Genomic DNA, 111,216 nt, shown 5'->3' with positions numbered 1-111,216 from the left:
TCAAACTCCGACGCCGCAAGGCCGCCGAGCACCGCGAATTGCGGCTCGGGCGGGAGGGCCAACGGCGGTACCCGGTTGGGATCGGTGGCGATCAGGTCACCCTCGCGCTTGTTCCACTTGGCAAGGAGCTCGGCGGATGGAGCGGTTCCCATCAGGCCCGGGTGGATCAGCCCCACATAGGAGACCTCGGGTACGTGCCGTGAGGTGGCCACCTGGCCGGAGAAGTCCCAGATCGCCTTATAGGCGTCGGGAAACTGCTCGGTGAGAAAGCCGCCGCCGTTGTTCCGCGAGAAGATGCCGGTGTACCCCCAGCCTTGCCCGGCCAGCGGACCGGAGTCTTCCTGCGGGATCGGTCCGACGTCGAGAATGTCGACGACCAGGAGGTCGCCGGGCTTTACGCCTTCGACGGCGAAGGGGCCGCTGAGCTTGTGGACAGTCATCAGGGGTGCGTTGAGGATGTCGTCGGCGGAGTCATCGTTGACGATCGCGCCGTCGAACCACTCTCGGCAGTGGACCCTGAAGGAGTCGCCCGGTTTGACGGTCGCCACCGGGGGGATCTCCGGGTGCCACCGGTTGTGGCCAATCTTTTCCTGATCCTCGAACTTCTTGGCGGAGTCGAGTGGAAATATGACGTCGGGCATTTCATCTCCTCTGGGTTGGCCGCACACCGTGGGTCAGGGACGCGGCAGCTTACTGTGAAGTGGATTGGTCGTGTAGGGCTGGCTCTTGCGTTTGGATCTGGACGGCAACGCCCCGCTGACCACCGCCGGTTCTGAGGCGCTACGTTCCGATGAATCAATGAGCTGGAAGGCCGACGAGCCGGCCTTGGACAGGTTGGGCGCGCTCATCTTCCGTCGGGACGCGCCCCCACAGGTAGGACAGGATTGCTGATCGGAGGCCGCGCTCATCGGGCTGATGACCTCGAAGATGCTGCATTCGGGGCACCGGTATTCGTAGATCGGCATCGGTCAGGCTGTCCTTTCTGTGGGTTGTTTCCTACGCAGGCGCCACGGCTTGGTTTTCCTGCGACGCTTTGCCCCGCGGGATGCCTCGGCGCCCCAGGAAGAAGGCTGCGCCCAGAGCGGCTGCGGCAGCAATTGCTACCAGGACGGCGTACCCGTCATTTGTTTCGTACCTGCCGGTCAGGAGAAAGAACGCGGGAATGGTCCCGGTGATGTGCGCGACGAAGATGGTGAACCAGCCCGTGGTGAAGGTCAGTGAATCCCGCCCCAAGCCAAGCAGGAGGAAGAAGAGGAACCAGAGGACGGCCCACGTCAACCAGATCACCCCGAACACGGGGTCGCCCACCAAGGTGAACTGGAGGATGCCGATCACCACGGCGCAGGCTGCAACGAAGACGGAGAACCACCCTAGGCCTTCGCCGCTGATCCCGGTCATCTGGATTATCCCGACATAGAGATAAGTGAACCCGAACAGGTACAACCCTGCCGCACCGAAGATGATCGCCAGATCGTTGTTGGACTGAATGAGGATGATGGTCGGGAAGACTACCTGCATGACCCCGACGAAGAAGTTGAGGATGGCCGCGGACTTGCCCGGGACCAGCCCAATCAACATCAGGCCATTCATGAAGAGAACCGCGCCGACGTACAACAAACCAACACTGCTCATGGCACTCCTCGCACAACGAAGAGGGAAACTTTGAAATAGGGAAGCCACTTCGAGTCAGCCGCTGGGCTGGCACAAAGTGGCGAGAGCGATCAGAGGTATGGACTTGTGATGGAGACGTTAGTAGGGCGGAAATCTGCTGTCAATGGCTTGCTGCTTCTAGCCTCCGGCACTCTCGCCGGGGTGGGGTGCCGGGCTGGAGCTGGACTCCTGGTTGGGTGCCCGGCCCGGAACAAGTGCCCACAGCGACGGCAGCAGGATGCAAGCTCCGACGGTGTAAGCGAAGTCCTCGATGGGGGCCAGCGCCAGCCGGATGCCGAGAATGAGGTCAGGGTTGTAATCCACAATGCCAGCGGCGATCAACACGTTGTCGAACACCGCAGTTGCCAGCAGCAGCACGATCAGAGTGATTCCGATTGCCCGCCGGCTGGGAAGCAGCTGGCGTCGCGTCCGATAGGCCCAGGCTGCAATCGCCAGAATTGGAATGAAGAAGATGATGTTGAGGATTAGATATGTCACGCCGCCGCCTTTCGCTCCCGGACGGCGACCGCGCCCAGCACATTGAGGGTGGTGTAGCACAGCAGCGCGAGGAAGAACGGTTCCTCAAGGGGCAGCTCGGGGGCGAGAAGAATTCCCGTCATGAGGTCGGTAACGCCGCGAAAGAAGATCCCGAGCGCGATGCCGAAGAGGTCCCAGATGATGAAAAAGACAATCCCGAGGGTCATGGTCCAGAAGGCTTTGCGGGCGTCCCGCCAGAACGTGAGGCGAAATCTCCAATCCAGGAGCACCGAACCACCGAGCGAGAAGAGAAGCGCGCCAAGATAGACCAGACTCATGTTCCCCCGCCAGCCGTCCGCTGGTTACTGCCGGCAACCCCTAATCGTGTGCACATGTACCTTATTCTTCCCCACCGTCTAAGCGCTGACGCGCACCACCAATTCCGGAGACAGACGCAGACTCTCCGGGGCGCCCGGCGGGATCATTCAGTACCCGCAGTTAACTGCAGCGACCCTGGTGCGGGCAGCGAACGCACTCAGCTGAACCGTCGTCGTCGTCAGGTGCCCGGTTGGCGCCGCAGCCCCCAAACGCTTGACAGATTTTGCCCCTCGTCTCATATTCAAAGGGCATCAGTAACCAAAGGGGCGACCGTGACCACCAGGGCTTCAGCTCGCGAGTACCTTTCCGGGCGCCTCCGGGACATCCTCGCCTCCTATCCGAATGTGCGGGAAATACGGATGTTCGGCGGCGTCTCGTTCATGGTGAATGACCGCATGGCTGTTGCCTCCGATCGCTCCGGCGACCTACTGGTACGCGCAAACCCAGCGGAGTACGACGCCCTGCTTCGCCGCGGCGCAGTGCCGGCGCTCATGGGCAAAGAAAAACCCATGGGGCGCGGATGGCTGACAGTGTCACGCGACCAGCTCGACGACGAAGCGGAACTGGCCTACTGGGTCACCATCGGCGTCGAATCGGGAAAGATCGGCTCGGCAAACGCGTCAGGGTGACAACAGCCCTTGATCGATGCAGCAGGCAATCTTGACCATGCGGGTCGGATCACCGGCGTTCACCGCTCGCGGTCAACGATCTGACCGCCGTTGCCAGATTGCACTTATTTCAGATATGTCAGATAATAAGTGCAAGTAAAAAGAGGAGATGTTGTCATGGCGGCTCTAACAGCCATCCAAAATGTTCGAACTATCGATGTGACCACCTCGCAGAGCGAGGAAGCAAAAGAGGTATCGCGCCGCTTTGACGAAGTGGATCCTGGCGACCTTCAGATTAAGATCGAATCTTCTTCCGGGGAGGCAATTGTCGTGCCCGATGGACTCAGTGACCTGCTTCAGACTGTGGTGCGTTTGGCCGCTGCTGGCCAGCCCTTCGGTATTACCCAATTCCCAAAGGCCCTCACCAGTGTGGAAGCAGCGAAGATGCTGGGCATCTCGCGCCCTACCCTGTTGAAACTCGCTGCCTCTGGGCAGATCGCTTCTCATAAGGTGGGGTCACATACCCGTTTTAACCGGTCCGATCTTCGTTCACTGGCCGAGTCGCGCCTTGCTGATCAGAGAAAGTCCTTCGGAGATCTACTGGAATTCGAAGATTCGTTGGGATTCGACAAAGATTAGTTCTGACCATAGCCACGGCCCCCGGAACTGCATAGGCTAGCCCTTATGCAGCCGGGGGCCACGCTTATCTTCCTTGACGCGAACATCCTCTATTCGCGAACTCTTAGAGACTGGTTCGCTCTGATTGCTCTAAATTCCGGCCCCGAAGGCATCGGGTTGCGATGGAGCGAGGACGTATTAGCTGAGTGGCTCTACAATCGCCGACGTAGAAACCCCGCCGCCTCCGATCAGGACATCGGACTTTGGCGCAAGAAGTTGACCGACGCGTTTCCCGAAGCAGTGATCCGAGGCTACGATATCGACCCGACTCTCGTCGAGGGCAAAGATAAGTTTGATGCGCATGTGTTAGCTGCTGCAGATCATGGGTGCGTCGATTACCTGGTCACCAACAACTATGAAGATTTCTTTCCTTACGCGGATCTATTTGAATTCGAAACCTATGTGGCCGATGACATGCTCTGTCTCATTATGGAGCGTCGGTCAGACGCCGTGCTAGCCGCCCTAAGGATGCAGTCCCAATATTGGGGTTGTCGTGATGGCTCGAAAACACTTGTCGCTGCGTTAGTCGATGCTGGGGCACCAAACTTCGGCACACACATTCAATCGGTGCTAACCAGAATGGCAATATCGGGCGAATATTAGATCCAGGTTTCCTGGACGAGGGCGCCAGCACCGGTTTGATTGACACGCTCGCGCTCACCGTGACCTCGTCCTCCAATAGCCTTTCAGACTGTTGCAGGGTCCTTTTCTTCGTTTCGCTCCGTGGGATTGCTCCGGGGGCGAATTGTCGCCGTGGTGTTGCCGCTGGCGCTGCCCGCGCCGGGGATCACCACGTTCGATACCCGCCGCCGGCCTGAAAGCTACCGTCTGAGCGCCTTCCGGGCGAGTACGTTGCCGAGCAGCTGCACCGCCTGCACCAACAGGATGATCACGATCACCGCTGCCCAGGTGACCCAGGGGTTGAACTGCCGGTAACCGTATTGGATGGCGAAGTTGCCCAACCCGCCGCCGCCCACGTACCCGGCAACCGCTGACATGTCGACCAGCGCCACGAAGATGAACGTGTACCCGAGGATCAGCGGGCCGAGGGCTTCGGGGATAAGGATGGTCAGGATGATGCGGAGGCGCCCGGCCCCGACGGATCGCGCCGCCTCGATCACGCCGGGTTGGACAGTCAGGAGGTTCTGTTCAACAATGCGGCTGATCCCGAATGCGGCGGCCAGCGACAGGGTGAAGATGATGGCGCTGTTGCCAATTCCGGTTCCGGTGACCGCCCTGGCCAGTGGTTGTGCCGCGGCGAGGAAGATGATGAACGGGATGGGCCTGAAGATGTTCACGATGATATTCAGGGTGCTGAACACGGCGCTGTTGCCGAGGATACTGCCGGCTCGGGTGGTGTAAAGCCCGATGCCGAGCAGCAGTCCGCCGAGGCCGCCAAAGAACAGGCTGAACCCGACAATGTAGAGGGTCTCGTAAGTGGCGACCCACAGCTCCGGGGTGAGGTCAATGAGGGAATCCATCAGCTGAGCTCCTTCACAGTGATGCGACCGGACAGCCCGGTCAGCGCAGCGTCGACCGCGCCGTCGGGCCCGGTGAGTGCGAGGGTGAGATGGCCGAATGCGCGGCCCCGAATGTCGTTGATGCCGCCGTAGATCAGTTCGAACTCGACGCCGGCGGCCGCCAACTCGAGGAACACCGAGGCTTGCGAGGAGTCGCCGTCCCGGAAGGAGAAGGTGACGATCCGGCCGGTGTGCCGCTCCTGGAGAACCGCGAGTTCGTCGGGTGAGGGGATCCCCCGGACCACGGTGGAAACGAACCGTTGGGATGAGGCCTCGCGCGGATTGGAGAAGACGTCGAACACATCACCCTGCTCCACGATCCGGCCGCTGTCCATCACCGCCACCTTCGTGGCGAGGGTCTGGATGACGTCCATTTCGTGGGTGATCACCACTATGGTGATGCCCAACTCCTCATTGACCCGCCGTAGCAGGCGCAGCACCTCATGGGTGGTCTCGGGGTCCAACGCAGACGTCGCCTCATCGGCGAGCAGGATTTTTGGCGAGGTGGCGAGTGCCCTGGCGATGCCGACGCGCTGTTTCTGGCCGCCGGACAGCTGTTCGGGGTAGTTGGAGGCCTTATCGGCCAGTCCCACAAAGTCGAGGAGTTCGGTGACGCGCGCCTGGATTTCGTCGCGGCTTTTCCCAGCGACGCGCAGGGGGTAGGCGACGTTGTTCCAGACTGTTTTGGCGTTGAACAGGTTGAACTGCTGGAAGATCATCCCGATGTCGAGACGTAGTTTGCGCAGTTGCCGGTCCGGGACGTTGGTGACCTGCTGGCCGTCGACAATGATGGTGCCGCTGCTGGCCTTTTCGAGAGCGTTGATCAGGCGGACCAGGGTGCTTTTCCCGGCCCCCGAGTAGCCGATGATCCCGTAGATCTCTCCAGCCTCGATGTCGAGGCTGACGTTGTCAATCGCGTGCACGGGAGCGTCGCCGCGGCGGCCCGGAGGGAAGCTTTTGGTAACTCCCTGCAGGGAAATGAGTGGCATGGTTTTCCTTGATAAACGGCCCTGCGGCCAGCCGGGACCGCCAGCTGGCCGCAGGGCAGGGAGGGCTGGTTAGCCTTGGGCGCGGGTGTCTTCCTCGACGGTGTCGAGGGTGGTCTGCAGCTCATCGGGGGTGACCTGAAGGAACTCGGCGGTCCCGCCGGAGGTCTCCTGGACGGCGTCCTGCACCTCCTGGTTTTCCTGGTAGATGCTGATCAGCTTCTGGTACGTCTCGTTGCCCTCTTCGCCGGCGCGGGCGGCGAACACGTTCACGTACGCGACGGCGGCAGGATCGGTCGGATCGTCCTGGGCAATGGCGTCCTCGAAGTTCAGGCCAGCGTCCTGGACAAAGTCGTTATTGATGATGGCGGCGGCGACGTCGGGCAGCGAGGTGGGGGTCAGCGACGCTTCGAGCGTGGTGACGGTGACCTTGGACGCGTCCTCATCAATGTCGTCGATCGTCGAGAAGGCGCTGCCGCCGTCGTCGAGCACCACCAGACCGGCGGACTGAAGGACCAGCAGCCCGCGGGCGAGGTTGCTCTCGTCGTTGGGGACAGCAACCGTCGATCCTTCGGGGATCTCCTCCACCGACCCGTACTGGGTTGAGTACAGGCCCAGCGGGTAGATGGCCGTGGAGCCGATCGGGGCCAGCTCCTCTCCGCTGGATACGTTGTAGCGGGCCAGGTACACCAGGTGCTGGAACTGGTTGAGGTCCAGTTCACTTTCGCTTAGCGCGGGGTTGGGCTGGGTGTATTCGGCGAAGTCGATGACCTCCAGCTCGATGCCTTCCTCGGCAGCGGCCTCGGTGAGCAGGCCCCATTCCGGGTCGCTGGCGCCGACGACGCCGAGCTTGATGCTTTCATTTCCGGAACCGGACTCGCCCGAACCACCACATGCCACAGTGAGGGCGAGGAATGGGGCAACGGCGATAGTGAGAAGGGTGCGGGATTTCATGGGGGTTTTTCCTTTGAACGGGGTACGTCAGTGGGGTCCGGTCGGCCGATAACACGGGCCAGGCGTTACCACTGGACAGGCAGATAGGCAGGAGTGAAGTGCTGCGATAACTGCAGCGACATTCGGGGAGTTTCCTCGGGGTTACATGCTGGCTCGCTTCAAGATGGCGGGCGGTATCCACGACGACCCCTCGGCGGGGTCAATTCTGGATACGCCGTACTTGCCGTCCGGGGACTTGTTCCGGCGGCCGAATCTTCACCTGGAGCACCCCGCTACGGGAGAGGGTTGCTGGTCAACCGGCCAGGGCCGTTGGTTGACACTCTTGATTCTGGAGATCACGCTAAGGCAGAAAATTTGTTGGGTCAAAACCTGGCCGTTACCGGTCGTCATAAATGACTTGCGCGTACCCGTTCCGTTCATCGGTCGGGCATGCGAGGATCGCCTTCATGGATGAAGAGTCGATCACTCAGGTTCTCGAACAGTATGCTGCAGCCGTATTCGGGAAGGATGTTGATGCCCTGCTGGCCCTGTACGACGACGACGTCCGGGTTTTCGACTTATGGGACGTGTGGAGCCACCAGGGTGCAGACCCGTGGCGGGAATCAGTGGCCGGGTGGTTCGCTTCGGTGGGGGATGAGCGCGTCAGGGTGGACTTCGATGACGTTCAGACTCTGGTTACCGAGGACCTGGCAACCGTGCACGCCATCATCACCTACCGCGACATTGGGCCCGACGACGTCGAACAGGACTCCATGCAGAACCGCCTGACCTGGGTTCTGGGGCGCCGCGATGGTGACTGGAAAATTGTGCACGAGCACACGTCAGCTCCGGTCAACGGCGAGACTTTCAAGGTCAACCTGCAACGCTACTGACCAACCAGTTGGGGTTCTCCCAGGCGCATATTATCGGGCCGCGGAATGAACCACGGTTCGAGGTCCTCCGCCGACATGGGGCGGGTGTAGAAGTAGCCCTGCGCGAGGTCGCAGTCCAGCTCGGTCAGCGCGTGTAGCTGGGCTGGCATTTCAACGCCTTCGGCGACGGCGATCAGGTTCGTGGCGTGGGCGAGCTGGATGCAGGACGCAACAATCGCGTGGTCCTTGCTGTCGGTAGTGAGCCCGGCAATGAAGGAGCGGTCGATTTTCAGTTCGTCGATCGGAAAGCGCTTGAGATAGGTGAGGCTGGAATGGCCAGTACCAAAATCGTCGATTGCCAACCTGACGCCCAGGGCCTTGAGAATTTCGAGGGTCCGCAGCGCGGCAACTGGATCCGCGGTGAGCGCCGTTTCGGTGATTTCCAGGGTCAGGAGCCCCGGAGCAACACCATGGCGTTCAAGCGCTTCAGTGACCATTTCTTCGAGGCGGGGATCGCTGAGCTGGATGGCTGAGATATTGACTGACATTCGTACTGGGGGCCGTCCCGCCGCAGAGCGGTGCCATGTGGCCTGTTGCGCGACGGCAGCGTTGATCACCCAGGCTCCGAGCGGCAGGATAAGCCCGGATTCTTCGGCGAAGTCGATGAAAGCTGAAGGTGCCAGCAGGCCCTTATCGGGGTGATCCCAGCGCACCAGTGCCTCGAATCCGTTCATCTGGCCGCTGACGAGGTCAATCTGGGGCTGGAAGAAGAGGCATAACTCTCCGTCCTCGATGGCACGGCGCAGTTCACCGCGGCGATTCAGCTGGCCGTCGTCGGGATCGCTGTGCATGCTGCACTCCACCTCGCAGCGGTTACGGCCCCGCTTCTTGGCCTGGTGCAGTGCCGCGGCAGCCCGACCCACCAGCCGGTCAGGGTTGTCAGTTTCGCTGGCCATCGAAACGCCAATACTGACCGTGATTTCAATGCTGGTCCCGCCAACCGCCATCGGCGCGCTCAGGGCCTCCAATAGCTCGGCGGCCACCGACTGCGCCTCCCCGGCGTCGGCGAAGTCAGCCAGTACCGCAAATTCGACACCCGACAACCGAGCGACGACTGCAGATGGATGCACCGCGGCACGGATCCGCTGCGCGACGATACTCAGAGTCTCATCCCCAGCAGCGATCCCCAGACCGACATTGACCGTCCGGAAGAAATCCAGGTCCACGATCAATAGTCCTCGGCGCTGTTTCCTGCCGGCCCGCTTTGCAAGGCAGAGCTGAAGCTCCGCCAGAAATCCACCCCGATTGAGCAATCCGGTGAGCGAATCATGGGTCATCAAATAATCGAAGCTAACCTTTGCCTGTGCAGGATTTCTGGCCTGTTCAAGGACACAGCTTCGCACTTCGGCGAGCGCCCGTGTGTAAGAACTGCTGTGATCAGACGCCAACTCTTCATCGGTCAGGCCGGTGGGGGTTTCGTCGATTGATGAATGGCTATTGGTGCTTGGTACTGGATCGAGCATGGGGGCGATTCGCTTTCCTGGTCATTCGACCGGAGTCTAAGGTTCAGCGACCGGGATATCTCAGGCCACAGAGTATTGCCTAGAAGGGCTTCGCTATCTACCAAGCCGCGTTGCGGATACAGGGTAGTCGCTTGTGAGCCTGCAGGACGGAAGTGGTCAACGGGAATGGCTGAATCCCATGAGAGCCTTCTTTCGTTCGAAACGGATGGAAGAGATCACGGCGTGCGCCAAAGCGTCCGATTTGCCAAATAATCGTTATTCTTCACAATTCCGATTCCTATTTCAGTGTAACCGCGACTTGAAACAAAGTCGGCTTATTTCGTTGATCCTGTGGCAATCCTGCGCGGCTCCTCGCTTCGGTCCCCTCCCAAAAGGAATACCCGGTTTCAGGACTCCTACAATCGCCCGTTCGGGAACACGGCTTTGCCTAACGAGTTCCGCACGGCTTGCCCGGTCCGGTGGGCAATTCAGGCAGCGGTGGGCAACTTTTCCCTCACCGATCTCCGGGTAGACCCCCTTTGTCTGGATTGCTCACCGCGACGAGACTCTTGACGCCGCCACTCGCGCGGCGGAAGAGGAGGGAGGCTACTTTGCACCGGAAACCACGGCTAGGCCTTCGCCTCCTTCGCCGCTGCCTTCGCCGCACGCTTGGTTTCACGCACCTTCGTGAGGGATTCGGGGTCCACGATGTCGGCGACTGAGCGGTAACTGCCCTCCTCGCCGTACGCGCCCGCGCTCTCACGCCAGCCGTCGCCGTCGTACCCGTATTGCTTGCCCAACAGTGCAAGGAAGATTCGGGCCTTCTGTTCCCCAAAACCGGGCAGTGCCTTGAGCCGCTTATAGACCTCGGCACCGTCGGGGTTGTCCCTCCTCCAGATTTGGGACGCGTCGCCATCCCAGTCGTCGAGCAAAGTGGCGCACAGCGTCTGGATTCGCGCGGCCATGTTCCCCGGGTAGCGGTGCACGGCGGGCGGCGTGCGGCAGAGTTCAACGAATTCGTCGGGATCCTTGTGGGCGATCGTCTCCGCGTTGAACGCGCCCAGCCGGTCCTTGATCTTGGCCGGGCCAGCGAAAGCCGTTTCCATCGCCACCTGCTGGTCCAGCAGCATCCCGATCAGCAGGGCTAGAGGCTCCTCGGAGAGCAACCTGTCGGCGGCGGGATCGTCGGTGATGTTCAGGTGCGCAGTCATAGCCCCGAGTTTAACGCGAGAACCCCCGGCAGGAGTAGCTCCTGCCGGGGGTTCACTAACGCGAAACGCTAGTTCAGCGTTGAGGTGTCGATGACGAAGCGGTAGCGGACGTCCGAGGCGAGGACGCGCTCGTAGGCTTCGTTGATCTTGTCTGCGGAGATGACCTCCACCTCGGCGCCCAGGTGGTGCTCGGCGCAGAAGTCCAGCATTTCCTGGGTTTCCCGGATGCCACCGATCAGGGAGCCGGCGAACGAACGGCGGCCACCGATCAGGGCGAATGCGTTGACGGGCAGCGGCTCGGCCGGCGCTCCAACGTTGACGAGCGCGCCGTCGAGAGCCAGCAGACCCAGGTAGTCACTGATGGGGAGGGTGGCACTCACCGTGTTGATGATCAGGTCGAAGGAGCCGGCGAGGTCGGAGAAGGTGTTCTCGTCACTGGTGGCGTAGTAGTGCTTGGCCCCCAGACGCAGCCCGTCTTCCTGCTTCTTCAGTGACTGCGAAAGCACCGTTACCTCGGCGCCCATCGCTGCGGCCAGCTTCACGGCCATGTGGCCGAGTCCGCCCAGGCCTACGATTGCAACCTTCTTGCCTGGTCCGGCGCCCCAGCGTTTCAGAGGCGAGAACGTGGTGATGCCAGCGCACAGGAGCGGTGCGGCGACGTCGAGGTCGATACCTTCGGGAATCCGGATAACGAAGTCCTCGGTGACGACAATGTGGGTGGAGTAGCCACCCTGGGTGATGGAGCCGTCGCGGTCCTTGGCGCCGTAGGTGCCGGTGTTGCCCTTGAGGCAGTACTGCTCCTCGCCGGCTTCACAGTTCTTGCACTCGCCGCAGGAGTTGACCATGCAGCCGACGCCCACGCGGTCGCCGACGGAGTGCTTGGTGACGTTGGAGCCGACCTCGGTGACGATCCCGGCGATCTCGTGTCCTGGCGCCAACGGGTAGGTCTGGGGTCCCCAGTCACCGCGGACGGTGTGGATGTCGGAGTGGCAGATTCCTGCGAACTTGATGTCGATCAGCACATCGTCGGGGCCGACGTCGCGGCGCTCGATGGTGGTGGCGATGAGGTCCTCGGACTCGGATGGCGCGGCGTAAGCGTTGACGGTCGTAGGCATAGATAAGCTCCTGCAGAATTGGTTGCGGAAAAATTTGGTCCCCCTCACCCAACGCCAGTGGACGGCGACGTATTCCTCAGCGGTGGCGTGAAACGATCAGGGCAACCGTGAAGGACGCCGGATCGTGGCCTCCCCAGCGCGGTCCGGTTCCAGTAAAACCGGGCTCACCAGTACCGCCGGACCGCGGTGCAGCGCCCCGTCCGCCAGCACCTGACAGCGCACTCCGCCTCGGCCGCGCATCGCCGCGTGGGCTCCCGGCGCCAGCATACGATCCATCCACACGCATGGATGCGCGGGCCGTCCGGCTTTCAACCGCACGACGTCGCCGGCGGACTCCAGCTCAAACTCCAGACCCAGCAGCGGATGCAGTTGGGCACCCCGCAGAATCACGTTCCGCCGGGCCAGCAACGGATCAAAAGGTTCAGCGGCCAGGCCACTGGCAATATCCTCGAGCGCTTCCACCGCCATCACCGTCACCGCGGCGTCCATGTGTGCGGCCTTGCCGAAGAACCGGTCCCCGACGATTCCCTTCCCGGCTACCAGGGCTACCCGGTCGGCGTCGGTCGTGGGCACGTCGGCGGCACCGTCGCGGGCGCGGCCAAAGTAGGCGTGGGCCGGTGAGACGAGCAGGTGCAGCACCTCGACGTCGTACCGGTAACGTTCAGTCATTGTCCAAGGCTACCGCGGAGTTGTTTTGACCTAATCAAAACAACTCCGTACAGTAGAGGTATGCCACAAGGTACCGCCTCGCAGACCCAACCCGATGCTCTTCGGGCCATTATCAGCGAGTCGGGACTGAAGGTGACTGCGCCTCGAGTGGCGGTGTTGGAGATTCTCCAGAGCGCACCCCATTCAAGTGCTGATCAGGTTTTTAATGAAGCACGAAAGAGCCTGAGCAAAATATCGGCCCAAACTATCTACGGGATTCTGGCGTCGTTCACCGGTGCCGGATTGGTCAGACGATTCGACCCGCCCAATTCTCCCGCCCTGTTCGAGTGCAGGGTGGGCGACAACCATCACCATCTGTCATGCGTTGGCTGCGGGTTGGTGCAGGATGTTGACTGCGTGATCGGCGAGGCACCATGCCTCACCCCCTCCGATGATTCAGGTTTCACCATTTACTCGGCCGAGGTCACTTTCAACGGCCTGTGTCGCACTTGCCAGACCAACGGCTCACCCGAAACCGGCTAAGCCACTTCTCATTCTCACGGCCCGCTGACGCGGCATTCCGTGATCAGTTCTGCCCAAAATCACCACTTCAACGCTGAACCGTTCGGCAATTTCGCCGCGCCCAAAAATAGGAGCTTCACCATGTCATTGATGAACCGCACCACCACCACACGCCCGGCCGCCGCCCATCGGGCAGCAGTCACCCCCGCCCGCCCGATGCCCCTGCTCGGTGGGCGCTACGTGACGACGCCGACCTCCGGCACCCCAGCCGAGGGAACCTACGTCACTACCCGTAGCGGCGGGACGGTCCAGGTCCGCGGCACCTACGTAACCTCATCAAACCGGTCCATTCAGGAACATTCAGAGGGCCGCTACACCGACCGCGGCTAAGAGCCAGGCTCGGGAGGCTCACCCCCTACCACCTAACCCTTCAACAATCCTCGGATGATACTGCTCTATCAGGCATCATCCGAGGATTACTGGTTTCAGCGGACCCCCGAGTGGCCGTCGTCCGCGCCGTCGACGACGGCCACCTCGCCATCGTCACTGCCCGGCGCCACTACTTGCCCAAAGGTCCCCTCCGCCGGAAGCATGCTAGCCTGACTGCGTTGCAGGACGCCTGCCCGCGAGTAACCGTTCCCCCATTATTGGGATTGATCAGCGGCGAAGATTGCAGAGCACCTGCCCCCGTATGGGTACAAAACACCCACGAATCGGTTGGCCGCGCGCCGCCGAAAGACATAGCTATGCGCTCTGTTTGATTGCCTCAGGTAATTTTCTACGGGATTGACGCGCTTGCGCCCTCATTCGGGGCTCGGTCTCCGCGCCTGGAACGCTTGCGGAGGGGACGGCCCACAGGAGGCCAGCGTGATGACGATGTCGAGTTGCAAGCGTTGCTCGTCGTGACGAAGGGATCACAGTGCCTAACGATGCTGAGTTGTATCAACTAAGTGGATGGATGGTGATTCTGCTTCTTGTACTCCTCTACGGTGGCACCCTGCTGGTGTCCGCCTACATTGGTAAAAAGAAGGAGAACGCCGACGGCTACATGACCGCCGGCAACAAGGTGGGTTTCGGTATCTCCGCTGCGAGCATGACTGCCACCTGGATCTGGGCGGCTTCAATGTACGCATCCGCCACCTCGGGCTACACCTACGGCATCTCCGGGCCAATCCACTACGGGCTGTGGGGTGCCCTGATGATCCTGTTCATCTACCCTTTCGGGAAACGCATCCGCGCAGTAGCGCCGAAAGCCCACACTCTGGCCGAGGTGATGCACGCCCGCCACGGCCGGTCCAGCCAGTTGATGCTCGCCGGCTCCAACATCGTTGGCAGCGTGATCAGCCTGACCTCCAACTTTATTGCCGGAGGCGCCCTCGTAGCATTGCTCTCCCCCTTCAGCTTCGGGCAGGGTGTACTCGCCGTCGCCGTCGGCGTCCTCATGTACACGCTGTGGTCCGGCTTCCGCGCCTCGGTACTGACCGACTTTGCGCAGGTGGTCGCCATGCTGGGCGCCGTCGCGATCATCATCCCGGTGGTGTTCTTCGCTGCCGGAGGTCCCGGCATGTTCACCCAGGGGGCCGGTAACCTGACCCCCGAGCAGTCCAACTTCTTCTCGAGTGACGCGTTCCTGAACCAGGGTGCTCCCTATATCGCTGCTGTGCTGGCCTACGCCATCGGCAACCAGACCATCGCGCAGCGGCTGTTCGCTGTCCGCGAGGACCTGATCAAGAAGACCTTCGTCACCGCGACAGTTGGTTACGGTGCCACCGTGATCGGCATCGGCATGATCGGGGTGATGGCCCTGTACCTGGGTATCAGCCCCACCGGCGGCGACGTCAACAACCTGATCCCGCAGATGGCAGCCACCTACCTGGGCCCCGTACTGCTGAGCCTGTTCTTTGTGATGATCCTCGGCGCGCTGTCCTCCACCGCCGATTCGGACTTGTCCGCACTGTCCTCGATCATGATGGCCGACGTTTACGGCAAGAACATTGCGACGAAACCCAACCCCAAAACCATGCTGCTGGTCGGCCGGATCACCATGATCGTGGCGACTGCCGCGGCCTTGATCTTCGCCAGTCAACAAATGGACATCCTCGACCTGCTGGTCTTCGTGGGAGCCCTGTGGGGGGCCCTCGTGTTCCCGGTCATCGCCAGCTTCTACTGGAACAAGGTGACCAACAGGGCGTTTACGACGTCGGTGGTCGTGGCCTTGGCCGTCTTCATCCCCGTCAGGTTCTCCTGGTTCTCGATGGACGGCGTCACCGGGATCCTGTTCGACATCCTGTCGGCTGCCGGAATTGGCATTGTCCTGGGCCTGATGGTGTTTGGCTTCTTCGGCCTGAAACCAGCAAAAATCGCTGGCGCCGTCGCCGCGCTTGCCTCGGCCCCCTTCGTCATCGGGTTCCTGCACGATTACACGGTCCTCACCGGTTCGCTGGTGGCCTACGCCGTGAGCACCATCGTCTGCTATCTGATGTCCGTCAGGAGCAAACAGGACTTCGACTTCGCCCTGATCAAACAGCGCATCGGCGACTATGACCCCGTGGCCGACGACGCCAGCAACACCCCTGACGACGACCTGGACGGCGCCACGCTGTCCGCCCGAAAGTAGGAGATCACCATGGAAACAATCCTTCTCACCGTGTATGTGCTGATCTGGCCGGTCATCGTTGCAGGGGTCCTCTGGACCGTCTGCCGTGGCTTCTTCAAGGACTGGTCTGAATCCCGGAAGGCCGGTCGAAACATCATCTAGTCGCTCGGTCGGGGCGATCCCTCTGGACGAGCAGCGGGAATGCGTCGGGACCGCAACGGGTTGATCCGGGTATGAAGCGAATAGGTTTTCTATCCTTTGGTAACTGGTCCTCCGCGCAGGGATCGCGAACCCGCACCGGAGGTGAGGCGCTGCTGCAGGCCATCGACCTGGCGGTGGCCGCGGAGGAGATCGGCATTGATGGGGCATCGTTCAGGGTGCACCATTTTGCCCGGCAGCACGCTTCGCCGTTTCCGCTGCTCGCCGCCGTCGCCGCCCGCACCAGCCGTATCGAGATCGGCACCGGCGTCATTGACATGCGGTACGAGAACCCGCTCTACATGGCGGAGGAAGCGGCCGCGGCGGACCTGATCAGCCGCGGCCGGCTGCAGTTGGGCATCAGCCGGGGATCGCCCGAGCCAGCTGTTAATGGCGCCGCGACCTTCGGCTACGTTCCGGTCGACGGCGAGGAGTACGCCGACCTGGCACGCCGCCATACCGAGGTGTTCCGCTACGGAATCAGCGGTGCCGGCATTGCCGAGGCCGATCCTCGGATGGGCAGCGGTCTGCTGCCCATCCAGCCGCAGTCTCCTGGTCTGAGTCAACGGATCTGGTGGGGCGCCGGCACCCGGAAGACCGCTGTCTGGGCGGCCGAACAGGGCATGAACCTGATGAGCTCCACCCTGTTGACCGAGGACACTGGCGTGCCGTTCGACGAACTGCAGGCCGAGCAGATCCAGATGTTCCGTGACACCTGGGCCGAACAGGGCCACACCTTTGAGCCCAGGGTGTCGGTCAGCCGCAGCGTCATTCCGCTGGTCAGCGACGAGGATCGCCAATACTTTGCGCTGAGCGCCCTGCGGGAAACCCGCGATCAGGTCGGAGTGCTCGACGGCGCCCTGTCCCGGTTCGGGAAGAGTTACATCGGGGAGCCGGACGTCATCGCTGAACAGCTCGCCAACGACGCCGCCGTCCAGTCGGCAGACACGCTGATGCTCACCGTCCCCAACCAGTTGGGCGTGGACTACAACGCGAAGCTGTTGGAGAACGTTGCAGCGCATGTGGCCCCAGCTATCGGGTGGCGGCGCTCCTCACCTCTTGAAGCTGCCGCCCGCCGCTAGCTCAGGGGATGAGCTTGTCCGCACGGTAGCGCTCGAAGAGGTCGGTGAACGCGTCGAGCGTGCGGCGGTAGCCGGTAAAACCGGCGATGCGGCTCTTGCTCATATCGGCGACTACCTCAAGGTTCCTGCCGAGGTCGCCGTCGGTGTGCCACCAGGAGGCCACCCGGTCCAGGCGCGGTTCCGCCAGCCCGTGAGCCGTGACGAGTTCCTGCCACTGCGCGTCGGCTCCGGCCATCTGGACCTCGAGTGGCCGTGGCTGGTCTCGGAACCCTTCGGCTTCGACCCCAAAGTGTGCAGCGAGTTGCTGCCACATCCAACGCCACCTGAACACGTCGCCGTTGACCACGTTGAAGGCTTCGTTGGCCCCGTTAGGCGACGTGGCTGCCCAGACCATGTGGTCGGCGAGGAGTCCGGCGTCGGTCATGTCAGTCAGGGAATTCCACTGGGTTTCAGAGCCCGGGAAAATGAAGGGGCGGCCGGACTCCTTACACAGCGCCGCATAGGCTGCGAGGGTCAATCCCATGTTCATCGCGTTGCCAACAGCGTGCCCGATAACCGTGTGCGCGCGGTGCACCGACCAGGTGAAGCCCTGCGCCGCAGCGGCGGCCCACAGCTCGTCCTCCTGCGCGTAGTAGAAGTTGTTGACCGGCAACCGTGGCTCTTCTTCGTGGAACGGCGTGTCCGGCATCTCGCCCTCGCCGTAGGCTTCGAACGGCCCGAGATAGTGCTTCAGCCCGGTCATCAACGCCACGTGCGCCACCGGCTTTCCGGCCAGAGCCTCCAGGAGGTTGCGCAGCATCGCGGCGTTCACCCGGATGTTCGCTTCCTCGGTGTCCTGGCGGGCCCAGGCGGTAAAGAACACCTGGGTGGGTGCAACATCAGCGAGCGCGTCCTTCAGCGACTGGGGCGAGGATAGGTCGGCCGGAACGTACCGCACGTTGGCTTTCGGGGTTCCTTCGCTCCGAGACATGGCGAGCACCTGCCATCCCTCGCCAGCGAGTTTCTCTACCAGGGCTGACCCAGCAATGCCGGAGGCGCCGACCACCAATGCGATACCGCCTGTTTGCGTGTCGGACAGGGGTGCCTGTTCGTTGTGACTCATCGGGTCTCCTTGTGGTGCAATTTGTGTGACAGCACCCGCTCGAGTGAACTGTCCTATCTACGGCAAGCCAGTGGTCCACCGAATAATTCCGCACCCATTCCCGGTGGTCGGGTCTTATGGCACTGCTGTTCGAGAGTGTCGCCACCGATGATTGAACAACTGACCGATGATGAAAGACGATGATGACGCTAGAAACGCCCGAGCCAACCCGACCGGTCACGGTCTTCCTTCTGGATGACCATGAACTGGTCCGACGTGGGCTTCGGGATCTCCTGGAGGGCGAAGGGTTTGCTGTCATAGGCGAAACCGGGTCTGCTGCTGAGGCAGTTCGCCACATTCCAGCCCTGGCACCCGATGTGACCATTCTGGATGCCCGCCTCGCCGACGGAAACGGGATCGAGGTGTGCCGTGATGTCCGGTCAGTGGACCCGTCGCTGCAGTGCGTGATCCTCACCAGTTACGACGACGACGACGCCGTACGGGGCGCCATCCTGGCTGGCGCTGCCGGCTACATTCTCAAGGAAATTGTCGGATCGGACCTTCTGGAGAAGGTGCGTCGTGCAGCCAACGGGGAGTCGCTGTTCGATGAGGACGTCAAGGCACGGGTTATTGCCGGTTTCACCGCCGTGCAGCCCGAGGACCCGCGCCTCGCGGGCCTGACCGTCCAGGAGAAGAAGGTGCTGGCGCTGATCGGGGCCGGGATGACCAACCGGGAAATTGGCGCCGAACTGTTCCTGGCCGAGAAGACCATCAAGAACTACGTGTCCTCCGTGCTGGCAAAACTCGGGTTCCAGCGCCGGACACAGGCGGCCGTCTACATTTCGCGCCCGCGCACCTAGCCCGCCCGGTCCTCCAGTCCCGGTCAGCCCGACTGTTCCGCGCGCCGCGGTCCTCTAACCCGTTCCGGTGGGCAACCTGGACATCGGTGCCCACAATCTCCACCCAAAATGCCCAGGTTGACGCGGTCTGTCCAGGTTGCTCACCGGATCGTCAGCTCAGGGGCAGTATCACGTCGATGGTGGTGCCGTGGCCCAGGGAGGATTCGATCCTGACCTCTCCGCCGAGTTCCTCAGCCCGCTGCTGCATGTTCCGCAGCCCACTGCGACGCCCGGTCTGCTCGAATCCCTGGCCGTTGTCAGCGATCCGCAGGTTGACTGAATCCGTGCTCGCAGACAGCGTCACCATGATGGTGGTGGCCTGAGAATGTTGCAGCGCGTTGGAGAGTGCTTCCCGAAGGATTGCTTCCACATGGGCCGCCGTCGCCACCCGGACCACGGTGTCGAGTGGTCCGGAGAAGTGGATGACCGGTTCGACGTCGGAACCGTCGAGGGACCGGCGGACAAGCGCGAGGATCCGTGAGCTCAGACTGTCCTCGCTGTTCGTCACCGATTGCAGCGAGTAGATCGTGGCCCTCAGTTCACCGATGGTCGCGTCGAGCTCAGTAGTGACGGAAGCGATCCGGGCGAGGGGCTCATCCCCGACCACATGCTTTCGAAGACTCTGGATACTGAGTCCGGCGGCGAACATCCGCTGAATGACCAGGTCGTGGAGGTCCCGGGCAATCCGGTCCCGGTCTCCGAAGACGGCGTCCTGTTCGCGCTGGATCTGCATCTGGGTCAGTTCCAGGGCCGTGGAAATCTGGGAGGCGAACGCGGCAACCATTCGCTGATCCACGGGCGAAAACGGCGGATCATCCTTGGTGCGGGCAATGACCAGGAACCGGGCGTGGCTGCCCCGGTCGGTGATCCGGGTGTACATGGCGGCGTCGAACACATCGGGCTCTGAGTTGGGCAGCACGTCCTGGAGGTCGCGCCCGTTGAGAACTGCTGTATCCCTGAACGGAAGCGTTACCTTGCGGAGGGCCGTCCCGTCACCCACAAGCCGCCCGCGAAAACTGTCGCCGTGCAGGCCGAGAGCCACCTCGCAATACAAGGCCTCGTCGGGCGCCATCCGGGTAAGGATGAGGATTAGGGATGCGCCGGAGGCAGCCTTCGCGTGTTCGGCAACGATCTCCACATCGCTGAGGTTCAGCTCCGAGGAGGAGTTCAGGAGCGCCTGAACCGCATCCTGTCCGCATTCCAACCATCGGGAACGTCTCGTCTCAGCTTCGAAGAGGCGCATGTTTTCGATGGCCACCCCGGCCGCCGCCGCGAGGGCAACCGTCAGATCCTCATCGGACTGGGAGAAGTCCCCACCGCCGTTCTTTTCGGTCAGATACAGGTTGCCGAAGACCGTGTCGCGCACCCTGATCGGCACACCGAGGAAGGACGTCATCTGGGGATGACCCGCTGGGAACCCGAAGGATGCGGGGTGTTGGCGGAGGTCTTCGAGGCGAAGTGGTTTCGGCTCGCTGATAAGCAGCCCGAGCACCCCGTGTCCTACGGGCAGTGCACCGATCTGGCTGATCTGGTCCCCGTCGAGGCCCACGGTGATGAAATGACTCAGTACTCCGTCCGGACCGATAACACCAAGGGCCGCGTACTTCGCGTCCACCAGCCGGCAGGCCGCCTCCACCACCCGTTCCAGCACGGTCTGCAGACCCTGGTTTTCCGCGATGGCAGCGAATCCTGCCAGCAGATGGTCAATTTCCCCCGCGGACTTCAGCGGAGGGGGCACGTCATCGGGATCTGTGACTGGGGTGGTTCGGATGGGACTCATTGTGCGACTCCAGTGAGTTGAACCCTGGCCTTCGATTCGTTGTCGTGGTGAAAATGAAGGAGCATACGGAGGCTGACCCGGCGGATTAGGTCTTCCGGCCCTAGTGGTGCGGGGCGTCCGACCTTACTGTCGGGCTATGGACTCCGAGAATACACCCACATCCGTTTTACCGGCCCACACCTGTTGGGAGCTATTGCGCGGCACCGCCTACGGTCGGATGGCCCTGTGCGTCGACGGACAGCCCGAAATTTTCCCCATCAATGCGCAGGTAGACCACGGAACGCTGGTGTTCCGTACCTCTGAGGGATCAAAACAGCGGGCAGCCGAAGGCGCTCCGGTGGCGTTCGAGGCCGATGGTGTCCTGCAGGACGGGTCACGAGCCTGGAGCGTGGTCATCAAAGGGAATGCATCAACCATTCAACGCACCGCCGAACTGATGTCCACGATCCACCTTCCTCTACACCCGTGGGAGCCCGGGCGGAAGGACCGCTTTATGCGGATAGTGCCCACGAGTGTCACCGGTCGGAGCTTCGACGTTACGCCTGCCCCCCAGCTGCAGGAGATGCCGGTAGCGAGCGAAGAGTAACTACCAGGGTGGGGCACGGTGGAGCTAGCAGCAGCGTGTGAGTCACTGAGCCCAGCATAATTCCCGGTCGGGCACCCCGACCGTGCCGCCCAATCACCAGCAGGAACGCGTCAGCGGCGTGGAACAGGAGGGACTCCACGGGTGGCCGCTCGTCATCGAGAACCCTTGTTACGGTGAGCGACGGATAGGTTACCTTCAGTTGCGCGAGCACCGAAGCGGTTCCGCTGACCTCCGGAGCTGTGGTATCTGTCGCTGAGGTGACGACTTTGAGCCCGTGACCCGACCGGCTGGCTTCGGCCGCTGCCACGCGCAACGCGTCGTGCGATTCCGCCGAGCCATCGACACCCACCACCACGTCGCCGTCGTTGTCGGAGCCGGCGCTGGGGTCACGCGGGATCACTGCTACCGGAGAGGTGCTGCCGAGGGCTACCTGCTGCCCGACGGATCCGAGGTATTCGCCCGTCTTTCCGTCCAGCCGGTCAGCACCAACAACGAGGAGCGATGCATCCTCGGAGAGGCTGACCAGGGCGTCCACGATGTCGCCGCAATGCACGTTGGCGGTGACGTGTGCGTCGGGATAGTCGGCGCACACCTTCCGGGACTCCTCATCGAGCGCCTGGCGAGCCGCAGCGATCAGGCTGCCGTACGGTGTCCCACCCGCTGCCACGGGGAGCATGAGTGACGGGTCGGGAAGGGCATGCAGCATCGTAATGTGCTGCCCGGTTTGGTGGCCGCGCCGCACGGCCCAGCGCAGAAGCGCCGGGCCGGTCAGCCCGTCCCGGAAGGCGACGACGATGGGCCGGTCCTCGGCGAAGTCAGCGCCTGCTGTGTCGCTCACGAGGTGGTGCTTTCGGGGACGATGACCGCGCGGCCGCGAAGCGTTCCGGCCCGGAGCCGCTCATAGGCCGTAGGTCCATCGGACAAAGAAAACTGCTCGTACTCGACGTGGATTTTCCCCACTCGAGCCAGTTCCACCACTTCCATCAGCTCTGCTCTGGATCCCCAGTAGGGGGCACGTGCCTGGGCGTCCCACGGCGTGGAGAAGAAACCGACGTCGACGGTGCCCACTCCAACCCCCACAACGGCAATGTCCCCACCGATTCCGACCACCCGGGACGCGAACCCCGTGGTGACGGGAGCACCCACAAAGTCGAAGACCGCGGTGGCACCCTTGCCGCCGGTAAGAGTCCGGATCTGCGCCTCGGCCTCCTCCCCGGGGGCCAGCACATGGTCGGCGCCGACGTCGAGCGCGAGAGCACGTTTCTGCTCTGAGGTGTCAATGGCGATGATGGTCGCCGCGCTCAGCGCCTGAAGGATCTGGACACCGACGTGGCCGAGCCCGCCTACGCCGATGACCACCGCCGTCGAGCCTGGGACCAGTTTCGGCAGGCTCTGCTTGATGGCGTGGTACGGGGTCAACCCGGCATCGGTGAGTGACACGCTGGCCACCGGGTCGAGGTCGCCGAGGGGCACCAGATGCCGGGGGTCGTCGACCAGGATGAACTCGGCCATGGCGCCCGGCGCGCCGAGGCCCGGGGGTGCGATCCCCTGCTCTGCCGCTACCTCGCAGTAGTTCTCGTTGCCTTGGGCGCAGGTATAGCAGCGCCCGCAACCCCACGGACCGTAGACGAGCATGGAGTCACCCACCTGGAGCCCGGTTACCCCGGCACCCCAGGATTCGACGGTGCCTGCGCCCTCGTGGCCAAGCGTGAGCGGCAGACCATAGATGTACTGGTCCGCGGGAAGATCCATGATGAATTGGTCGGAATGGCAGACACCGGCCGCGGTTACGCGCAGCAGGACTTGTCCGGGTCCGGGGACTGGGGTGGGAATGTCAACGAGTTCAGGGGCCGATCCGACTGTGCGATAATGCAGCGCCCTCACGCGTGATCCTCGGGCATTTCCCCTGTTGAACCCTCGACCACGAGGACAGGGCATTTTGCGTGGGCCACGCAGGCGCCACTGACCGATCCCATGAGCAGGCCTCTGAAAGTACCGTGCCCACGGCGTCCCAGGACGAGCATCACCGCTCCCTCAGCCGCCTTGACCAGCCCTTTGGACGGGTGGGAAAAGAGTACGACCTTCTCCAACCCCTCAGGCGGGTCATCCCCGAACGCTGATTGCACAGCAGTATCGAGGTGTTTGTGGGTGATTTCCTCGAAGTTGTCGCTACCGATCGGCACATAGCCTGCGTACTCTGGCGGGTAATCCCAGGTGCTGACCGCCTGGATCACCGCGTTGAATGGTGGTGCAAGTTTCCGGGCGAAACGCAGTGCGGCAATCGATTGCTCGGAGCCGTCAACTCCGACGACGATGCGGGGTGAGGTAGATGCTTCCATGATGTGCCTCCCGTGTCAGCGCGGCAAGGTTGCAGCTGCTTCCTTCAGTCTCACCCGCACTTGCTCGTGAGCGTTAGGGTCTTAGGGCCCGTTCTGGGGTGTCATCGGGCGCGGCGAGGAGCCGCCGGTGGTGCCGGAACAGGATTTCAATAGCTATTCCACCCAGCAGTGCGACGACGCCCGACGCCACGAGATGGTTCCACCCCGGCACGGTGAAGTCGAAGAAGTCGCTGAGCAGGGGCACCGTCAGCACCAGCCCCAGCCCCACGAACATCGCCCCGATGATCAGCACCCGCCAGCGGTTCAGCGGACGTGACAGGACAACCAACACCCATAGTGCGATCAACGCCAAAACCAGAGCGGCGGCGGTCCGCACCTCAGCGGTGGTGCCGGTGTCTGTCCACCGCGAATAAGTGTTGATGGCGACGACGGCGAGCGCAATGATGAGCCCCGCCGGTATGGCAAAGGACAGGGAACGCTTCAAGAATCCGCTGCGGTAGCGGCGGGTGTTGGGCATCAACGCCAGGAAGAACGCAGGAATACCAATGGTGATTCCATCAGTGGCCGACAGCTGCCGGGGCAGGAAGGGGAAGTCCCAGAGCAGCGCTCCGAAGGTTATCGAGAGAATGACCGCGTAGGCCGTTTTGGCCAAAAACAGCATCGATACGCGTTCAATGTTGGCGATCACCCGGCGCCCCTCGGCGACGACGCCCGGGAGCCGGTCGAACCGACCATCCAGCAGCACCAGCCGTGAGACGGCCTTTGTGGCGGCGGCGGCCGAGTCCATGGCAATACCAATGTCGGCTTCCTTCAGGGCGAGCGCGTCGTTGACGCCGTCGCCGGTCATCGCCACAACGTGCCCGCGACGTTGCAGGGCAATGACCATGCCCTTCTTCTGGGCCGGCGTCACCCGGCCAAAGACCGTGTGGTGCTGCATCACTTCGGCCAACTCTTCGGGATCTTCGGGAAGCTCCCGGGCGTCGAAGCCTGCGTCCGTGGCCACGCCCACCTCCCGTGCGACCGCTGCGACGGTTCGGGGGTCGTCACCGGAGATGATCCTCAGCGAGACGCCCTGCTCCGTGAAGTAGGCGAGCGTCTGGGCGGCGTCTGACCGGACCTGCTCACGAAAGGTCAACAGGGCCACCGGGGCGGGGTCGGCTGGAAGCACCGCTTCATCATCATTCTGGACCGCTGGTGGAGTGGGTGCATAAGCCAGAACGAGGGTGCGCAGACCGGAACCAGCAAGACGCGAGGCGGCGTCCAGCGCTTCCCGTGCCGCCGGGGTGCTCGACGTGCTCGACTCCAGCACGATCTCCGGGGCGCCCAGGAGCCACGTTCCGGCTGCTGGTGTGCCGTCGGGAAAACTGACCGCACTCCATTTCCGTGCAGAGGAGAACGGCACCGATGCGACCGGGCTGAGCGAACCGTCGTCGTCGAAGGCGTCGGCCAGACACCGGGCGGTGGCGTTGGCGTTCGGGTCTGCCCCGAACCAGCCAAGAGCCTGTTTCCATCCCTCTTGGGGGGCGGTCCCAATTTTGTGAACCTCGTCGAAGACGATCTTCCCCGCGGTCAACGTTCCTGTCTTGTCGAGGCATAGGACGTCCACCCGGGCCAGTCCCTCGACAGCCGCCAGTTCCTGAATGAGCACGTTCTGCTGGGCCAGGCGCACGGCTCCCACGGCAAAGGCGACGCTTGTCATGAGCACCAGCCCCAAGGGGATCATGGCGATGACGCTGGCGACGGCACCCACCGCGCCTGTTCTCCAGGCGCCGGTGGTGATCGCCTGTTCCCATCCGCCCTGGCTTTGCATCTGACCGTTGACCACAATGGCCATCACGGGCAGCAGCGCGAAGGTGATCCAACGCAGGACCTGGTTCAGGCCCTGCCTGATTTCTGAGTGAACCAGGGAGAAGCGTTTGGCTTCGGCGGTCAGACGGCTGGAGAAGGAGTCAGCGCCGACTCGGTTGACTATCGCCCAAGCCTGCCCGCTCACAACGCTGGAGCCCGACAACACCTCATCATCGATCACCTTGTCGACAGGTTCTGATTCTCCGGTCAGCAAAGATTCGTCGATCTCAAGACCCTCGGCCTCCAGGATCACCGCATCGGCGGGGACCTGATCCCCGGCGCGGAGTACCAGAATGTCGTCCTTGACGACGTCTTTGACGTCGACGTCCTGGACCGTGCTGTCCCTGAGGACCCTTGCCCGTGGGGCGTTCAGAACCGCGAGACGGTCAAGGGATTTCTTGGCTTTGAACTCCTGCACGACGCCGATCAGCGCGTTGCCGACTGCAGCGAACCCGAACAGCGCATCCCGCCACTGTCCGAGGAAGAGGAGCAGTAAAAAGCTGCCCGCAACAATGGCGTTGAAGAGCGTCAGGACGTTGGCCCTGAAGATGTCCCAAAGGCTACGGCTCGATTGGTCCGGGACGTTGTTGGTCTGACCGGATTCGACACGGACAGCGACGTCGGCGGCGGAGAGCCCTGTTCGTTCGGCGACCTGCGCCAAGTGTTTGGGGCCCGATTGGCCCTTGTGGCGTTGATCCACTGCTTCAGCTGCTTCCATGGGGTACCTCTCTCGTCAGCACGGCAGGATTGCAGCAGCTTTCTCCAGTGTGCACTCTGACTGCCTCGCTGAGTAAGGGTCTTTGTACCCCTCTTGAATGATAGAATCATCAAATAGTCAATTAGTTGGAGTGAAGGTCAATGAAGGATTCACCACCGGAGTACGCCGACTTCCGCGCACCCCTCTACGAAGTAAAGGCGAACCTCTTCAAGGGACTCGCCCATCCCGTCCGGATCCGCGTCCTGGAACTTCTCTCAGCCGCACCCGAGGTCTCGGTCTCGGATCTGTTGACGGCGACAGGCTTGGAGGCCTCTCATCTCTCCCAGCACCTATCGGTGCTGCGACGCTACCGACTGGTGAAGTCGGAGCGGCGCGGACTCCAGCAGTTCTACACCCTTGCCGATCCGCTGGCGGCGGAACTGCTCGCGGTAGCCCGGGGACTCCTCCAGAACGTGCTCAACGCCACGAAGGAAGACCTTGAGTACTCGACGGCCACCGGATCCACCACTGTCGACGGAGACAACAGATGAGGATCCTCCCGACAGTCCGGGCACTGCTCCCTTCGGTCCGGGACTACGCCCAGCTGCCCCGGACCTGGCGGGGTGACCTCATCGCTGGCCTGACGGTCGGAATTGTGGCACTGCCGTTGGCGCTCGCGTTCGGGGTCAGCTCCGGCGCGGGCGCCGCCAGTGGCCTCATCACCGCAGTGGTAGCGGGTCTGGTGGCGGCAATCTTCGGAGGCTCCCACGTTCAGGTGTCCGGTCCTACCGGTGCGATGGTCGTGGTGTTGGGTCCAGTCATCGCCTCGCATGGGATCGAGGCGCTGGCCTTGGTGAGCGTCCTCGCCGGCGTGATGGTGGTCGCGGCGGGTGTGTTGAAGCTGGGACGGGTGGTCTCGTTCTTGCCGTGGCCCGTCATTGAGGGCTTCACCCTCGGCATCGCCATCATTATCTTCCTGCAGCAGGTGCCAGCCGCCATCGGTGAGGATGCGGGGCCAAGCAGCAATGCGGCCGTTTCTGCACTTCAGGCCGCAGGGACCGCCTCAACGGCCGAGTTTCTGGCAGCCGGGGCGCTCGTTGCGGTGGTGGCTCTCATCATGATCGGCGCACCGCGGCTCCACCATCGCCTTCCGGGCTCCCTTATCGCCATCATCGCAGCGAGTGTGATGGCTGAACTGCTGGCGATGCCGGTCGCGCGGATCGGGGCCCTCCCCGATTCCCTGCCGGCACCCACGGTGCCGGGCTGGGACTGGGAATTGGTGATTGTACTGACCGGACCGGCAGCAACCATCGCCATTCTCGCGGCGATCGAGTCCTTGCTTTCCGCCCGGGTTGCCACCTCGATCTCCGACACCGGCTCCTATGACGCGGACCGGGAGCTTTTCGGCCAGGGCCTGGCATCGGTGGCGTCCGGGTTTTTCGGCGGCATGCCCGCCACCGGTGCGATTGCCCGCACAGCCGTGAATATCCGCTCGGGAGGGCGCACCCGGTTTGCGGCAATCACGCACGCCTTCGTTTTGCTCTTTGTGGTCTATCTGGCGACCGGCCCCGTGGCGCGCATCCCCCTGGCTGCCCTGGCTGGAGTGCTGATGGTGACGGCCGTCCGGATGGTCTCACTTTCCACCCTGCGCAGCGTGGTGGGCTCAACCCGCGGAGACACTGTGGTCCTGATCGTGACAGCAGTCGTCACGGTTTCCTTCGATCTGATCCAGGCGGTGGGAATCGGCGTGCTGGTGGCCGCGTTCTTCGCCCTACGTGCCCTGGTCAAGTCCGGCGGGGTGCACCGGGAGGAAATCTCCGGTCCAGTCCAGGACGGCGACTCAAGGATCGCCGTCTACCGGATCGAGGGAGCTCTTTTCTTTGCTGCCGCCGAGCGGGTCCTGGAACGGGTCAGCGACATCGAAAATGTTGAGGTGGTGATCATTCGAATGTCTCAGCTGCAGTCGCTGGATGCGACCGGCGCAAGGGTGATCGCGGATCTCGTCAATACCCTGGAGCGCCGCGGCATTACAGTTCTGGTCAAGGGAGTCCAGGATCGTCATCTGCGACTCATTACCCGGGTTGGCGTCCTTGAATCTCTTCGTCACCACAACCACCTCTTTACCGCCCTGGAACCCGCCGTGGAACATGCCCGCAGCCACGTCGCCCGAAACCGGGAGGCGCCGGACACCACCCCCTGAGGCAGCGTCCCTCTGAGGCAGCGTCCCGCAGTATTGAAGGCCGGGACCAAAGCCTCTGGCCCCGGCCGGCTTCCTGATGCATGGTGGGAGGACAACAAGAGGGGGCAACCATGGAAGACAAGTACATCGTCGTCGGGGTCGACGGCTCACCATCGTCAGTTCTCGCACTGCAGTGGGCGGAGCGGCTTGTACCAACCGTCGCCACCTCGATCCGGGCTATTGCCGCCTGGCAGGTCCCCTTCACCTACTACGAATTCCCGGTCTCCGGGTGGGATCCAAAGAGCGTTGCCAAAACCATCCTGTCCAATGCGTTGGAGAAAGCGTTCGACGGCGAACCGCCCGCCCATGTCACGGCACTGACCCGGCAGGGCCCACCAGCCGGAGTGCTGATTGACGAGAGTCGTGCCGCGCAGATGCTGATCGTCGGGAGTCGGGGACACGGCGGTTTCGTCGGACTGCTTCTGGGATCCGTGAGTTCGGCCGTTGCCGAGCATGCATCCTGTCCGGTACTGATCGCCCATGGCCCGGAAACATCACCCCCTAATGAAAGTAGTAATGAATGAAGAACAGCATCGTTGTTGGCTACGACGGTTCAGCTCAGTCCCGCACAGCACTCGAGTGGGCGGTGGCGCAGGCGATGCTGGAACACCGCACCCTCCATCTGGTGCACTGCTGGATCTGGCCCCTGTTCACTGACGATCTGGGGCCGGTCGAGGGCGTCGCCGACAGCGGATTGCGGCATGCGGCGGAGGCGATCGTCGCAGAGGGGGAAGCCGAAGCGCGACGGCTCGCTCCCGAGCTGGACCTGAAGGCGAGCCTCATCTCGGGGGTTTCATCGGCAATCCTGGACCGGATGTCACGCAACGCCCACCTGGTGGTGGTCGGAAGCCGCGGACTGGGTGGGTTCATGGGCCTGCTGGTCGGTTCGGTCAGCCTCAAACTCGCTAATACGGCGTCCTGTCCTGTGGTGGTGGTGCGTCAGCAAACCGATGCAACCGGATCAGTGCTGATCGGCCTTGATGGCTCCCCGAAAAGCGATACTGCACTGGACGACGCCATCGCCCTCGCCGCCCTATGGAAAGCTCCGCTCAAGCTCATACACGTGCGCGACGACATCCGCCTGTTCGGACGGAATCACTCCTACCCCGGCTCGGATGTGAGAGCTATGCAGATCCTCGCCGCCGCCGCGCTTCGAGCCCGCGCCGCCGCCCCGGGCGTGGAGATCGAATCCGTGCTGGTGACTGGCCATTCGGTGGCCGGCACAATCCTGGAAGCCGCCGAGTCCGCGCGCATTGTGGTGGTAGGCGAGACGGGGCAGGGCAATTTTATGGGTGCTGTCGGTTCGACGGCCCAAGCCATTCTTCATCATGCCAAGGGGAACATTCTGATCTCCCGGCGCCCCCGGACCTAGGGCGACGGGAGATGGCCCACCCTAGCCAGGGTGGGCATGGTCCACCCTGACTAGGAACCAGCCGTCCACTGCCAGTTCCTGACCTCCGGCAGATCCTCACCAGCCGTCCTGATGTACTGATGGTGCTGGATCAATTTGTCCTTCAGCTCTTCCCTGACATGGGAGGAAACGTCCCGGAGCCGGGGCACCCGGTCGATGACGTCGATGGCCAGATTGAACCGGTCAATCTGGTTCATCACGCACATATCGAATGGCGTGGTCGTGGTGCCCTCTTCTTTGTAGCCGCGCACGTGGAAGTTGTTGTGGTTCGTGTGGCGGTAGGTCAGTCGATGGATCAGCCAGGGGTAGCCGTGGTAGGCGAAGATGACAGGTTTATCCTGGGTGAATACGGCATCGAACTCCACGCTGGAGAGCCCATGCGGATGGCTGCTCTGGTCCTGGAGCCGCATCAGGTCCACCACATTGACCACCCTGATCCGCAGGTCAGGGAAGTGGTGTTGCAGGATCTCGACGGCGGCAAGGGTCTCCATCGTCGGCACATCCCCGGCGCAACCCATGACGACGTCGGGTTCCTGCCCTGCGTCGGAGCTCGCCCACTCCCAGATACCGACGCCCTTGATGCAGTGCTGGATTGCTGACTCCATGTCCAGATACTGCAGTTGAGGCTGCTTGCCTGCCACGATGATGTTCACGTACTGGCGGCTGCGCAGGCAGTGGTCGGCGACGGACAGCAGGGTGTTGGCGTCCGGTGGAAGGTACACGCGGATCACGTCGGCTTTCTTGTTGACCGCATGGTCAATGAAGCCGGGGTCCTGGTGCGAGAAACCGTTGTGGTCCTGACGCCAGACGTGGGACGTCAGCAGGTAATTCAACGAGGCGACGGGCCGGCGCCACGGGATGTCGTTGGTGGTGCTCAGCCATTTGGCGTGCTGGTTGAACATCGAATCGACCACGTGGATGAATGCTTCATAGCAGGAGAAGAAGCCGTGCCTGCCGGAGAGGAGATACCCTTCCAGCCAGCCCTGGCACGTGTGTTCGGACAGGATTTCCATCACCCTGCCGTCCGGCGCGAGATGGTCATCCCCGGGGACGACGTCGGCGTTCCAGGTCCTGTCCGTGGCTTCGAGCACGTTGTCCAACCGGTTGGAGTTGTTTTCGTCCGGGGCGAAGACCCTGAAGGACTCCATGTTGCCGGTCATGACGTCCCGGAGGAAAGTTCCGAGCACCCTCGTCGATTCGACGGCCCCGGTTCCCGGCGATCCGATGGAAACCGCGTAATCACGGAAGTCTGGCATCTGCAGGTCCCGGAGCAGAATCCCCCCGTTGGCGTGGGGATTGGCGCTCATCCGTCGCGCGCCTTCTGGGTGAAGGCCGCGGATGGCGGGAACCGGCACGCCGTCGTCGTCGAACAGTTCCTCCGGCCGGTAGCTGCGCAGCCACTTCTCCAGGATCTCGCGGTGCGCCGGGTTTTCGCGGGCGCCGCTGAAGGGCACCTGGTGTGCACGCCAGGTGCCTTCCACCTTGACGCCGTCGACGTCGGCGGGTCCGGTCCAGCCCTTCGGCGAGCGCAGCACGATCATGGGCCACAGCGGGCGCTCGGTTTCACCCTCGGTGCGTGCCCGGCTCTGAATGTCCCGGATCTCATCAAGGCAGGTATCCAGCACGCGGGCAAAGTCCTGGTGCATTTGTTCCGGGTCGGAGCCTTCCACGTAGTACGGGGTGTGGCCGTAGCCGCGCAGCAATCCGTCCAGTTCTGCATGGCTGATTCTGGCCAGAATCGTGGGGTTGGCAATCTTGTAGCCGTTCAGGTGCAGGATCGGCAGCACCGCCCCATCCCGTCGGGGATCGACGAACTTGTTGGAGTGCCAGCTGGCCGCGAGCGGGCCGGTCTCCGCTTCGCCGTCGCCGATGATCGCCGCGACCGTGAGGTCCGGGTTGTCGAATGCGGCTCCGTAGGCGTGGGACAGGGCGTAACCCAGCTCGCCGCCCTCGTGGATTGAGCCAGGGGTTTCCGGAGCCACGTGGCTGGGGATCCCACCGGGGAAGGAGAACTGGTGGAAGAGGCGCCGCATCCCGGCCCCGTCCCAGGAAATATCCGGGTACGTTTCGCTGTACGTCCCCTCAAGCCAGGCCGATCCGACAGCCGCAGGACCGCCGTGGCCTGGCCCCATGATGTAGATCATGTCCAGATCCCGGGCCATGATGGCCCGGTTCAGGTGCGCGTAAATGAAGTTCAACCCCGGGGTGGTCCCCCAGTGGCCGAGCAACCGGGGCTTGATGTGTTCGGGCTGCAGTGGCTCCCTCAGGAGCGGGTTGTCCATCAGGTAGATCTGCCCCACCGAAAGATAGTTGGCTGCACGCCACCAGGCGTGGATGTTCGATAATTGGGCAGGATTCAGGACCGGCTGCTGGCTCATGAATTTAAGCCTGCGCCCCCGAATGGCACCTGATCCAGTGCCGAAAGACCCTTATCCGTTGGTAGTCCCTGAGACTACGGTGGGCAGATGGATACCAAGCACAAAGGTAAGAAGTCCCGGAAGTGGAGCGACCTCACCGCCCGGCAGCAGACGGTCACCCTGGTGATGGGTTCCATCCAGCTTTCACTCGCGGCCACCGCGTGGACTGACCTGGCCAAACGGCCAGCAGCTCAGGTGAACGGGCCCAAGCTGATGTGGACTGCGATCATCGCGATCAACTTCATCGGCCCGGTCCTCTACTTCCTCAAAGGGATCCGCCGCTAATTCCTGAACCCGATCAGCCCTCGCGAAAGAAGGCCCTCATGAGCATGCCCACCGTTAACGACGAGTTCTGGGACACCCCCGGCCTCTTGCGTGCGTCCGAGCAGCTGAACGCCGACGAATGCTGGGCGTTGATGGCGGGGCAGACAACCGGGCGGATCGGGTTCCTGCATGACGGGTTGGTCACCATTTTTCCGTTGAACTGCATCATTCATGACCGCGCCGTGTACTTTCGTACCGCCGAGGAGGGGGTCATTGCCACCAGTCAGCTGGAGCGGGCGGCATTCCAGCTGGACCACATTGATACCGTCACGCGCCGCGGCTGGACCATTCTGGTCAACGGCACTCTGGAACGCATCAACGATCCGGAGCTGCTGAAGACCCTTTGGGGCAGCCGGGCCGACGAGCCCTGGGCGCCCGGCCAACGGAACGTGTTCTTCGGCATCACCGCGCAAAAGGTTAGTGGGCGGCGGGTCCACCCGGCCCACTAGCTAGTCAGCGGTCCTCGCGGGGTCCAGCAACTGCGCCAGGTGGATGCCGCGGCGCTCGCTGAGGTCCTCCAGCTGGGTCCGGCAGGAATAGCCGTCAGCCAGCACGACGGCGTCGTCCGCTGAGGCCCGCACGGCAGGCAGGAGTTGCTGCTCCGCCACGGCCACCGAAATCTCGTAATGCCCCCGCTCCACACCGAAGTTGCCTGCCAGCCCGCAGCACCCGCCGAGTTTCTGAACCGTGGCACCGGCACCTTCAAGGAGTGCTGCGTCGGGGCTCCAGCCCATCACCGCATGGTGATGGCAGTGCGGCTGCGCAACAACAGTGGTTCCTTCCAATGACGGTGGGGTGTAGTCGGGGGTCTTCGCGAGGAATTCTGCGAGGGTGTGGGTGGCGGCGGCCACCCGGCCGGCCGCCGCCTGCCCGAGCAGCTCGACGGCGTCGGACCTAAGTACGCCAGTGCAGGACGGTTCAAGACCCACGATCGGAATCCCCTGGTCCACCGACGCTCCAAGCACGGTGACACTTGACCGCAGGATCTTCCGGGCCGAGTCGAGCTGGCCGGTCGAAATCCAGGTGAGGCCGCAGCACACCGGTGCGTCGGGGATCCTGACCTGGTAGCCGGCGGCTTCCAGGACGCGTACCGCGGCCTGTCCCACTTCCGGGGAGAAGTTGTTGGTGAACGAATCCGCCCAGAGGAGCACCGGTGGCCGGTCACCAGACGGAGCGGCGGGACGCGCGTTGAACCAGGAGTGAAAGGTCTGCGGTGCGAACGCTGGGATGGACCGCCGCTGGTCGACGCCCGCCAGCCGGAGCCCCAGCTGGCGGGCACCGGGCAACCGGACCAGAGCGTTTACCAGGCGCGGGGCGAGTGATGCCAGTTTCGCCCACCGGGGCAGCCAACCCAACGAGTAGTGCGAGGCCGGCCGGATCCGACCCTGGTAGCTCTGATGCAGCACCTCGGCCTTGTAGGCGGCCATGTCGATACCGGTGGGACAGTCCGAGGCGCAGCCCTTGCAGGAGAGGCAGAGGTCCAGGGCATCGTGCACCTCTGGCGCACGCCAGTTCGGTGCCCCGCCCTTGGCGCCACCCGTGACTGACCCGTTGATCATTTCCTGCAGCACCCGTGCCCGGCCGCGGGTGGAATCCTTTTCCTCACGCGTCGCGAGATATGACGGGCACATCACCGAGCTGTTGTCCGCGTGCGAGGCCCGGCACAGCCCCACCCCGGTGCAGCGGTGCACCGCCTGGCTGAAATCGCCGTCGTCGTGCAGGTAACCAAAACCGAGCCTCGAGCGTAACGGCCCCGCTTCCGCCACCCGCACGTTCGCGTCGAGTGGCTCAGGGTTGACGAGGATCCCGGGGTTGAGGATGTTGTCCGGGTCGAGAATGCCCTTGACCTTCCCGAAGAGCGCGATGGCGGCGGGCGAATACATGTAGGACAGGAGTTCGCTGCGGGCACGGCCGTCGCCGTGTTCCCCGGAGAGCGAGCCGCCGTAGCGGGCCACCAGCTTCGCCGCGTCGGTGAGGAACTCCCGGAACACCGTGGTGCCATGGCGTGCCAGCGGGAAGTCGAGACGGATGTGGACGCAGCCGTCGCCGAAATGCCCGAACGGGAACCCGGTGAGGTGGTGGGTCAGCAGCAGTTCGTCGAATTCGCGGAGGTAATCACCCAGCCGTTCAGGCGGGACGGCTGCGTCTTCCCACCCGGCGTGGGCGGGGGCGCCCGCCGGTGAGCGGCCGGCGAGTCCGCCGCCGTCCTCGCGGATCCGCCACAGCGCCAGCGCCTCCCGCGGGTCGGTGATGATGCGGGCATGTTTAGCCTGCGCAATGGCGCTGAGGCGACCCGCGCGGTCGGCGACGTCGACGGCGTCGTCCCCGGAGATTTCGACGAACAGCCAGGCCGCGCCGCCGGGCAGTTCGGGCACCGCCTGCGGGCCCTTTCGGGTGCGAACCACGTCGACGATCCGCGAGTCCAGGCCCTCGCAGGCGGTGGGCTTGAAGGGTAGGACGCTGGTGACGGCGTCGCCGGCGTCGCCAATGGTCTCGAACCCGAGCACCACCATGGTCTTGTGCGGTGCGTCAGCGACCAGCCGCACTCCCGCTTCAAGCACGACGGCGAGCGTCCCTTCGCTGCCGACCAGCGCCCGGCGGAGATCGAACCCACGTTCCGGGAGCAGGTGTTCGAGGGAGTACCCGGAGACCTGCCGGCCGAAGCGGCCGAGTTCAGTTCTGATGGTGCCCAGTTCTGCGGCCACCAGCGAGCGCAGCGCGTCGGTCTCCGACGACGACGGCGTGCCCTGCGCGCCGAGATAAAGCCTGGCGCCGGACCCGGTAACCACGTCGAGGTGGGTCACGTTGTCGGCGGTGCGTCCGTAGGCGAGCGCGCGGGACCCGCAGGCGTTGTTGCCGATCATCCCGCCGACGGTGCAGCGGGTGTGGGTGGACGGGTCGGGGCCGAAGCGCAACCCGTTCGCTAGGGCCACCTTCTGTAGTGTGGCGTGGACGGCGCCGGGTTCGACGACGGCGGTGCGGGTTTCGGCGTCGAACTCCAGGACTCTATTGAGGTGGCGGCTGAAGTCGATGACCACTCCGGTGCCAATGGAGTTGCCAGCCAGGGATGTGCCGGCGCCGCGGGAGGTGAAGGGGATGCCGCGCTCCCGGCAGACCTCGAGCGTCGCGAGGACCTCGTCGAGGTGCCGGGGAAAGACCACCGCCGTCGGCTGCACCCGGTACAGGGACGCGTCGGACGAGTAGGTCGCCCGGGACGTTGCGTCGATCCGCACGTCGGAGACTCCCCTGGACTGAAGTTCAACGACCAGGGAGGTGGGTGCTGTGAGCGTCATTGCCATGAGTAACATGTTACTCATCATGTCCAGTCCACTCGTCCATTACCCTTGGAGTCATGTCACCCGCCGTCGACGACGCCCACGTCCCCGCCGCCCGGCCGCCGTCCCTGACCGAGCGGACCATTGAGGCCGTGCGGGAGGGGATCCGGAACGGCAGCTTCGTCCCCGGTGAGCTGTATTCCGTCTACCGGTTGGCGGATGAGTTGGGCGTCTCCCGCAGCCCGGTCCGCGATGCGCTGCTCCGGTTGGCGGAAACCGGGATGGTGGCCTTCGAACGCAACCGTGGTTTCCGCGTGGTGCTGCCGGGAGCGCGGGAGCTGACCGAGATCATCGCCGTCCGGCTTGCCCTGGAGGTCCCCGCAGCGGAGCGGGCGGCGGTCCGCGCCACCGACGCCGACCGCTCCGCGTTGCATGACGAACACTCGGCAATGCAGGCGGCTGTCCTCGCGGGCGACGAATCCGCGTTCATGCTGCATGATCAGCGGCTGCATGGGTTGCTGCTGGATCTCGCCGGCAATGCCCACGCCGCCCGGATTATCGAGAACCTTCGCGACGCCACCCGGCTGGTTGGCGCTTCCACGATCAAGAAATCCCGTTCCCTGAAGGATGTCTACCGGGAGCACCGGCCCATTCTGGACGCCATCGACGACGGCGACCCCGTGGCCGCAGGTTCCGCGATGCGCCGCCACCTTGAATCCACCGGAAGGCTCCTGCTGCGGGAGGCACCCGATGGCAGCGGCACCTCTCTCTGGGCGGACCTGATCGATCCGGTGGCCGACGAGCGCGGCGGGTAGCCCGGTGACGGAGGAGGCAGGAAACCGCCCCCGGGGTGGGCTGGCGGCAATGTGTATCACTCAGACCACGAGTTGGGGGCTGTTGTACTACTCACTGCCCGTGGCAGTGGTACCCATCGCTCGGGACACCGGGTGGAGTGCTGCGGCGATCACCGCCGCCTTCTCCGCCGGTCTGATCGTTTCAGCGGTGGTGGGGATCTGGGTGGGTCGGTTGCTAGATCAGACGGGGCCGCGGCGCCTGATGGTGACCGGCAGTCTGATCGGCGTCGCGGCGTTGCTGCTAGTAGCGGCAGCCCCTAATCTGCCGGTGTTTGTCGCCGCTTGGCTGGTGGCAGGTCTGGCGCAGGCCGCGGTGTTTTATCAACCGGCGTTCGTGGTTTTGACCCGCTGGTATGGGCCGGCCCGAGTGAAAGCCTTGACCACCCTGACACTCGTCGCCGGGTTCGCGTCCCCCATCTATGCCCCCCTGACGGCGTTGCTGATCGAGAGCATCGGCTGGCGGTCCGCCTATCTGGTGCTTGCAAGTGCGTTAGCTGTGATCACCATTCCGCTGCACTGGTTTTTCCTCAACGTCCACTGGACGGTTCCGTCGCCGGCACAGTCACGGCAGGCGGTCACCCAAGACGTCCGTACGACAACCCGCAGCCGCCGGTTCATCATGCTGCAGGTGGCCGTCGCCGCGGCGACCCTGGCCCTGTTCGCGGTGACGTTCAACCTGATCCCGCTGCTTCTGGAACGCGGTTTCGACTACCGGACCGCGGTGCTCGCGTTCAGCCTGATCGGCGTGGGCCAGGTCATCGGTCGACTGTTCTTTGCTGTGCTGCCTGGCGGGTCCAACCCGGTGCGGCGCGCTGTCCTGTTGCTGGCCGCTGGCGCGGCCTGCCTGTGGCTGCTGGGCCTGCTCCCCGGTCCGGCGTTCGTGCTCATCGGCGTGACGGTTCTGGCTGGCGCGGTCCGCGGCTGCGTCACTCTGCTCCAGGCGACAGCGGTTGCCGACCGGTGGGGCACGTCGAACTTCGGGGCGGTGCAGGGAGTGTTTGTCGCACCGGTGACGGCGGTGGGCGCCTTGGCCCCGGCGGCGGGCCCCCTGTTGGCGGGAATCCTGGGCGGATACCCGGCCATGGCGGTGGCCATGGCCGGGGTGGCGACGCTGGGAGTGCTGGCAGCGGCTCGTTCCTGAGGAATTCTGGTGGCTATCCCTGGGTTGAGCGCACCGCCGCCGATCAGCGAGCCGCGGTGCGAACCAGCTTCTTGTTAACGAACTCGTCCATCCCGAACCGTCCCAGTTCACGGCCTACACCGGACCGTTTGACACCGCCGAATGGCAGTTCGGCTGCGGTGCCACCCGGTTCGTTGATGTACACCATGCCCGCCTCGATCTGTTCGGCGACCCGATGGGCCTTGTCGACGTCGTCGGTGTGGATGGATGCACCCAGCCCGAAGGGAGTGTCGTTGGCGAGGCGGACAGCTTCCTCCTCGGTGGCGGCACTGAACACCATGGCTGCCGGGCCAAAGAGTTCCTGACGAAAAACTGCCATGTCGGGAGTGACATCGGTCAGCACGGTTGGCTGGAAAAAGGACGAATCCTCGCTGATCTTGGAGCCTCCGGTGCGGACGACGGCGCCCTCGGCCACAGCTGACTCAACCTGCTTGGCCAGATTGTCCGCTGCCGCCTGTGAGGACAGTGGCCCGAGGAAGGTCTTCGGGTTCGTTGGATCGCCAGGAACGATAGCCGAGAGCGCCCGCGTGAACTTCTCGACAAATTCGTCATAGATATCTTCCATGACGATGAAGCGCTTCGCAGCGTTGCAGGCCTGACCGCCGTTGACCATCCGGCCGGCGACGGCCTGCTTGACTGATGCGTCGACGCTTTTCGTGTCGAACAACAGGTAGGGGTCGGAGCCACCGAGTTCGAGCACCACCTTCTTCAGGTTCCGACCGGCGATCTCCGCAACGGCTGATCCCGCCCGCTCAGAACCTGTGAGCGAGACACCCTGAACCCGGGGATCAGCAATGATGTCGGCGACCTGCTCGTTGGTGGCGAAGATGTTGATGTAACTTCCCTCCAACGCACCCGCCTCAACGAAAATCTGTTCCATCGCCAGCGCCGATTCGGGACACTGTGGGGCGTGCTTGAGCAGGATGGTGTTGCCGTTCATCAGGTTGGGAGCAGCGAAGCGTGCCACCTGGTAGTACGGGAAGTTCCAGGGCATGATGCCGAGCAGAACACCGAGGCCCTCCTTTCGGACCACGGCTGTGCCCCCGGCGACGACGTCGAGCTCCTCATCCTCAAGCAACGTCGGGCCGTTGTCCGCGTAATAGCGGTAGATCGATACGACAATGTCGATCTCGATCCCGGCCTGGGTGATGGGTTTGCCCATCTCCTGGGTGATGATCCCTGCCAGCTCGGTCCGACGTTCGGCGTACAGATCAGCAACCCGATTGAGCATCTTCACGCGATCGTTGACGGGGCTACTCTTCCACTGCCGGAATGCGCCGTCGGCGGAGACCAACGCGTTCTGAATGTCCGTGTCGGTAGCCGTGGGGAATTCCCTGACGGTCTCACCGGTGGCCGGGTTAGTGACGGCGTAAAAACTCATATGGTGCTCCTTCGTTGGTCCCACCTCGGTGGCTTGTCTGTCGGTAGGCGACGGGTAACGGATCAGCCCAGATAAAGGATCTGATCCAGGGGTTCACCTGATGCGATGCGACGGAGGATACTGGGCTCCGCGTCATCGGACGCGAGAGCCTGGTCAACCACTCTCGCAGCATCCTCTGGCGTGACCACGAGAGCTCCGTTGATGTCACCCAACACGATATCGCCCGGGCAGACCGTCACGCCGCCGATGGTGACCGGGATGTTGAATTCGGCCTGCCCGGACCCCTTGCGCTTGGTAGTCCTGCAGGTGGTGCCTCGCGCAAAGATGGGCAGGGGAAGCCGCCCATCGGCCGTCGAGTTAAGTTCGTGAAGGTCGGTCACCGCCCCATCAACGAGGATCCCTGCCGCACCCTGGGCTTGAGCGGCGGCGCTGGTGACCGCGCCGACGGCGGCATGTCCGTGATCGCCGTCCAGGTCCAGGACAAGGACTTCGCCCGGTTTCAGCCGGAGCAGCGCCTGGTTGACAGCGACTGCGTCGGCGTCACGAACGCGCGCCGTCGAGGCGATGCCCACCATCCGCGCGACCGGGACCATCGACCGTATTTTCGGGTCGCAGAAGCCCTCTTCCAGGAAGTGCCCGAGAGTGGGGAATTCGACGCTGCTGAGCCGGGCAAGTAGTCCGGCAACATCGTCCATGTCCGGTGATTGGACCATCAGTGTGCCTATCGTTTGCGTTGAAGTGTGGTCTTGATGAAAGCGCAGTTCACGGGACGCGACCCAACGTGTGAGCCGGACCGCGTCCCGTGAAGCCGCCGTAAGTGCTATTGCTAAGCGGAAGACATTTCAGGTAGGAACGTCACAATTTCGGGGAACGCGAATAGCACGGCGATGATGACGAAGTCTGCAATGTAGTACGGGAAGATTCCCTTGAAGACTTCGTCCACGTGCAGGCCGGGCGTTGTCCCGGCCGTGACGAACGCGTTCAGACCGATGGGCGGTGTAATCATGCCCAACTCGATCAGCTTGACGACGAGAATGCCCAGCCAGATCCCATCGAATCCGAGTTCCATGATCGGCTGGTAGACGAGGGGCACGGTGATGACTAGGAGCGAGATTGAATCCAGGAACATTCCGCCAGGTATCAGAACCAGCAGCAACATAATCACTACAAGTTCCGGTGCCAACGGCAGCCCGACAACAAACTCGGAGAGTGCGGACGGCACCCCCGCCGCGACGAGGAAGTAGGAGAATATTCCAGCGCCCACCAAAATCAGGAAGATCATCGAGTTCAATGACACGGTCTCCCGCAGGGCGAGCGAGAGTTTCCCGATCAGTTCCTTCGGCCGTTTCAGGTACTGGGTCACGAGCAGCAGCAGAGCAACAACTGCGCCAATGGCCGCAGACTCGCTTGGGGTAAAGAAGCCCGAGTAAATGCCGCCGATGACGATCGTGAAGATCAGCACAATTGCGACCAGCGCACGCACCGCAGATCCGAGGCTGAGCTTCACACCACCGTCGCCTGTAGAATCCGTCAGATTAGTGGCAACGCCCGGACTCGCTACCAGTGTTGTCGGGTTGCCGGACACCAGGGACGGCTTCCGCGATGCCCGCAGGATGGCAAAGCCAGCAAGACCCACTGCCGAGATGATGCCCGGGATGATGCCTGCCAGCAAAAGTGCACCCACTGACTCACCTGTGATGGACCCGTACAGCACCAGGATGATGCTCGGAGGGATCAGCACAGCCAGCGAGCCTGAGACTGCTACCGCCGCTGAGGCGAAAGACTTGTTGTAGCCGTGCCGGATCATCTCCGTAATTGCGGTGCGCCCGAGGGTTCCGACCGATGCCAGGCTTGAACCTGTCACAGCACCGAATCCGGCGGACGCGAAAATGGTGGACACCGCGAGGCCGCCGGGCAACCTCTTCAACGCCTTGGAGGCCAGGGCGAAAAGTTGTTCGGCTATCCCGCTATGCAGCGTGAGCATCCCCATCAGAATGAACATGGGAACGACCACAAGGTTCGCTCTGCCGACGGCGGTGTAGGAGGTGCCAGCGATCACGCTGCTGGCCAGGCCAAAACCTTCAAGGATCAGCAGACCGATGATTCCGGTGGTGCCCAACGCGATTGCGACGGGAATTCCCGCGAACAGCAGGAACAGAAGCATGATGATCGAAACGACGACTGGAAAGACTTCCATCAGGCGACCCTCCCTTCATCGGCCGGTGCCTGGCGTGGCGCCGTGATATTTCGAATATTGCCCGGAAGACGTGCCACCAGGGCCAGAAAATAGGCGGTTAGGCCGACGGCAAGTGCGATTCTCGCTGGCCAGACTGGAATCTGCACCAGACCGAACCGATACTCCTGAGCTTCGGTGGCTTCGATGGCCCGTTCACCTGTTACATAGACCATCCAGCCGACCACGAAGAGGACGAGCAGGAGCCCTACGGTGTTGGCGATGGCAGCCATGCGCGGAGGAAGCTTTCGGATCACCAGCGTCATGTTGACGTGCTTGCCGCCAATTTCCGTATAGGCCAGGCCAAGAAACACGGTCGCCACCATCAGCACTTCTCCCATTTCGATGACGCCGGGGATGGCCTCGCCCAGGAACTGACGCCTACTGACATCGGCAACTGTCGATACCATCATGAGAACAATAAGTAGGCCGGAGATCGCCGCCAGGACCCGCGCCACGATGATGATGGCCCGCCGGGTGCGGCCTCCGCCCTCTTCAGTTAGCTGTTCGCTCATTGGAGGAAAGTCTCGCCTCGATCATTACTGCTCGGCCGCGCAACGCTGAAGGGCTGGCTCGTAGGTCGCGTCGGCTTCGAGTTCGCTCAGAACAGCCGTGTACGCGTCGTAGAACGCCTGGGGATCGGCATCCGAGTTGGACGACGCATCATCCATCCACTGCTCGAGGACTGCAGGTTTCGCCTCCGCTTCCCAGTCTGCGGTCTGCTCGTCGGTGAGGATGGTAACGGTGCCACCGGCGTCGATCAGTTCCTCACAGGCGGCTGTCTCTTGCTCGGCCAGAGCTTCAATGTAGATCTCCGTGTAGTCGGCGCTTGCCTCGTTGATGATGCCCTGGATGTCCTCCGGCATGCTGTCCCAAATATCCTGGTTGATGACGTTCATCGTGACCGCGTAGTTGCCCGAATTCAGGTCCATGAAGTGGGGGGCCACTTCCTGATAATCACGGTCGGTCAGGATGTCGAATGATCCGCCGGAAGTGCCGCTCAGTACGCCGCGTTGCAGAGCCTCGTAAACTTCGCTCTGGGAGATGGCAACCGGGCTCATGCCGGCCATCTCGAACGCGGGACCCGAATAGCCGATGGCGCGGATCTGCTGGCCTTCAAGGTCCTTCAGGCTCTCGGCCTTCTCCTTCACGGCAACCACGTTCGGGGGGACCGGTGCCCAGGTGAGGACGTGGACGCCCTGTGCATCCCATTCAGCCTTGAAAGCCTCATTCTCCTTATACAGCTGGGCGAAGGCCTTGCCCTGGGCTTCAGGGCTCTCGGTGACGAACGGCAGCCCGGCCACGTTGGTCAGAGGCAGCTGCGCCGGGTAGTAGGCGTCAGCGATGTAGCCCATGTCTGCACGCCCGTCGGCAACGCCCTGGAGTGTCTCAGCCCCTGGGAGCAGCGCTTCCTGATAGAAGAACTCGATTGACACCCGGCCATCGGTTTCTTCCTCGATTCGTTCGGCCCATTGTTCGGTTGCCGTTGGTTCGGCAGCGGTGGGCGGCTGGTACGAAGCGAGTTTCAGCTCAAAAGTTTCCCCTCCGGCGCCACTCCCTTGGTCCCCACCACCGCAAGCCGTTAACAGGAGTGCGGCTGTCGCCAGGACTGCTGCGGGAGCAAGTTTCTTCTTCAGCATGGATTACCTTCCATTGAACGATTCTCAGCGGGCCCGAGCTCTACCAACCCTCGGTGGAGGGCGGAGACGACTTCTCGGCGCTGGTCATTCACTATCCAAGTCGGGAGACGTGGCTCACAAGACGGAATCACACACGTTTGGATAACCCAGTTTGTGCAGAAGCACATTGCCCCCTTGTTCGCAGGGGGACCCCACCCCGGAGGGCGGTCATGGACTACGACCAGGCGATAACGATTCGGGCTGCTTCGGCGGGAACCGTCATATCCAGCCCCGTGATTTCCCGGAACCGGCGGAGGCGGTTCAGGACTGTGTTGCGGTGGCAGTACAGCTCGGTCGCCGTTGCACTGATGCTCCCGTTCTGCAGAAAACACAGAATGGTCTCGCGCATACGGTCGACTTCTTCGGTCCGGGCCTCCGTGAGCTGATTGTCCAGGACAGCGCCCAACTCCACGCCGATGGCGTCCATCCGGGAGCGCGCCAGTCGCGGCCAGTCGCTGTCGACAGTCTTCGGCACCGAGGCTCTGGGCCCCGAAAGCACCGAGAGGGCTGCCGCCACCCTGGCGGCCGCCGCCAGCCCTGCCAATCCCCCAGATGTCAGGGCCAAACCGCAGGCAATAGAGTCGATTGCTGGCGGGCGCCCTCTGGCACCTCCCGTATCGTGACCGGCTTCGGGCCAGAAGGCATAGGTGTAGTCCTCTGCCTCATGCAGGAACACGGCCGTGCGTCCGCTGGGGAAGGCGGTGAGCTGTCTGAGCTGGACAGCACCACGCCCGGTGGCGGCGGCAATCGCGAATGTGGCATCGATGCTGATACCAAAAGCCTTGGCAAACCGGTCGCGCGTCTCAACCAGCCGACCCTGGGCCCCGAACAGGGCAGAGATGAATTCTTGACGTACGGCAGTCTCTTCCTGCGCCATCCTGATCCTGGTGTCGATATAGGCCGAGCGCGTACTTTCGGCGTAGTCGTCCACCACCCGCCAGACCTCTTCGACCCGGGTCGCCAACAGGAGCGCATCCTCCGGTTCTGCCATCTCCAGAAGTGTCGACCAGATGACCGGGAAATCAAGCCGCACAGCAGACATCAGCGCATCAGCTGAGAGTCCCTGCCGGGCCCGCCTGGTGCCAATGTTGGAAGCGAAGCTGAGCATGCGCGGATAGTGCTGCTTGCCGGAAATCGCGTCGATGATGAGGCCCAGTGAGGCAGACGCCGCGTGCCGCAGGTCCGCGACGGGCACCGCGTCCCCGGCGTAGTCGCTGATGTCCTGGACCTGCTGCACGAACTGGTCCTGCATGTGCGGGAGCCTGGCTTTGAGGCCTGTGACTAGTCGGACCCAATGCTCGTCATTGTCTGCGGTTCTGGATAGTGCGGAACTTGAAGGTGGCGGGGTGTGCATAAGCACATCCTACTGGCCGAAAACCGTTCGCTATGGTCACTCCCAAGCGAAATCTCCGATGGCACGATTGATGGGAAGCGCCCACCGATGGCGCTGCAACAGCTTGACGGAAGGTCACAAGATTTTGAGCACCGCCACCGAACCACTGCCCGCCTCCAGTTCTGCCGGTCACCTGATTGTGGCCCAACTGGAGGCCGCGGGGATCCGCCGCGTCTACGCCGTCCCAGGCGAGAGCTACCTTGATGTGCTGGACGCGCTGCACGACTCGTCGATCTCCACCGTGGTGACGCGCCACGAAGGCGGCGCAGGATTCATGGCCCTCGCCGAGGGCCGCCTCAGTGACCTCCCCGGCGTCGCCCTGGTGACCAGAGGCCCGGGTGCCGCCAACGCTTTCATCGCTGTGCACACCGCGTATCAGGACGCCACTCCCCTCATTTTGTTCATTGGACTGATCCCCCGGGTTGATCGTGGCCGGGAATCCTTCCAGGAGTTCGACGTCAACGCCTGGTTTGGTAGCACAGCCAAAAAGGTGGTGACGCTTGACCACCCCGCCTCCGCCGCCGTCGTCGTTGACGATGCGATTCACACCGCGCTAAGCGGCCGGCCCGGCCCCGTGGTGATTGGGCTGCCGGAAGACGTTCTGACAGAACTGGTCGAGGGCGGAGCCCCCGTCAAACCGCGGGCTCTCGCCTCCACGGAACCAGCTCGGCCTGCGCTGGAAGAATTGGGTCAGCGCGTCGGTGCAGCGCTGAAGCCGATGATCATTGTCGGCGGTGAAGGCTGGACCCAGAACGCGGGCGAGGCGCTGGCCCGCTGGGCGGCGGCACGAAACATCCCGATCGCCTCCGATTTCCGTGCCTACGATGCGGTCCCACACCTGCTCGACGGCGGGAACAGCTACGTCGGTTCGCTCGGCTATGGTCGCAGCGACAGGCTGGCGCGCCGCGTCGACGAAGCCGACCTGCTGCTGTTCATCGGCTGCACCCGGGCTGACGTGCTGAGCGACGGTTACACCCGTGGACTCAACGCCGAAACGGTCGTCGCTATGCCAGGAGATACGCTGGGTCACTTTGGCCGGCTGGACCAGCACATAGTGACCGGTGTCAAGGAATTTGCGGCCGCGCTCACAGGCCACCAGTTCACCACCAGTGTTCCAGCCGAATGGCTCAAGGACGCCCGGGCAGACTACGAGGCGTTCTCGACGCCACGCCCTGATGGGGGATCCGGGGTGGATCTCGGGCTGTGCATGGACATTCTCCGGACGGAACTGGACCACGACGCCGTCATCACGTACGGGGCGGGGAATCACGCCATTTGGCCGGGACGCTACCTGCAGCACACCTCGGCCAACTCATTGGCCGCCCCGCGCAATGGCGCCATGGGGATGGGCGTCCCGGCCGCTGTTGCGGCCAGCCTGATGTTCCCGGGCCGGCAGGTGATCGCGGTGGAGGGTGACGGCGACTTCATGATGAATGGCCAGGAAATCGCGACCGCCATCGGCTACGGCAGCGCGTTCATCTCCATCGTGGCGGACAACGGTTGCTTCGCGACAATTCGTGAGCATCAGGAGCTCCACTACCCTGGCCGGCCCTCCGGCACTCACCTCACGAACCCTGATTTTGCGGCCTGGGCGGAGTCCTTCGGTGGCCACGGCGAACGCGTCGAGCACACCGAACAATTTCGGGATGCCTTCCGACGGGCGATCGCCAGCGGCAAGCCCGCCGTGCTGCACCTGATCCAGGATCCAACGACCCGCGCGCCGAAGACCTCCGACGCCTAACCGGTCCAGCTGCCCCGACACGCGCCGCCCACCTCAACCGTCAGGAACAACAATGGGAACCACAATCACTGAACCAAATCCAGCCAACTTCACCGGGGACGACGCCAAATTCATCGCTGATTTCGCGACCCTCTGCACCTTTGGCGCCACAGCAAATGGCGGCGTCCACCGCCTGGCTGGCTCGGCAGCCGACGGCGAGCAGCGGGCATGGCTCACCACCCTGTTGCAGGGAGCTGGCTTCACGGTGACCTTCGACGAGATCGGTAACCAGTTCGGCCTCCTGGATCTGGTTCCGGATGCACCTTACATTTTGGTGGGTTCGCACCTGGATTCACAGCCAACGGCGGGCCGCTACGACGGTGCATACGGCGTGCTTGCCGCAGCCCACACCGCTTTCCGGCTCGCAGCCAAGTATCGGGAGTCCGGCCGGACACCCAAGTACAACATCGCCGTCGTCAATTGGTTCAACGAAGAAGGGGCGCGCTTCGAACCCTCGATGCTTGGCAGCTCGGTCTACACCGGAAAACTCGACATCGACACCGCCCTGGCGATCACTGACACGCAGGGCGTGAGCGTGCGCGAGGCACTGGATTCCATTGGCTGCCGGGGCGAGGGACCCGCGCCCCGCGCAGCGTATGCCGCCGAGATTCACATTGAGCAGGGCCGAAGCATGGAGCGCGACGGCGTTGTCATCGGGCTGGTCGATTCGAACTGGGCCGCCAACAAGTACGAGTTTGTGGTCATCGGCGAGCAGTCGCATACCGGTTCCACCGTGATCGCTGATCGCAAGGATGCCCTCCTTGGTGCTTCGATGCTGGTTGTTGCCGCCCGCGAGGTGGCCGACCTCTTTCCCGGGGTGCTCCACACATCAGTAGGACAGCTTGATGTTTACCCCAACTCACCGGTTGTGGTGCCGTCGCGGGTGAACCTGCTTCTGGACCTGCGCTCGGCTGACGAAGAGGTGCTGGCTCGAGCTGACAAGATGCTCGATGAGCGGGTTGCCGCCATCAAGGAAGCAGCGAACGTTGTCATCGAGAAGAACGAAAAGCACCGCTGGCCCGTGACGCCGTATCAGCCGGAGGGTGTGGATTTGGCTGAGAAGGTGGCCGCTGACCTTGGTCTGAGTAAGGGACGGGTCCAGACCCTCGCCGGGCATGACTCAACGAATATGAAGGACGTTGTTCCCACTGTCATGTTGTTTGTGCCGTCGGTTGAAGGTATCTCACACAACGAGCATGAATACACTCGTGACGAGGACATTCTGGCCGGCTTGCACATGCTGATGGGAGTAGTCGGGCAGCTGGCTGAGGGCGTACTGGACCAGTGATATCCCGCCCGCATCCGGGCAATAAGTTCGGCTGCAAGGTGCCTCGACGCAGGGCCGGAAAACACAGTTAAACAACGCTAGGGTGGTTGATCAGCCGGTTGCCCGGTTTGATCAACCACCACTCGTGTTTCAGGTCCTAGCAAGATGGGGAATCAATGCAGGAAACCAGCCCGTCGTCGGGATTTTTCGCTCGGAAGCGTCGTCGTTATTCAACAGCAGTCATCCTGGCGGTGTCTGTCGTTGCAGGGGTTGCGGGGTGCGGTACCGCAAGCGCGGACGCCCAAACCGGCGAGGTGGTCCGGATCATCGACGGTGACACATTGGTCATCAACTTTGAAGGTGAGGACCAGAGGGTCCGGCTCCTCAACGTAGACACCCCTGAGACAAAGCACCCAGATAAGGCGATAGAGTGTCTCGGCCCTGAAGCGACGGCCTTCCTGGAGAGCATGTTGCCACCTGGCACCACGGTGGGCCTGGACTTCGACGTCGAAAGGACCGACCAATACGACCGTGTGCTAGCGGCCGTCGCCTTGGAGGACGGCACATTGGTCAATGCGGAGATTGCCCGTCAGGGGCTGGGCATAGCAGTCCTTTTCGAACCGAACAGCAAGTATTTCGACCTCGTTCGGGACGCTCAGGCTGAGGCCACCGCCAACGAAACGGGTCTTTATGATCCTGCGGCGGAGTGCACTGTCCCGGCCGAAATTGAGCAGGCTGCGGCGGCCGTCACCGAGGCCATGGAACAGCCCGTCGGCGCTACAGCCGCGGCAGCGGCGGCGACGGTCGGGAGCCTGGCTGTGGCCCTGGTCGCAGCCAAGGCCCTGCATAGCGCTCTGAAAGCGGGTGAACAATCAGTTCGCTGGCTCGCGCATTCGACGGCCGCCGGAGTTTCTCTCCTGTCCGGGCTGTCGGCAACGATCGATTCCGGGGAATCGAGGCTTGCCTCAATTGAAGCCGAGGCCGAGACGCTCAAGTCTGAGGAAGCAGAGGCCAAGGCAGACGCTGCAGCGAAGAAGGCGGAGGCAGCCCGTGTGGCGGCGGAGCAGAAAGAACGGGCAGCAGCTGCAGCAGTGGCTGAGCAGGAACGAAAAGAGGCGGCCGAGCGGGCCGAAGCGGATCGTCTGGCAGCCGAGGCTGCCGCTTTGGAAGCTGAAAGGCTCGCCGAAGCCGAACGGGAGCGCGTCCGAAACCTTCCCGCGCCCTACGTTCCGCCAGCTCCGCAACCCGCCCCTCCGGTCGTGCAGCCTCCACCGCCGGCGCAGGAGCCCTTCCCGGGTTATACCGGTCCCCGGTGTTACGCCCCCGGTGGGAAGACCTGGAAGCCCTGCCCCTAACGGGTCAGGTGGTTGGGCAGCCGGTTCCCCGGCGCGCGCCCCCGGATTTCCAGCAGCTCCCGCGCATGCGCCTCAAGTCGGCGGTCCTCTTCGGACCGGGGTATCCACCCCGGGACGGCGACAGCTGTGCCGTTCGCATCCCTGGCCACCATCACGGTGAGGCAGTAGGTGGTCAGATTCATGTCCTCGTCGGTCGGTTTTCCGGACCTGACGTGGACGGCGATGTGCATTCCCTTGTTGCCCGTATAGACCAGGCGGGCTTCCACCTCCACCACGTCCCCGATCAGCAGCGGCCGATAGAACCGCACCCCACCGGAGAACACCGCCACGGTGTCCTGGCCGCAGTACCGGGCCGAACAGACGTAGGCGGCCTCATCGATCCAATCCATCACCGTGCCGCCGTGCACTTTGCCACCCCAGTTCACGTCGGTCGGCGCCGCGAGGAACCGCAGGGTAACTTTTTCGGCGGTCCCTTCGTCGGTGTAGACCTGTCCGCGCATTGCCTCGACAATTTCCTCGCGCACAGCGATCCGGGCCTTCGCCGCGTCCCGGCGGCTGACCTCTTCGGGGGTTGACGGTTCGAACGGTGGTACTGGAACAGGCTTGCCATCCGGTCCGACCGCTACGAAAATCACCAGGCATTGGCTGCGCATTGACGCGTCGCCGCCTTTGACGTCACCGGAGGACACCACGGTCTGGATGTGCAGCGACGACCGCCCGGTGTACACAATGGTTGCCTCGACCTCCACCATGTCGCCCACATTCACCGGATCAGCGAAGTGGATATTGCCGACGTACGCGGTGACGCAGTAACTTTTCGCCCACCCGACGGCGGCAGCGTAGGCTGCCTTATCCACCCATTCCAGCACCGTCCCGGCGTCGACGGAACCACTGTGTCCTAGGTCGGTGGGAGCAGCGAGGAAGCGCAGGGTTACCGAGTTGGTCTGATTCATTGAGTCAGTATTGCGCATCTGGAACTGGCGCTCATCGGTGCAGGACCGAACCTAGTCAAATCAGGTGGTCTCAACGGGGCACAGATCCGGGCCGCCGCTCGGGTGGTTGGCGTCAGCCACCCTGCTCCGGCCCGTCACTTCGCTGATTCAGCCAGCTATCTTGGCGCAAGCCGCGGACATTATGCGCGCTCAGATGTCCGCTTTGGATTGCCCCACACATCGGTGTGGAACAGCGGTCCGAGCAGGCAAAAGTTGACCACCCCAGCCGCGATCATTACGAAACCGACCAGCACCAGGGCTATCCCGCCGGCACCCTCCACGGCAAAAACACCCACCAGGGCCAGTACCACTCCAGCCGTGATGCGCAGGATCCGACCGCTGCTGCTGCGCATAAACTTCACGAATTCCATCGTCTTTCCTTTCCTCTGTCCTTCGCGGATACTCTGTTAGACGGTTCACCGAGCGGAACTGGACGTAGGAGCGTGCGGCAATGCTGTCATCCGAAGAATTTCTTACCGCGCTTAGCGCCGAAATGCCGCGACTTCGACGATTGGCGCAACGGACTGCGCCGAAAGGCATCGACGCCGACGACCTGGTTCAGGACACTCTCGAACGGGCGTGGCGTGCCCAGGGCACGTACCGCGGCGACGCCTCGTTGGCCACGTGGCTGCACCGCATCCTGATCAACCGTAGTAAAGACCTTGCGGGGCGGAACGCACCCCTGACTGTGCCAGCCAATGAGGATCTTCGGGCAATGACGGTCCCAGATCCGCTCGCCGTGATTGAACAGGCAGAGGACGAACAACATCTCCGCGCCGGACTGGCGCAACTCCCCGTACAGGACAGGATGATGCTCGTTCTGCATGACAGTCTGGATTGGAGCGCAGCTGAGATCGCCGATCTAGGAGGCTTTTCTGAAGCAGCCGCACATAAACGCCTGCAGCGGGCGCGATTACGCATGGTCCAAATCCTGGCAAAGACCAGCGGGACGATCGAACGACAAACCGCCGACTGCCGGCAGGCCCGGGACTCCCTAGCCCCTTACCTTGAGGGGACCCTCGCCGACGAAACTCAGCGGCATATCGAAGCGCACCTCAGACACTGTCCGCACTGCCCACCCCTGGCCCAGGCCCTCGTTGGCTTACGCTCAGCCCTGTCCCACCCATCCCCCAAGTCCACGCCAGCGCCTCGACTGATCAAAGCACTCGCTTCTTTCCGTCAGGAAGTCGACGAATACGACCGTACGTCCGAAAGGTGAAGCCCTCGGCCGTCGCCGCATGGGACAGGGGTCGCTTCATGGCTCCAGCATGCGCGCTGGCTGTTTCGGCTGCGTTGCGTCGCCGTGACCATTTACCGCCAATCGGTGTCGGGACGATATTCTTGACCTATCACCCGCGCACCATCCCCGCCCCCGACGCCGTCGTCCGGGCGGCCGCGCGCATGAGCCAGCCGCGCCAGACCTATTCGACCAGGTCCGCGGCGGGCCGCACACAACGCTGGAGAACCCAGCGGCAGGAAGGGATTGACAGTGCACCGCGACCCATCGGAATGCCTTGACACATGGATGAGCCGAGAGGCTCTTGCGGAGGGAATGATCCCCGTCATCGGGCGGCTGTACCGCGAAAACAACGTGGTGATCAGCATCCACGGCCGCAGCCTCATCAATAAGTCGGCCATGAACATCCTCAAAGCCCACCGGTTTGCCCGCCGGATCAGCAAGGAAGAGTTGTTCCTCGAGGAAACCGCGCCGCTCCTGCGCACCCTGGTGGACCTTGATCTGGGCGCCGCGGCCATCGATATTGCCCGGCTGACCCAGAAGTTCAAGGCCGACGGCGGTGGCGCCTCCCTGGAGGACTTCCTCCGCGCGGAGCTGGCCGACGTCGTCGACAAGCGCGGGGCCGACGAACGCACCAGCACCGACGTCGTGCTCTATGGTTTCGGGCGCATCGGCCGCCTGGTGGCACGGCTCCTGATCGAGAAGGCCGGCGGTGGCCACGGGCTGCGGTTGCGCGCCATTGTGGTCCGTAAGGGCGCCGACAACGACCTGATGAAGCGGGCCAGCCTGCTCCGCCGCGACTCGGTGCATGGCAGCTTTGAGGGCACCATCCGGATCGACGAAGAAGCCAACACGATTACCGCCAACGGCGTGCACATCCAGGTGATCTACTCGAACGACCCGTCCACCGTCGACTACACCGCCTACGGCATCAAGGACGCCCTGCTGGTCGACAACACCGGACGCTGGCGCGACGAGGAAGGGCTGTCCAAGCACCTGCAGAGCAAGGGCATTGCCCGGGTGCTTTTGACGGCGCCGGGCAAGGGTGCGCTGAAGAACATTGTGCATGGCATCAACCACAACACCATTCTGCCCACGGACCAGATCGTCACCGCCGCGTCCTGCACCACCAACGCCATCACCCCCGTGTTGAAGGCCATCAATGACCGGTTCGGTGTGGTGCACGGGCATGTGGAGACGGTGCACTCGTTCACTAATGACCAGAACCTGATCGACAACTTCCACCAGGGTGACCGGCGTGGCCGTTCAGCGGCGCTGAACATGGTCATCACCGAGACCGGTGCGGCGAAGGCCGTCGCGAAGGCGCTCCCCGAGCTCGAGGGCAAACTGACCGGCAGCTCCATCCGCGTGCCGACCCCCGATGTCTCGATCGCAATCCTCAACCTGACCCTGGCCGACGGGACCAGTAAGGACGAGGTCAACACCTACCTGCGCGAAACGTCGCTGCACTCCGATTTGCGCAAACAGGTCGACTACATCGACTCGCCCGACGTCGTCTCCACCGACTTTGTCGGCTCCCGCCGGGCCGGGATTGTCGATGGACTGGCGACCATCGCGAACGGCACCAACCTGGTGCTCTATGTCTGGTACGACAACGAGTTCGGCTACAGCTGCCAGGTGGTCCGGGTGATGGAAGAGATGGCCGGCGTGAACCCGCCGTCGTTCCCGGCCAAGGAACCCGTCGCCGCGACAGTGCGGTCCTCGGCCTCGGCGGGCTGAAACACGCCGCCCGCACGAAGGCGCCCCTCGAGGCGACCTGTGGGGGCGACCATAGAACCGCCGGTTGGGCACAGAGTCGCCGCTTGCAAGCGGCGACTCTGGACCTAACCGGCGGTTCTGTGTGGAGGGGCGCCCTGGTGCTGCGTACCCCCGGCGTGTTTGCGTGCAGGTCCGTACGCTGTGCGAGCGCCGTCGGGACATGACCGGGATGTCTGGCCTCATCAGACCGAGCGCAGGCGCAGCCAGGCCTCGAAGGTCAAGCCGTTGACGGCCGAGTCGCGGGCAAGATTCTCGCCGCTACTGAAGAACTTCCCGAGAGCACCCGGCAGCGGCAGGGTGATCTGGCGGCCGGTTGCTCCTGTGACGTCGCGGTAGATGCGAGCCAGCTCGGCCATTTCCAGCACTTGTGGGCCGCCGACGTTGATGGTCCCCTGGGGTATCGGCTGATGGGTTGCCGCGTCGGCCAGCGCACCTGCCACATCCTGAACGGCGATCGGCTGAAACACGGCGTTCTTCAGGACAGGAAGTACTCCGGCCTTGCGCCCGCCGTCGAACACTACCGTCAGAAAGTTGTGGAACTGGGTAGCCCGGACCACCACTGATGGAATCGACGAATTCTGGTAGATCTTCTCCTGGCGCACCTTGGCCCGATAGTAGGAGAACGCCGCCAGGTCACAGTTGACAATCGAGAGCACCACAGCCCGCGCGATTCCTGCCTCTCGGGCTGCGGTAAGCAGGTTCAGAGCGCCGTCGTCGAGCGCCCGCTGACCTTTTCCGAACTGTCCGTCGAGGACGTCAATCAGGACATCGGCCTCGGCCAGCGCATCCGTCAGGCCCTCCCCGGTCGTCACATCGGCTGCCATGTGCTCGGCACCGGCGACCCACCGCGGCGAGTGGTGGGCGGGAAGGTGACGGCTGACCGACCGCGTTTGGTGGCCTCGTCTCACGCATTCGTCCACCAGATGGTGTCCCACCAGACCAGTACCCCCGACCACAACCACTCTCATCATGGCCCCTAGGCTACGCCTGCCCGCTCCGACGGACCAGAGCGCAGCGGACCGGAATCCGGGGATTGCCGCGCCAGACGCTCGGCTGGCTAGAGTCAGTGGATGGAACAACGAACTCTTGGTAAGACCGCACGCTCCGTTTCGACCGTAGGGCTGGGCACCTGGCAGCTCGGCGCCGACTGGGGAGACGTAGACCCCAACGATGCCACGGCCATCCTCCACGCCGCCGTGGATTCCGGCATCACCTTCTTCGACACCGCCGACGTGTACGGCGATGGCCGCAGCGAACAGACCATCGGCGCCTTCCTGGCGGATAACCCCGGCCTGGACATCACCGTCGCCACCAAGATGGGCCGCAGGGTGGAGCAGAGGCCGGAGAACTCCACGCTGGCAAACTTCCGCCAGTGGATCGACCGGTCCCGCACCAACCTCCGTGTGGACACTCTTGACCTGGTGCAGCTGCACTGTCCGCCGTCGTCGGTCTATTCCGACGCCGAGGTCTACGATGCCCTCGGCACGCTGGTCAGCGAAGGCGCCATCCGCAACTACGGGGTCAGCGTCGAACGCACTGATGAGGCCCTGGCCGCCCTCAAACACGGCAACATTGCGACCATCCAGATCATCCTCAACGCCTTCCGCCTCAAACCACTGGACGAGGTGCTGCCCGCGGCCAAGGAGGCTGGCGTCGGAATCATCGTGAGGGTTCCGCTCGCCTCGGGGCTGCTCTCCGGCAAGTATTCAAAGGACACGACGTTCGCCGAGAACGACCACCGGAACTACAACATCAGCGGTTCAGCGTTCGACGTCGGAGAGACCTTCTCAGGCGTTGACTTCAATACCGGCTTGACGGCCGTCAAGGAGTTCGAGGGCTTGGTTCCCGACGGCGTGACCACCGCCCAGGCCGCGATCGCCTGGATTGTGGCGCAGGACGGCGTCAGCACCGTCATCCCCGGCGCCCGCACCGTGGAGCAGGCGCGCGCCAACGCAGCAGCAGCGGACACCGGGGATCTTGGGGCCCGGTTGAACGACGGCGTCCGTGATATCTACGACCGCCACTTCCGTGAAGCGATCCACCCCCGCTGGTAAACGGCACACCGGCCCTTTGGTCGGAGAGCTGGTCGACCGACGACGACGGCTCGTTAACGACGGCGGCCCCCACCCCGCAAGGGGTGGGGGCCGCCGTCGTTGGTGCAGCACTACAAGCTGCGGGTGGTTAGCCGCCGAACAGTGCTGACACGCGGGTCATGGTCTGGAAGATCCCATATGCCAAGGGAACGGTCACAAGGGCCCATACGAACGTGGTGCTTGCTACCTTCATCTCATGCCTCCATAGCGGATTCTTTGGTGGACGTCCCGGATTCGGGAGCCGCCTTTGGTTCGTGGAACTTCGAGTCGACCGGCTTGATCATCAGGTTGGCGATGAAACCGATAACCAGCAGACCCACCATGGTGAGCAGTGCCGGCTGGTAGGCGGCTGCGGTGAGCTCGCCTGGTGTGCCCTGAGCATCGAGGAAACCGTTGACGATCAGTGGTCCGGCGATACCCGCGGCTGACCAGGCGGTCAGCAACCGGCCGTGAATGGCGCCGACCTGGTAGGTGCCGAAGAGGTCACGCAGGTAGGCAGGAACGGTAGCGAAGCCGCCGCCGTAGAAGGAAATGATGAAGAAGGCCAGGAACACGAAGAGGATCGTGGTGCCCGCGCCGGCGAGCGCCAGCGTGGTGTACAGCAATGCGCCAACACCCAAATAGATCATGTAGATCCGCTTGCGACCAATGATGTCTGAGGTGGAGGACCAGACGAAGCGACCGGCCATGTTTCCAATCGACAACAACCCAACGAACCCACCGGCGACAGCAACGGTGACCGCGGTGGAGCCGTCTGCCTCGCGGAAGAAGTCCTGGATCATTGGGGACGCCTGCTCAAGGATGCCGATACCTGCCGTGACGTTGCAGAAGAGCACGATCCAGACCAGCCAGAACTGCTTGGTCTTGATGGAGTTCTTGGCCGAGACGTTATCGGAGGTTACGAGCGCTTTGGTCTTGATTGTTGAGGGGTCGAAGCCTTCTGGCTTCCAGTCAGCTGCGGGGACCTTGATGGTGAACGCACCGAACATCATGTACACGAGGTAAATGGCTGCGAGGGTGAGGAAGAGCATGCCCACCGAATCGCCGCTGGCTACCCAGCCCTCGACGTCGGAGTTCGGGTCATACATCCGCAACAGCTGGGTGGAGAGGGGGCTGGCGATCAGGGCGCCGCCACCGAAGCCCATGATGGCCATACCGGTAGCCAGCCCTGGCCTGTCCGGGAACCATTTGATCAGGGTCGAAACCGGGGAGATGTAACCGATGCCAAGACCGATGCCACCGATGAAGCCGTAGCCCAGGTAGACGAGCCACAGCTGGTTGGTGAAGATTCCGAGTGAGCCGACAAGGAAACCACCGGTCCAGAAAAGAGCCGAGGTGAACATGGCCATGCGGGGGCCGTTCTTATCTACCCAGGTGCCCATCACTGCGGCCGACAGGCCCAGCATCACGATGGCGATCGAGAAGATCACGCCGATCTGCGTCAGGCTCGCATCGAAGTGCTCAACCAGGGCGTTCTTGTACACGCTGGTGGCGTATGCCTGGCCGATACAGAGATGCACCGCCAGGGCTGCGGGGGGGATCAACCAACGGTTAAACCCGGGCGGGGCGATGGTGTGTTCGCGGGCAAGCCAACTCATCAATGTCTCCTTCGTGCTGGAACGGTGGGTACTGTCAGGACCGCGGGCGCTGACGCTGCGTGAAATTGTTCAATATTCAACCTCACTAAGGGTAGACGAAGATCACATAATAGTTTGAACGGGCAACCGATGAGTTTTGACGACCTGGTCGACTCAGGAACGGGGCGCGAGCGCTGCGTAGTAGCCCGGGATCTGCTCCGGCTCGCCCTTCGCCCGCATGGCAACAGCGTTAATGGTCACCGGACCGTCCTCGAGCACAGCCCAGGACTCGTCGTCGAAGGCTGACTGACGTTCGGCGGGGCCGAAATGACCGGGTTTCGGCAGACCGCCGATGGCGAGCTCCAACGGTTTGGGAATCCTGCCGGGCGAGGCGCCAAGGCGCGAAATGTAGCTGAGCGCGTCGCCTCGATAGTTGGTTTCCACCAGAAAAACCCGCCCCTGGGGCCCGACCAAGGATTTGAGCGTGGCGGCCAGGGCAGTGCGGGCCGCCGGGTCGAGGACGTGGAAGACGCCCCGGACGAAGACGTTCGAGTGGCCAAAGTCGGCTGCCAGGAGCTCGCCGGCCCCCGGAGCGGTGCAGTCGGCGGTGCGATAGTCCACGTTGCTGAGGTGAGCCGATTCGGTCAGCGCACGGGACGTGGCACTCGAGGCGACGTCCACCCCTACAGCCAGGGGGAAGTGGGCGGCCAGCAACCGGGTGAATGCACCGTTGCCGCAGCCGATATCAATGACCGGCAGCGCAGGGTTCAGGGTGCGGCTGAGGCCGGGAAGGTAGCTATTGAACTCCTGGTCCCCGCCAGCGTCCCACAACACGTCGCCGTCGGACCCTGTGCTTTGAATCCGGTGCCAATAGTTTTCCCAGGCGACATTACGATCCCTGGGCACCCCTGAGGAGAGCCTGATGACCGCAGGCAGCAGGAGGTATTTCTTCGGGAATGTCGGCACGCGTCAACACTAAACCCTCAGCGAGGGCAATCCTTTACCGATTAGCCCTGCCATTACTGCCGCCTCTGCCGGCCGGCCGAAAAAGTAACCCTGACCGTAATCGCAGCCCATTCGGTTCAGTAGCCTGGCCTGGTCAGCCGTCTCAATTCCCTCCGCGACCGAGAGGAGACCAGCCGCTTCGATCAGTTGCAGGACGGCAGCGACAAACTTCAACTGCCTCGGATCATCGACAATGTCTTCGATCAGCGAGCTGTCCATTTTCACCGCCTGGGCGGGAAGTTTCCTGAGGTAGCTGATGGACGAGTAGCCGGTACCGAAGTCATCGATTTCGACACCGACGCCAAGCTCCCGCAGCCCGAGCAAATTGGCGGAGCTCGCCTCCGGATCAGTCATCAGGGAAGTCTCAGTAATCTCGACGATAAACCGATCGGTGGGAACAGCATGCCTGGCGAGGGCCCGATCGATGAGGTCAGCCAGACCGGGGGCCCTGCTTTCAGCGGCGGACAAGTTGATTCGGACGGCAAAGTCCCGACCATCCAACACATCCCCCCAGTCTCCGAGCTGAGCAGCGACCGCGTTAATCATCCATTCACCGATATCGACGACCAGTCCACTCTCCTCCGCTATCCCAATGAAATGGTCCGGATAGAGCAGCCCACGGTCCGGGTGCTGCCAGCGCACCAGAGCCTCGGCGCCAATAATCGTGGAGGTCTGAAGGGAGACCAGCGGCTGGTAATGAACTCTGAGCTGGCCTGCTGGGATGGCCTGACGCAGCTCCTCGAGAATGGTGAAACGCTCGTGCGTCGCTTGCAGCATGGCTGGGTGAAACACCTGGACATTGCTGCGGCCAAGGTTCTTCGCCACATACATTGCAGTATCGGCGTCGCGCATCATGTCTTCGCCCGACTGCCCGGCTTCACCGCACCGGACACCGATACTCGCCAGGATGCGGATGCTGGTTTCGGAAACGATCATCGCCGGCCGCAACGCGTAAAGGATACGCTCAGCGATTTCACAGGCGATCTCGTCGGCAGTTTGCGGCAACAAGACCGCAAACTCGTCGCCGCCCAGCCGTGCCACAGTATCGGATTCCCGGACGGTCGATTCAAGACGACGTCCCACTTCGATCAGCACCTGGTCGCCGGCAGAATGGCCGAGGCTATCGTTCACCGCTTTGAACGCGTCAAGATCCAGCAGAATCAATGCCGCAGGTTGCACCCCTGCGGCCGCGGCCAGCGTTTCGTCGTCAATCCGTCGGCGCAGCAAGGTTCGGTTCGGGAGACCGGTGAGACTGTCATACATAGCCATTCGTTCCAACTCGACCTGGGCCGCGTGCAAGCGGGCGGTCCGGTCACGGACCCGCTGCTCCAGGTCTTCATAGAGAACTTCGAGTTCCTCGGCCAGGAGATTCACACCGCTGATCACGGCGTCCATTGAATCCCGGGCGGGAGAAACTTCCATCCTGGCTGACAGGTCTCCGGAGGAGAGCCGGACAATTCCCTCCACCAAGGCGTCGAGCCGCTTGTCCACAAACTCTTCCGCCACTTACCTCTCCTTCAGCCAGCCAAGCGCGGCCGGTTCGGAGGTGAAGAATTTTGTGGGGCACGGTAGCGAGCTCACGCCCAGAATGAAGTTGGCAATGACCTTATCGACCTGCGAGGAGCCCAGGAGCGCAATCCGCGAGGCCGAGCACGGCAGACCGAACACCGTTCGCGCTCCCCGGCTGACGGCCTTCGTTGTCGCCATGTCAACGAGCATGGGGAGGCTTTCCCCAGCGCACAGCTTGTTCACCTGATCCATTGCCAGGCGGGCGTCGGCTTCAGTGATTGAGATGCCTCGCGCCCACCGCAGCCTCAGGATGTTGTCCGCACCGCGACTGAGGGTGGCGTCAATCCCCTGCACGCCGTCCGGCGGGAGCTCACCCACAACGGATCCTTCGGTAGCCCAACGCGCGCGACCAGGCGGAGGGGAGAGGGAAATATAATTCGGCGGGGGCCATGGTTACAGCATAGAACCTTCGGGGCGCCGCCCCGGAATGAGTCGGTCCCCCCGGATCAACCCGCCATCACCCGCGCCAGGGCGGCAAACCGCTCATTGTCCGGCAGGTCCTCGAGGAGCACTGACTGGCCGTCAGATCCGGCGAGGGGGATCCGCCAGTTGGGGTACTCGTCCTTGGTCCCCGGTTGGTTCTGGGTGCGCCGCTCCCCCACCGCATCCGTCAGCGCGACGCCGAGCAGCACCGAAGGAGTTCGCACAATGAACCGGTGCAGCGCTTCTACAGTTGATTCCACCGTGTCGGCGGCGCCTCCGGCAGTTGGTCCCGTCACTGCACGGACCAGTGCCAGCACCGAGTCCTGGGCGGCCTGGTCGGCCGAGCGTTCTTCCTCAACCGGTCGGTTCAGCAACCCAAGTGACTCCCGCAGGTCAACGTGTTCGCCCGCCAGGTACCCGGCGGACGGCGGCAGGTCGTGGGTGGTGACGCTGGTCAGGCACGCCTGGCGGTAGTTTTCGGGACGGCGCGGGCCGTCGTCGTCGTGCTCGAACCAGAGGATCGAGGTGCCCAGGATTCCGCGCTCGGCCAGGTAGTCCTGCACCCCGGGCTCAAACACGCCGAGATCTTCGCCGATGACGACGGCGCCGGCCCGCTGCGCTTCGAGGGCCAGGATGCCGATGAGCGCCTCATGGTCGTAATAGACGTAGGTGCCGTCGCCGGACCCGCCGCCGGCGGGGATCCACCAGAGGCGAAACAGGCCGAGGATGTGGTCCACGCGGATACCACCGGCGTGTTTGAGGACCGTGCGCAGCATGTCCCGATAGGCGGTGTACCCGGATTCGGCCAGGCGGCCAGGATGCCACGGCGGCTGGCTCCAGTCCTGGCCCTGCTGGTTGAACATGTCTGGTGGTGCGCCGACGCTAATCCCTTCCGCGAGGACGCTGCGCAGGGACCACGCGTCGGACCCGTGGGAGTGCACGCCGACGGCCAGGTCATGGATGATACCGATGGTCATCCCGGCGTCGAGCGCGCCCTGCTGCGTGGCGGCAAGCTGCTCATCGCAGAGCCATTGCAGCCAGAGGTGGAACCCGATCCGGTCCGCCAGGGCTACGCGCCGGGTGTCGAGGTAGGACTGGTCGTCCCATTCGGGGGCTCCCGCGGGCAGGGTTTCTGCGAGCGCGCACCAGAGGGCGAAGCTTTCCAGGCCCTCACCTTCCTGCGCCCGAAACTCATCGAAGGAACGTTGTCTTTCGTCGGTCAGTGGCACCTGGTGGATGCTCTCCAGCGCGCTGAGCTTCGCGGCGTAGCTGCTGTCCCGGTCCAGAATGTCAGCGTCACTGTTGGCCTGCCGCAGGGTCACAGCATCGTGTTCGATGGCATCCCGCGCCCCGGCGGTCAACGCCGCGTACTCGGGGACGTTCTCCACCCGAAGATAAAGAGGGTTGAAGAAGCGCCGGGTAGACGGCAGATACGGTGAGGGTTCGACAGGAGGAGCGGGTTCGGCGGCATGCAAGGGGTTAATCAGCACAAACCCCGCCCCCCTGCTCGCCGAGAAGGCTGCCAGCTGACCCAGGTCAGCGATGTCCCCGACCCCCCACGAGTCCTTGGACCGCACCGAGTACAGCTGGGCCATCAGCCCCCAGGTTCGGTTGAGCCGCGCCGTGGTGTTCAGCCGCTGTGGAGTCACAACCAGTGTGCACTCGGCGACGGCGCCATCGGCCTGGACCGCGTGCAGGGTATGCCACCCGAGCGGCAAATCCCCCGGGAGGGTGAGGTGCAGGCGTTCCAGGGGGACGCCGTCGATCTCTGACTGCTCAACGGCGCTGCCGGACAGCTCCAGTTCCCTCAGCTGTCCGTCTTCGAGCACGAGGCGAATCGTCGGCCGGCTTCCCGCTGGGGTAATAATCGGAACGTCCTGGACCACCGTTTCCCTGCCGACGACGACGGGAGGGAGCGTCCGCCGCCAGGGAGCCGTTTCGGCGTCGTGCAGCGCCCGGACGGCGTCGTCGTTCGTTTCGCAGGCAACACCGAGCGCGCTCAGCACTTTCGTCAGGGTCTGCGGGCTGACACTCTTTTCCTGGCCGTCCCAGCCCCGGAACGCTGTGCCCACGCGGTGAGCCTCGGCGAGGCGGATCAGGAGGTCTGGCTCGGGTGGTCTGGACGTGCTGGATGTTTCGATTGCAGGCATACCCTCAAACCTAGGGGGTTGAGAGGTGGTTCGCTACGCTGAACCGATGAATGAACAGCAGCAAACCCGGCTCACAGCGACCGTGACCGGAACCGTGCAGGGTGTCGGGTTCCGCTACTACACCCGCAAACGGGCTCTGGCGCTGGGGCTCTCAGGTATCGCCTCGAACCGGGCAGATGGGTCGGTGCTGATCGTGGCCGAGGGCGCCGATCGGGCGGTCCGTGAACTGGCCTCCTGGCTTGGCTCCACCGCCGCTCCCGGACGGGTGAACGACGTCGACGGGTCCTACGGTGCTCCGACCGGCGAGTTCACTGATTTCTCAACCGAATAAGTCCCGCCGGGCGGCCGGCTGGCACCTTCCGCGTGCGGGAAACTCGAACCAGACCTACCGGACCCAGACGTGCGGGGCGGGGCGCCTGGTGCTGGGCAATGAGTTGTTCAGGCGCCACTCGTGGATCCATTCCGGCAGGACCAGGGCGGCAGGGGGCTGCCCCAGGGCGGCGAAGATGTCTTCGTTGCTGACCGGGCCGTCCTTGGAGACCAGCCGGGTGGCGATGACCGCCTTGGCGTAGATTTCGCCCCCACTGACCATGCGCTGCTCGAAGTAGATGGCACGCTCGTCGAACCCGACAATGCGGGTCTCGATGGTGTACTGCTGACCCAGGGTCAGGGATTTGCGGAAGCTGATGGTCTCGCCGTTGGCTACCGGGCTCCAGCCCCTACGCCGCATCATTGACCAGGTGCCGCTGCGGATCATCAGGTCGAACCGGCCCAGGTCCATGAGGGAGAAATACATGCCGTTGTTGACATGCATTGCGATGTCAATGTCCGTGGGCAGGACACGGAGCGGCAATGAAGACTCTCCCCAGATACTCAACTTTGGGCGGCGTCTGGAGATGAACAGGGTCAGCAGGGTCCGAAACAGAAGGTGCATGAACCTATATTACCGGCCAGTAACATCCGGGGTGCAAACAGGCGATGAGTCTTTGCGGCCGGACGGGCCCCGCACCAGTTCCTGGCCGCCGGGCTCACGGCCTTCTGCCAGCATTGTGCCTAGACTCGGGTAATGACAGCTCCGTATCCGTATGCCCTTCCCTTTGACCGGTACCGTGCGCTGCTGGCCCGCGACCATGCCCGGATGGTTGAGTTGGCGCCCTCGGCTCTGACCTCTGCGGTATCCGCCTGCCCGGGCTGGACCGGGGAGGACCTGATTCGCCACACGGCGATGGTGTACCTTCACAAGTCCGAGTCCATCCGGACCGGTGCCAGGCCGACCGGGACCTGGCCGCCACCAGAGCTGGACCAGATGCAGCCGGTCCCCGCGCTGCAACAGTGCTACGCGCGGCTGATGGACCAGTTCGATGCCCACGCACCAACGGATCCGGCTTTCACCTGGGTCAAGGACGACCAGACGGTCGGTTTCTGGATCCGCAGGCTCGCCCACGAAACGTCCATCCACCGCTATGACCTCGAATCCGCGCTGGGCCATCCCCACCCAATCGACCCCGACCTTGCGGTGGACGGCATCGATGAAATCCTCACCGTGATGCTCGTCCGGAGCAAGCCCGACGACGACGCCAGCGGCGCCACCATCACCCTGCGGAGCGCAGGACTAGCCTGGACCCTGACTATCGCCCCGGACGTCGTCACCCTTGAACGCCAGGTCAGTGACCAGGCGGATGCCCAGATCAGCGGCAGGCCCGCCGAGTTGCTGCTCTGGCTCTGGGGCCGTGGACCACTGCCGGAAGGAAACCCGCAGAGCGGCGCGGCGGACGAACTCCGACGACGTCTGGCCTCCGCCACCTAGGGCAGCGACCCTGGGCCGCCACCTCACCGTAGTGACGCCGGAGGACGACCTGACGACGGCAACAACCCGGCGGCTACCCCGGGTTCCGCCGCGACCGCGGACAACGTCAGATCCTGATGTCCTCTGACTGGAAGAGGGCGCTGACCGATTCTCCGGTGTGGATACGACGGATCGCTTCGGCGAAGGCGTTGGCCACCGAAATGACTTTCAGTTTCGGATGGGCCTTGTCTTCCCCGATGGGAACGGTGTCGGTGCAGAGCACCTCAATGACGTCGTCGCGCTTGGCGATCCGCTCGACGGCTCCGTTGGAGAAAATGCCATGGGTGCAGACCACCCGCGCCTTCCGTGCTCCCATTTTCGCCAGGTGATCCAGCAGCTCCAGAACGGTGCTGCCGTTGGCGATCTCGTCGTCAAGCACCACGATGTCTTTGTCTCTGACGTCGCCGATGATGGAGGTGATTCGGACTTGGTCATTCTCAAACCGTTCCTTGGCCCCGGCGGCGACCGGCGTGCCCAGCAGTCGGGAGAACGCCGTCGCGGCCTTCGCGTTCCCCAGATCCGGGGACACCACGATGGCGTTACTCAGGTCCAGGTCCTTGAAATGGGCGGCGAGTTCCCGCAGGGCGTGCAGCTGATCCACGGGAACGCCGAAGAACGCCTGCACCTGCGGCGCGTGCAGGGTCATGGTGAGGACCCGGGATGCGCCAGCGGTGGTGAGAAGATCCGCCACCAGCTTGCCGCCGATGGAGATGCGCGGTGCGTCCTTCTTGTCCGAACGCGCGTACGAATAGTGTGGCATCACGGCCGTGATGCGTCCCGCGGAGGCCCCGCGGGCGGCGTCGATCATCATGAGCAGCTCCATCAGGTTCTCCTGCACTGGCTTGACCAGCGGCTGCACAATGAATACGTCCCGTTCACGGCAGTTCTCCAGCAACTGCACTTCCAGGCAGTCGTTCGCGAAGCGCTGCAGCCGTGACGGGAGCAGCGGCACACCCAGGTGCCCGCAGATCTCCTCGGCGAATCCCCCACTTGCTTGTCCACTGAACACGGCGATCTCTTTGATCAACGGCTTACCTTTCCACGGCAGTTGGTGGGGATGATGCTGTGGACACCATTGTCGTACAGATTGACCCGCGGCGGTTGCCGGTGAAGTAACGTTGGTGCCGGATCGGAGCCCTACCGAACCGACAATGACGTCTATTCATAGGAGAACCCAGCCATGCCGACCTCCGGTCCCCCAACAAAACAAAAAACATCAGCGGTGTCGGCTGCGATGCGTCCGATCAACTCGGTGGTTGAACGTTTCCTCCCCAGCGCGCTGGTGTTCGCCGTCGTACTCAGCCTCGTCGTCGCTGTCGCCGCGCTGATTTTCACGGATGCGGGGCCGGTTGACGTCCTCAACGGGTGGGGCGACGGCCTGTCAGGGTTGCTCGCCTTTATGACCCAGATGGCTCTCATCCTGTTGCTCGGTCACGCGCTGGCCCACACCGGCCCGGTCCGGAAACTGCTGGCCCGTCTCGGCGGGATCCCCCGAAGCCCGATGCAGGCCTATGTTTTCGTGTTCGTGGTTGCCGCCACGGCGTCGCTGATCACCTGGGGGCTGGGCCTCGTCGTCGGCGGCCTGCTCGCCAAGGAGGTTGCCGCGCAGGCCCGCGAGCGCGGCATGGCACTGCATTTCCCGATGCTGGTCGCAGCAGGGTTCTCCGGTTTCGTGGTGTGGCATATGGGCTACTCGGGGTCCGGCCCCTTGACCGCGGCGACCGAGGGTTCATTCATCGCCGAGCAGCTCGGCACCACCATCCCCATCACCGAAACCACCTTCTCCTGGTGGAACATCACTGCCGCCATCGCCACGATCGTCCTGGTGAGCGCGGCCCTGGCACTGGTGTCTCCCCGCTCCGGGGACAGGATTTCCGAGCTGCAGGTCGACGCCCGGCACACCGATAACGTCGCGCTGAACGACGACGTCGTCACCCCCGCCGACCGCATCGACGCCAGCCGTATCCTCACCACGTTGTTGGGCCTGGCGCTGGTTGCCTACCTGGTGGTCCACTATGTGCAGGGCGGCACCGCCACCCTGGACATCGTCAATTGGACGTTCCTCGCCCTGCTCTTCCTCCTGGTCCGCAGCCCCTTCGAGCTGATCGCGCTGACCAAGAACGCTGCGTCAAACGTCGGCGAAATTCTTCTCCAGTTCCCTCTCTACGCCGGAATCATGGGCATCATGACGACGACGGGCCTCATCAACGTGGTTTCGGACGCCTTCGTGAGCATCGCCAACCCCACCACGTTTGGGTTGTTCGCCCTGCTCTCCGCAGGGTTGGTGAACTTCTTCGTACCATCAGGTGGCGGACAGTTCGCGGTGCAGGCACCGATCATGCTCGACGCAGCCGAACGGCTGGGCGTAGACCCCGCAGTAGCGATCATGGCCGTGTCCTACGGCGACCAGTGGACCAATATGATCCAGCCCTTCTGGGCCCTGCCGCTGCTGGCGATCGCTGGCCTGAAGATGCGCGACATCCTGGGCTACACCATGGTTACCCTGATCGTCTCAGGAGTGGTGTTCGCCGGGATCCTGCTGATTGTGGGGGCAAGCTAGGGCACGCCGGGCCCGCCCAGCGTCGCAGGCAGGCCCTGGTCCTTCACGAGGCGGCGAAGCCCGCCTTTCGGTGGCACCACCACCGGGGTGGGCCAGCGCGGGGGCAGGTTGTCGCCGAGGGTGACCCGGCGGATCTTGCGCCCCGCCAATGGCAGCACCCAGTCGTGGATCCACCGGCGCTGGGCGCGTTCCCACTCCCTGAATGTCCTTGGGACCGCTGGCTCCCAGTCCTTCAGTTTCACCGAATGCTGCACCTCCAGGAGGTCCAGCACCCGGGTGGCCATGTATTTGTGGCCAGCCTTCGACATGTGCAGCCGATCCGGCCCCCACATGCGCCGGTCCTCGTAGGCTTCGAAGCCCCAGTAATCCACCAGGTCCGCGCCGTACCGGTCCGCGATCTGGCGGACGCCGTCGTTATAGAGCTGGTGGCGCTTGCGCAGCAGCCGGAGCGCGGGGGACACATCGACGTCGTACCCCGTGAACAGGAGCACCCTGGCCCCGGTCGCCGCCAACGGTGCCACCAGCTCCTCGTACGCCGCGAGGAGGAGCGGCACCGAGGTTCCGGCGTCGAGAATGTCATTGCCTCCGGCGTAGAGGGTGATCAAGGTGGGGCGCAGAGCCAGCGCTGGTTCCAGTTGCTCGGCGGTGATGTGACGCAGTCGTTTGCTGCGCACCGCCAGGTTTGCGTATTCCCATCCCGGCTGGTCCTTCGCCAGCCGTTCGGCCACCCGGTCGGCCCAGCCGCGGACGCCGTTGGGCAGGTGTTTGCTCGGATCCCCCACCCCCTCGGTGAAGGAATCGCCGAGCGCCACGTACCGCCGTGTGCGCTCGCTCATACCGCGGTGGCGGCTACACCGCCCTGGGCCTCAGAGACGAAGCAGCGCATGTTCCTCCATGACCTCTTCATAGTGCTGGACCAACAGCTCGCAGAGCACCGGCCAGGTGCGGCCCTGCACGCTCGCGAAGGCGGCCTCCGCGAACGCCTGACGTTTCGCGTCATCCCCGATCAGGTCCATCACCTGGCCGCGCAACTGGTCCAGGTTGCCGGGCGTATAGAGCCAACCGGTACGGGAGACATCGACGAGGTCCAGGGGTCCGCCCCTGCCGGTGGCAACGACCGGCACGCCGGAGGCCATGGCCTCCTGGATGGTCTGGCAGAAGGTTTCGAGCTCTCCGGGGTGCACAAAGAGGTCAAGGCTGGCGACGGCTGCTGCCAGTTCCTCCCCACCGAGGAACCCCGTGAAGACCGCGTTCGGGAGGGCCTCCTCAAGGGTGCCCCGCAGGGGGCCATCGCCGATGATCACCAGTCGGGTGTTTTCGATATCAGCCAGGACCCGCAGATCCTCAACCTGCTTCTCGGCGGCGAGCCGGCCAACGTACCCGATCAGGCGTTCCCCTCCGGGGGCGAGCACCGACCGCAGGTTATGGTCCCGCCGACCGGGGTAAAACCGTCGCGTATCGACCCCCCTCCGCCACAGATGCACCCGCGGAATACCGTGCCCGCGCAGCTGGTCGACAGCTGAGGTGGACGGCGCCAGGGTGCGGGCGGCGCCTGAGTGAATGTTCTCAACCCGCTGCCACGCCCAATTGGCGAGGAATGGGACACCGTAGCGGGCGGCGTAGCCGGGGACATCAGTCTGGTAGACGGCAACCACGGGAATGCCAAGCTGCTCGGCAGCACGCACCGCCCGCCACCCCAGCTCAAAGGGCGAAGCGAGGTGGATGATGTCCGGTGCGAAGTCCGCCAGAATATTGCGTACCCGGGTGACACCGCCCAGCGCCACCCGAACGCTCCCGTACCCGGCCAGGGGCACGGCGGGCAACCGGTGGATGCGGACCGTCCGTCCACGGTTAGGCTCAGCCCCGCCGGCCCCGGAGGGGGCGATCACCAGCACCTCGTCGCCTCGCGCCGCGAAATGCTCGAGCATTTTCTGGACGGAATGGGTTACCCCGTTCACGGCGGGCAGGAATGTTTCAGCAACAATCACGATCCTCACACCCCCACGGTGCCACCGCCGGATTGGTCAGAGGTGACGGGCGGGTGTCCCCGATCCGAAGGGTCGGTGAACAGCAGGCGACGACGACGACGGGTAGCGGCGGCCCGACCGAACCTACGGCCAGAGCAGGGCCCGCGACCAGCCGTCGCCGTCACTGGCATAGCGCAACCGCAGGTGTCGACGTTCGGGGTCGGCCTGCCAAAACTCGACGGTGTCCGGGACCACCGTGTAAACCGTCCAGGTGGCCGACCCGGGAGCGGCAGCTTCACCGTCGAGGGCGTCGAACCGATCCAGCTGGGCAGCGACGGCGGCGTCGAGTTCCTCCCGATCGCGCAGGCGGCTGCTCTGCTCACCGGCGAGCACCAGCGCTCGCGCCACCGGGTGGCGGCGGCGGAAGTCGGCGTCGTTCTCCTCGACGCCCGCGGGGCGAACCTTGCCCCTGATGCGGATCTGACGGCCCATCGTGGGCCAGAACAGGGCCAGGGCGGCCGCCGGGGAACCCTGCAGTTGGCGTCCTTTGGGACTGTCGCTGCTGCTGGCGAAGGAAAACCCCTGCTCAGTCACGTCTTTCAGGATCACCACTCTGGCGTCGGGGAGGCCGTCCCGATCCACCGTTGCAACGGTGACTGAATGCGGTGCCATCACCGCGGCATCGACAGCAGCCGCCAGCCATTCATGGAAGAGGTGCACCGGCGAATCCGGCACGGCTGCAGGATCGAAGTGAGGCAGCTCATCGGGGAAGACCGCGACCCCGTGCACCAGGTCGCGCAGTGATTGGTGATCATTCATCCCCTCAGCCTAGGCCCCGCCGTCGCGTTAGAGTCGACCAATGACATCCGACAAGGACCATTTCGTTGGCGGCAGGGATTACACCCGCTGGACCACCCCGGTGGGACGGGTCACAGTGCGCTGGGTGCGTGCCCTGGCCCGCTGGATCGGACCGCGCTGGGCCATGCTGCTGATCCTGGCGGTCGGCGTCGGCATCGCGGTGTCCCTGGCCCTCGCGTCGGCCGAAGTGTATGAGGCGGTCGCGGAAACGGATGGGATTGCCGTCCTGGACCAGCCGGCCCTTGATGCGTCAGTGCAGCTACGTAATCCGGTCCTCGTGGCGCTGGCGAGCGGTTTCACGTTCCTGGGCGGTCCGATCATGATGCCGCTGCTTACCGCCGCCGCGATCGCCGGCCTGTGTTTTCGACGCCGGTCCCTGACACCGCTGGTCCTCGTGGCGGTCGCAGCCTCCGGGTCGCTGCTGATGACCGTGCTGGGGAAAAATGCGATCGGACGGCTGCGCCCACCGCTTGAGTTTGCGGTCCCACCGTACGAATCGTCGCCGTCGTTCCCGAGCGGACACACGCTGAACGCCATGGTGATCAGCGGCATCATCGCGTACCTGCTCGTGCTGGGGGCGCACCGCAACCGCTCACGCGCCCTGATCATCGCCGGCGCTCTGATATTCACCCTTTTGATGGCCGCCACCCGGGTCTATCTGGGCCACCATTGGGTCACGGATGTGGTGGTTGCTGCCACGCTCGGCCTCGGGTGGCTGGCAGTGGTGATCACCACGCATCGGCTCTGGCTCACAATCTCCGACCCGCGTGAGCCCACCTAACCGGACCGCTACGGGGTGGTTGGTCCGAGTGGCCAGCGCAGGAGTGCTGCAATCCGGTGCGGGTCGAGCGCCCCGGGCGGGAACAGCACGACGTCGGCATCGGTGAGCGCGGCCGCGCGAAGGAGAGCCGAGGGCGCTGAAAGGGTACCGATCAGACGGGCGCCGGAAATCTCGTTCGTCGAAGCCGCGATCCAGGGTTCGGCGGCGAGCGCCAGCAACCGCTGATCGTCCCAGGCGGAACGCTCAATCAGGAGAGTCCCCACCTGACCCTGCTGAAGCGCATGAACCACAGCGCCCAGTCCTGCCACAGACTCGGGATGCTCCCTTCCCTGCTGGTTCTCGAAACGCTCCAGCAGTTGCTGCTGCTCTCCAGCGACACAGGCAGCCACCCGCGATGACACCTCCCGGGCAAACGCATCCCGGTCAGCCCCATCCGTCCGGGTGTGGCTCTCGACCACGCTCAGGATGGCCCGGCTCGCCTCCGACAGCTGTTCTGCCACGAGGTTCCGCGCCCGGATATCGCCGGCGAGGATCAGCAGCTTCGCGCGGCTATTCCGCACCACCCGATCAATTTCATCGGCAATTTCCCCCGCGTTGGCGCGCCAGATGTTTTCGGTCCGGTGCAGATACCCACCCTGTGACGTGCCACCGCCCGGGATCTTCTTGAGGTTTTCGGTGGACCCTTCCACCTCGGTGCTTTCGTCGTCGGACCTGTTGACCCGATGCAGGTGGATGGTTCCGCCGTCGCGGCCCGCCTCCGCCACCACATAGGCAAACTCCTGGGGGCGGTGCCGGACCAGTGGCACCAGGTTGGGGACGGGGCCGACGTCGTGCACCTCCTGCATCACCAGCCGGCCTGGGAGGAACTCGTCAAATGCCACCTCGCCGTCGTTGACCAGAAGGAATCGCGCCACGGGGTCTGGCAGACCCTTCGCCGAGCTGCTGAGCGCGGCGCCGACCGCCTGGATATCCTGCCGGCCTGCACCGGCCTTGTGGAGGGCCGCGGCGATCGCGTCTGGGCGTGCGTCATCGGCGTGGAGGGAGTCCCCGGACCCGGTACTGGCGTCCATATAGATGGTGCACCATGGGCCGGGTCGTTTATACAGGGCGCTGTGGGAATGAAGTGCTGGAGTCATCTCACCCCACCCGACTTCCACTCGCGACGGCCGCGCTGCGGCTCCCATGGCGGTCTTCCTGTGGTGTCCCGCAGCTTCATGGCGGGCCTCCTGGTTCCTCCGGTGATCGACTTTGACCTCGCCGGAAATGTAGGGTTGCATTCGGTTTACCACTCTTCGCCTCTGATGAACAGACCCAGACGATGCGCAGCAAGTCCGCAACACCCCGAAAGTTCGACGACAGGCAGGACGCCGGCCGCCAACTCGCCCACGCTCTCCTGCCGTTCGCCGGTTCCCCCGGGCTGCTGGTCCTTGGGCTTCCCCGCGGAGGGGTGCCGGTCGCCGCCGAGATTTCGGCGGCGCTGAGCTGCCCGCTCGACGTCGTTCTGGTCCGCAAGATCGGAGTGCCGGGGTTCGACGAGCTGGCCATGGGTGCTGTCGCAACCGCCGGCGGTAGCCTCAGCACCGTCCGCAACGAACGGGTTATTGCGGGCCTGACCGGTGACGGCAACGCAGCCTTCGAGGCGGCGATCGCCCCCGAACTGGTTGAACTGGCACGCCGGGAGGAACTGTATCGGGCCGGGTTGCCGCCGCTGGAGATCGCTGGGCGGACCATCGTCATCGTCGACGACGGCGTGGCCACCGGCGCCACCCTCCGCGCTGCCCTCCACGCCGTCCGACAGCTCCGCCCAGCCCAACTGTGGGTGGCAGCCCCGGTCTTCCTCGGACACTCCCTTGCCGGAATCCGCCCGCTGGCCGATCAGACGTTCTGGCTGTGGGACGCGCCGTCGCTCGGATCCGTCGGGCAGGCGTACCACCAGTTCGGGCAGGTGCCCGACGACGAGGTGCAACGACTCTTGGTGCGGCCTCCGGAATAAAAACGACCCATCGTGCGGTTGACATAACTAGATAGCTGGCAGTGGCCAGCACCCTCCCGCACGTCACAACCTAAAGGACCAGCATGCCCACGGCCAGCATCAACGCCGAACCCTGCCGCACCGACCCCACCCCCGGCGGTGGCAGCCGCATCCGCAGCCTGCGTTCCCTGAAACGGGGTGACCGCATCGAGGCCCGGCTCCAGCGCGAGGTGCTCTACCGCGGGCAGGTCGAGGAAACCGCCCCCGGGCTGGGGACCGTCTGGATGCGCGACGACGCAGTGGATACCCGGTTGGCGCTCAGCCAGGACGACTTCACCTTCTGGACCACCTAACCCGCCACCTTCCTCGGCTGCCCGGCGCCTCGTTACCGTTGCAGAAACGGCCGAAAGGCCAACGGTGCCGCGCCCGTTACCCCTTACCCGCTACCCGAGCCCGGAGGCCGGTGCCGACCCGTTGCCCGGGGCCCGTTGCAGAAACGGCCGAAAGGCCAAGACCTGCCGCTTGCACACTGCGGTTTCTGGCCCTCCGGGCCGTTTCTGCTAATGATCGGCCACAATTGAGGCATGGATTCCTTACTGCCGCGGGAACGAAGCGAACCCGCTCCGGGCGCCGTCCACCTACCCGGCTGGCTCAGCCTCGAGCAGCAACGCGAACTGGTTGTCGCGTGCCGCGGGTGGGCGGCAGGGCCCGTCCCGATGCGGGCCGCCCGCATGCCCAACGGATCAATGATGTCGGTCAAGACCGTGTGCCTGGGCTGGCACTGGCAGCCCTACCGGTACACCAAGACCGCCGACGACGCCGGCGGCGGCCAGGTGGCCGAGTTCCCGGAGTGGTTGGCCCAGCTGGGCCGCGATGCAGTGACCGCTGCCTACGGCGGTCCGAACAGTTACGCACCCGACGCCGCCCTGGTGAATTTCTACGATGATGGGGCGGCGATGGGAATGCACCAGGACAAGGATGAGCGGTCCCCCGCCCCAGTGGTTTCCCTGAGCATCGGCGACTCCTGCGTCTTCCGCTTCGGCAACACCGAGACCCGAAACAAGCCCTGGACCGACCTTGCCCTCGAATCAGGTGACCTGTTCGTCTTCGGAGGCCCTTCCCGTTTTGCCTACCACGGTGTACTGAAAACCCAGCCGGGAACCAGCGATCCGGCACTTGGCCTCAAAGGCAGGCTGAACATTACGCTCCGCGAAACCGGGCTCACCGCACCCCGCGCCTAGTCCGGATCCAGACCCTAGTTCTGGTCCTGGGTCAGCAAACCCCGCACATAGGCCGCCTGTCCGACGTGCTGCATGCAGTCTTCGATCACGCTGACCAGTCGGACCTGAAGCGTCACGGGAGGGTTCCAGGAAGTGTCGACGATCCGGCGCAGGTCCGCCTCGTCGAGCCCGGTGACAAACTCCAGCGTGCGGGCATGCACGGCGTCGTAATAGTCGACCAATAGGTCAGCACTGGCGGGGCGAACCTTACTCACCTGTGCCGAGGAATGTCCGTACCCCGTGTCCGATTCATCGAGGTCCAAGGCGAAACGTCCAGCCCAACCGCCGACGACCCATAATTCCGGGAGCGCTGCGGCGTCGGCAATGTGGTTGTCCTGGACCCGCGCCAGATGCCAGACCAACCAGGCGATTGAATTTCCTGCCACGTTGCCGGGGCCGGCGGGTCTGAACGCCAGTTGACTCGGGTCCAGACCGGTGACGGCCCTGCGCACAGCGTCCGGAATTCTTCCGTAGGCCTCTTCAAGGGTTGCCGTTGCACTCATCGGGTTGCCTCCGTCTATTCGTCGCGTCGTCCCTGAGTTATAAACCCGCTTCGCGGTAGAAGCCAGCGATATGGTCGGCGATCAGGACTGAGGCATCCGGCCCCGGCGAGCGGGCGGCGTCGTCGTTGTCGTCGCTGGCGTCGTCGTCGTCGGCGTTGTTGTTGTTCCCGTCGGCGATCGCCTGAAAGATGGCCCGATGCTCGGCTCGCAAGCGTTCAACAGTGCGGGTCCAGTCCGGCAGGCGGCTGGTCAACTCCAGCGTGTAGGACTCGATCGACCCGCGAAGCGAGGACATCATCGCGCCGATCAGCACATTCCCGGCCGCTTCGGCGAGCGCCACATGAAACAGGGCATCGAGGCGGAGGAATTCGGCGGCCGCCAACCCGGGATTGTCCATCTCATCCAGGAGGTCCTCGGCGACCGCCATGGACGGCGCGGTGGCTTGTGCCTGCCCGACGGCCCAGGTTTCGAGCAGCAACCGCGTTTGGACAATGTCTTCCACTGGAAGATGCGAACTGGCCACGTGGAAGCGAAGAGCTGCGCCGAGCGCCACGGCCGGGTTTGCGGTGATCACAGTGCCAGCACCAGGGCCTGACCCTACCCCCGCCCGCACCACCCCCATCGCCTCAAGGACACGGATGCCTTCCCTGGCCGATGCGCGGGACACGTTCAATTGCTCAGCAACCGCGCGCTCGCCTGGAAGCCGCTGGCCAACGGCCAGCCGACCCGCAGCCAACTCGGCTTCAATCCACGACAGCACGAGCTCATGGTTACGCATGCACCAATAGTAGTCAGCGGTCGGACCACAGGGGCAAAGCACGAAGGCGCAACGCAACCACTGGCAGCTATCAATGCTTGCGTGGCTGGGCCGGGTGACGGTAGAGTCCACCAAAAGCCCTGTGGTCCGACCACACCGGATTGAAGCGAGGTCAGCATGCCATCCCAGATTCCCCCAGCACTCAAACGACGCATCCCGAAAGTCAAGGACCTCGCCCCCCTGATGCAGTTCAAGAAACCTGAACTGGGCGCTGCCGCCCGGTTGAGGCGCGCCAGCACTATCTGGGATCTCCGTGATCAGGCCAAGCGGCGCACTCCCACCGCCCCCTTTGACTACACGGATGGCGCGGCGGAAGCGGAAATTACCTTACGGCGGGCCAGGGGCGCATTCCTCGACCTGGAATTTCGGCCCGGCATCCTCCGCAATGTGGAGACGGTTGACACCTCGGTGTCCGTGTTGGGTCAGTCCTCCGCCCAGCCCTTCGGCATTGCCCCCACCGGTTTCACCCGGATGATGCAGTCTGAAGGCGAATATGCCGGTTCGCAGGCGGCCGAGGCCGCTGGCATCCCCTACACGCTGTCCACCATGGGCACCGCCTCCATCGAGGATGTCGCTGCGGCGGCCCCGAATGGGCGGAACTGGTTCCAGCTCTACCTGTGGACCGACCGGGACCGGTCAATGGAATTGATCAGCCGCGCCGCCAAGGCGGGCAATGACACCCTTATGGTCACCGTCGATACTGCGGTGGCCGGGTCGCGGCTTCGTGATGTGCGCAATGGCCTCACCATCCCGCCAGCACTCACCGCGAAGACGGTACTGGACGCGTCCTACCGGCCGGCCTGGTGGTTCAATTTCCTCACCCATGAGCCGTTGGCTTTCGCCTCGTTGTCCCGCTATTCGGGAACCGTGGCCGACCTCATCAATTCCATGTTCGATCCCACCCTCACCTACGAGGACCTTGACTGGCTCCGTGAGGTCTGGAAGGGCAACCTGGTGGTGAAGGGCATTCAGACAGTCGACGACGCCAAGAAGGCCGTTGACCACGGAGTGGACGGAATTGTGCTGTCCAATCACGGCGGTCGCCAACTGGACCGGGCACCAATCCCTTTGCATCTGCTCCCGGACGTCGCGGCCGCGCTGAAGGGCAAGACGAACATCATGCTCGATACCGGCATCATGAGCGGCGGCGACATTGTGGCGGCACTGGCTCTCGGCGCCGACTTCACCCTGATTGGGCGGGCCTACCTGTACGGGCTGATGGCAGGCGGACGAGCCGGTGTGGACCGGACCATTGAGATCCTCAGCAAGGAGACCGCGCGGACCATGCAACTGCTCGGCGTAAACCGCGTGGAAGACCTCAACCCCGACCACGTGCGACTGCTCTAGCGGCTCACGCTGCTCGCGGGCGGCTAGTCTCGCGGGAGCTTGCGCTGCGCTTCAGCCTGTTGGTTCTTGCCGTCGTTGTGCGCCTTCGACCCCCTGTTGACGAGGTCGGCGTATTCCCTCATCGACCGACCACTGCGATTGTGCGGTGCCCCGTTACATTTATTGGAGTCCTCGAAGGTCCAGCGCATACACTGGCCCGGACTGCTCCAGGTGCGGAGCAAGCTGTTCGAAGTAATGGGATGAGACGCCAATACCGCAGACGAGTACGAACGGGTGCCGACCCCGAGCGCCGACGGAATTCACTCGGGTCCAGAGTTTGCCGCTATACACACGGTCGACGCGAATTCTTTCGTCTTTATTTCTGGTCACGTCCTATTAACGACGATAAAACGTTCAAGTGACAGATTTGGGGCTAGTATCAATCTTGAAACCCGCTTTTTGCGGGTTTCATCGACTACTGGGACCAAGCGAATGGAGCACCAGCGGATGAATTATCCGTTGCAGTACCGGCGTGCTCGTGCGCTGGTTTACGCGGTACTCCTGTTCTGGGTGTGGGCCTGGCTCGGCAGCAGCTTCTTCATCGCCAGCCTCTTCGGATCCCCTGTTCACGCGCTGCTGGCAATGTATGCCCTCAGCGTCGCGGTCCTGGTCTCAATTCCCGCATTACTGCTGGCCGTAGCCCGCATGCTTCTCACTCGGACGCGCGCGCAGACAGGCAACAGGGTTAGCCCCGTGGTGACCGATCTGAGTGCGCGGCGCTCCTCTGAACCAGCTCCCACCCACGAGCCTGACTGGTGGTTCTCGGACAAAGCGTCCTGAGTTTGGCAAAACCTGCGGGAATCCTTCGGGTATTTCGGAAAGACTTTGCCAAATTGGGGCGGTCCTCGTAGTAATAACAAACCATACTTTTGAGGTGACCTTTAGAGGTTCGGCGCTTGTGCGTGCCGAACCTGTTTTGTGTGTAGGACCTCCCGGGATCTGCCGCAAAGCGGTCAAGTCTCTCGCCCCGGTTGAGTTAGGAACAAACATATGCGCGTCTTCAGGCGATCCGCCGCGGCTCTGACCGCCCTGATCCTCTTGGCATCAACACTGCCCACCATGACCGCAGAGTCCGCCACGGCCGCCCCTCTCGCGCCAGCGGAAACCTCGGTCGTTGAGCCGGCCGCGCCGGCGCCAGCAGATCCCGCCGAAACCGCGTTGGTTGAGCCGACCGCGCCGGCGGCAACCGCGTCCGAAGAACCAGCTGAATCGACGTCAGTCACGCCCGAAGAGCCTGCAATCCTCGAACCGGTCGAACCAGTCGACCTGACGTCAGTTGACCCGAACAGCAAAGACATCTTCGACCAGGTAGGCGGCGCCCCGCGCTCCATACACACCTACGAACCCGGCTATGACTTCGAAACCAGCGGACAGCCCCTCGGACTCCAGCGTGAAGGCGCCGCCACCGCGGAGCCCCAGGATGTTCCAGCCAACATCGTCCCCGCACAACGCCAGGGCACCATCAAGGTCAAACTGGTCACCGTCGACCTGGCCGACAGTTCGAGCACGGTCTCGATGCCACACGCCATCAATTCGGTGAATGTTTCAAGCAACTATTGGAAGGCGATGTCCAACAACCGGCTGTCGATGGCGGTTACCTCCCAGGTGGCAGGACACAAGACCAAGGCACGCTCCACCTGGTCCTACAACGACATCATGAACCAGGTCACCAACGAACTTCGCTGGACCTACAGCCCGTACACCGCACTCGTTGTCTTCATCCCGACAGCCCTGCAGGGCGGGATTCTGGGTTACGGCTGGAGCAGCAATGGCACCAGCGGACGAATTCTGATGCCGCAGTACAGCAACTTCACCACCAACGTGGTGACCCACGAATTTGGGCACGTCCTAGGGCTCATGCACGCCGACGCACTGCAGTGCCCCAATGGCCAGAGTGACGTCCCCTCCTTCACAGGAACCGGCTGCTACATCCGCGAATACGCCGACACCATGGACCTGATGGGCTCCGCCCAGTGGTTCCAGACCCCGGCGATCAGCTCCAGTTTCTGGGATTACGGAAAGTTCGGCCGGGGAGACGAAATCCGCAATGTCGGCGTGGCAACAGGTCGTAAGAGCTACACACTGACACCGTGGGCGGGCACCGCCTCAAACCGGGCCGTGAAGTTCACTGATCCCCGATCCCGGGAGGTCTACTATCTCGAATTCCGGGCACCGGTGGGCTACGACAAAGCGCTGGCCGTCAACGGAAACTTCGGAGTGAAAATCGTGCAGCTAGGCGGTGCTGCTCCGAATGCATCGTTGGTCCTGATGCCTTCCACCAAACCGTTCGCCGGCTACTACGCTCCTAACCACGCCTGGAAAGCTGGCAGGACCTTCACCACTCACGCCGGAACTACTGTCACCATCAACGCGCTGTCCACCTCCTCCGCCACGGTAACCATTGATGCGGGACTGCCGTTCACGGACCTTTCGAAGACCGGATTCCGCACCCAAATCGAATGGCTCCACGCCAGAAAGCTGGCCACGGGTTGGGCCGACGGCACCTACCGGCCCTCCGCCACCATGAACCGTGACGCCATGGCAGCGTACATCTACCGGCACGCGGGCAGCCCATCCTTCACCGCACCGGCACGAAGCCCGTTCAAGGACGTTCCGACCACCAGCCTGTACTACAAGGAAATCGCCTGGATGGAAGCCGTGGGCCTCACCACCGGGTGGGGCGACGGCACCTATCGTCCACTGCAGCCCATCAGCCGGGACGCCATGGCCGCGTTTATGTACAGGTACACGGCCGACGCCTGCAATCTGGGTGGTGCCGCCGGGTTCACGACCCCCTCGACCGCGCCCTTCGCAGATGTCCCACGAGGCACCGAGTTCTACCGGGAGATCGCCTGGATGAAGCAGTCCGGCGTTTCCACCGGCTGGAACGACAGGACCTTCCGCCCGCTGGAAAACATCACCCGCGAAGCGATGGCTGCTTTCGTCCACCGGGTCGACGGCGTGCAGCGCCAGCTCGGCGGCTGCCGACTCTGACGGCTCCCCCCCCGAAGTTCCGATTTTTCCCGAGGGAGGCAGGTCTCAGGCCTCCCTCGGGGAGTACGTTTAGGTCATGGCCCCCTTGAAACCGGCAGACCCGCAACCATCTGAACTCATTGCACTGATCGAACTCGAGATTGCCGAACTCCAGTTTCCCCATTTCACCCTCGAGGACGCGCTTTCTCTGGGCCTGCGTCTGGTGAAGCTCGGCACCGACCGAGGTCTTCCGATCGCCATCGACATCAGCCGACCCGACCAGGTGTTGTTCCATGTGGCGTTGCCGGGCGCCACCCCCGACAACGAACTGTGGGCCAGGGCCAAGGCCCGTACCGCCGCGCGATATCAGGAACCGTCATACCTGGTTGGTCTGCGTGCCCTGGATAGCGGGGCCCGGATGGAAGACAATCCGCTCTTCGACACCACAGTCTTCGTGGCCCACGGCGGGTCGTTTCCCCTCTATGTGCGGGGCGTGGGAGCCGTGGCAACGGTGACCGTATCGGGACTCCCCCAACGTGATGACCACGATCTGGTGGTCGAAGCTCTCCGAGGACACCTCCGGCACTAAATACGGCTGGGTAGCTGTCCGTCCAGTAAGGTAAATAAGTGGACTTCTCCCTCGACATTTCGGCAAGCCGCCTCGCCGCTTGCAAAATGACTCCGCGGCGCGTGCCGCGGTCGGCCGCGAGGTCCACCTATGGCGTTGTAGTGGGAGTCTCCCGCTACCCGGTGATCGGCAGTGTTGCTGGCACCAATGAGGAAGATCAGATTTCGGCCAGTAACGGCCACCTGGCGGCGACCCGCTGCTCGCACATATCAATTGAAAACGAGTCAATACTGTGAATACCAACAAGACCACCCTGAACGCTCCGCCAGCCTTGGCGAAGGGCAGCATGCGCATCGTCGCCCTGGGAGGGATCGGCGAAATCGGTCGAAACATGACCGTGTTCGAATTCAACGGCAAACTGCTGATCGTGGACTGCGGGGTCCTCTTCCCCGAGGAAGTTCACCCCGGCGTCAACCTGATCCTGCCCGATTTCTCAGCGATCCGCGACCGGCTGCAGGACGTCGTCGGCGTCGTCCTGACCCACGGACACGAAGACCACATCGGTGGTATCCCGTATCTTCTGAAGGAACGGGCCGACATCCCCCTGATCGGGTCCCGCCTGACGCTCGCGTTCATCAAGGCCAAGCTCAAGGAACACCGCATCAACCCGAAGACCATTCAGGTCGAAGAGGGCACCAGGAAGCCGATGGGTCCGTTCGACCTTGAGTTCCTGGCCGTGAACCACTCCATCCCTGACAGCCTCGCCGTCGCCATCCGTACCAGCGCCGGAACGATCCTGCACACCGGCGACTTCAAGATGGACCAGTTCCCCCTTGACCGTCGCATCACCGACCTTGTCGGCTTCGCACGGCTGGGTTCGGAAGGTGTTGACCTGTTCCTCACCGATTCCACCAACGCCGACGTCCCCGGTTTCACCACGTCGGAAAAGGACTTGCTGCCAGCGATCGACACGGTCTTCCGGACCGCTCCCCGCCGCATCATCGTCTCCAGCTTCGCCAGCCACATCCACCGCATCCAGCAGGTCATCGACACCGCGCACCGGCACCACCGCAAGGTGGCGTTCGTGGGCCGATCGATGGTCCGCAACATGACCATCGCCCGGGAACTGGGCTACCTCACCATCCCTCGCGGCATCCTGGTGGACTTCAAGAAGCTGCAGCAGTCCGATGACCACAAGGTGGTCCTCATCTGCACCGGGTCGCAGGGCGAACCGCTCGCGGCTCTGTCCCGGATGGCCGGAGGCGACCACGCCATCCGCATCGGCGAAGGCGACACAGTGTTGCTCGCCAGCTCACTGATTCCTGGCAACGAGAACGCCATCTACGGCGTTATCAACGCCCTGACCCAGCTCGGCGCCAATGTGGTCCACAAGGGCAACGCGAAGGTACACGTCTCGGGCCACGCCAGTGCCGGGGAGCTTGCGTACGTCTACAACATCGTCAAGCCCCGCAACGTCATGCCGGTACACGGCGAATGGCGCCACCTCAAGGCCAACGAGGCGATCGCCGTCGCCACCGGCGTCGACCCGAAGTCGGTGCTGATCGCCGAAGACGGCGTGACAGTTGATCTGGTCGACGGTAAAGCCACCATCTCAGGGAAAATTCCGGCTGGGCTGGTCTTCGTCGATGGTGACAGCGTGGGCCACACCACCGAGGACACCCTTGAGGAACGTCGCCGCCTTGCCGAAGAGGGCGCAGTCACCGTGCTTGCCATCATTGATGCGAAGACCGGCGAAATGGCTGAGCCGCTCGAGTTCTTCACCAAGGGCTTCGAGTGCAGCCAGGAGGACCTTGACAAGGCGTCCGATGCCATCGAGAAGTCGCTGGCGAATCCAGGCGGCCGACGTGGCGGCGGGAACAACGATCCTGAGGAAGTCATTGAACGGGCCACCGCTTCGTGGATGCGCCGGTTCTACAACCGGACTCCAGTGGTGACCGCGATCGTCGTCGACGCCTAAGCACCGGTCCCAGGCGACCGAACGACCCGGAAGCAGTCCCAGCCCGGCCTCGCCGCGCTATGGTGTCGACCTTTCGGGTGTGCTTCGTGCGCGGCAGTCTGGTTCGGTCCTTTCCTTGTGGTCGCCGGGCTCACCCCGGCGGCCTTGGGGGCTTTGGGGGCCCTGGGTGCCTTGGCGGAGAAGCTGAGTTACACGACGTTTCACCATCGGTGGGTTTTCGGGCCGCCGGAGGGCCTGCCAGGCCAGCCTTTGTGCGGCGCGCCGTCTCGATGACGCTCGTTGCCTGGGGTGGGTATAGCTGCCGACGCGCTTCTACAGATCCTCCGGGTCCCGACCGTACGGCGCCATAGTTCGTTCTTCGAACTCGGCTCGCCGTGCGGCAGACTCCGCGAGCCGCCGTCGTTCCTGTTTTCGATGCCGCAGGAACACGAACGCCGCGTAGCAGCCGAGGCCTAGAAAGTAGACGGCAGCGATCGCTCGCCACCACGTAAAGGGGTCCCAGGCTGCAAATAGGGCCGCCGAGAAGAAGAACGAAACGATGTATAACGGGTGTGGTGCGTCCTTGGCCATGCTGTCACCTTTCGGGCGATGTGCGTGGAACCAAGCACACTATCAGGCGCTCCTACCGCAGGGGCAGGGAAGGCCTTCGTCGTTGCTGGCTGCCTCGATCCAGTCGATGACCTCATCTGGGTAATAGCCGTCCGAGGCCTGACCTTCATCGGTCGGTCCAGTCTCAGAGGGGATCGGCCCTCCCGCCTGCCGGATCTCTTCAATAATGTGCGCGGGCACCCTGTCACCGTTGTTCGCGATCAGCCAGTCTCGCGTCGAGGGCAGCAGCTTCGACCACCACTGTGCGTTTTCCATATCGGAAGTGTGGCAGTTCCACCGCTGCAAGCAAAGAGTGCCTGTCCAGCACCCGCCCCATCAGCGTTAGACCGGTCCGGTCAAAATCACTCATGCGGTCGATTTTGGGGATCCGACTCGCTCCCGGCGAGGGCGATTATCCGCTCGGCGGCACGCACCATTGCGACGTCAAGGAAAGTGCCATCCTGCAGCACGAAGGCTCCGGTCCCGTCAGCGGCGGCGTCGCGCACGCGATCCACGATGTTTTTTGCTCGAGCCACCTCCGAGGCATCCGGGGTGAAGACGCGGCGGATGACGTCAAGCTGCCGTGGATGCACCGCGGTGCGTCCAGAAAAGCCGAGGGCGCGCCCTGCGCGGCAACTAGCCTCCAGTCCGTCGACGTCGACGACATCGGCGTAGACGGCCATCAGAGGCGAGGGGAGGCCTGCTGCGGCTGCCGCATTCACGACGCGACTGCGTGACCAGGCAAGCCCCGCTTCTCCGGCGGGGCCGGCGGGAACCCCGAGCGCGGCACGCAGGTCCGCCTCACCGGTTGCAATAGTGGAAACTCCTGAGCCGGCGATCTCGAACGCCCGCTCGATCGACAGCGCAGTCTCGAGAAGTGCATGCACCTGGCGCCCAGGCATTGCTGTGCGGAGGGCGGTGATGTCCTCCGCCGTCTGCGTCTTCGGTAACCGCACCCCGAATGCCAGCGGAAGCGCGTCGACCGCGCTAAGGTCGGCTTCGTGCGCCGAAGATCCGACAGCATTCAGCCGCACCTGCACGGCGGGGGCCTGATCGCCGCAGGCCTCCCAATGCGCCGCGAATTCTGTCAGCGCCGCACGGGCACCCGCCTTGCGCGATGCGGTGACGGCGTCTTCGAGGTCGACAATGACCGCATCCGCTCCCGCGCGCAGCGCCTTGCCGAACCGTTCGGGCCTGTCGGCCGGCGCGTAGAGCGCGACAATGATTGGTTGGCTCATCGGATGCTTCCGTCCTCGCGCAGCGCCGTGAGTTCGCTGGCGGTGTAACCCAGCTCGGTCAGCACAGCCTCCGTATCGGCGCCATGAGCCCTCCCTGTAAATGCAATCGTCGCTTCATCTCGAGACATCCGAAACAGCGGTCCCTGCATGGCCATATCGCCGAGGTCGGCGTCGTTGATGCGGTGGATCGTTCCGAGGGCGTTGAACTGCGGATCGGCAACGATCTCGGAGGGGTCGTAGATAGGAGCCACCGCGGCCTCTGCGGCCTCGAACGCAGCGATGACCTCGTCTCGCGAGTGTCGGGCGATCCATGAGCCGACGGCGTCATCGAGAATGTCGGCGTGCTCGGCACGGGTCGCGCCGGCGGCGAACCACGCCTCGTCGGCGAGTTCGGGTCGGCCGACGAGAGCTACGACGCGCTCAGCGATTGACTGCGCACTTGTCGACACAGCGACCCATGACCCGTCCTTGGTTCGATACGCGTTGCGCGGCGCGTTGTTCACTGAGCGATTTCCCGTGCGCGGTTGCGCGGTTCCCAATTGATCCCACCGCGTGATCTGCGGGCCGAGCATCGCGAGGATCGGTTCGATGATTGCGACGTCGACCTCCTGGCCTTTGCCGTCGCGATCACGGGCGTGAAGGGCGACCATGATCGCATAAGCGGTCGCGAGGGAAGCGACGCCATCCGCGAGCCCAAACGGTGGAAGCGTTGGCGGCCCGTCCGGTTCCCCGGTGGACGATGCGAATCCGCTCATCGCCTCAGCGAGGGTCCCGAACCCCGGCCTGCTCTTGTACGGACCGATCTGCCCGAACCCGGTGACGCGGGCCAGGACAAGCCCCGGATTATCCGCAGACAGCGTGGCGTAATCCAGCCCCCAGCGCTCGAGCGTGCCGGGACGGAAGTTCTCGATCACGACGTCCGCGGTCCGAGCGAGGCGCAGAAAAGCGTCACGCCCGCCCGCCGTATGCAGGTCGATTGCCACAGTGCGCTTGTTGCGGCCCAGCGTCTTCCACCACAGGTTTTGCCCGTCCTTACTCGGTCCATGACCGCGTGCTGGATCCGGCCTGTTCGGATGCTCGACCTTGACGACGTCGGCACCCATATCGCCCAGGTGCATCGCTGCCATCGGACCGGCAAAGAGCGTGGAGGCATCCACGATTCGCAAGCCGTTAAGAGGGCTCATCGAGTTCCCTCCTGGCCTGCGGCTTGGCCGTCGGCCACCTGATCGGTGCAGATGCGGAAGCCAATGGAGTTGGAAGCATCCTGGCCAAGCCCTGCCAGAAGGAGCTTCGCACTGAACTCCGGATGCTGGACCCCGCCGTCGAAGTACCAGTCCGAGCCCTCGCTGCGGTGGGCGCTCCCACCCTTGAGCATGACGAAGCGGGTACGGCCATCGGAGTGCTCAGACTCGGTCCAGTTCCATACTTCAGGAGTCCGGCGGAGAAAGCCCACCTGAGTGGCAGCCAGCTGCCACTCGTCTTCGGAGGGGAGACGCCCACCAGCCCAGGCTGCGTATTCGCGGGCCCGTGAAAACGTCACATTGGTGACGGGACGCTCGGGGTCCCGAGCAGTAGCATGCTCGCCGATCGCATCGAGGAAGCTGGCATATTCTGCCTCACTCACCTCAGCCACAGCGACCTGCACCGGAAGCGCGACGACGACGGAGCGTTCCAGCGTGCGAGGGTCGTGGAGTCGAGGAGGAAGAGGCTTCCACTCGTCGACGTAGGGTGCGCCGTTGTACATTCCCGTCTCTCGCATCCGGAACCGAACGGTCAGCGTGTGCTCGCCGGCAGGAACCGTGACAGTGGGCACGGATGCCGGTGTAACCGGACCATTCCAGCGAGGTGCGCTCATGCGTCGCGCGGTGCGGTGCCGGAAGGACGCGTCACGCTCCCCGGTTTCGCCGCTGAGAGCGGAGCGGACGGTGGCGAGCTCTTTGGGGACCCCGGCATCAGCGCTGATTTGCAGCGCGGCGGCTATTCCCCTCGCGGGCACGGTGATCGTGTCGGCGGTGTCACCGGTGTGCAGCGCCAACCAGCCGCGGCCGGCCAAACGATACTCGGTATCCGCGGCCGACGTGTTCGCCAGGAGCAGCAGCGTCACACCGTCGAGTTCGAAGGTCGACCCGACGGTCGGGCCGTCGACAACCGTCAGTGGCGTCCACTCGCCCTCGACGAGCCAGCGATGGAATCCCCGCTGGACAGGAAGCATACGGCGCAACGTCGCAGCATCCCGGTCATTCCACCCGACCCACGCCCCAAAAACGACCTCCCAGACCATGATTCCGACACCGTTGAGCCAGGCCGAGCGTAGCTCCTCGGCGTGGTCCCGGTGCCACCGACGGATGTGGTGCTGCATGTGGCGGCGCTCAAACCATCGCGCGCGAAGGACGCCCGGAGTCTCGGAGTCGGCGAACCATTGGGCCCAGGACAGCGTGTGGTCGGCGATTCGCTCGGTCGCGAGCTTCGACTCACCCTCAAGGCCGATGCCGGGGCGCGCTGCATCCAGGGCCGCGACAAGCGCTGGGTCCGCCTTCTTCAGCGTGTCGAGGAAGACGCCGTCCGCCCCCAGGCGGCGTACTGCGTCTGCGAGCTCGTCCGCGTCGTCGCCAGCTCGGCGCGTTCCCGTGTCCCAGGGGTTGTAGTCCAGGAACACGGCGACCCCCGCGGCGCGCAGGACCGCTGCTGCTTCGGCAAGACCGGGCACATTGTAGAAGTCCCATTGGTTGCGGTCATCGATGCCGATCACGGGATACGCGTGCCACAAGACCAGGCCATCAAGGCCACCGAACCGCTCGCGGCCGTCGGCCAGGAAACGCTCGGGCGTGAACCGCTGCGACTCGAAGTCGAAGAACAATTCGTCCCACAGCCAGACCTGCGCCACGGTGAAGCACCGGCTCGCCCAAGCTGAGGCGTCGTCGTCGTACCGGGTGGGCTCGCCGTGTCGCTCCCGCGCTCCGTCTCGCCACGCAGTGAGCTGGGTTCTCCACTGAGTCAGATTGTCTGGATCGGCCGGGGCCGCGAATATCTTCGCGTCGTCGAGCGCAATTGCTGCGTCTCCACTCAACAGGTCCGTATCCAGCGGCACCCGACTGGGCAGATCCAGTTCGCGGGGATGCAATGGGTCGAAACCGCCGCTCATGCGTTGGTCCTTTCGATGAAGGCTGACACTTCGCTCGCCGTCGGTACCGCGTCCTGAGCTCCGGATCGGGCAACGGCAAGCGCTGCGGCAGCCGCTCCGCCGCGAGCGGCTTGCAGGAGCAGGGGGATGTCCACGGTCCCCGGTGAACGGCCAGAGGCGTCGAGGGTCGCTGCGAACACTCCACAGAAGGTGTCGCCAGCACCGGTCGTGTCGATGGGGTCAGCGGCGAATGCGGGCACGTCCGCGCGTTCGTCCCCGCAGACAACGAGCGAGCCGTGTCGGCCGAGCGTCACAACGAGTGCGCGCACCCGCGACGCGAGTGCCGTGACAGCGGTGTCGAGGTCATCTACTCCGGCGGCGTCGAGGGCCTCGTGCTCGTTCACGATCAGCACGTCGACCGACAGCAGCAGTGCAGCACCGTCGGTGACGAACGGTGCTGATGGTGCTGCATTGAGAAGGTGCCAGGCCTGGTTGTTACGGGCGGCCGCAGCATCCAGCACCAGCGCAGTCGGAACTTCCAGCTGCGTCAACACGACGTTTGCGGCGTTCACGAGGTCGCGTTGCGCCGTGGTGAGGGAAGTAGGCACAGCATTTGCACCGGGCACGACGACGATGGTGTTCTCTGCTGCCGCGTCGACTGAAATCAGTGCCGTACCGCTGGGCCCGTCGACCTGTGACAGGCCGGAGACGTCAATATCGTCTGCGAGGAGGGCCTCTCGGAGCATCTCTCCGTCAGGGTCCGTGCCGACGGCGCCGACGAAAGCGACGGATGCGCCGCCCGCGCGGCGGGCGGCTACCGCCTGGTTGGCACCCTTACCGCCGCCGGTGCGCACCAGTGTTGATGCGAGGACGGTCTCCCCCGGCCGGGGGATCCGGTTGACGCGCGCGACGATGTCCTGGTTGATGCTGCCGACGATGACGACACTCATGATGTTCCCTTCGACAACTGGTAGGTACGCTCAGCGAGCTGACGAATGGATCGCTCCGCATCACCGGGGAGAGAGGTAGCTATGCGGTCCTTGAGCGGCGCGGTCCAGGCCTCACCTATTGCATCGGCCCCGATCAGCCCGCCGACGACTGAACCGACGGTCGCGCCGACCGAGTCGGTGTCCCATCCGCCTGCGACGGCGAGCGAGATGGCGGCACCGAAGTCGTCGCCGTAGGCCTGGATGGCGCACGCCGTGAGCGCGGCGTTGTTGAGGGTGTGCACCCAGTGCATGCCCTTGAACTCCGTATGGAGTGCATTGAGTGCCGCATCGACGGTCAGCGAACCGTTGGCGAGGGCGCGGCCGGTCTTCCGGCCGACATGCACCGCGGCGGCGAGACGCGATGCTGGTGGCACAACCGTATCGGCAGCATCCAGCACGTGATCGGCCGAGGCCTCGGTGAGCGATGCGGAACACAGCGCAGCGGCCCACATCTCGCCGTAGATACCGTTGCGGGAATGGCTGAGCCGCGCGTCGGTCCAAGCCGATGCAGCGGCGGCGCGCACATCTCCGGGATGCACCCAGCCGTGCACGTCGGCCCGGATGAGAGCACCAATCCATTCCCGAAACGGATTGTGATGCCGTGCGGTGTCCGGCACAGTCCGAGCGTCGAGGAGGTTCCGGTAAGCCGCGCGTTCGGCGGTGAAGACCCTGCCTGCGGGCAGTGCCGCCAGCCACGCCCCCGCGATGTGCTCGGTCGTCAGGTTCTGGCCGTGAGCCTCAACCAGATCAAGCATAAGGATGGGGAAGTTCAGGTCGTCGTCTTCGGGCATCCCGTCGATGTTCTCCACGAGCGATGTCGGCGCGGAGCGGCGGTTCCATGGCCAGCGCTCCGCGATATTTCCGGGGAGCCCCACTGCGGTGAAATAGGTCTGGATCGGCCAGTTCCCGGTTGCTCGTGCGATCTCCTCAATGCCTTCGCGGGGGATCTTCTCCACGGGCTTACCCAGCAGGCATCCCGCCGAGCGGCCCAGCCACGCTCCGTGCACCCGCGCGGACGCCACGGACGCGCTCGGGACCGGCACGACCGGCGGGAGTAGCGCGACGATATCGACCCATTCGTCCGGTTCTTTGGCACTCGGCGCCTGCAGGGTCTGCAGCTCATCGAGCACCGTCCGGGCAAAGGCTCGCACCTCTGGTGGAGCGGCTTCGTTACTTGCCCCCGATGGCGCAAGTCGAGTCGACCCCCCGGCCTTCGCCCATCGCTGCTCGATCGGAGCGATGTCGTTCTCCGCGACACCCTGTTCCCGAAGAGCGACGAGCTCAGCCGCGACTAGGTCCTCCGGCTGCGCCCAGGTCAGTCTCACGCCGCGTTGTCCGGGCCGAGCAAGGATTCCAACGCCGCAGCCCGCTGTGCGGCGCGGTCGGCATCTGCCCGCGCGACATCGCGCACCACTTCCGTCATCGAAGCCACCACTCCGTCGAGATCCAGGCGGCTGGCGGTGGTGACATCCGCGACCCAGTCGGTGGGCACGGCGCCGATGCCGTGGAGGCCACCGCAGATAGCGCCGGCCATCGTCGCAATTGAGTCGGAGTCACGGCCGTAGTTGACGGCGTCGAGCACCGCTGCACGAAGGTCGCCGTCTCGGGCGACAACGAAACCGAGAGCGACGGGCAGCTCTTCGATTGACTTGGTACGCGAAGGTAGACGTGCATCCATCGCCGGAGCACGGTACTGGTCGCCCACCGTGTCGAATGGCGCAACAGCGGCACGCACAATCCGTGCGAGGTCGCGCGGATCATCCGATCCTCCGTCTGCAATGAAGGCGTCTACCGCATCAAACACGGCGCGGATCGCTGCGGCGGTTCCGTCGTGAGCGACAGACAGCACAGCTTCCCTCACCTCGGCGACGGTCGCACCGGGGGCCGCGGATGCTGCCACAGCTGCTGCGAACACACCTGCGGCCTCGCGTCCGTAAGATGACTGGTGCGCTCCGGCGATGTCGATGGCCTCCGCGTAAGCGCTGCGCGGGTCGCCAATGTGCACGAGCCCGACGGGAGCCATGTACATGGTGGCGCCACAGTTGACGATGTTGCCAACGCCCGCCTCGCGGGGGTCGGCGTGGCCGTAGTGCAGTTTCGCAACGATCCACTTCTCGGCGAGAAAGACGCGCTGCAGGATGAGGGCCTGATCCTCGAGCTCGGGAACCCATCGACGCTCACCGATCATCAGCGGTACCAGATCGCCCGCGACGTCGTAGGCGTCGAGGTGACGGCGCCGTTTGGCGTACACCTCTACGAGTGCGTGGGTCATGAGGGTGTCGTCAGTGATATGCCCATCACCCTTGTGGTACGGCGCGATCGGTCGCGCGGTCCTCCAGTCGGCGAGGAAGGGACCAACGATGCCCTCGACCCGGCCGCCGTGTCGCTCCTCGATCTGTTCGGGGGTCCAGCCCTCCGTCGCACCACCCAGCGCGTCTCCCACGGCAGCGCCCGCGAGTACCCCGGCCACTCGATCCTGTAACACGTTCATTCTCTCTCCTTGATTGCCTCTGATAGCGACGACGTGGCGGGGGTGAACCGGTGGCTCACCCCCGCGCATCATCAGTCGGCGATGTCAGTCCAGCCGTCGGTCAGCTGGGTGGCCAGCTCTTCGCGGGTGATCTGGTCGGCCAGGTACTGCTGGAAGGCGGGCGTGGCGATGGTGTCCTTCCACTCCGTGTACTTCTCCACCTTGAGGAACGGGGGTCCCTCGAGGCCGTCTCCGGATGCCAGCACCTGGGTCCAGGCGGGGTTGTCCGCTGCCAGCGTTTCAACCTCGGCCCGGGCCGAGTCGGACGACGGGATGAGCGCATCGGCGTAGGCAATCTGAGCCAGGTTCTCGCCGCTTGTGAAGAAGTTGAGGAACTCGGCCGACTCCTCCACATACTCCGAATCGATATTCACCGAATAGGTCTGCGGATTCGCGGCCTGGATGGCACCGGCTGAACCCTCAAGCGGAGGCAACGCGACCCAGTTAAGACCCTCCGGGGCGTCGTTGGCGATGTTCGTGGCCTGGAACGAGCCCTGCACGGTCATCGCCACCTTGCCGCCGTAGAACGACGCCAGCACCTCCGATCCGGACTGCGTTAGCGACGTGGGCTCGACTGATTCGTCGGTGTAGGTCATCTCATGGATGAGCTCCGGTACAGCGAGCTCGGCGTCACCGACCTCGATAGATGCATCGGTGCCTTCGCCCTCGAAGTAGCCGCCGTCGAAGCCGAGCGAGAGACTCATCATCGTCGCCGTCGGCGATCCAAGACCCCATCCGAGGCCGTAGTTGCCGCCCGTGGTCGTCGCTTGGGCGATCTCCCGCAGTTCCTCCCACGTCATGGTGTCGCCGCTGGGCATCTCCACACCCGCGGCCTCGAGAAGGTCGGCGTTGGCGAAGACCATGTATGACTGCAGTGTCGACGGGTACGCGATAATCTCGCCGTCCTGGGTAACGGAATCCCAGATGCCCTCTGAGATGTCGGCCTTCAGATCGTCGTCGATGTGGTCGGTCAGATCGGCAAGGTAGCCGTCGGACGCGAAGGAGACTATGGAGCTCGCCTCGTAGTGAATGATGTCTGGCGCCGTTCCGCCGGTGAACTGGGTGATGAGCTTGTCGAATGTCCCGTCCCATCCGGCCTGGACGATCTCGACCTGAACATCTTCATTCTCCCCGTTCCACTCGTCGACGATCGACTTCACGGCGTCCTGAGTAGCGGGCTGGTCGGACAGCGACTGGAACTGGAGTGTGACTGCGCCACCTTCGTCCCCGTCCGATCCATTGCTTGCACTGCCCTGCTGGCAACCGCTCAGGGCGAGAGCGGCTACGCCCGCGAACGCGACGACGCCTATGCCTCGGATTTTTTTCATGATGCTCGCCTTTCTAGTTGTGATGCGCTTGGTGATTCTCTAATGGGCAGGTTCAGCCTTTGACTGCACCGGCGAGCATTCCGCCGGTCAGCTTCTTCTGCAGGATGGTGAAAATGATGAGCGACGGAATCGTCGCGAGGATCGCCCCGGCGGCCAGTGGGCCTAGCTGCGTCTGTCCTTCGGCGCCCAGGAACGAACGCAGGGCGATTGGAAGCGTATAGAGCTCCGGACTCTGCAATAGGACGAGCGCGAGGAAAAACTCGTTCCAGGCCGAGACGAAGGTGAACATGGCCGTCGCAACAAGTCCCGGTGCCAGCAGCGGGAGGATGATCGTCCGCAGGATCGTGATGCGGGAGGCCCCATCCATTTCACCGGCTTCCTCAAGTTCGACCGGGATCGCCGCCACATAGCCCTGCAGCATCCACAGGGTGAAGGGCAAGGTGAAGGTGACATACACCAGGATCAGACCTAGCAAAGTGTCGTTGAGGCCGATCGAACGCAGCACCAGAAACAACGGGATGATGATGAGGATCGATGGGAATACCTGGCTGGTAAGGATCCAGATTGTGCCAGCGGCGCGCAGCCGCCCCTTGAGGCGAGCGAGGGCGTAAGCCATCGGCATCGACAGCAGCACCGTGATTATCATCGTTGCAAGCGACACCATCAAGGAGTTGCCAGCCGCTGGCAATAGGTTCTGGCGCTCCAAAGCGGAACCGTAATTGCTGAAGTCCCATACGGCCGGCAAGAGGTTGACGGCGAGCGAGTTCAGTTCCGCCGACGACTTGAACGAGGCGGACAGCAGCCACAGCAGCGGGAAGCCGAGAAAGAGGAGAAACGCCGTCAAGGCGGTGTACATCAGCACGGTCGCGTACCAGGGACGCTTGAAATTCATGAGCGTGCTCCCTTCGTCTGGCGGAACTGATTGACGAGGTAAAGCGACAGGATCAGCATGATCGCGATCACGAGTACGTCGCCCATCGCCGAGGCGTATCCGATTTCACGGTTACGGAAGGCTTCCAGATAGGTGAACAGTGGTGGAATCATCGTGCGACCTCCGGGACCGCCCTCGGTGAGGACATAGATGAGGCCAAAGGAGTTGAACTGCCAGATAAAGTCGAGGGCTGTCACCGCAAAAATGATGGGGCGAAGGGAGGGGAGGGTGATGTGCCAAAACCGGCGGAACGCGCCGGCGCCGTCGACCGCCGCAGCCTCATGCTGCTCGGATGAGACCGACTGCATCCCCGCCAGCAGCAGCACGGTTGTTTGCGGGATGCCCGCCCAGACACCAACGACGATCACTGCGGGCAACGCCGTCGAGAAGTCACCGAGCCAGTTGACGCCCGGGATGCCGACCGATTCGAGCACTCCGTTGAGTGGACCCGAATTGGGGTTGTAGATCATCCGCCACACGATCGCAATGACCACCGGCGGCATCGCCCAAGGGATCAGGGCCAGCACCCTGGTGAGACCCTTCAGGCGCAAATCGCTGTTTAGCAGGAGGGCCAGACCCATCGCGCAGATGAGGGTGAGGAGCGCGACCGACCCTGCCCAGACAATGCCGATTCCAAACGATCCCCAGAAGCGGTGATCGCCGAGGAGTTCGATGAAGTTTCCGAAACCGATGAAGTTAATCTCGGCATTCCGCCTCAGCGTGGCATCGGTGAAGCCGAGAGCTACACCGCTCACCAGCGGGATGACGGAGAAAATGATGATTGGAAGGAGCGCCGGAACCACCAGGCCGATGGCTTCTCGACGTTGCGCGCGAGCGCGGTAACCGACCCGGTTCACTGCGCGCGGTGTCTTCTTCACCTCGCGCGGGGCCTTTGTGGCGCTAGTGCTCATCGGGCGGCCCTCTCGTCGTTGAAATCAATGGCTTCGGTGCGGTGGCTGGGAGGTGATGCGGCGGGGTCCTGACTGCGCGCGAGGGATGATCCGCGGACGACCAGCGAAGGTGCGACGGTAACTGTATGTGCTGGACGATTCGGTTCCACGATCCGCGCGAGCAGCAACTGCGCCGCGACGCGACCACGTTCTTCTGCGCCGAGGTCGACGCTGGTGAGACCTGGGCGAATAACTCCTGCTAGTTCGGTGTTGTCGACGCCGGTGATCGCAATATCGCCGGGGACGGTCAGCCCGAGGTCTGTAGCTGCTTGGATTGAGCCGATGCCGATCAGGTCATTCGCCGCGACGATAGCGTCAGGACGCGGGCGTTCCTGTAGGACCTGGAGCGCTGCGGCGTAGCCCGCCGCGATAGTGAAGTCGTCCGCGCCGACGCTGCGCGCCGAGATGGCCGGGTGCGCAGCGACCGCAGCAGCAAACCCATCGCGTCGGAGGGCGCCCGGGGTGGTGTCGCTGGGACCGTTCACGAACACGACATCCCCCCGACCCTCCTCGACGAGGTGGTCTACGAGAAGGCGCATAGCTGTGATCGAATCGGCGCGCACGGTGTCCAATTTGGCGCTGTCAGGCAACCGTCCGAGGACGACGACCGGCGTCGGTGTTTTTGCGAGTGCTGCGAGGAGTTCATCCGTGACGCGTAGTGGCGAGAGGATCATGCCGTCGACATATCCTCTGCCGAGGTCCCGCACCACGTCGACGGATGAGGAGGACGTGCCCGTCGATGACAGCACCAGCCGGTAGCCGGAAGCGGAGACGACGCGTTCGATCGCGGTCATCATCTCGACGTAGACGGGGTTGCCGATGTCGGCGACAGCGTAGGCGAGCTGGTTCGTGCGACCCAGCTTCAGCGACTGCGCCGTCGCGTCGGCAACATACCCGAGTTCTTCGGCGGCTTGCTGCACCTTGGCTATGGTCTTGGCGCTCGCGATTTGACCGTTCAACGCCCGTGAAGCAGACGCAACGGACACACCGGCATGTACGGCAACCTGCGTGATAGTGACCCGGACCAACGCTCTCCCTCGAGTGTTGTAAACGTTTACAGTGAATGCACGAGATAATTCCATTGACGCGCGCTGGTGTCAAGAAAAGCGCCCTTGGACGTCCGGATAGTGTTTACTGATTCCCCTCGAGGCCGTGCGTGAGACCACCCGAATCGACTGGTTTCTGCCAAGTGCCACGATCGATGCCCCAGCTGGCCAGTCCTGAACACCAAGACCGTGGCCATGCCCGGTTCTAACCGGAACTTGGGCATCGACACGATCGTTGGAAAGGCATGAACAGACGCATTGTTGTTCCGATTGTGGTCCTGTTGGCCTTCGCGGTTGTTGCCGTCGGGTTGTATCTGTTCCAGCCGTGGCGGATATTCACAAGTTCAACCGTGACCGAGGACATTCCTTCCGTTACGGAGACTTTCACCTCTGCGCCCGCCCAATCCGGGCAGCCATCGGTTGAGCCCTCCCAGCCATCGGTTGAGCCCTCCCCGATCGCTCCTCGTGAACTTCTTACGGGTGACCTGATCAGTCACGAACATGCCAGCACCGGTACCGCGAAGATCATTGAACTCGCCGACGGGAGCCAGATCCTGAGGTTCGAAGGCCTGGACACCTCCGACGGCCCGGACCTTCGGGTGTGGCTTACCGACGCCCCCGTAATCGAGGGAGTTGACGGGTGGCATGTCTTTGACGACGGTGCCTACCTTGACCTGGGTGCTCTCAAAGCCAACAAAGGCAACCACAACTACGCCATCCCGTCCGGGGTAGATCTGGCCGCCTATAGCTCGGTCAGTATCTGGTGCGAACGCTTCGCTGTCTCCTTCGCCGCCGCCGAATTGAGGGGATAAGTTTCGTCCTGGGCCAAGGACAGGCGGGGCGGCCGCGTCGTTGACCGCGCGTGGCATTCCTCCGGCACAGCTACTGGGATGAAGATCCTTGAAAGTGGAGCTTAGGGGAATTGAACCGCTGACCTTTTTTCAGGGGACGGCCTATTTCTATGCCTGCCAAAACCTCGCATTGTGCCAAAAATCCGCGGAATCTAGACGGTTTTGTCGATTTGCAAAAACCATGACATGTCACCGTATTTCATCGTTTCCGTGTGGTAAACGTGTGGTGAATATCGTCCTCGCCGATGTACCTTCCAAACGGCCACGGCCGAGACCGACACCCCAGTCTGCCTCCTGAGAGGCCTTGACCCGTGGGTCAAGATGGACCATCCCAACACGCTCGCGGCACTCGAAAGACTGGCCCCCACGATGGCGGGGATGACCGAGGTACTGCAAGTACTTACAGCCGGGTCCATTAGTGCCGGGAACCGGGCTGTAACGACACTTCTTGCCAAGGTGATTAGGCAGCAGCTGCTCGATGACGGTTCCGAGGCGTTGGGCATCTCATTCGCGTCTAAAACGCTTTTCGGCCGTTGCTGGGCATATTGGGACCGCCGCTTCGATAACGGGTTGCCTCCTGGGTCCAACGATCTGCGCCAGCTGTCATCCGAGAACCTAGGCCCTGATCCGGACTTCGCCCATGTCGCAGCGCACTACGATCTTCCACTAGTGGGCCGCCACACCTAGCACCCTGCGCTAAGGAACCGCTTGTTGAAGGTCCGTCACCGCCCATCCAGACATGCAAAGCCAGGATCCCGACGACGAGGGCGATGAGTCCTAAGAAGGTCACGCCAGCGCGCGGCAAGGCACAGAACGTCCATGCCTTTTCCCTGCTGCTCATCACCGCTGCCTTTCGTCCATCGATTCCAATGACCGATTACTAGGTTCCCTCACCCACGCCTGAGCAGGCCGCCGGCGCCCGCGAAATCTGTCGTCTTCTGGACTGAGGTTCCTCGTATATTCACCGAATCGATTGGGGCTTTAGGTGCGGGGGCGCTGTCCGTGTTCGGTAGCGTACGCGTCGAAGATCTCTTCGAGGTTGTTCCCGGTGTGCAGGAAACTCTCCTTGAGTTCAGCCCCGAGCTGGTCAAGCGCCAGAGACAGTCGCAGGGCGCTCAGCCGCACCACTGCCTCCTGCCGCTCCAAAGCCGCATCACGCAGACGTAGCACATACGGTAGTTGACGGGACAGGGCGAGTTCGGGGCTCTGCTCTTGGAAGTAGAATCCCTCGGTGTGATGCATGTAGTCCAGACGGACCTTCACTACCTCAGCAGTGAGGGAGTCCAGGACCCGGGAGACGGTGGCTGCGTCCATCTCCCTGATCGCCTCGGCGTAACCCGTATCAGCCAGGCCTTTAATCTCCAGTGCCAAAGCTCGACGTCGGGACAGCGGCGGATAGATCTGAATGAACCAGGTCAAGGCTGCGGTAAGTAGGGCGAAGCCGGTCAACGCCTCCAGAGGAGAGGCCACTCGGATCCATGTATCAGTAGCCACGACATCCCCGTAGCCCAAGGTGGACAGAGTAACGAAGGATACGTAGAGCGCTTCGTTAAAGTCAGGGTAAGACGCCTGGTCCACACCCGGTGAGTACATGAACCCGTCCGGAATATGGGGGTAGTAAATCAGAGCCCAGCCGACACTTTGGAGCATCACCCACAACAGAATCACGGCGACCATCGCCACCGGACCCACGACCGAGCCCAGACGGTGCCCCATCAGCTTCGAAAGACGCCACGCCCCGGAGAGCACCAACCCACTGAGGCGTCCCTGGCCGCTGGGATGCAGCAAGGTATGGAACATGTCCATCAGCCCAAACAGGATGATCGCGACCCCCACCACCGTCAGCACTACACCCATTCCAAGGTTCCTCTCTCAATGATCACTGATACTTCACTCATTCACTCGCTATTGCGGCCCGCCAAAACCCATCAGACTGCCGTTGAACCGCCCCGGCCTACTTAGCGGAAAAGATGCCAATAGTGACGCGGGCGGAGCCTAGAAGGATAGCGGGTGGCAGCGCGCCCGCGGGACAGGAACACTCTCACCTCCTGCTTCGCCACGCGCTGGCCAGTGGCCCGACGCGTTACCCGCTTCCAGGGTGTCTAGGTGCTGATGCGTTCTGGCTTGAGGTCGATCCTGCGCAGTAACTGTGCATTCAAAGCGACCACGATGGTTGAAACACTCATCAGCACTGCTCCGGCCGCGGGCGAGAGAACGAAACCGGCGAAGGCCAGCACGCCGGCGGCCAGCGGCACAGCGATCAGGTTGTATCCGGTGGCCCAGACGAGGTTCTGGATCATCTTCCGATAACTGGCTCTGGATAGGTCGATCATCGCCAGGACTGATCGTGGATCGTTGCCCGCCAGGACTACGCCGGCGGATTCCATTGCGACGTCGGTCCCAGCACCGATGGCGATGCCGACCTCAGCACGGGCCAGCGCGGGGGCGTCATTCACGCCGTCGCCGACCATCGCCACTTTCAGTCCGCGGTTCTGCAGTTCGGCGACCTTGGAGTCCTTGTCCTGAGGCAACACGTCAGCGAAGATTTCATCAATGCCGAGCTCGGTCCCGACGGCGTCCGCGACCTGGCGTGCGTCCCCGGTGATCATCGCAACTTTCACGCCCCGGTCTTGCAGCGCTTTCACAGCTGCCCGGGACTCATCCCTGACCCGGTCCTCGAGTCGCACGGCACCAATGACAGCTCCGTCGCGAACCACATGCAGTACAGAGGCGCCGCGACCGACCCATTCCTGAATGGTGACCATCATGTCCGAGGGGGTCTCCAAACCAAGTTCCTTGAGCATGTTCGGCCCGCCAACGGTGATCTCGGACCCGTTGACCGTCGCCCGGACACCGCGCCCGGTCATGGATGAAAACCCGCTGCCTCGGTAGCCGAACGCCGTCGATTCCTGATTATGCTCGGCAGCCTGAACGATGGCCCGAGCGACCGGATGCTCGCTGTCGGACTCCGCGGCTGACGCTAGAGCCAATAGCTCCCCCTCAGTCATTTCTCCGGAGGTGACGGTAGCAGTAACTGCGTGTTGGCCTTCGGTGAGGGTTCCGGTCTTGTCGAACAGGACGACGTCGACGGTGCGCATGCGCTCCAGGGCCATCCTGTTCTTGATCAGAACCCCGGACTTCGCCGCGCGTTCGGTCGAAATGGCGATCACGAGTGGGATGGCCAGCCCGAGGGCGTGCGGGCAGGCGATGACCAGCACCGTGACGGTACGGATCACCGCATCATCGGGGCTTCCCAGCAGAAACCAGGCGATGAACGTGATGATGCCAGCGCCTAGAGCGAAGTAAAACAGCAGTGCTGCCGCCCTGTCGGCCAGCGCTTGGGCCTTCGACGAGGATGCCTGCGCCTCAGCGACCAGACGCTGGATTCCTGCCAGGGTGGTGTCCGATCCGACGGCTGTCACCTTAACCCGCACCGCGTTGTCAGTTGCTACCGTCCCGGCCACCACTGTCTCACCAACTGTCCGTTGGACGGTGCGGGATTCACCGGTGATCATCGCCTCATCGAACTCGGCTGTCCCGTCGACGATCTCACCGTCTGCTGGTACCCGGGCCCCCGACCGGACCAGGACGACATCTCCAGTGGCCAGCGAGCTCACCGGGACGGTTTCAATTCCCGCGTCGGTGACTTTGTCTGCCTCATCCGGTAGGAGCGCGGCCAACGCGTCAAGGGCACCGGCGGCGGAGCCGAGGGCACGCATTTCCATCCAATGCCCCAACAGCATGATGACGACCAGCAGAGCGAGTTCCCACCAGAAGTCGAGGTTGAAATCTCCAATCCCGAGGGTCGTGATCCAGGACGCGATGAACGCGACGCTGATGGCCATCGCGATCAGCAACATCATGCCCGGTTGCCGGGATTTGAGCTCCGTTACTCCGCCTTTGAGGAACGGAGCGCCGCCGTAGAAGAAAATGATGGTGCCCAGGACTGGTGAGATCCACATGGCACCGGGGAAGTCCGGTGGCGTGTAGCCGACGATCGTGGCGAACATGTGGCTGAACAGCACCACGGGAACGGCAAGGATCAGGCTCAACCAGAACTTGTTTTTGAACATTGCGGTGGAGTGTCCCGCATGCTCGCCGTGGGAGTGCACCTCATGGTCCGCATCCGCCGCGGGCGTTTGGTGACCGTGGTCTTCGTGTTGGTCGGCATCCAGCGCGGAGGTCGGTTCCGTCGTGGGCATGGCCTGGCCGTGCGTCTCGTCGTTCGCGGGGGTCTGGCGTTTCATGGTGGTTTCCTTCAGTCAAACGGGATCGTGTCCCGGACCCGAGAAAAGATCAGGCGTTAGAAAGCTGGTACCCGGCGTGCTCGACTGCGGAGCGTACTGCTGCCGCGGGAACAGTCTGGTTGCTGAGGACGGTGACCGTGGAGGTCCCGCCGGACACGAGATCAATCTGGACATCGGTGACGTCATCGATCGCGCCGACTGCAGAGGTCACCCGGGACGCGCACGAACCGCAGGTCAACCCGGCGACACCGAAACTCGCGCTGATGTTGCCAGTTGCAGGAGCGGTCTTAGTTTTGCTGTCCTGCGGGGCGCAGCAGGCGCATCCGGAAGATGATGTATCAGTCAGAGTTAGATCCGGAGAAGTGCCGCACATGATGGGTCTCCAAAATACGAGGAATGGTTATTCGAGAATCAGCGGGTGCAGTCACCCCGGGGTCATCCACGCTGGCTGCAGTCGCAGTGAGGGACCTTCAAGGAGTAAGCGGTCCATTTGTGGGCTCGGACTTCCCGCTCGGTTACCACAAAGTATACCCCCTAGGGGTATATGTCAAAATCAGTTTTTACCGCATCGTTACTCACCGCGACCGGGGTGAGTAGACAGGGGCGCCCTCACTTCAGAGAGCGCCCCAACTTCTTGTGTTCCTTGTCAGTCGGATGCGTATCGATCGAGGATCGATTGCATTTGGCTGATTTCCTCCCGCTGGGTCTCCACAATCGCGTCACACAGTTCCACTATTTCCGGATCCGTGATGTTCGACTCCTGGCAGACCAGGATGGCGCGGGAGTGGTGCGGAATCATTGACTTCAGGAATTCTTCGTTGCCGACGAAGGTTTCCGTCCGCCCCAGGGAGAAAGCGCCCACGAAGAGCACGGCGAATCCGACCAGCATGGCGATGTTCGCCTTTTTGTTCTTGAACATCGACCACATGCCCACGACCATGACGATTGCCATCGCCCCAACCATTAACAACGCCATCCAGAAGTTGCTTAGGTTGAAGTAGAAGTGATCGATGGACCGGACCATCGACATTGATAGCACCCACATCAGTCCGAGACTGATCAGGAGGATGACGCCAAACTTTAGATACATCTTGCCTGAACCGCCGCCCTTGGAGTGGTCCTGGCCGTCCCGGGCATTGTCTTTAGCGGAAGATGTTTCCTGTTGGCCGGGTTCGGTTTGCTGATGCTCGCACCCGGAGTCTCTTACTGGGTGACTACCTGGCGTGTTTTCTGCTGAATTCATCAAGTGCTCCTTGGATCGCCGTTAGGGAAAAGGTGTCTAACCGAGCGAAGACAACAATTCCTCGCACGCCTTCTCACAGCGCCGGCAGGCCTCAGCACAGACCCGACAGTGATCGTGCATCTCGGCGTGCTGTTCACACTCGTCCGCGCAGGCTCTGCATGCCGTACGGCAGGCCTCGAGCACGGCTCGGGTAAGTTCCGCGTCGTACCCGGTGCGACGGGTCAGGACAGCGCCGGTGGCCGCACAAATATCGGCACAGTCCAGGTTGGTGCGGATGCACTTCGTTAGATCGGCGACCATGTCCTCGCTCAGGCAGGCATCCGCGCACGCGGTGCAGGTCTGGGCACATTCGAAGCAAGCCTCGATGCATTCAGCGAGCTTTTCCTTATCCACTCCCCCGAGGTCCTTGGGGAAGGTATCTAGCATTGACCTCACGTGATGTGTCATTGGTTTCTCCTCAGTCAGGGTGCAGCTGAGCTACGTCAGCTGCTGGTCATTTTGTTGTTGTCGAACGGGGCGCCGATGGGCGACCGGGAGCCGATGCTATCGGCTAGAGACAGGCGACATGGCGGGCCGGTGGGGACCGGCATGCCAGGGAAGAGGGGTTTATGTACGACTGATCGATAGAGCCGTCAACGACGGCCGAAGATGATCGCGCCTCTCAAGAGTCGGATCAAACAATCCCGGCGGCATGTACCTGTGATCAGCAGGAAGCAGTTCCAGCCGCGCTGGAAAGGCCACGCCCTGCTCCGCCGGTAGCGCACGCTGCGGCGCTGTGACTCTTTCGGTCGCACTGACCTGTTGATGGCAGCACGTTTGTGCCGACGGGGAATGCGTGGGTGTCACGGCCCTGACTGTCGTACTAGCGCCGCTAGCCTGCCCCGGTAAATCCATACCCACCGCATGGTCCGCCATCGCGGGGGACTTGTGTTGTTCCATCGGAAGGCACAAAGCCGCGGTGCCTGAAGAGGTAAACGCGACAAGGAGCGAAAAGCTCAACACGAGGCGCACCACCGTCTGCACAGTGATGCCCGTTCTGCCCAGCGCTGAAACTGTGATGGGTCCTCCCGTCTTGTTCACCTGACGACCACCCTAGTAAAACGTAAGCTAACTGACCAGAGACATTCCAACCACTGTTCGGCCTGGTCCACCGTATGCCGCTTCCTACCAATGCCTCCGGATCAAGTAAAAATCTGTCGGTGATGTGGATATTAAGCAGGCGACCCAGACCGTGTCGAGGGTTTCCACATGCCCAGGCGTGAAGCGTAGCGCAACCACAAAGAGGTATAGGCGGCAGTCAAGCTACTAGCTCTTCCCCGTTCGGCTGCTCAAATTATTCGCGTACTAAAACATGTCCGCGGCGCTTGCTCTCTTGAAAAGCATCACGTAACTCGCTCTGTACCACGCCGCTCAAATTTGCCGGAACTGTCCAGCCACCGACGGCATCACCCGCACCGCTGAAGTCTGGGGAACCGGTGGAGCCGCCGCCGAACGAAACCTTGTCACTTCGTTCCAAGACCGGCGAGCCCCTGCCACAAGTGATATTTCCAGAGATACTCGGCTATCCGAGCTCAGCGATCTGTGGTTCGAAGAAATTGAGAACAATGGTCGCGCCAGCAGAAGGACCATCGATGGCTACCGCGACACCTACAGTCGCGTCATCGAACCCGCACTGGCCGGACTCCGGCTGCACGAACTGAGCACCGGCCGTATTGACCGGTTCCTCAAAAACGTCGCTGCAGACCACCCTGCCACCGCACGTCATTCCAAAATCGTTCTGACCGGCATGATCGGTCTCGCACTCCGGCACGATGCCCTGCGCAGCAATCCAGTTCGGGATGTCGGAGCCATCAAATTCGCCAGGAAAGACGTCAAGGCACTGTCAGTCGAAGACGTTCAGAAGCTCCGGGCTGTCATTGCCGGGTGGCAAAAGGACCCCGCACACCAGGGACGGCCACGCGCACTAGACCTGCTGGATGTTCTCGACATTTTCCTCCCCACGGGCGCCCGAATTGGTGAAGTCCTGGCCATCCGTTGGAAGGACGTCAATTTTGAAACAGAACCGCCGACCATCACGATCTCGGGAACCGTCATCATGGAGAAAGGCCGCGGTGCCTACCGGCAAGACCACCCGAAGACAAAAGCCGGCTTCCGCACGATGAAGGTCCCGCCGTTTGCCGTGCAAACACTTCAGCGCAGGTATTCAGCCAAGCAGCCCAAACCCGAAGACATGCTGTTCCCGTCTTCCACGGGAACTGTGCGCAGCCCGCACAACTTCCGCAGGCAATGGCGGGACGCCCGCGCTGGATCACCCTTCGAATGGGTAACCCCGCATGTTTTCCGGAAATCCGTTGCCACTCTCATCGACCAGGAATACAGTTCCAAGCAAGCCGCCGCACAGCTGGGTCACTCTGGAACTGCAATCACAGAGAAGCACTACATCGCCAAGGCAACCCAGTCACCGGACCTCACAGCGGTCCTCCAAAAGTTTGGGACCGCATCATTATCCGGACCGGAGGGCATGTCTATGTGAATACCACCCACCGTCGCTGAGGCCCAGACGGACGGAATGCAACACCCAAGGCTGATCCGGAATAGTCCGAAAGCGTGTGGTTTCCGTGTGGTTGAGCCGTCGCAGGACAGAAACGAGGCCCTCCCACCCAACGTTTCCGCAGGTCAGAGGGCCTTCAGAGTGGAGCTTAGGGGAATCGAACCCCTGACCTTTTCATTGCGAACGAAACGCTCTACCAACTGAGCTAAAGCCCCGCAAAAAGTACTGTAGCAAATCGGTGCCCGCAGCCGGAGTAACCTCGGAGAATGACCGCACAACGCTCCGCCGAGGAGCAGACCGAGATCAACGCCTGGCCTGCACTTTGGGCCCTGGTCATCGGATTCTTCATGATTCTCGTTGACTCGACCATCGTCTCCGTGGCCATCCCGGCAATCATGAACGGACTAGGAGCCGACCTCGACAGCGTGGTCTGGGTCAACAGCGCCTACCTTCTGGCGTTCGCCGTCCCGCTGCTGATCACCGGACGCCTCGGCGACCGGTTCGGCCCTCGCCGAATCTACCTCGCCGGCCTGACGGTGTTCACCCTGGCCAGCGTGTGGTGCGGGATGGCCGGGTCAGTGGAGATGCTCATCCTGGCCCGGGTCCTTCAAGGACTCGGCGCGGCGCTGATGACACCCCAGACCATGGCCGTCATCACCCGCATTTTCCCACCGGAACGCCGGGGTGCTGCGATGGGACTGTGGGGATCCGTGGCAGGCGTCGCCACCCTCATCGGCCCGGTGCTTGGCGGCCTGCTGGTCGACTCGCTGGGCTGGGAGTGGATCTTCTTCGTCAACGCACCGGTCGGCGTCGTCGGCCTGATCCTCGCCTACCGCCTGGTCCCCCGGCTTCCGACCAACAGCCACAGCTTCGACTTCCTCGGCGTGGTCCTGAGCGCCGCGGGTATGTTCTGCCTGGTGTTTGGTATTCAGGAGGGCGAGACCTATGACTGGGGTACCATCGCCGGACCCATTTCGGTCTGGTCGCTGATCATCACCGGCGTCGTCCTGCTCGCGACCTTCATCCTCTGGCAGCGCTATAACCGCAAGGAGCCCCTGGTGCCGCTGGGGCTGTTCAAGGACCGCAACTTCTCGCTCGGCAACACCTCGATCTTCGCGATGGGCTTCGCCATCACCACTGTTGCTATCCCCCTGATGTTGTACGCCCAAAACGTTCGCGGCTTTTCCCCCACTGAAGGCGCCCTGCTGCTGACCCCCATGGCGATCATCTCCGGCTCGCTCGCCCCGCTGGTGGGGCGACTGGTCCAGCGCGGCAACCCCAAATACATGGCTGTCTTCGGATTCTCGGCCATGTCGGTGTCACTGTTCTGGCTAGGCGCCATCATGACTCCCGACATGCCCGTCTGGGCGTTGCTGCTCCCCATCTCGCTGCTCGGCCTGGCGAGTGCCGGCATCTGGGCTCCGGTTTCCCTGACGGCTACCCGCAACCTGCCTCGGTCCTCCGCGGGCGCCGGCTCCGGCGTTTACAACACCACCCGGCAGGTGGGGGCCGTCCTGGGGAGCTCTGCCATTGCGGCGATGATGCTCACCCGCCTGGCTGCCAACATTGGCGACGGCGGAGCCGAAGCCGTGCCCGGACAGCAGCTCTCCGAAGCACTACAGCCCGGATATGCGGCGGCCATGGGCCAGTCCCTTTTCCTGCCGGCCACGGTGATCCTCATCGGACTCGGCGCCGCCCTGTTCTTTGCCCGCCCCCAGCTCCGGACCGGCTGGGCAGACGACGAATCGCCGTCGAGCGTCCCGACGTCGCCAAACGCAGCAAAGTAGCCACTTCGGGGCGGCCCCTTGGTGAGCAACCCGGACACGCGGGGCCAACCTGGACATCGGGATGGCCGACGACGGCGGACACCACGGAGTGGTTGCCTCTGGGAACTACCTGTACGCTCTAGTCATGGCTGACGACACCGCAGAAACTATCGAAGACTCCGCAACCTCCGAGAAGGTCAAAGAAGTCAAGGAAGTCACCGACGACTTCGCCATCCGGCAGCACACCACAGCGTCGGGCCTGAAGTACACGAGCACTACCGGCCGACTGGTCCTGCGCCGGGAGGAAACGAAGGACGGGAAGTCCGACGGGTTCAAGCCCAAGGCCGAAATCTTCATCGTGGCCTACACCAAGGACACCGAGCCCGACGACGACGGCCAGACTCCCACTCGACCGGTCACCTTCGCATTCAACGGCGGTCCCGGCTCGGCGTCAATCTGGCTTCACCTGGGTTTGCTCGGCCCACGTCGGGTCGATTCCGGCGATACCGGAGCCATGACTCCCGCACCGTTCGGGCTGGTGGACAACCCCGAGACACTCCTTGAACACAGCGACCTGGTCATGATCGACCCCGTCAACACCGGCTTCTCCCGCGTCGTCGAAGGCGAGAAGTCGGACGAGTTCCACGCGTTCATCGAAGACCGCGATCTGGTGGCCGAGGTCATCCGGCTCTGGACCACCCGCAACAACCGCTGGCTCGCACCGAAGTACCTCGTCGGCGAATCCTACGGAACCCTCCGGGCCGTCGCCGTCGCCGGCCGGCTGTTCGACGCCTACGGCATGGCTGTGAACGGCCTGGGCCTCATCTCCACGGTCCTGAACATGTCGACGCTGCGGTTCTTTCCCGGCAGTGACCTCCCGTACGCCCTGCACATCCCCACCTACGCGGCCATCGCCCACTTCCACGGCCGCCACCCGGGGCGCGACCTCGCCGACGTCGTCAGTGAAGCCGAAACCTTTGCCGCCCGCGACTACGGGTACGCCCTGACGCAGGGCAGCCGACTCAGCGCTGAGGAGTACGACGACGTCGTCGCCCGACTGGCCGCGATTACCACCCTCGACGAGGCCTTTGTCCGCCGCACCAACCTGCGGTGGCAGTACGGTGAGTTTGCCGCGGAACTGCTCCGCGCGGATGGGCTTGCGGTCGGCCGGATTGACGGGCGGTTCACGGCGCAGCCCGCCAGCCTGCAGAGCTCCACTATGACCGATGACCCGAGCATCCGCGCCATCACCGGTCCGTACGCGGCAGCCATGAACCACTACGTGCGCGCCGAACTTGGCTACGAAAATGACCTGCCCTACGAGGTGCTCACTGCCCGGGTGCACCCGTGGAGTTACAAGACCTTCGAGGGGGCACCCGTGGATGTGAGTCACACCCTTGAGCGGCTCCTGGTGCACAACCCCTCCCTCCGCGTCCACGTGGATTACGGCTATCAGGACGGCGCCACTCCGCATTTCGCGGCCGAATACGTGTTCGCCCACATGAATCTGACGGACCAGATGAAAGACCGATTCACGCACCACTATCACGAGGCCGGTCACATGATGTACCTGAAGCCTGAGTGCCGGTTGACGCAGTTGGCGGCGCTGAAGGAGTTCGTGACGCACGCCGGCTAGCCGCTATGCGGGCCGTTCCCAGTTTCCTTCAAGCCAAACTATAAGTAGACTTAGGTTTCCCGTGGAAACCCTCGGTCCTCCAATAGATAAGGAACATGTCGTGCTGATGAAGAGAATCCTGTGGACCCTCGTCCCCGTCATTGCCTCCAAGCTGCTCAAAAATCGACGTGGCAATAACGAGAACACCCGCGCCAACAAGACCCGGTACAACAAAAATCAGGGCCACTAGCCCACTGGATGATTGATCCGAATGAGCTAGCCGACCGCCGAGACGGCTACGTTGACCTGCGTTCCTATGCAGCAATCGGCGACGGGCGAACGGTTGCCCTGATCGCCCACGATGGATCGATCGATTGGTACCCCACCCCCGACCTCGACTCCACCCCTGCGTTCGCCCGGCTGCTGGACGCCGACGACGGCGGCGCGCTGGAGTTGTGCCCGGCTGAACCGTTCACCGCCACACGGGCTTATGTGGACGGCACCAACGTCCTGGCCACCATCTACACCACCAGGTCCGGCACCGTCCAGGTCACCGATTCCCTGAACACGGGCGTGGCAGGTCGACTGCCCTGGGGCGAGTTGGCCCGGCGAATCGAGGGCCTGACCGGGAACGTGCCGATGCGCTGGGCAGTCCGGCCCGGCAACTGCTTCCAGACCGCCTCACCCTGGGTCCAGTCCACCGACCACGGCGCAGTACTGATGGTCGACGGCACCGCGCTGGGCGTCCGCGGCATCAACGAAGGCGATGTGACCATCGAGGGTCAGGCAATTTCCGGGGCCCTCACCACCGATCCCGGCTCACGCCACCTCATCGCTGTCATCTCCACCCACGACGAGCCCCTGCCACTCCCCGATCCCCAATCAGTGGACGCCGGCATCGAACGAACCATCTCCAACTGGCAGACCTGGTCCAGAGAGTTCAGCTACGACGGACCCTACGCCGACCAGGTGCTCCGGAGCGCCCTGGCCCTGAAGCTGCTGATCCACAGCCCCTCCGGTTCAATAGCCGCAGCCGCGACCACGTCGCTACCCGAGAGCAGGGCTGGCGGCAAGAACTGGGACTACCGGTACACCTGGCTGCGGGACACCGCCTACACCCTTCATGCGCTGGTCCGGACCGGAGTGCGCGAGGAAGTCCACGCCGCGGTGTCCTGGATGCTCAAAAACCTTCGCACCCAGGGCAGGGACCTGCAGGTCTTCACCCGCCTCAACGGAGAGATCCCCGCAGGCACACGCACCCCGGATCTTTCCGGCTGGCGAGGAATCGGCCCGGTGGTCGACGGGAACCCTGCAGCTGGCCAACTTCAGCTGGGCGTCTTCGGGGACCTGTTCGACATTGTGCGACTGTACGTCGAGGCCGGGCACGTCTTGGACCCCACCACGTCCCGCCAGCTCGCGGACATAGCGGATCTTGCGTGCGATACCTGGCAACAGCGCGACGCCGGCATCTGGGAACTCCCCGAGGAGCGGCACTACACCACCTCGAAGCTGGGCTGCTGGCATGCACTGGATAGTGCTGTGAAACTCTCCGAAGCCGGGCAACTGCAACGACCCGCCGAGCGCTGGCGGGCCGAGCGCGATCGGATCCGGGACTGGGTCGAAGCGAACTGCTGGTCGGAAGACCGCCAGAGCTACGTCTGGTATCCCGGTTCCCAGGAGTTGGACGCCTCGATCCTGCTGCACGCCATCAGCGGCTACGAGCGCGGACCGCGAATGTCCTCAACCATTGATGCCCTGCGGGGCGAGCTTGGAGCTGGCCCCCTCCTCTACCGGTACAGCGGCATGCAGGACGAGGAATCCACCTTTGTCGCCTGCGCCTACTGGATGGTGGCTGCCCTGGCCCTGGTCGGACGCAAGGAAGAGGCACGCTCCCAGATGGACGAACTGCTACCTCTGGCGAACGACGTCGGCCTGCTGGCCGAAATGATCGACGCCGATGACCGGCACGAGTTCATGGGTAACCTGCCGCAGGGTCTGAGTCACCTGGCCTTGATCACCGCCGCGCTATCCCTGTCCGACGGCGAGTAGCGCCACCCACTCACAGCTGGTGGTGGGTAAACCGACCACCCAGCAGGGTGGCCAGAACCGGGATGTCGGCGATGTCACCGGTCGGAACCTCCAGCGGCGATGCCTCGAGGACAGCGCAGTCAGCAAGCATCCCGGCGGCCAGCCGGCCCTTGATCCCACCGAATCCGGTAGCGTCCGCGGATCCGACCGTATAGATGCGGAGGGCTTCCGCAGCGGTGAGCCGTTCGGATGCGGCACCGAAAATGGCGCCGCCGGAGGTCAGGCGGTCCACGTAGGACTGGATGGAGCGCAGCGCTGTCCCATCAGCACAAGGCCGATCGGAGCTACCTGCCATCCGGATGCCCGCGTCGAGGAAGGACTTGGCCCGGTAGGTGAATGCCGCCCGGCGCGCCCCCAAGGACAGCGCCATCGCGTCGCCTATCGGGCGGAAGAAGGAGGCTTGAGGCGCCACCGCTACCTCCAGGGCGGCGAGTGCTGACAGCTGGTCCGGTCGGACCACCGCCGCGTGCTCGATCCGATGCGGCAGGCTCCCGTTGGGTCGGTCAGGAAACTGGCGGAACGTGTCAATTGCCAGGTCCATGGCAGCGTCGCCGATCGCATGCGCGGCGATGGACCAGCCGGCACGGTGCGCGTCAACCATCTGCCGCCGCAGGGCCAACGGATCATCCAGCAGGTAACCCTTGTTCACGCTGCCGGTGGAGTAAGGCTCGGTCTGCGCAGCAGTCTCGCTGGAGAGCGCGCCATCCAGGAAGATCTTCGCCGGGCCCAACGACAGCATGTTATCGCCGAACCCGCTGTACATCCCCAGGCCCAGACCGGCTCCCGTATCTGACTGCAGCGTCTCGATGGCGGGCATCAGCTGCGCCCGGGCGTGCAGCTTCCCCGCTGTCCGGGCGTCCTGGAACGCGCCCAGTTCGTCTGGTGCATGACCAATCCAGCCGCCCCCGATGCCGGCATCGGTGAAGCTGGTGATCCCCTCACTCGCGTACCGGGCGCTCGCCCGGTCGATGGCCGCGACCAGGGTTTCACGGGCGTAGGGGCGGAGCAGGTCAAGGACCAGGGCCTGGGCGGTTTCCTGCAGCAGGCCCGTCGGTTCCCCCGAGCCGTCCCGCACAACCCTCCCGCCGACCGGATCGCTGAAGTCCTGGGCAAGAACTCCCGCCCGCCGGAGGGCCTCCGTGTTGGCGATTCCACCATGGCCTGAAGTCCGTCTGATGAACAGTGGTCGCCCTCCACTAACCCGGTCCAGGGCACCCCGGTTGGGGAACTGACCGCCGAACCGGTGGTGGTCGAACCCGCTGGCAACCAGCCAACCGCCGTCGTCGTCCGCCGGAGCCTGCGCCGCCGCATGGAGGCGGGCATACACCTGCTCCAGATCGGTGAGATGGGACAGGTCCACCTCACCGAGGGTGAGCCCGAACCAGGCGGTGTGGCAGTGCGCGTCATTCAGCCCCGGAATAAGGACCCTGCCCCGCAGGTCAATAACCTCTCTGGCGCTAAGGCCCGCCAGCTCGGTGTCGAAGCCGACGATCCGCCCGTTCAGGATGCCAACGCTCCCCGCTGCCGGACGCTGGGCGTCCATGGTGATGATACGGGCGTTGGTGAGGATGAGATCCAGCAACATGGTCAGCTCCCGAGCGACAATTTTCAGACGATAGTGGTGTTCAGCGATCCTTAGACGGTGGCAAAGTGCACCCACACGCCGATGACCCAGACGCTTCCTGCGAGCAGTGCGAGCCCAAGTTCGACCAGAATTCCGATGCCGGTTGCCTTCAACGCAGCCCCGCTGGACGATAGCGCCGGGCCGACTTGCCGCTGCCGGGCGAATTCGCTCGCGAACAGACCAGCGGCGAAGCCCACGAAGAGCCCGACCACGGGGATCAGGAACATTCCCAGCACGCCAGTGACCAACCCGATCACGACCGATCTGCCCGGAATCTGGCGCTGCTGGAGTTTCCGGCCAGTCAGGACCGCGCCGGCGAGCAGGCCAGCGACAGCCAGCGCCGCTCCGACGCCAAATGCCATCCAGCCCGCGGTGCTGGACACCACCAGCGCCCACATCAGGAGGGAACCGATGATGAGAATGCTGCCCGGGAGGATTGGCACAATGACTCCCGCGACGCCAACCACGATCAGCAGGCCGGTCAGCACGGTCATCAGGATCTGAAATTCCATAGGAAAAGTCTCTCACTGCGCTGGCTCCCATCCGGCCACTCTTGTCCCCCACCGGCAGTAATAGTAAGGTTGCTGAGGAAGCCGTACGGCACCGATAGTAGGAGGCACCATGAGCACGCAAGGAACAGGGAACGACCCGGCAGAGGGCAACTCTCCCCGGGAGAACACCCCCAAACATTCTGACGGCACTGCGGATTGGCGTGATTCCTCTTCGGCCAGCGCCAACGACGGCGACGCCACCCAGGTGCACGACTACACCGACTCGCGCCGCTCCGACCGCGACGGTGACGCCACCGAGGTGCACCGCACCACCGACTCGCGCCGCTCCGCCCGCGACAGTGACGCCACCCAGGTGCACCGCACCACCGACGGCGAGACCACCCGCGAACACCAGACACAGTCCGGCGGCTCAACAGGCGCAGTAGCTACCGGCGCCGGGGCGGGTGCCGTAGCGGCGTCGCCGTCTACCCGTACCCAGCCCGTCGCTGCGCAGCCGGTCAGTCATACCGCTGATCCGGATGACGACCGGTACCGCGACACCCACGACGACCGTCCGGCGCTACCGGCGTCGGCCGAACGGGCAGCCCTCCTGCAGCACGAGAAGGACACCTTTGGTGGCATGAAGTTTGGGTCGGCGTTCTTCGGCTGGCTCACCGCCACCGGGATGGCAGTGCTGCTCACGGCGCTCGT

109 protein-coding genes, 1 tRNA gene and 1 riboswitch (2 of these 111 only partly in view) are annotated in these 111,216 nt (G+C 63.5%); of the genes, 46 read left to right on the top strand and 64 right to left on the bottom strand.

Translation table 11 applies throughout. The features are described 5' to 3' along the window. From fmdA to ACX80T_RS02810, 5 genes are all read right to left on the bottom strand, one after another. Window positions 1-641, bottom strand: partial view of a formamidase gene (gene fmdA / locus ACX80T_RS02830; protein WP_024475880.1) — the 5' portion only. The gene continues 616 nt to the left of window position 1, outside the view; the window shows 641 of its 1,257 coding nt (coding positions 1-641); it begins with the start codon at window positions 639-641; its stop codon lies off the left edge, out of view. A gap of 33 nt (window positions 642-674) precedes the next feature. After that, complete coding sequence (locus ACX80T_RS02825; protein WP_024475881.1) at window positions 675-965, bottom strand: FmdB family zinc ribbon protein; 291 nt, start codon at window positions 963-965, stop codon at window positions 675-677. A 31-nt stretch (window positions 966-996) separates the two neighbouring features. Then, window positions 997-1,632: an AmiS/UreI family transporter gene (locus tag ACX80T_RS02820; protein ID WP_019484186.1), complete on the bottom strand. Its 636-nt coding sequence runs from the start codon at window positions 1,630-1,632 to the stop codon at window positions 997-999. Between the two features lie 156 nt (window positions 1,633-1,788). Further along, on the bottom strand, window positions 1,789-2,148 hold the full coding sequence (locus ACX80T_RS02815; RefSeq protein WP_024475882.1) for a lycopene cyclase domain-containing protein: 360 nt from the start codon (window positions 2,146-2,148) through the stop codon (window positions 1,789-1,791). Beyond that, the gene (locus ACX80T_RS02810) at window positions 2,145-2,465 is read right to left on the bottom strand and encodes a lycopene cyclase domain-containing protein (RefSeq protein ID WP_019484184.1); all 321 of its coding nucleotides are present in this window, start codon (window positions 2,463-2,465) and stop codon (window positions 2,145-2,147) included. Before ACX80T_RS02810 ends, ACX80T_RS02815 begins: the two co-directional genes overlap by 4 nt. 312 nt (window positions 2,466-2,777) lie before the next feature. Between ACX80T_RS02810 and ACX80T_RS02805 the strand changes: the two genes are divergently transcribed. From ACX80T_RS02805 to ACX80T_RS02795, 3 genes are all read left to right on the top strand, one after another. Then, window positions 2,778-3,134, top strand: a complete 357-nt coding sequence (locus ACX80T_RS02805; protein WP_024475883.1) for a TfoX/Sxy family protein — start codon at window positions 2,778-2,780, stop codon at window positions 3,132-3,134. 156 nt (window positions 3,135-3,290) lie between these two features. Continuing rightward, window positions 3,291-3,752 (top strand): helix-turn-helix domain-containing protein, encoded by a 462-nt coding sequence (locus tag ACX80T_RS02800; protein ID WP_019484175.1) that lies wholly within the window; start codon window positions 3,291-3,293, stop codon window positions 3,750-3,752. A gap of 45 nt (window positions 3,753-3,797) precedes the next feature. After that, window positions 3,798-4,394 carry a PIN domain-containing protein gene (locus tag ACX80T_RS02795; protein WP_019484174.1) on the top strand — a complete coding sequence of 199 codons (597 nt, stop codon included), beginning with the start codon at window positions 3,798-3,800 and terminating at the stop codon, window positions 4,392-4,394. Between the two features lie 218 nt (window positions 4,395-4,612). On the opposite strand, the gene ACX80T_RS02790 is transcribed toward ACX80T_RS02795, so the two are convergent. The 3 genes from ACX80T_RS02790 to ACX80T_RS02780 all read right to left on the bottom strand — a co-directional run bounded on the left by ACX80T_RS02790 (window position 4,613) and on the right by ACX80T_RS02780 (window position 7,251). Further along, window positions 4,613-5,272 (bottom strand): methionine ABC transporter permease, encoded by a 660-nt coding sequence (locus ACX80T_RS02790; protein ID WP_019484173.1) that lies wholly within the window; start codon window positions 5,270-5,272, stop codon window positions 4,613-4,615. Then, window positions 5,272-6,300 (bottom strand): methionine ABC transporter ATP-binding protein, encoded by a 1,029-nt coding sequence (locus tag ACX80T_RS02785; RefSeq protein WP_019484172.1) that lies wholly within the window; start codon window positions 6,298-6,300, stop codon window positions 5,272-5,274. Before ACX80T_RS02785 ends, ACX80T_RS02790 begins: the two co-directional genes overlap by 1 nt. A gap of 69 nt (window positions 6,301-6,369) precedes the next feature. Then, entirely contained in the window at window positions 6,370-7,251 is an 882-nt protein-coding gene (locus tag ACX80T_RS02780) for a MetQ/NlpA family ABC transporter substrate-binding protein (RefSeq protein ID WP_019484171.1), read from the bottom strand. A gap of 211 nt (window positions 7,252-7,462) precedes the next feature. After that, window positions 7,463-7,579, bottom strand: a riboswitch (SAM riboswitch). A gap of 118 nt (window positions 7,580-7,697) precedes the next feature. On the opposite strand from ACX80T_RS02780, the gene ACX80T_RS02775 reads away from it, so the two are divergent. Next, window positions 7,698-8,123 carry a YybH family protein gene (locus ACX80T_RS02775; protein WP_019484169.1) on the top strand — a complete coding sequence of 142 codons (426 nt, stop codon included), beginning with the start codon at window positions 7,698-7,700 and terminating at the stop codon, window positions 8,121-8,123. Here the strand turns inward: ACX80T_RS02775 and ACX80T_RS02770 are convergent. The 4 genes from ACX80T_RS02770 to ACX80T_RS02755 form a co-directional block, all read right to left on the bottom strand. Beyond that, the gene (locus tag ACX80T_RS02770; RefSeq protein ID WP_162148017.1) at window positions 8,117-9,439 is read right to left on the bottom strand and encodes a putative bifunctional diguanylate cyclase/phosphodiesterase; all 1,323 of its coding nucleotides are present in this window, start codon (window positions 9,437-9,439) and stop codon (window positions 8,117-8,119) included. The genes ACX80T_RS02775 and ACX80T_RS02770 overlap by 7 nt on opposite strands. 794 nt (window positions 9,440-10,233) lie before the next feature. Beyond that, complete coding sequence (locus ACX80T_RS02765) at window positions 10,234-10,815, bottom strand: HhH-GPD-type base excision DNA repair protein (RefSeq protein ID WP_019484167.1); 582 nt, start codon at window positions 10,813-10,815, stop codon at window positions 10,234-10,236. A 68-nt stretch (window positions 10,816-10,883) separates the two neighbouring features. Beyond that, on the bottom strand, window positions 10,884-11,930 hold the full coding sequence (locus ACX80T_RS02760; protein ID WP_019484166.1) for an NAD(P)-dependent alcohol dehydrogenase: 1,047 nt from the start codon (window positions 11,928-11,930) through the stop codon (window positions 10,884-10,886). Between the two features lie 96 nt (window positions 11,931-12,026). Next, a complete protein-coding gene (locus ACX80T_RS02755; protein ID WP_019484165.1) occupies window positions 12,027-12,599 on the bottom strand; it encodes an MOSC domain-containing protein in 573 nt (190 codons plus the stop codon). A gap of 60 nt (window positions 12,600-12,659) precedes the next feature. Between ACX80T_RS02755 and ACX80T_RS02750 the strand changes: the two genes are divergently transcribed. The 5 genes from ACX80T_RS02750 to ACX80T_RS02730 all read left to right on the top strand — a co-directional run bounded on the left by ACX80T_RS02750 (window position 12,660) and on the right by ACX80T_RS02730 (window position 16,976). Beyond that, window positions 12,660-13,121 carry a Fur family transcriptional regulator gene (locus ACX80T_RS02750; RefSeq protein WP_024475884.1) on the top strand — a complete coding sequence of 154 codons (462 nt, stop codon included), beginning with the start codon at window positions 12,660-12,662 and terminating at the stop codon, window positions 13,119-13,121. A 120-nt stretch (window positions 13,122-13,241) separates the two neighbouring features. Continuing rightward, on the top strand, window positions 13,242-13,490 hold the full coding sequence (locus ACX80T_RS02745; protein WP_019484163.1) for a hypothetical protein: 249 nt from the start codon (window positions 13,242-13,244) through the stop codon (window positions 13,488-13,490). A gap of 568 nt (window positions 13,491-14,058) precedes the next feature. Next, window positions 14,059-15,717, top strand: coding sequence for a sodium:solute symporter family protein (locus ACX80T_RS02740; RefSeq protein ID WP_459303624.1), 1,659 nt, complete (start codon window positions 14,059-14,061; stop codon window positions 15,715-15,717). 9 nt (window positions 15,718-15,726) lie between these two features. Next, window positions 15,727-15,858 (top strand): putative transporter small subunit, encoded by a 132-nt coding sequence (locus ACX80T_RS02735; RefSeq protein WP_019484161.1) that lies wholly within the window; start codon window positions 15,727-15,729, stop codon window positions 15,856-15,858. A gap of 71 nt (window positions 15,859-15,929) precedes the next feature. Continuing rightward, window positions 15,930-16,976 carry an LLM class flavin-dependent oxidoreductase gene (locus ACX80T_RS02730; RefSeq protein ID WP_116777949.1) on the top strand — a complete coding sequence of 349 codons (1,047 nt, stop codon included), beginning with the start codon at window positions 15,930-15,932 and terminating at the stop codon, window positions 16,974-16,976. 1 nt (window position 16,977) lies between these two features. On the opposite strand, the gene ACX80T_RS02725 is transcribed toward ACX80T_RS02730, so the two are convergent. Next, a complete protein-coding gene (locus tag ACX80T_RS02725; protein ID WP_116777950.1) occupies window positions 16,978-18,078 on the bottom strand; it encodes an SDR family oxidoreductase in 1,101 nt (366 codons plus the stop codon). A 182-nt stretch (window positions 18,079-18,260) separates the two neighbouring features. Between ACX80T_RS02725 and ACX80T_RS02720 the strand changes: the two genes are divergently transcribed. Beyond that, window positions 18,261-18,917, top strand: a complete 657-nt coding sequence (locus ACX80T_RS02720) for a response regulator (RefSeq protein ID WP_019484158.1) — start codon at window positions 18,261-18,263, stop codon at window positions 18,915-18,917. A 151-nt stretch (window positions 18,918-19,068) separates the two neighbouring features. Here the strand turns inward: ACX80T_RS02720 and ACX80T_RS02715 are convergent, their stop codons facing one another. Further along, entirely contained in the window at window positions 19,069-20,736 is a 1,668-nt protein-coding gene (locus ACX80T_RS02715) for a GAF domain-containing sensor histidine kinase (protein WP_116777952.1), read from the bottom strand. A gap of 136 nt (window positions 20,737-20,872) precedes the next feature. Here ACX80T_RS02715 and ACX80T_RS02710 point away from each other — a divergent pair, with 136 nt between their 5' ends. Further along, window positions 20,873-21,322: a pyridoxamine 5'-phosphate oxidase family protein gene (locus ACX80T_RS02710; RefSeq protein ID WP_116777953.1), complete on the top strand. Its 450-nt coding sequence runs from the start codon at window positions 20,873-20,875 to the stop codon at window positions 21,320-21,322. Here ACX80T_RS02710 and ACX80T_RS02705 read toward each other — a convergent pair. From ACX80T_RS02705 to ACX80T_RS02690, 4 genes are all read right to left on the bottom strand, one after another. Beyond that, the gene (locus tag ACX80T_RS02705) at window positions 21,273-22,160 is read right to left on the bottom strand and encodes a universal stress protein (RefSeq protein ID WP_019484156.1); all 888 of its coding nucleotides are present in this window, start codon (window positions 22,158-22,160) and stop codon (window positions 21,273-21,275) included. The genes ACX80T_RS02710 and ACX80T_RS02705 overlap by 50 nt on opposite strands. Continuing rightward, a complete protein-coding gene (locus ACX80T_RS02700) occupies window positions 22,157-23,206 on the bottom strand; it encodes an NAD(P)-dependent alcohol dehydrogenase (protein WP_459303622.1) in 1,050 nt (349 codons plus the stop codon). Before ACX80T_RS02700 ends, ACX80T_RS02705 begins: the two co-directional genes overlap by 4 nt. Further along, on the bottom strand, window positions 23,203-23,661 hold the full coding sequence (locus ACX80T_RS02695) for a universal stress protein (protein ID WP_019484154.1): 459 nt from the start codon (window positions 23,659-23,661) through the stop codon (window positions 23,203-23,205). Before ACX80T_RS02695 ends, ACX80T_RS02700 begins: the two co-directional genes overlap by 4 nt. A gap of 73 nt (window positions 23,662-23,734) precedes the next feature. After that, on the bottom strand, window positions 23,735-26,227 hold the full coding sequence (locus tag ACX80T_RS02690; protein WP_116777954.1) for an HAD-IC family P-type ATPase: 2,493 nt from the start codon (window positions 26,225-26,227) through the stop codon (window positions 23,735-23,737). Window positions 26,228-26,367: 140 nt separating this feature from the next. Here ACX80T_RS02690 and ACX80T_RS02685 point away from each other — a divergent pair, with 140 nt between their 5' ends. From ACX80T_RS02685 to ACX80T_RS02670, 4 genes are all read left to right on the top strand, one after another. Beyond that, on the top strand, window positions 26,368-26,757 hold the full coding sequence (locus ACX80T_RS02685; protein ID WP_024475887.1) for an ArsR/SmtB family transcription factor: 390 nt from the start codon (window positions 26,368-26,370) through the stop codon (window positions 26,755-26,757). Next, complete coding sequence (locus ACX80T_RS02680) at window positions 26,754-28,406, top strand: SulP family inorganic anion transporter (RefSeq protein ID WP_024475888.1); 1,653 nt, start codon at window positions 26,754-26,756, stop codon at window positions 28,404-28,406. Before ACX80T_RS02685 ends, ACX80T_RS02680 begins: the two co-directional genes overlap by 4 nt. Window positions 28,407-28,516: 110 nt before the next feature. After that, a complete protein-coding gene (locus tag ACX80T_RS02675) occupies window positions 28,517-28,969 on the top strand; it encodes a universal stress protein (protein ID WP_019484150.1) in 453 nt (150 codons plus the stop codon). Next, the gene (locus ACX80T_RS02670) at window positions 28,966-29,817 is read left to right on the top strand and encodes a universal stress protein (protein ID WP_024475889.1); all 852 of its coding nucleotides are present in this window, start codon (window positions 28,966-28,968) and stop codon (window positions 29,815-29,817) included. Before ACX80T_RS02675 ends, ACX80T_RS02670 begins: the two co-directional genes overlap by 4 nt. Before the next feature lie 50 nt (window positions 29,818-29,867). Here the strand turns inward: ACX80T_RS02670 and ACX80T_RS02665 are convergent, their stop codons facing one another. Then, complete coding sequence (locus ACX80T_RS02665) at window positions 29,868-32,234, bottom strand: phosphoketolase family protein (RefSeq protein ID WP_035747026.1); 2,367 nt, start codon at window positions 32,232-32,234, stop codon at window positions 29,868-29,870. 87 nt (window positions 32,235-32,321) lie between these two features. On the opposite strand from ACX80T_RS02665, the gene ACX80T_RS02660 reads away from it, so the two are divergent. Beyond that, a complete protein-coding gene (locus ACX80T_RS02660) occupies window positions 32,322-32,558 on the top strand; it encodes a PLDc N-terminal domain-containing protein (RefSeq protein WP_019484147.1) in 237 nt (78 codons plus the stop codon). A gap of 38 nt (window positions 32,559-32,596) precedes the next feature. After that, complete coding sequence (locus tag ACX80T_RS02655; RefSeq protein WP_024475891.1) at window positions 32,597-33,046, top strand: pyridoxamine 5'-phosphate oxidase family protein; 450 nt, start codon at window positions 32,597-32,599, stop codon at window positions 33,044-33,046. On the opposite strand, the gene ACX80T_RS02650 is transcribed toward ACX80T_RS02655, so the two are convergent. After that, window positions 33,047-35,896: an FAD-binding and (Fe-S)-binding domain-containing protein gene (locus tag ACX80T_RS02650; protein WP_116778053.1), complete on the bottom strand. Its 2,850-nt coding sequence runs from the start codon at window positions 35,894-35,896 to the stop codon at window positions 33,047-33,049. Between the two features lie 53 nt (window positions 35,897-35,949). On the opposite strand from ACX80T_RS02650, the gene ACX80T_RS02645 reads away from it, so the two are divergent. Further along, window positions 35,950-36,687 carry a GntR family transcriptional regulator gene (locus tag ACX80T_RS02645; protein WP_459303621.1) on the top strand — a complete coding sequence of 246 codons (738 nt, stop codon included), beginning with the start codon at window positions 35,950-35,952 and terminating at the stop codon, window positions 36,685-36,687. Between the two features lie 49 nt (window positions 36,688-36,736). Further along, complete coding sequence (locus tag ACX80T_RS02640; protein WP_459303620.1) at window positions 36,737-37,867, top strand: MFS transporter; 1,131 nt, start codon at window positions 36,737-36,739, stop codon at window positions 37,865-37,867. 43 nt (window positions 37,868-37,910) lie between these two features. Here the strand turns inward: ACX80T_RS02640 and ACX80T_RS02635 are convergent, their stop codons facing one another. From ACX80T_RS02635 to ACX80T_RS02610, 6 genes are all read right to left on the bottom strand, one after another. Further along, the gene (locus tag ACX80T_RS02635) at window positions 37,911-39,287 is read right to left on the bottom strand and encodes an NAD-dependent succinate-semialdehyde dehydrogenase (RefSeq protein ID WP_459303619.1); all 1,377 of its coding nucleotides are present in this window, start codon (window positions 39,285-39,287) and stop codon (window positions 37,911-37,913) included. Between the two features lie 62 nt (window positions 39,288-39,349). Next, window positions 39,350-40,000 (bottom strand): RraA family protein, encoded by a 651-nt coding sequence (locus ACX80T_RS02630; protein WP_459303618.1) that lies wholly within the window; start codon window positions 39,998-40,000, stop codon window positions 39,350-39,352. A gap of 113 nt (window positions 40,001-40,113) precedes the next feature. Then, window positions 40,114-41,484, bottom strand: a complete 1,371-nt coding sequence (locus tag ACX80T_RS02625; protein ID WP_459303617.1) for a TRAP transporter large permease — start codon at window positions 41,482-41,484, stop codon at window positions 40,114-40,116. Further along, window positions 41,484-42,035, bottom strand: coding sequence for a TRAP transporter small permease subunit (locus tag ACX80T_RS02620; RefSeq protein ID WP_459303616.1), 552 nt, complete (start codon window positions 42,033-42,035; stop codon window positions 41,484-41,486). The genes ACX80T_RS02625 and ACX80T_RS02620 overlap by 1 nt, the downstream gene beginning before the upstream one ends. A gap of 24 nt (window positions 42,036-42,059) precedes the next feature. Beyond that, a complete protein-coding gene (locus ACX80T_RS02615; protein WP_459303615.1) occupies window positions 42,060-43,160 on the bottom strand; it encodes a C4-dicarboxylate TRAP transporter substrate-binding protein in 1,101 nt (366 codons plus the stop codon). Between the two features lie 214 nt (window positions 43,161-43,374). Continuing rightward, the gene (locus ACX80T_RS02610) at window positions 43,375-44,451 is read right to left on the bottom strand and encodes a helix-turn-helix domain-containing protein (protein ID WP_459303614.1); all 1,077 of its coding nucleotides are present in this window, start codon (window positions 44,449-44,451) and stop codon (window positions 43,375-43,377) included. A gap of 226 nt (window positions 44,452-44,677) precedes the next feature. On the opposite strand from ACX80T_RS02610, the gene ACX80T_RS02605 reads away from it, so the two are divergent. The 3 genes from ACX80T_RS02605 (at window position 44,678) to ACX80T_RS02595 (ending at window position 48,994) form a co-directional block, all read left to right on the top strand. After that, complete coding sequence (locus tag ACX80T_RS02605; RefSeq protein WP_459303613.1) at window positions 44,678-46,333, top strand: thiamine pyrophosphate-dependent enzyme; 1,656 nt, start codon at window positions 44,678-44,680, stop codon at window positions 46,331-46,333. Window positions 46,334-46,385: 52 nt separating this feature from the next. Then, entirely contained in the window at window positions 46,386-47,660 is a 1,275-nt protein-coding gene (locus ACX80T_RS02600) for a M20 family metallo-hydrolase (RefSeq protein WP_459303612.1), read from the top strand. Between the two features lie 155 nt (window positions 47,661-47,815). Then, window positions 47,816-48,994 carry a thermonuclease family protein gene (locus ACX80T_RS02595; protein WP_459303611.1) on the top strand — a complete coding sequence of 393 codons (1,179 nt, stop codon included), beginning with the start codon at window positions 47,816-47,818 and terminating at the stop codon, window positions 48,992-48,994. On the opposite strand, the gene ACX80T_RS02590 is transcribed toward ACX80T_RS02595, so the two are convergent. Then, complete coding sequence (locus ACX80T_RS02590; RefSeq protein ID WP_116777958.1) at window positions 48,991-49,947, bottom strand: acyl-CoA thioesterase; 957 nt, start codon at window positions 49,945-49,947, stop codon at window positions 48,991-48,993. The genes ACX80T_RS02595 and ACX80T_RS02590 overlap by 4 nt on opposite strands. A gap of 179 nt (window positions 49,948-50,126) precedes the next feature. Continuing rightward, a complete protein-coding gene (locus tag ACX80T_RS02585; protein WP_019484130.1) occupies window positions 50,127-50,357 on the bottom strand; it encodes a YgaP family membrane protein in 231 nt (76 codons plus the stop codon). An 80-nt stretch (window positions 50,358-50,437) separates the two neighbouring features. On the opposite strand from ACX80T_RS02585, the gene ACX80T_RS02580 reads away from it, so the two are divergent. Continuing rightward, window positions 50,438-51,205, top strand: a complete 768-nt coding sequence (locus tag ACX80T_RS02580) for a sigma-70 family RNA polymerase sigma factor (protein WP_116777959.1) — start codon at window positions 50,438-50,440, stop codon at window positions 51,203-51,205. 270 nt (window positions 51,206-51,475) lie between these two features. Next, window positions 51,476-52,963, top strand: a complete 1,488-nt coding sequence (locus tag ACX80T_RS02575) for a glyceraldehyde-3-phosphate dehydrogenase (RefSeq protein ID WP_272942583.1) — start codon at window positions 51,476-51,478, stop codon at window positions 52,961-52,963. A gap of 221 nt (window positions 52,964-53,184) precedes the next feature. Here ACX80T_RS02575 and ACX80T_RS02570 read toward each other — a convergent pair whose 3' ends face one another. Beyond that, window positions 53,185-53,973, bottom strand: a complete 789-nt coding sequence (locus tag ACX80T_RS02570; protein WP_116777960.1) for an SDR family oxidoreductase — start codon at window positions 53,971-53,973, stop codon at window positions 53,185-53,187. Between the two features lie 99 nt (window positions 53,974-54,072). Here ACX80T_RS02570 and ACX80T_RS02565 point away from each other — a divergent pair, with 99 nt between their 5' ends. Then, a complete protein-coding gene (locus ACX80T_RS02565; RefSeq protein WP_116777961.1) occupies window positions 54,073-55,056 on the top strand; it encodes an aldo/keto reductase in 984 nt (327 codons plus the stop codon). 127 nt (window positions 55,057-55,183) lie between these two features. On the opposite strand, the gene ACX80T_RS02560 is transcribed toward ACX80T_RS02565, so the two are convergent. From ACX80T_RS02560 to malQ, 6 genes are all read right to left on the bottom strand, one after another. Continuing rightward, a complete protein-coding gene (locus ACX80T_RS02560) occupies window positions 55,184-55,288 on the bottom strand; it encodes an MFS transporter small subunit (protein WP_019484125.1) in 105 nt (34 codons plus the stop codon). A 1-nt stretch (window position 55,289) separates the two neighbouring features. Then, window positions 55,290-56,693, bottom strand: coding sequence for an OFA family MFS transporter (locus ACX80T_RS02555; RefSeq protein WP_116777962.1), 1,404 nt, complete (start codon window positions 56,691-56,693; stop codon window positions 55,290-55,292). A 153-nt stretch (window positions 56,694-56,846) separates the two neighbouring features. Continuing rightward, the gene (locus tag ACX80T_RS02550) at window positions 56,847-57,638 is read right to left on the bottom strand and encodes a class I SAM-dependent methyltransferase (protein WP_116777963.1); all 792 of its coding nucleotides are present in this window, start codon (window positions 57,636-57,638) and stop codon (window positions 56,847-56,849) included. Between the two features lie 9 nt (window positions 57,639-57,647). Then, a complete protein-coding gene (locus ACX80T_RS02545) occupies window positions 57,648-59,183 on the bottom strand; it encodes a putative bifunctional diguanylate cyclase/phosphodiesterase (RefSeq protein WP_019484122.1) in 1,536 nt (511 codons plus the stop codon). Beyond that, on the bottom strand, window positions 59,184-59,564 hold the full coding sequence (locus tag ACX80T_RS02540) for a DUF7793 family protein (RefSeq protein ID WP_019484121.1): 381 nt from the start codon (window positions 59,562-59,564) through the stop codon (window positions 59,184-59,186). A gap of 128 nt (window positions 59,565-59,692) precedes the next feature. Continuing rightward, entirely contained in the window at window positions 59,693-61,819 is a 2,127-nt protein-coding gene (gene malQ / locus ACX80T_RS02535; RefSeq protein ID WP_459303610.1) for a 4-alpha-glucanotransferase, read from the bottom strand. A gap of 46 nt (window positions 61,820-61,865) precedes the next feature. Between malQ and ACX80T_RS02530 the strand changes: the two genes are divergently transcribed. Then, window positions 61,866-62,150 (top strand): acylphosphatase, encoded by a 285-nt coding sequence (locus ACX80T_RS02530; protein ID WP_459303609.1) that lies wholly within the window; start codon window positions 61,866-61,868, stop codon window positions 62,148-62,150. Window positions 62,151-62,204: 54 nt separating this feature from the next. Here the strand turns inward: ACX80T_RS02530 and ACX80T_RS02525 are convergent, their stop codons facing one another. Further along, window positions 62,205-62,753 carry an acyl-CoA thioesterase gene (locus tag ACX80T_RS02525; protein ID WP_459303608.1) on the bottom strand — a complete coding sequence of 183 codons (549 nt, stop codon included), beginning with the start codon at window positions 62,751-62,753 and terminating at the stop codon, window positions 62,205-62,207. Window positions 62,754-62,885: 132 nt separating this feature from the next. Here ACX80T_RS02525 and ACX80T_RS02520 point away from each other — a divergent pair, with 132 nt between their 5' ends. Beyond that, on the top strand, window positions 62,886-63,626 hold the full coding sequence (locus ACX80T_RS02520) for a maleylpyruvate isomerase family mycothiol-dependent enzyme (protein WP_459303607.1): 741 nt from the start codon (window positions 62,886-62,888) through the stop codon (window positions 63,624-63,626). 106 nt (window positions 63,627-63,732) lie between these two features. On the opposite strand, the gene ACX80T_RS02515 is transcribed toward ACX80T_RS02520, so the two are convergent. Next, window positions 63,733-64,689 carry a ribose-phosphate diphosphokinase gene (locus ACX80T_RS02515; RefSeq protein WP_459303633.1) on the bottom strand — a complete coding sequence of 319 codons (957 nt, stop codon included), beginning with the start codon at window positions 64,687-64,689 and terminating at the stop codon, window positions 63,733-63,735. 156 nt (window positions 64,690-64,845) lie between these two features. Here ACX80T_RS02515 and ACX80T_RS02510 point away from each other — a divergent pair, with 156 nt between their 5' ends. Beyond that, window positions 64,846-66,225 (top strand): short-chain fatty acid transporter, encoded by a 1,380-nt coding sequence (locus tag ACX80T_RS02510; protein WP_459303606.1) that lies wholly within the window; start codon window positions 64,846-64,848, stop codon window positions 66,223-66,225. On the opposite strand, the gene ACX80T_RS02505 is transcribed toward ACX80T_RS02510, so the two are convergent. From ACX80T_RS02505 to ACX80T_RS02495, 3 genes are all read right to left on the bottom strand, one after another. Beyond that, window positions 66,222-67,061, bottom strand: a complete 840-nt coding sequence (locus ACX80T_RS02505; protein ID WP_459303605.1) for an SGNH/GDSL hydrolase family protein — start codon at window positions 67,059-67,061, stop codon at window positions 66,222-66,224. The genes ACX80T_RS02510 and ACX80T_RS02505 overlap by 4 nt on opposite strands. 30 nt (window positions 67,062-67,091) lie before the next feature. Further along, entirely contained in the window at window positions 67,092-68,222 is a 1,131-nt protein-coding gene (locus tag ACX80T_RS02500; RefSeq protein ID WP_459303604.1) for a glycosyltransferase family 4 protein, read from the bottom strand. 114 nt (window positions 68,223-68,336) lie between these two features. Then, window positions 68,337-69,011, bottom strand: coding sequence for a pyridoxine/pyridoxamine 5'-phosphate oxidase (locus ACX80T_RS02495; protein WP_019484112.1), 675 nt, complete (start codon window positions 69,009-69,011; stop codon window positions 68,337-68,339). Window positions 69,012-69,051: 40 nt separating this feature from the next. Between ACX80T_RS02495 and ACX80T_RS02490 the strand changes: the two genes are divergently transcribed. Then, window positions 69,052-69,831, top strand: a complete 780-nt coding sequence (locus tag ACX80T_RS02490; protein WP_459303603.1) for a phosphatase PAP2 family protein — start codon at window positions 69,052-69,054, stop codon at window positions 69,829-69,831. Window positions 69,832-69,839: 8 nt separating this feature from the next. Here ACX80T_RS02490 and ACX80T_RS02485 read toward each other — a convergent pair whose 3' ends face one another. After that, complete coding sequence (locus tag ACX80T_RS02485) at window positions 69,840-70,901, bottom strand: baeRF2 domain-containing protein (protein WP_459303602.1); 1,062 nt, start codon at window positions 70,899-70,901, stop codon at window positions 69,840-69,842. Window positions 70,902-71,149: 248 nt separating this feature from the next. Here ACX80T_RS02485 and ACX80T_RS02480 point away from each other — a divergent pair, with 248 nt between their 5' ends. From ACX80T_RS02480 to ACX80T_RS02470, 3 genes are all read left to right on the top strand, one after another. Beyond that, window positions 71,150-71,824, top strand: coding sequence for a phosphoribosyltransferase (locus ACX80T_RS02480; RefSeq protein WP_459303601.1), 675 nt, complete (start codon window positions 71,150-71,152; stop codon window positions 71,822-71,824). An 83-nt stretch (window positions 71,825-71,907) separates the two neighbouring features. Continuing rightward, on the top strand, window positions 71,908-72,156 hold the full coding sequence (locus ACX80T_RS02475; RefSeq protein WP_019484108.1) for a hypothetical protein: 249 nt from the start codon (window positions 71,908-71,910) through the stop codon (window positions 72,154-72,156). Between the two features lie 231 nt (window positions 72,157-72,387). Next, on the top strand, window positions 72,388-73,044 hold the full coding sequence (locus ACX80T_RS02470) for an alpha-ketoglutarate-dependent dioxygenase AlkB family protein (RefSeq protein WP_459303600.1): 657 nt from the start codon (window positions 72,388-72,390) through the stop codon (window positions 73,042-73,044). A 14-nt stretch (window positions 73,045-73,058) separates the two neighbouring features. Here ACX80T_RS02470 and ACX80T_RS02465 read toward each other — a convergent pair whose 3' ends face one another. Together ACX80T_RS02465 and ACX80T_RS02460 are read right to left on the bottom strand one after the other, a co-directional pair. Then, window positions 73,059-73,586, bottom strand: a complete 528-nt coding sequence (locus ACX80T_RS02465; RefSeq protein WP_459303599.1) for a mycothiol transferase — start codon at window positions 73,584-73,586, stop codon at window positions 73,059-73,061. Window positions 73,587-73,623: 37 nt separating this feature from the next. Further along, window positions 73,624-74,364: a FadR/GntR family transcriptional regulator gene (locus ACX80T_RS02460; RefSeq protein WP_459303598.1), complete on the bottom strand. Its 741-nt coding sequence runs from the start codon at window positions 74,362-74,364 to the stop codon at window positions 73,624-73,626. A gap of 156 nt (window positions 74,365-74,520) precedes the next feature. Between ACX80T_RS02460 and ACX80T_RS02455 the strand changes: the two genes are divergently transcribed. From ACX80T_RS02455 to ACX80T_RS02430, 6 genes are all read left to right on the top strand, one after another. Next, on the top strand, window positions 74,521-75,750 hold the full coding sequence (locus ACX80T_RS02455; protein WP_459303597.1) for an alpha-hydroxy acid oxidase: 1,230 nt from the start codon (window positions 74,521-74,523) through the stop codon (window positions 75,748-75,750). 486 nt (window positions 75,751-76,236) lie between these two features. Next, window positions 76,237-76,569, top strand: a complete 333-nt coding sequence (locus tag ACX80T_RS02450) for a hypothetical protein (protein WP_035747490.1) — start codon at window positions 76,237-76,239, stop codon at window positions 76,567-76,569. A 210-nt stretch (window positions 76,570-76,779) separates the two neighbouring features. Continuing rightward, window positions 76,780-78,783, top strand: a complete 2,004-nt coding sequence (locus ACX80T_RS02445) for an S-layer homology domain-containing protein (protein ID WP_459303596.1) — start codon at window positions 76,780-76,782, stop codon at window positions 78,781-78,783. 76 nt (window positions 78,784-78,859) lie between these two features. Further along, window positions 78,860-79,351: a heme-degrading domain-containing protein gene (locus tag ACX80T_RS02440; protein ID WP_459303595.1), complete on the top strand. Its 492-nt coding sequence runs from the start codon at window positions 78,860-78,862 to the stop codon at window positions 79,349-79,351. 38 nt (window positions 79,352-79,389) lie between these two features. Beyond that, on the top strand, window positions 79,390-79,626 hold the full coding sequence (locus ACX80T_RS02435; protein WP_459303594.1) for a hypothetical protein: 237 nt from the start codon (window positions 79,390-79,392) through the stop codon (window positions 79,624-79,626). Window positions 79,627-79,676: 50 nt separating this feature from the next. Continuing rightward, window positions 79,677-81,308: a ribonuclease J gene (locus tag ACX80T_RS02430; protein ID WP_083850977.1), complete on the top strand. Its 1,632-nt coding sequence runs from the start codon at window positions 79,677-79,679 to the stop codon at window positions 81,306-81,308. Between the two features lie 312 nt (window positions 81,309-81,620). On the opposite strand, the gene ACX80T_RS02425 is transcribed toward ACX80T_RS02430, so the two are convergent. From ACX80T_RS02425 to ACX80T_RS02370, 12 genes are all read right to left on the bottom strand, one after another. Beyond that, the gene (locus tag ACX80T_RS02425; RefSeq protein WP_116777966.1) at window positions 81,621-81,878 is read right to left on the bottom strand and encodes a hypothetical protein; all 258 of its coding nucleotides are present in this window, start codon (window positions 81,876-81,878) and stop codon (window positions 81,621-81,623) included. Window positions 81,879-81,920: 42 nt separating this feature from the next. After that, window positions 81,921-82,172: a hypothetical protein gene (locus ACX80T_RS02420; protein ID WP_019484097.1), complete on the bottom strand. Its 252-nt coding sequence runs from the start codon at window positions 82,170-82,172 to the stop codon at window positions 81,921-81,923. An 86-nt stretch (window positions 82,173-82,258) separates the two neighbouring features. Beyond that, window positions 82,259-83,134, bottom strand: a complete 876-nt coding sequence (locus ACX80T_RS02415; RefSeq protein WP_019484096.1) for an HpcH/HpaI aldolase/citrate lyase family protein — start codon at window positions 83,132-83,134, stop codon at window positions 82,259-82,261. Further along, window positions 83,131-84,318, bottom strand: coding sequence for a CaiB/BaiF CoA transferase family protein (locus tag ACX80T_RS02410; protein ID WP_116777967.1), 1,188 nt, complete (start codon window positions 84,316-84,318; stop codon window positions 83,131-83,133). Before ACX80T_RS02410 ends, ACX80T_RS02415 begins: the two co-directional genes overlap by 4 nt. Further along, window positions 84,315-86,276 carry an SUMF1/EgtB/PvdO family nonheme iron enzyme gene (locus tag ACX80T_RS02405; RefSeq protein ID WP_116777968.1) on the bottom strand — a complete coding sequence of 654 codons (1,962 nt, stop codon included), beginning with the start codon at window positions 86,274-86,276 and terminating at the stop codon, window positions 84,315-84,317. The genes ACX80T_RS02410 and ACX80T_RS02405 overlap by 4 nt, the downstream gene beginning before the upstream one ends. Beyond that, complete coding sequence (locus tag ACX80T_RS02400; protein ID WP_019484093.1) at window positions 86,273-87,205, bottom strand: ribokinase; 933 nt, start codon at window positions 87,203-87,205, stop codon at window positions 86,273-86,275. Before ACX80T_RS02400 ends, ACX80T_RS02405 begins: the two co-directional genes overlap by 4 nt. Further along, the gene (locus ACX80T_RS02395) at window positions 87,202-88,569 is read right to left on the bottom strand and encodes an ADP-ribosylglycohydrolase family protein (protein WP_019484092.1); all 1,368 of its coding nucleotides are present in this window, start codon (window positions 88,567-88,569) and stop codon (window positions 87,202-87,204) included. The genes ACX80T_RS02400 and ACX80T_RS02395 overlap by 4 nt, the downstream gene beginning before the upstream one ends. Then, window positions 88,566-89,735 carry an ADP-ribosylglycohydrolase family protein gene (locus tag ACX80T_RS02390; protein WP_019484091.1) on the bottom strand — a complete coding sequence of 390 codons (1,170 nt, stop codon included), beginning with the start codon at window positions 89,733-89,735 and terminating at the stop codon, window positions 88,566-88,568. Before ACX80T_RS02390 ends, ACX80T_RS02395 begins: the two co-directional genes overlap by 4 nt. Before the next feature lie 71 nt (window positions 89,736-89,806). Further along, a complete protein-coding gene (locus ACX80T_RS02385) occupies window positions 89,807-91,102 on the bottom strand; it encodes an ABC transporter substrate-binding protein (RefSeq protein WP_019484090.1) in 1,296 nt (431 codons plus the stop codon). A 52-nt stretch (window positions 91,103-91,154) separates the two neighbouring features. Continuing rightward, a complete protein-coding gene (locus tag ACX80T_RS02380; RefSeq protein ID WP_019484089.1) occupies window positions 91,155-91,994 on the bottom strand; it encodes a carbohydrate ABC transporter permease in 840 nt (279 codons plus the stop codon). Continuing rightward, window positions 91,991-92,944 (bottom strand): carbohydrate ABC transporter permease, encoded by a 954-nt coding sequence (locus ACX80T_RS02375; protein WP_024476320.1) that lies wholly within the window; start codon window positions 92,942-92,944, stop codon window positions 91,991-91,993. The genes ACX80T_RS02380 and ACX80T_RS02375 overlap by 4 nt, the downstream gene beginning before the upstream one ends. After that, window positions 92,941-94,065 (bottom strand): LacI family DNA-binding transcriptional regulator, encoded by a 1,125-nt coding sequence (locus ACX80T_RS02370; RefSeq protein WP_116777969.1) that lies wholly within the window; start codon window positions 94,063-94,065, stop codon window positions 92,941-92,943. Before ACX80T_RS02370 ends, ACX80T_RS02375 begins: the two co-directional genes overlap by 4 nt. Window positions 94,066-94,274: 209 nt before the next feature. Between ACX80T_RS02370 and ACX80T_RS02365 the strand changes: the two genes are divergently transcribed. Beyond that, entirely contained in the window at window positions 94,275-94,841 is a 567-nt protein-coding gene (locus tag ACX80T_RS02365; protein ID WP_019484086.1) for a DM13 domain-containing protein, read from the top strand. 360 nt (window positions 94,842-95,201) lie between these two features. Continuing rightward, the gene (locus tag ACX80T_RS02360; protein ID WP_019484085.1) at window positions 95,202-95,567 is read left to right on the top strand and encodes a hypothetical protein; all 366 of its coding nucleotides are present in this window, start codon (window positions 95,202-95,204) and stop codon (window positions 95,565-95,567) included. A 294-nt stretch (window positions 95,568-95,861) separates the two neighbouring features. Here the strand turns inward: ACX80T_RS02360 and ACX80T_RS02355 are convergent, their stop codons facing one another. The 6 genes from ACX80T_RS02355 to ACX80T_RS02330 form a co-directional block, all read right to left on the bottom strand. Then, window positions 95,862-96,737, bottom strand: coding sequence for a potassium channel family protein (locus ACX80T_RS02355; RefSeq protein WP_019484084.1), 876 nt, complete (start codon window positions 96,735-96,737; stop codon window positions 95,862-95,864). Window positions 96,738-96,982: 245 nt separating this feature from the next. Beyond that, the gene (locus ACX80T_RS02350; protein WP_019484083.1) at window positions 96,983-99,127 is read right to left on the bottom strand and encodes a heavy metal translocating P-type ATPase; all 2,145 of its coding nucleotides are present in this window, start codon (window positions 99,125-99,127) and stop codon (window positions 96,983-96,985) included. Window positions 99,128-99,176: 49 nt separating this feature from the next. Continuing rightward, window positions 99,177-99,500, bottom strand: a complete 324-nt coding sequence (locus ACX80T_RS02345; RefSeq protein WP_024476321.1) for a heavy-metal-associated domain-containing protein — start codon at window positions 99,498-99,500, stop codon at window positions 99,177-99,179. Window positions 99,501-99,773: 273 nt separating this feature from the next. After that, entirely contained in the window at window positions 99,774-100,370 is a 597-nt protein-coding gene (locus tag ACX80T_RS02340; protein WP_116777970.1) for a DUF305 domain-containing protein, read from the bottom strand. 36 nt (window positions 100,371-100,406) lie between these two features. Beyond that, window positions 100,407-100,817 (bottom strand): four-helix bundle copper-binding protein, encoded by a 411-nt coding sequence (locus tag ACX80T_RS02335; protein ID WP_024476322.1) that lies wholly within the window; start codon window positions 100,815-100,817, stop codon window positions 100,407-100,409. 1,114 nt (window positions 100,818-101,931) lie between these two features. After that, window positions 101,932-102,135: a hypothetical protein gene (locus tag ACX80T_RS02330; RefSeq protein ID WP_133185400.1), complete on the bottom strand. Its 204-nt coding sequence runs from the start codon at window positions 102,133-102,135 to the stop codon at window positions 101,932-101,934. Window positions 102,136-102,156: 21 nt separating this feature from the next. Between ACX80T_RS02330 and ACX80T_RS02325 the strand changes: the two genes are divergently transcribed. Beyond that, the gene (locus ACX80T_RS02325) at window positions 102,157-102,903 is read left to right on the top strand and encodes a tyrosine-type recombinase/integrase (RefSeq protein ID WP_019484078.1); all 747 of its coding nucleotides are present in this window, start codon (window positions 102,157-102,159) and stop codon (window positions 102,901-102,903) included. A gap of 160 nt (window positions 102,904-103,063) precedes the next feature. Here the strand turns inward: ACX80T_RS02325 and ACX80T_RS02320 are convergent. Continuing rightward, window positions 103,064-103,136, bottom strand: a tRNA-Ala gene (locus tag ACX80T_RS02320). A 51-nt stretch (window positions 103,137-103,187) separates the two neighbouring features. Between ACX80T_RS02320 and ACX80T_RS02315 the strand changes: the two genes are divergently transcribed. The 4 genes from ACX80T_RS02315 to ACX80T_RS02300 all read left to right on the top strand — a co-directional run bounded on the left by ACX80T_RS02315 (window position 103,188) and on the right by ACX80T_RS02300 (window position 108,351). After that, window positions 103,188-104,708, top strand: coding sequence for a DHA2 family efflux MFS transporter permease subunit (locus ACX80T_RS02315; RefSeq protein WP_019484077.1), 1,521 nt, complete (start codon window positions 103,188-103,190; stop codon window positions 104,706-104,708). A 124-nt stretch (window positions 104,709-104,832) separates the two neighbouring features. Then, window positions 104,833-106,323, top strand: a complete 1,491-nt coding sequence (locus ACX80T_RS02310) for a S10 family peptidase (protein WP_024476323.1) — start codon at window positions 104,833-104,835, stop codon at window positions 106,321-106,323. A 106-nt stretch (window positions 106,324-106,429) separates the two neighbouring features. Continuing rightward, complete coding sequence (locus tag ACX80T_RS02305; protein WP_459303593.1) at window positions 106,430-106,552, top strand: hypothetical protein; 123 nt, start codon at window positions 106,430-106,432, stop codon at window positions 106,550-106,552. Between the two features lie 8 nt (window positions 106,553-106,560). Next, window positions 106,561-108,351 carry a glycoside hydrolase family 15 protein gene (locus ACX80T_RS02300; protein ID WP_019484074.1) on the top strand — a complete coding sequence of 597 codons (1,791 nt, stop codon included), beginning with the start codon at window positions 106,561-106,563 and terminating at the stop codon, window positions 108,349-108,351. Window positions 108,352-108,361: 10 nt separating this feature from the next. On the opposite strand, the gene ACX80T_RS02295 is transcribed toward ACX80T_RS02300, so the two are convergent. Both ACX80T_RS02295 and ACX80T_RS02290 read right to left on the bottom strand, forming a co-directional pair. Continuing rightward, window positions 108,362-109,975: an amidohydrolase gene (locus ACX80T_RS02295; RefSeq protein ID WP_019484073.1), complete on the bottom strand. Its 1,614-nt coding sequence runs from the start codon at window positions 109,973-109,975 to the stop codon at window positions 108,362-108,364. Window positions 109,976-110,025: 50 nt separating this feature from the next. Then, window positions 110,026-110,526: a DUF456 domain-containing protein gene (locus ACX80T_RS02290; RefSeq protein ID WP_019484072.1), complete on the bottom strand. Its 501-nt coding sequence runs from the start codon at window positions 110,524-110,526 to the stop codon at window positions 110,026-110,028. Between the two features lie 109 nt (window positions 110,527-110,635). Here ACX80T_RS02290 and ACX80T_RS02285 point away from each other — a divergent pair, with 109 nt between their 5' ends. Next, window positions 110,636-111,216, top strand: the 5' portion of a protein-coding gene (locus ACX80T_RS02285) for a YrzE family protein (protein ID WP_019484071.1). It continues 460 nt past the right edge of the window; the window shows 581 of its 1,041 coding nt (coding positions 1-581); it begins with the start codon at window positions 110,636-110,638; its stop codon lies beyond the right edge, outside the window.

Source organism: Arthrobacter sp. Sr33, assembly GCF_054511195.1.
The sequence above is the reverse complement of the archived record's forward strand: the minus strand, read 5'-3'. Positions and strand labels throughout refer to the sequence as shown.

Bases quoted from the DNA above. Each gene is read 5' to 3' on its own strand.
- ACX80T_RS02345 (WP_024476321.1), bottom strand. From the start codon at position 99,500: ATGTGCGGCACTTCTCCGGATCTAACTCTGACTGATACATCATCTTCC.
- ACX80T_RS02325 (WP_019484078.1), top strand. From the start codon at position 102,157: ATGATCGGTCTCGCACTCCGGCACGATGCCCTGCGCAGCAATCCAGTT.
- ACX80T_RS02310 (WP_024476323.1), top strand. From the start codon at position 104,833: ATGGCTGACGACACCGCAGAAACTATCGAAGACTCCGCAACCTCCGAG.
- ACX80T_RS02620 (WP_459303616.1), bottom strand. From the start codon at position 42,035: ATGAGCGAACAGCTAACTGAAGAGGGCGGAGGCCGCACCCGGCGGGCC.
- ACX80T_RS02825 (WP_024475881.1), bottom strand. From the start codon at position 965: ATGCCGATCTACGAATACCGGTGCCCCGAATGCAGCATCTTCGAGGTC.
- ACX80T_RS02300 (WP_019484074.1), top strand. From the start codon at position 106,561: ATGATTGATCCGAATGAGCTAGCCGACCGCCGAGACGGCTACGTTGAC.
- ACX80T_RS02330 (WP_133185400.1), bottom strand. From the start codon at position 102,135: ATGACGTGCGGTGGCAGGGTGGTCTGCAGCGACGTTTTTGAGGAACCG.
- ACX80T_RS02580 (WP_116777959.1), top strand. From the start codon at position 50,438: ATGCTGTCATCCGAAGAATTTCTTACCGCGCTTAGCGCCGAAATGCCG.
- ACX80T_RS02530 (WP_459303609.1), top strand. From the start codon at position 61,866: ATGAATGAACAGCAGCAAACCCGGCTCACAGCGACCGTGACCGGAACC.
- ACX80T_RS02335 (WP_024476322.1), bottom strand. From the start codon at position 100,817: ATGACACATCACGTGAGGTCAATGCTAGATACCTTCCCCAAGGACCTC.
- ACX80T_RS02650 (WP_116778053.1), bottom strand. From the start codon at position 35,896: ATGGCAATGACGCTCACAGCACCCACCTCCCTGGTCGTTGAACTTCAG.
- ACX80T_RS02755 (WP_019484165.1), bottom strand. From the start codon at position 12,599: ATGACTGAACGTTACCGGTACGACGTCGAGGTGCTGCACCTGCTCGTC.
- ACX80T_RS02555 (WP_116777962.1), bottom strand. From the start codon at position 56,693: ATGAGTTGGCTTGCCCGCGAACACACCATCGCCCCGCCCGGGTTTAAC.
- ACX80T_RS02440 (WP_459303595.1), top strand. From the start codon at position 78,860: ATGGCCCCCTTGAAACCGGCAGACCCGCAACCATCTGAACTCATTGCA.
- ACX80T_RS02770 (WP_162148017.1), bottom strand. From the start codon at position 9,439: ATGACCCATGATTCGCTCACCGGATTGCTCAATCGGGGTGGATTTCTG.
- ACX80T_RS02725 (WP_116777950.1), bottom strand. From the start codon at position 18,078: ATGAGTCACAACGAACAGGCACCCCTGTCCGACACGCAAACAGGCGGT.
- ACX80T_RS02610 (WP_459303614.1), bottom strand. From the start codon at position 44,451: ATGCAGGACCAGTTCGTGCAGCAGGTCCAGGACATCAGCGACTACGCC.
- ACX80T_RS02795 (WP_019484174.1), top strand. From the start codon at position 3,798: ATGCAGCCGGGGGCCACGCTTATCTTCCTTGACGCGAACATCCTCTAT.
- ACX80T_RS02410 (WP_116777967.1), bottom strand. From the start codon at position 84,318: ATGAGCCCTCTTAACGGCTTGCGAATCGTGGATGCCTCCACGCTCTTT.
- ACX80T_RS02445 (WP_459303596.1), top strand. From the start codon at position 76,780: ATGCGCGTCTTCAGGCGATCCGCCGCGGCTCTGACCGCCCTGATCCTC.
- ACX80T_RS02780 (WP_019484171.1), bottom strand. From the start codon at position 7,251: ATGAAATCCCGCACCCTTCTCACTATCGCCGTTGCCCCATTCCTCGCC.
- ACX80T_RS02655 (WP_024475891.1), top strand. From the start codon at position 32,597: ATGAGCATGCCCACCGTTAACGACGAGTTCTGGGACACCCCCGGCCTC.
- ACX80T_RS02340 (WP_116777970.1), bottom strand. From the start codon at position 100,370: ATGAATTCAGCAGAAAACACGCCAGGTAGTCACCCAGTAAGAGACTCC.
- ACX80T_RS02295 (WP_019484073.1), bottom strand. From the start codon at position 109,975: ATGTTGCTGGATCTCATCCTCACCAACGCCCGTATCATCACCATGGAC.
- ACX80T_RS02615 (WP_459303615.1), bottom strand. From the start codon at position 43,160: ATGCTGAAGAAGAAACTTGCTCCCGCAGCAGTCCTGGCGACAGCCGCA.
- ACX80T_RS02600 (WP_459303612.1), top strand. From the start codon at position 46,386: ATGGGAACCACAATCACTGAACCAAATCCAGCCAACTTCACCGGGGAC.
- ACX80T_RS02635 (WP_459303619.1), bottom strand. From the start codon at position 39,287: ATGAGTTTTTACGCCGTCACTAACCCGGCCACCGGTGAGACCGTCAGG.
- ACX80T_RS02380 (WP_019484089.1), bottom strand. From the start codon at position 91,994: ATGAATTTCAAGCGTCCCTGGTACGCGACCGTGCTGATGTACACCGCC.
- ACX80T_RS02365 (WP_019484086.1), top strand. From the start codon at position 94,275: ATGAACAGACGCATTGTTGTTCCGATTGTGGTCCTGTTGGCCTTCGCG.
- ACX80T_RS02745 (WP_019484163.1), top strand. From the start codon at position 13,242: ATGTCATTGATGAACCGCACCACCACCACACGCCCGGCCGCCGCCCAT.
- ACX80T_RS02690 (WP_116777954.1), bottom strand. From the start codon at position 26,227: ATGGAAGCAGCTGAAGCAGTGGATCAACGCCACAAGGGCCAATCGGGC.
- ACX80T_RS02370 (WP_116777969.1), bottom strand. From the start codon at position 94,065: ATGGAATTATCTCGTGCATTCACTGTAAACGTTTACAACACTCGAGGG.
- ACX80T_RS02740 (WP_459303624.1), top strand. From the start codon at position 14,059: ATGGTGATTCTGCTTCTTGTACTCCTCTACGGTGGCACCCTGCTGGTG.
- ACX80T_RS02400 (WP_019484093.1), bottom strand. From the start codon at position 87,205: ATGAGTGTCGTCATCGTCGGCAGCATCAACCAGGACATCGTCGCGCGC.
- ACX80T_RS02475 (WP_019484108.1), top strand. From the start codon at position 71,908: ATGCCCACGGCCAGCATCAACGCCGAACCCTGCCGCACCGACCCCACC.
- ACX80T_RS02460 (WP_459303598.1), bottom strand. From the start codon at position 74,364: ATGCGTAACCATGAGCTCGTGCTGTCGTGGATTGAAGCCGAGTTGGCT.
- ACX80T_RS02585 (WP_019484130.1), bottom strand. From the start codon at position 50,357: ATGGAATTCGTGAAGTTTATGCGCAGCAGCAGCGGTCGGATCCTGCGC.
- ACX80T_RS02355 (WP_019484084.1), bottom strand. From the start codon at position 96,737: ATGGGTGTAGTGCTGACGGTGGTGGGGGTCGCGATCATCCTGTTTGGG.
- ACX80T_RS02495 (WP_019484112.1), bottom strand. From the start codon at position 69,011: ATGAATGATCACCAATCACTGCGCGACCTGGTGCACGGGGTCGCGGTC.
- ACX80T_RS02430 (WP_083850977.1), top strand. From the start codon at position 79,677: ATGCGCATCGTCGCCCTGGGAGGGATCGGCGAAATCGGTCGAAACATG.
- ACX80T_RS02480 (WP_459303601.1), top strand. From the start codon at position 71,150: ATGCGCAGCAAGTCCGCAACACCCCGAAAGTTCGACGACAGGCAGGAC.
- ACX80T_RS02735 (WP_019484161.1), top strand. From the start codon at position 15,727: ATGGAAACAATCCTTCTCACCGTGTATGTGCTGATCTGGCCGGTCATC.
- ACX80T_RS02675 (WP_019484150.1), top strand. From the start codon at position 28,517: ATGGAAGACAAGTACATCGTCGTCGGGGTCGACGGCTCACCATCGTCA.
- ACX80T_RS02455 (WP_459303597.1), top strand. From the start codon at position 74,521: ATGCCATCCCAGATTCCCCCAGCACTCAAACGACGCATCCCGAAAGTC.
- ACX80T_RS02660 (WP_019484147.1), top strand. From the start codon at position 32,322: ATGGATACCAAGCACAAAGGTAAGAAGTCCCGGAAGTGGAGCGACCTC.
- ACX80T_RS02685 (WP_024475887.1), top strand. From the start codon at position 26,368: ATGAAGGATTCACCACCGGAGTACGCCGACTTCCGCGCACCCCTCTAC.
- ACX80T_RS02785 (WP_019484172.1), bottom strand. From the start codon at position 6,300: ATGCCACTCATTTCCCTGCAGGGAGTTACCAAAAGCTTCCCTCCGGGC.
- ACX80T_RS02710 (WP_116777953.1), top strand. From the start codon at position 20,873: ATGGACTCCGAGAATACACCCACATCCGTTTTACCGGCCCACACCTGT.
- ACX80T_RS02630 (WP_459303618.1), bottom strand. From the start codon at position 40,000: ATGGTCCAATCACCGGACATGGACGATGTTGCCGGACTACTTGCCCGG.
- ACX80T_RS02505 (WP_459303605.1), bottom strand. From the start codon at position 67,061: ATGAGCGAGCGCACACGGCGGTACGTGGCGCTCGGCGATTCCTTCACC.
- ACX80T_RS02670 (WP_024475889.1), top strand. From the start codon at position 28,966: ATGAAGAACAGCATCGTTGTTGGCTACGACGGTTCAGCTCAGTCCCGC.
- ACX80T_RS02565 (WP_116777961.1), top strand. From the start codon at position 54,073: ATGGAACAACGAACTCTTGGTAAGACCGCACGCTCCGTTTCGACCGTA.
- ACX80T_RS02350 (WP_019484083.1), bottom strand. From the start codon at position 99,127: ATGAAACGCCAGACCCCCGCGAACGACGAGACGCACGGCCAGGCCATG.
- ACX80T_RS02425 (WP_116777966.1), bottom strand. From the start codon at position 81,878: ATGGCCAAGGACGCACCACACCCGTTATACATCGTTTCGTTCTTCTTC.
- ACX80T_RS02790 (WP_019484173.1), bottom strand. From the start codon at position 5,272: ATGGATTCCCTCATTGACCTCACCCCGGAGCTGTGGGTCGCCACTTAC.
- ACX80T_RS02490 (WP_459303603.1), top strand. From the start codon at position 69,052: ATGACATCCGACAAGGACCATTTCGTTGGCGGCAGGGATTACACCCGC.
- ACX80T_RS02695 (WP_019484154.1), bottom strand. From the start codon at position 23,661: ATGGAAGCATCTACCTCACCCCGCATCGTCGTCGGAGTTGACGGCTCC.
- ACX80T_RS02810 (WP_019484184.1), bottom strand. From the start codon at position 2,465: ATGAGTCTGGTCTATCTTGGCGCGCTTCTCTTCTCGCTCGGTGGTTCG.
- ACX80T_RS02520 (WP_459303607.1), top strand. From the start codon at position 62,886: ATGACAGCTCCGTATCCGTATGCCCTTCCCTTTGACCGGTACCGTGCG.
- ACX80T_RS02820 (WP_019484186.1), bottom strand. From the start codon at position 1,632: ATGAGCAGTGTTGGTTTGTTGTACGTCGGCGCGGTTCTCTTCATGAAT.
- ACX80T_RS02315 (WP_019484077.1), top strand. From the start codon at position 103,188: ATGACCGCACAACGCTCCGCCGAGGAGCAGACCGAGATCAACGCCTGG.
- ACX80T_RS02800 (WP_019484175.1), top strand. From the start codon at position 3,291: ATGGCGGCTCTAACAGCCATCCAAAATGTTCGAACTATCGATGTGACC.
- ACX80T_RS02560 (WP_019484125.1), bottom strand. From the start codon at position 55,288: ATGAAGGTAGCAAGCACCACGTTCGTATGGGCCCTTGTGACCGTTCCC.
- ACX80T_RS02510 (WP_459303606.1), top strand. From the start codon at position 64,846: ATGCCGACCTCCGGTCCCCCAACAAAACAAAAAACATCAGCGGTGTCG.
- ACX80T_RS02405 (WP_116777968.1), bottom strand. From the start codon at position 86,276: ATGAGCGGCGGTTTCGACCCATTGCATCCCCGCGAACTGGATCTGCCC.
- ACX80T_RS02760 (WP_019484166.1), bottom strand. From the start codon at position 11,930: ATGCCTACGACCGTCAACGCTTACGCCGCGCCATCCGAGTCCGAGGAC.
- ACX80T_RS02590 (WP_116777958.1), bottom strand. From the start codon at position 49,947: ATGAATCAGACCAACTCGGTAACCCTGCGCTTCCTCGCTGCTCCCACC.
- ACX80T_RS02390 (WP_019484091.1), bottom strand. From the start codon at position 89,735: ATGAACGTGTTACAGGATCGAGTGGCCGGGGTACTCGCGGGCGCTGCC.
- ACX80T_RS02570 (WP_116777960.1), bottom strand. From the start codon at position 53,973: ATGATGAGAGTGGTTGTGGTCGGGGGTACTGGTCTGGTGGGACACCAT.
- ACX80T_RS02665 (WP_035747026.1), bottom strand. From the start codon at position 32,234: ATGAGCCAGCAGCCGGTCCTGAATCCTGCCCAATTATCGAACATCCAC.
- ACX80T_RS02525 (WP_459303608.1), bottom strand. From the start codon at position 62,753: ATGCACCTTCTGTTTCGGACCCTGCTGACCCTGTTCATCTCCAGACGC.
- ACX80T_RS02415 (WP_019484096.1), bottom strand. From the start codon at position 83,134: ATGAGCCAACCAATCATTGTCGCGCTCTACGCGCCGGCCGACAGGCCC.
- ACX80T_RS02420 (WP_019484097.1), bottom strand. From the start codon at position 82,172: ATGGAAAACGCACAGTGGTGGTCGAAGCTGCTGCCCTCGACGCGAGAC.
- ACX80T_RS02290 (WP_019484072.1), bottom strand. From the start codon at position 110,526: ATGGAATTTCAGATCCTGATGACCGTGCTGACCGGCCTGCTGATCGTG.
- ACX80T_RS02750 (WP_024475884.1), top strand. From the start codon at position 12,660: ATGCCACAAGGTACCGCCTCGCAGACCCAACCCGATGCTCTTCGGGCC.
- malQ (WP_459303610.1), bottom strand. From the start codon at position 61,819: ATGCCTGCAATCGAAACATCCAGCACGTCCAGACCACCCGAGCCAGAC.
- ACX80T_RS02720 (WP_019484158.1), top strand. From the start codon at position 18,261: ATGACGCTAGAAACGCCCGAGCCAACCCGACCGGTCACGGTCTTCCTT.
- ACX80T_RS02730 (WP_116777949.1), top strand. From the start codon at position 15,930: ATGAAGCGAATAGGTTTTCTATCCTTTGGTAACTGGTCCTCCGCGCAG.
- ACX80T_RS02625 (WP_459303617.1), bottom strand. From the start codon at position 41,484: ATGGAAGTCTTTCCAGTCGTCGTTTCGATCATCATGCTTCTGTTCCTG.
- ACX80T_RS02385 (WP_019484090.1), bottom strand. From the start codon at position 91,102: ATGAAAAAAATCCGAGGCATAGGCGTCGTCGCGTTCGCGGGCGTAGCC.
- ACX80T_RS02680 (WP_024475888.1), top strand. From the start codon at position 26,754: ATGAGGATCCTCCCGACAGTCCGGGCACTGCTCCCTTCGGTCCGGGAC.
- ACX80T_RS02450 (WP_035747490.1), top strand. From the start codon at position 76,237: ATGAATTATCCGTTGCAGTACCGGCGTGCTCGTGCGCTGGTTTACGCG.
- ACX80T_RS02645 (WP_459303621.1), top strand. From the start codon at position 35,950: ATGTCACCCGCCGTCGACGACGCCCACGTCCCCGCCGCCCGGCCGCCG.
- ACX80T_RS02465 (WP_459303599.1), bottom strand. From the start codon at position 73,586: ATGAGTGCAACGGCAACCCTTGAAGAGGCCTACGGAAGAATTCCGGAC.
- ACX80T_RS02305 (WP_459303593.1), top strand. From the start codon at position 106,430: ATGAAGAGAATCCTGTGGACCCTCGTCCCCGTCATTGCCTCCAAGCTG.
- ACX80T_RS02775 (WP_019484169.1), top strand. From the start codon at position 7,698: ATGGATGAAGAGTCGATCACTCAGGTTCTCGAACAGTATGCTGCAGCC.
- ACX80T_RS02640 (WP_459303620.1), top strand. From the start codon at position 36,737: ATGTGTATCACTCAGACCACGAGTTGGGGGCTGTTGTACTACTCACTG.
- ACX80T_RS02360 (WP_019484085.1), top strand. From the start codon at position 95,202: ATGGACCATCCCAACACGCTCGCGGCACTCGAAAGACTGGCCCCCACG.
- ACX80T_RS02485 (WP_459303602.1), bottom strand. From the start codon at position 70,901: ATGGACGCCAGTACCGGGTCCGGGGACTCCCTCCACGCCGATGACGCA.
- ACX80T_RS02715 (WP_116777952.1), bottom strand. From the start codon at position 20,736: ATGAGTCCCATCCGAACCACCCCAGTCACAGATCCCGATGACGTGCCC.
- ACX80T_RS02595 (WP_459303611.1), top strand. From the start codon at position 47,816: ATGCAGGAAACCAGCCCGTCGTCGGGATTTTTCGCTCGGAAGCGTCGT.
- ACX80T_RS02470 (WP_459303600.1), top strand. From the start codon at position 72,388: ATGGATTCCTTACTGCCGCGGGAACGAAGCGAACCCGCTCCGGGCGCC.
- ACX80T_RS02765 (WP_019484167.1), bottom strand. From the start codon at position 10,815: ATGACTGCGCACCTGAACATCACCGACGATCCCGCCGCCGACAGGTTG.
- ACX80T_RS02375 (WP_024476320.1), bottom strand. From the start codon at position 92,944: ATGAGCACTAGCGCCACAAAGGCCCCGCGCGAGGTGAAGAAGACACCG.